We start from the raw sequence: 82558 nt of genomic DNA, 5'->3' as shown, positions 1-82558 counted from the left end.
TTTTTAGCACTTCCACTTCCAGCTCGGCCCGCTCGAGACGCTTTTTGAGCTGTCGGTTTTCGCGCTCCAGCTCACGCTGGCTCTTGTGGGGACCCGTATTGGGCACTCTCTTGGGCTGTTGGTCGTCCGTGGTCACGAGTTCTCGCCTCCAACGGCAGAGCATCTTCGGGTTCAATCCAAACCGCCTCGCCACGCGGGCGACAGATTCGGGTGACTCCAGCGAATGCTGGACCACATGGCGTTTGAACTCCAGGGAGTACTGGCGACGGGTTTTCAAGCGCATAGCACCTTACCTCCGGGGTTGCAGGTAAGGTGTCTACAAATTCAGGGGCACATCAGCCAGGATGGTGGTTCTTCTTCCCTCTTCAAGGCGCGAAGCGCCGTACTTCCTTCTACCAGCGGCGTCAGCCGCGATCTTCTCGCTTCGAGCTGAAGCTCATGGTTCCTTGAGGAACGTCAACGCCGCCCGGGTCGCCGGCCACATCACGCTGCCATGGTGCTCGCCGGGGAAGTTCATGAAGCGCACTCGCCAGCCGTCGTGGCGCTCGGCGAGCCAGTCGGCGAAGCGACGCGCGTTGTCGACCATTGCCCTGTCCCGCATCCGCTTCGCCCGGGGCGTGCCGCGCATGGCCTCGCGCGGCGTCTGCTCGAGCCCCCCGACCCCGATCAGCACCCGGGGAGCGACGTCGTTTGCCCCGGCGGGCGGCAACTGGGCGGCCAGGGTGTCGAGGGGGCGATTCCCGTACCACCACAGCGACGGACTGATCGCGATAAAGCGCTCGAAGCTCGCCGGCCGCGTCATCAGCGCATGCAACGCGAAGAGCCCGCCGTAGGAATGGCCGAATAGCGCCTCGCGGTCGCGATCGACCGGAAAACGCGCGGCGATCTCCGGCTTGAGCCGCGTCTCGATGAACGCCAGGAAGGCGTCCGCCCCGTCGGCTGGCCCTTCGATGTCCTCCGGCCCGCCCTGCGGGGGCGTGTAATCCTCGGCCCGTCGCTCGAAGTCGAAACGTGCCACACCGGGGTAACCGATGGCCACGATCAGCAATTGGCTGTTCTCGGGGCCGGGCGGCGACAGGGTGTCGCGGGCGGCCTGCACCAGCGGCAGCCGTGCGTTGCCATCGAGCAGATAGAGGACCGGATAGCCCTCCGCCGGCGGCGGCGCCTCGGGCAGGGCGACCTCGATGCGGTAGTCTCGCCCGCTCTCGGGAGCCAACAGGGTGAAGGCCCGGGTATCGGGCAGGGTGACACCGTCGTGCGTCTCGCCGTGTGCCATGACAGCAACCGTGAAGAGTAACAGCAGCAGCCCCCCGAAGAGGGCCGTGGGTCGGAATGGACGGCGACACGGTCGGCCGTGACGCCCGGAGATGACGGACGGGACGCACGACTCAGAAGTCATAGCGCAGCGAGGCGACGACGCTGGCGGGTTCGCCCGCCATGTTGAAGGTGCTGGTACCACCGACTCGGCTGTAGTACTCGCGATCGAAGAGGTTGTTGACGTTCAACTGCCCCTTCAGGCGCGGCGTAAAGTCATAGCCGAGCATGGCGTCGAAGACGGCATAGCCCGGAGCCTCCACGGCGCTGGTCCCGAAGTCGCTCATCGCCGTCATGCCGGCGCCGAGATGCACGCCCGCCAGGGCGCCCTCGCTGAAGCCGTACTGGCTCCACAACGTGACGATGTTGCGCGGGGCCAGGGTGAAGGTCGGCGGGACTCGATCGCCCTCCTGCAGCTCGGTATCCATGTAGGTGTAGCCGGCGATCAGGTCCCAGCCGGGCAGCGGCGAGCCGGTCACCTCCAGCTCGGCCCCCTGGACGCGGCGCTTGCCGATGGGCGCAGAGTAGGTCTCGCCCACCACGCCGACGGCATTGTTCTCGTCGTAGAGGCGGAAGGCCGAGAGCCGCGCATTGAGATCGCCCCCGAAATAGCTGCCCTTGATGCCGACCTCGTACTGGGTGCCCTCGCGGGGCTCGATCAGGTCACCGTCGGCGCCATAGGAGGTCTGCGGCTTGAAGACTTCCGAGTAGCTGGCATACAGGGAGTGCGCCGCGTCGAGGTCATAGACCAGGCCGGCGTAGCCGGTGAACTCGTGGCCCTCCCGATCGTGCTCGCTGCCGTCGAGATGGTTCTCCAGCGTCACCTCGTACTGGCTCAGGCGGCCCCCGGCGATCAGTGCCAGCGAGGCGAGGGGGCGGAAGGTCAGCTTGGAGTAGAGCCCGGTTTCCTCGAGGCTGTCGCTGGTTTCGGACGCCAGGTGGGTCTCGAGGATATCGACATAGGCCAGGTCGTGGATGTCCTCGACGGTGGTGTTGCCCAGGCGCGCCCGCCCGGCACGTCCATCGTTGTCATAGCGCTTGTGGTCGAGCCCGGCGACGAACTCGCTGACCTGGCCCAGCGCCTCGAAGGGCTGGCTGTAGCTGGCATCCAGCGACAGCGCCTGGCTGTCGAAGTCTCCGGCCGCACCGGACGCCGCCAGGGAGCCGTCTTCGGCGATGCCGCTTCCGCCATAGGCATAGTTGTACTCGGTCTGGCGCTCGGAATACCGCGCCCCGATCCGACCGTAGCCGCCGCCGGCGAACCGGTGGGTCAGCTCGACCAGCCCGTCGTTGCTGTACATCGTGAAGTCGTTCCAGTCAGCACCGTGGAAGGTATCCGGGTCCGGATAGAGCAGGTCGCCTTCGACATCGGTGGCCTGGCCGTTGTTGACCGCGATGTCCTTCTCCTGGCGCAGGAAGGCCAGCGACAGCGTCGTCGCCTCGCTGAGGTCGGCGTCGAGGGTCCCGTAGAAGGTCTGCCGCTGGTTGTCGTTGTGGTCGACGAAACCGTCGGTATCGCTGCCGGCCACCACCACCCGGCCGCGAATCCGGCCCGCGGCATCGATCGGACCGGAGAGGTCCGTCTCCAGGTAACGCTGGTCCCAGCTACCGTAGCGACCCACCACATGCCCCTGGAAGCGGTCGGTCGCCCGCTTGCGCACCAGGTTGACGATGCCCCCCATCTCGCTGGTGCTGTTGAACAGCCCCGAGGGGCCACGCATGATCTCGACCCGGTCGAAGGCCACCAGACTCGGCAGCGTGCCTTCGCGGCTCGACATCGGCGCCGGCAGCCCGTCGATATTATATTCGTCGTATTCATAGCCCCGGGCCGTGATCGACGAGCGCCCCGCATCGTTGGTCAGCACCCGCACGCCGGGCGTGCGGCCGGCCAGCTGGTCGAGGGTGTCGAAGTTGCGGTCCTCGATGGCATCGCGCGTCACCACGCTCACCGATTGGGGGATATCGCGCAGTGCGGCGGGTGTCTTGGTGCCGACGGTGGCGGCATCGACGCTATAGCCGCCGGTCTGTTCCGAGGGCAGCATGCCGTAGAGGCGATTGCCCTCGACGGTGATGGTATCGAGACGGGACGCCTCCTCGATCGACTGTGCCAGCACCGTCTGGTTGATGCCCAGAGCGGCTACCAGGCCTCCCAGGAGCGAGGCGGATCGGCCGATGGCCCCTTCTCGTATCGTCATGTCGTGTTCCCTTGTCGTCGCGTGGTCAGCCGGCTCGCCACCACAGATGCGAATGCGTTGCAATAACCTCCGGCGCGCCGCATTATGACAGCCCTTCGACACGGCCGCCTTTGCGAAGGCGGCTCATCGCTTTGAGAACGATGCCGAATGCCGGCACGAGGAGGACACCGTCGCCATGAACGGATTGGCCACCGGGCCCGCTCACCCCGCACCGGGCATCGGCGTCCAGAGGCTCGAGTCGCTGGCGGTAGCCATGGTCCATCGCTACCGCGTCGAGGTGCCGGATACGCCTCAGGGGCCGGACGCGCCTCTGCTCGACGGGCGCATGCACCTCACCGAACTCCAACCGGGCATGCACCTTCGCCTGGTCGACGTACGCGACCGCTTCGGCCTCACCAGCCATGCCGAACTGCCCGAGGGCCTCAAGGTCGCCATGGTCATCGGCGGCACGGCACGGGTTCGCTACGCCCGCGACACCCTGAGCCTGGGGCCGTCGAGCACCAGCATCGGCCTGCTGGCGGCGCTGAACCGCGCGACGCCGTTCACCCGCTTCGGACGCGCCGGCGGCCACGAGCGAACGCTGATCCTGACGCTCTCCTCGGAGTGGCTGGCCCGTCATGGCCATGCCCGACACCTCACCGATACCGGCCCCGACCCAAGGCTGACACGCTGGCACCCCTCCCCCGGCCTGCTGACCCTCGCCCATCAGTGCTTCGGCACGAAGACCCTGGCCGGCGAAGGAAGCGCCCGGCAGCTGCAGCTTCACGGGTTCGCGCTGGCCATGGTCGGCGAGGCGCTGGCCGCCGAGGAGCCGCCCTCGAGCCGGACACCTGCGCTGCACGCCGCGGACCCGCGCCTCGACCGACTGATGGCCATGATCGACGGCGGCCAGGCGCACCAAACCAGCCAGGCCGAGCTGGCCCGACGGCTAGGCATGAGCCTCAGTTGCCTGCAGCGTCGCTTCCGGGCCCGTCAAGGCCAGTCGCTAGGGCGCTTTCTGCGACGGCAGCGCCTGGCCGCCGCCCATGCAGCGCTCTCCCGTCAGGGCCTGAGCATCGATGCAGCGGCGGATCTCGCCGGCTATTCCAGCGCGCCCAACTTCGCCACCGCCTTCAAGCGCGCGTTCGGCATCACGCCCAGCGAATGCCGGGCCGCTGACAACACCGGACCGGCGGCAGTCGAGGCCGATTCACCCTTGTAGTTGCCCGCAGCCCGCAGCCCGCAGCCCGCAGCCCGCAGCCCGCAGCCCGCAGCCCGCAGCCCAGCGTATTCGCGACCCAGAAAGAACAACCCCACCGGGAGGACCCGATGGGGTTGTTCTTCCTTCAAGCTTCCAGCTTATGGCTTCAAGCTAAGGTGGCGGCGGTGACATTGGCCGCCGGGGCCTCAGTGGAGTGCTTGCGGTTGATGGCACTCAGCACGCCCTTGATCGAAGCGCTGGTGATGCTCTCGTCGGTGCCGACGCCGAACACCGACTCGCCGTTGACGCGCACTTCCACGTAGGCGATCGCCTCGGCGTCGGCCCCCTGGCCTCGGGAGTGCTCGTGGTAGTCGATGATCTCCACGTCGTGACCCTCGGCGGCCAGCGACTTGATGAAGGCCGCCAGCGGCCCGTTACCCTGCCCCTGGATGACGCGCCGCTCGCCGCCCTCCTCGATGGTGGCCTCGAGGCTAACGGTGGGGCTGTCCGGCTCGGAGGACATGCGATGGCTGATCAGGCCGAACGGCACGCGCTGGTCCAGATACTCGTCCACGAACGCCTGGTAGATCATCTCGGAGGTGATCTCCTTGCCCAGTCGGTCGGCCACTTCCTGTACCACCTGGCTGAACTCGATGGACAGGCGGCGCGGAAGTTCGATGCCATGCTCCTGCTCGAGCAGGTAGGAGACCCCGCCCTTGCCGGACTGGCTGTTGACGCGGATCACCGCCTCGTAGCTGCGCCCCACGTCGAGCGGATCGATCGGCAAGTAGGGCACGGCCCAAACGCCGTCCGGGTTTTCGCGACGTTCGGCCATGCCTTTCTTGATGGCATCCTGGTGGGAACCGGAAAAGGCGGTGAACACCAGGTCGCCGACATAGGGATGACGAGGGTGCACCGGCAGCTGGTTGCAATACTCCACCTCACGCATGATCGGCGTGATGTTGGAGAAGTCGAGCCCCGGGTGCACGCCCTGGGTGTAGAGATTCATCGCCAGGGTAACGAGGTCGACGTTACCGGTACGCTCACCGTTGCCGAACAAGCAGCCCTCGACGCGGTCGGCACCGGCCATCACGGTCAGCTCGGCGGCGGCGACGCCGGTGCCGCGGTCGTTGTGCGGATGGACGCTGACGATCAGATGATCGCGATGGGCGACGTGGCGGCAGAACCACTCGATCTGGTCGGCATAGTTGTTGGGCGTGGCGCACTCCACCGTGGCCGGCAGGTTGACGATCATGGGCTTGTCGGCGCTGCCGCCGTAAGTCGCCTCCACGGCATCGACGATCTCCACCGCGAAATCCATTTCAGTGGTAGTGAACAGCTCCGGGGAGTATTGGAAGGTCCAGTTCGTCTCCGGCGCCGCTGCCATGTGCTCGCGGATGCGAGTGGTGGCATCCACGGCGATCTGGATGCACTCGGCCTTGTTGACGTTGAACACCACGCGGCGAAACACCGGGTCGGTGGCGTTGTAGACGTGCACGATGGCATTCTTCGCCCCCTTGAGCGCCTCGAAGGTGCGGTCGATGAGATGCGGGCGCGCCTGGGTGAGCACCTGGATGGTGACGTCGTCCGGCACCTTGTCGTCCTCGATCAACGAACGCACGAAGTCGAAGTCGGTCTGGGAGGCGGAGGGAAAGCCGACCTCGATCTGCTTGAAGCCGATCTTCACCAGCAGGTCGAAGAAGCGCTGCTTGCGTTCCTGGTCCATGGGATCGATCAATGCCTGGTTGCCATCGCGCAGGTCGACCGCGCACCACTGGGGGGGCGTCTCGATGCGGCGGCTGGGCCACTGGCGATCGGGCAGGTCGATGGCCACGAAGGGGCGGTATTTGGCGGAGGGGTTATCGAGCATCATGGCGGCGTTCTCCCAGGAGCGGTTTGTTGGATTCAGAAACGGCGACGCCCCGGCTGCCGGAAGGCAGACGGGGCGTCGTCGAAGTGTTCGGTCATGATCATCACGACCCGACGAACCGGTCGGGCGGCGCGTACGACACAGGCAGCGGCGATGTTCATGGAAATAGCGTTAGCGGTGTGGGACATGTGACAACCTCGGTTCGACGAAACAGACGACGATGCAAGAGGCATCGCCCAGCGCACTCAGCGGCGGGCTAGTAGTCGTAGGTCGAGAACGAGGTTGTACGATGTCGTGTTCATGGCTCTAGCAAATCAGCCCGGAGACGGCTTGTCAACTCCTGCCTGCCTCCGGGCCGCTCCGTGCGAGGCTCAGGTGCTCAATTCCGCCGAGCCGAGGATGGTCATCAGGTCGCGGGCATGCTCGGCCGCTTCCTGCCCGAGGGCGGTGAGGTAACCGCCATCGGCCTGGGTGACCAGCCCCTTGCGATGCAGGCGTTGAGTGGCCTCGATCATCTCCGGTTCGGCGTTCGAGTGTACCTTGATGCCTTCCTGGTGATTGACCGGGTTGAACAGGCCGAGCACCTTGAGTTCGTCGAGCAGTTCCGGGGTATAGCTGGGCTGTGGCATGGCGCTTTCCTTGGCGTTGTCGTGAGCGTCCCTCGACGCTACCCCGCCTGGCCCGACGACGCCAGCGAAAACCGCCTCATCCCTCCTCGAGATCGCCCTGCCGGTAGCCGATCAGGTAGAGCACCGCGTCCAGCCCCAGGGTGGAGATGGAATGCCGGGCCCGTTGACGCACCAGCGGCTTGGCGCGGAAGGCGATGCCGAGCCCGGCGGCGGCCAGCATCTTGAGGTCGTTGGCCCCGTCGCCCACGGCGATGGTCTGCTCCATGGCCAGGCCCTCGCGCTCGGCGATCTCGTGGAGCAGCGCGGCCTTGCGGTCGGCGTCGACGATCGGCTCGCGAACCTCCCCGGTGACCTTGCCGCCCTCGATCACCAGTTCGTTGGCATGCACCTCGTCGAAGCCGAGCTTGTCCTGCAGGTGACGCGCGAAGTAGGTGAAGCCGCCGGAGAGGATAGCGGTGCGGTAACCCAGCCGCTTGAGTTGGCCCATCAAGCGCTCCAGGCCGTCCATCAGCGGCAGCTCCTCGGCGATCTCGGCGAGCACCGACTCGTCGAGGCCGCGGAGCTTCGCCATGCGCTCGCGAAAGCTCTGCTGGAAATCCAGCTCGCCGCGCATGGCCCGCTCGGTGACCTCGGCGACCTCATCGTAGACACCGTGGCGGCGCGCCAGCTCGTCGATCACCTCGGCCTGGATCAGGGTCGAATCCATGTCGAAGCACACCAGGCGACGGTGCCGACGCCAGATCGAATCTTCCTGCAGGGCGATGTCGACGCCGTGGGCCGCGCCCAACGCCAGGGCCTTCTCGCGCAGGGCTTCGAGGTCGACCTCGTCGCCGCGCAGCCAGCACTCGACGCAGGCACCCTGGATGGCGTCGTGCTCGCCGGGAACGCCGCCGTCCAGCGGCTCGCGCCCGGAGAGCCGATGGATCAGTTCCACGGTCAGGCCGTGCTCGGCGGTCAGCGCGCCGACCTCGGCCAGGATGCCCGCCGGCAGGTGCGGCGCCAGCAGGGTCATGATCAGCCGCGGTTGGCTGGCCTGCACGCTCCAGCGGTGATAGTCCTCGGCGCTGACCTGGATGGCCTGGACATCGAGCCCCAGGTGGTCGCCGGCCGCCGCCAGGGCCCCTTCCAGGTCCACGTCATGATCGAGCCCCACCAGCGCCTCCAGCGACACGATGCCGAAGGTCACGCTCTGGTTGATATCCAGCAGCCGGGCGCCGCTCTGGGCCAACGCCCGGCCCAGGCCGGCCAGTTGGCCGGGCCTGGCGGGACCGCTGGCGCGGATCAATAGTCGTCTAGTCATTGCAACCTCGATAGCTAGAAGCTCGAAGCTGGAAGCCGGAAGTGTGCCGGTTGCCAGCCCCGAGCCGGGGTTTCTTCACGCTTCAAGCTTCCGGCTTCAAGCTTTCCAGGCGGTCGACCTTCTGCAGGCCTCGGGGCAGCTTACTGCCGCGGCGGCCGCGTTCTCCCCGATAGTAGTCGAGATCCTCGGCCTTGAGCGTCAGCTTGCGCTTGCCGGCATGCACCACCAGGGCCTGGCCGGATGACAGCAGCGCCAGGTCGCGCAGGAACTCCTCGCGTCGCGCGGCCCGCGCCCCGGGGATGTCGAGCATCTTGTTGCCCTTGCCCTTGGCCAGCTCCGGCAGCTGCTCGAGCGGGAACACCAGCAGCCGCCCCTCGTTGGAGACCGCCGCGACGCTGATGCCCTCGCCGTCCGGGATGGCCAGGGGCGGCACCACGTTGCAGCCCCTGGGCACGCTGAGCACCGCCTTGCCGGCCTTGTTCTTGCCGGTGAGCGCCTCGAGGCTGGCGACGAAGCCGTAGCCGCCATCCGAGGCAAGCAGGTAACGGGTGGTTGGCGGCGCCAGCATGACGCCTGCCATATGCGCGCCGGCCGCCACGTTGACCCGACCGGTGACCGGCTCGCCCTGGCTGCGGGCGCTGGGCAGGTTATGCGCGGCCAGCGTGTAGGCACGGCCGGTGTCGTCGAGCAGCACCAGCGGCTGGTTGGTCTTGCCTCGTGCGGCCAGGGCGAAGCGGTCGCCGGCCTTGTAGGAGAGCCCCGTCGGGTCGATGTCGTGGCCCTTGGCGGCACGGATCCAGCCCTTCTCGGAGAGCACGACCGTGATCGGGTCGGCGCCGAGCAGCTCGACCTCGGACAGCGCCTTGGCCTCCTCGCGTTCAACCAGCGGCGAGCGACGCTCGTCGCCGTAGTCCTTCGCGGCGGTGCGCAGCTCTTCCTCGATCAGGTCGGTGAGCGCGGCCTCGGAGCCGAGCAGCTCCTCCAAGCGGGCGCGCTCGGCCTCGAGGTCGTCCTGTTCGCCGCGGATCTTCATCTCCTCGAGCTTGGCCAGGTGACGCAGGCGCAGCTCGAGGATCGCCTCGGCCTGACGCTCGCTGAGGCCGAAGGCCTCGATCAACGCGGCCTTGGGCTCGTCCTCCTCACGGATGATGCGGATCACCTCGTCGATGTTGAGGTAAGCCGCAAGCAGGCCCTCGAGGATATGCAGGCGATCCTGGACCTTGCCCAGACGATGCTCCAGGCGCCGGCGTACCGTGCTGCGACGAAAGCGCAGCCACTCGCCGAGCAGGTCGGGCAGCGGCATGACCCGCGGCCGGCCGTCCAGGCCGATCACGTTCATGTTGATGCGGATGTTCTTCTCGAGGTCGGTGGTGGCGAACAGGTGCGCCATCAGTGCCTCGATATCGACGCGGTTGGAACGCGGCTCGATCACCAGCCGTGTGGGCTCCTCATGGGTCGACTCGTCGCGCAGGTCGGCGACCATGGGCAGCTTCTTGGCCTGCATCTGGCCGGCGATCTGTTCGAGCACCTTGGCGCCGCTGACCTGGTAAGGCAGCGCGCTGATCACCACGCTGCCTTCTTCCAGGCCGTAGCGGGCGCGCATCTTCACCGAGCCGCGGCCGCTCTCGTAGACCTTGCGCAGCTCGGCCCGGGGGGTAATGACCTCGGCGGCGGTGGGAAAGTCCGGCCCCGGCAGGTACTCCACCAGATCGCCGGTGGTGGCCTCGGGGTGGCGCAGCAGGTGGCAGGTGGCATCGACCACTTCGCCCACGTTGTGGGGCGGGATGTCGGTGGCCATGCCCACGGCGATACCGGTACCGCCGTTGAGCAGCACATGGGGCAGCCGCGAGGGCAGCACCACCGGTTCCTGCATGGTGCCGTCGAAGTTGGGGGTCCAGTCCACGGTGCCCTGGCCGAGCTCGGCGAGCAGCACCTCGGCGAACTTCGACAGCCGCGCCTCGGTATAGCGCATGGCGGCGAAGGACTTGGGATCGTCGGGGCTGCCCCAGTTGCCCTGCCCGTCCACCAGCGGATAGCGATAGCTGAACGACTGGGCCATCAACACCATGGCCTCGTAGCAGGCGCTGTCGCCGTGGGGGTGGAACTTGCCCAGCACGTCGCCGACGGTACGCGCCGACTTCTTGTACTTGGCGCTGGCGTTCAGCGCCAGCTCGCGCATGGCGTAGACGATGCGCCGCTGGACCGGTTTCATGCCGTCGCCGATGTGCGGCAACGCCCGGTCGAGGATGACGTACATCGAGTAGTCGAGGTACGCCTTCTCGGTGTACTCGCGGAGGGACAGGCGCTCGACGTCGCCCTCCGCCACTTGGATATCCATGGTCATAGCAATTTGACCTTATTCACGATCGTGGAATCGTTTGAGGATCGTCCCACTGAAAACTCATCGGAGTCCGCGGCTTCGAATCGCGGCTTACCCGGCGACAGCCCTAGGCGGAGGCGCTGTAAACCCATCCATGGGCGCTACCGATGCCATCCATGGCATAGGACCTCCGCTGCGGGCTGTCCCCGGCGCCGCTCGCCTCGGTATTTCTTCCAGCTTCAAGCTTACGGCTTACAGCTCCCGGCAAAGCCGGGTCACACCTCGATCTCGGCGAGGTTGCCGTAATCTTCGAGCCAGCTCTTGCGATCACCGGCACGCTTGCGGGCCAGCAGCATGTCCATCATCTCGAGGGTGCCGTCGCCTTCCTCACGGGTCAGCTGCACCAGCCGGCGGGTATCGGCTGCCATGGTGGTCTCGCGCAGCTGCAGCGGACTCATCTCGCCCAGGCCCTTGAAGCGCTGGACGTTGGGCGTGCCGCGTTTGCCTTCCAGACGCTTGAGAATCGCCGCCTTCTCGCTCTCGTCCAGGGCGTAGAAGACCTCCTTGCCCAGGTCGATGCGATACAGCGGCGGCATGGCCACGAAGACGTGGCCGGCGTCGACCAGCGCCGGGAAATGGCGCACGAACAGGGCGCACAGCAGGGTGGCGATGTGCAGGCCGTCGGAGTCGGCGTCGGCGAGGATGCAGATCTTGTGGTAACGCAGCTTGGAGAGGTCGTCGCTGCCCGGGTCCATGCCGATCGCCACCGCGATGTCGTGGACCTCCTGGGAGCCGTAGATGTCGTGGGACTCCACCTCCCAGGTGTTGAGGATCTTGCCGCGCAGCGGCAGGATCGCTTGACTCTCGCGGTCCCGGGCCTGCTTGGCGCTGCCGCCTGCCGAGTCGCCCTCGACCAGGAATAGCTCGCTGGCGGCAGGGTCCTGGCCGGAGCAATCGGCCAGCTTGCCGGGCAGAGCGGGGCCCGAGGTGACCTTCTTGCGCGCCACCTTCTTGGCACTCTTCTGGCGCCGCTGGGCGGCGCTGATCACCAGCTCGGCCAGCGCCTCGGCCTGGTCGACGTGGTGGTTGAGCCACAGCGAGAAGGCATCCTTGACCACCCCGGAGACGAAGCCGGCTACGGTGCGCGACGACAGCCGCTCCTTGGTCTGGCCGGCGAACTGGGGATCGAGCATCTTCACAGAGAGCACGAAAGCGACCCGCTCCCAGAGGTCCTCGGCGGTCAGCTTCACGCCGCGCGGCAGCAGGCTGCGGTAGTCGCAGAACTCGCGCAGCGCTTCCAGCAGGCCGGCGCGCAGGCCATTGACATGGGTGCCGCCCTGGGGTGTGGGGATCAGGTTGACGTAGCTCTCGAGCAGCGGCTCGCCGCCCTCCGGCAGCCACTGCACGGCCCAGTCCACGCCGTGCTCCTCGTCGGCGAAGTGGCCGACGAAGGGCGAGGACGGCAGCACCTCATAGCCGTCGGTGGCCTGGGCCAGGTAGTCGCGCAGGCCGTCCTCGAACTGCCACACGCTCTGGGTTCCGTCGGCTTCGGTAAGGGTGACCTCGAGCCCCGGACAAAGCACCGCCTTGGCACGCAGCAGATGTTTGAGACGCGACAGGGACAGCCGCGGTGAATCGAAGTAGCTTCCCTCCGGCCAGAAGCGCACCAGGGTGCCGGTGGCGCGCTTGGCGGCGGAACCGATGACTTCCAGCGGCGAAGCCGTCTCGCCGTGCTCGAACGCCATGCCGTGGCGTTCGCCCCCCTTGAGCACCTCGACTTCGAGACGCTTGGAGAGCGCATTGACCACCGAGACGCCGACCCCGTGCAGCCCACCGGAGAAGCGATAGCTCGAGGAGGAGAACTTTCCGCCGGCATGCAGCTTGGTCATGATCAGCTCGACCCCGGAGACGCCATGCTCAGGGTGGATGTCGATGGGCATGCCGCGGCCGTCGTCGCTGACCTCGACGCCGCCGTCCTCGAACAGTCGCACGCCGATGCGCTTGGCGTGGCCGGCCAGCGCCTCGTCGACGCTGTTGTCGATGACCTCCTGCACCAGGTGGTTGGGGCGCGCGGTGTCGGTGTACATGCCCGGGCGCTTGCGCACCGGTTCGAGCCCGGCGAGCACCTCGATCGAGCTGGCACTGTATTGGGTCATGGCGTCGTCTGTTTCCTATGCATGTTCGAATCCACGCGTTCAACCGCGGGCTGCCACTCGGCCAGGCGCCAGGGCATGACCGCCCTGGGCGAGGATCGCCGGCAGGTAGTCGGCCAGCGCCGAGAAACCGTGATCACCGCCGGGGTGAAGAATGGTCCTGGCCCCCTGATAGAACGCGAAGGCGTCGCGGCAGTCCAGCGTCTCGTCGGCGGTGCCCAGCAGCAGCAGGTAGCGCTCCGCCGTGACCCGGGTCGGCGTCATGTGCTCCAGCGCCCGACGATGGGCGGCTTCGACCACAAAACGCTCGCCGCTGTACGGGTTGACGAAGGCCTCACCGATCCAGGCGTCCACCAGCCGTGCCGGGGAGACCGCCGGATTGATCAGCGCCCCCGGCAGATCGTGGCGCTCGGCGAGCAGCGTCGCCAGAAAGCCACCCATGGAGCTGCCCACCACCAGCGGACGGTCGCCCAATGCGCCGAGCCGGGCGGCGGCTTCGTCCAGGGCCTGTTCGGGGCGATGCGGCAAGTCCGGCGTGGCGCAGGGCAAGCCGAGTTCCGCGCAGGCCTCGCGCATCAGCGCCGCCTTGGGCGAGGCGGCACCGCTGTTGAAGCCATGCAGGTAGAGCACCCCGCTGGTCGGCAACCGCGGCAGACCGGCGCTCAGCATACCCGACACCCTGTATAAATGGCCAGCCCGACACCGTTCACGACCATCGGGCGAATCATGCGTCCGCCTGCGGTTCGGCCGCCCACACCGCCTCGATCAGGCCACGCGTGGAGTCGTCCATGCCCTCGAGGCCGGCCTCACGCCGGAGGATGCGCTGCGTCTCTCCGGCCAGGGTCTTGCCCAACTCCACGCCCCACTGGTCGAAGGGGTTGATGTCCCAGATCGTCGCCTGGACGAACACCTTGTGCTCGTAAAGGGCGACCAGCGCACCCAGCGTCTGTGGGGTGAGCCGGTCGAGCAGCAGGGTGCTGGACGGCTGGTTGCCGCGATAGCGGCGATGGCCGGGGCGCGGACCGTCATCGGCCACGGCGGCGTCGCCGAGCATCAGCGCCCGGGACTGGGCGAAGCAGTTGGCCAGCGTCAGGCGATGCTGGCCCATCAGGTGATCGCGGGTCGCCGGGTCGGCGACATCGTCGTAGCGCACCCTTGGAGCGATGAAATCGCACTCCACGGCCTGGGTGCCCTGATGGAGCAGCTGGTAGAAGGCGTGCTGGGCGTTGGGGCCGAGCTGCCCCCACAGCACCGGGCAGGTGGAGTAGCCCACCGGCTCGCCGTCGTTGGTCACCGACTTGCCATTGGACTCCATCTCGAGCTGTTCCAGGTAGGCGGCGAAGTACTCCAGTCGGCCGTCGTAGGGCAGGATGGAGTGGGCGCGGATATCGAGGAAATTGACGTTCCAGATTCCCGCCAGCGCCAGCAGCACCGGCAAGTTGTCGGCCAGTGGCGCCTCGTGGAAGTGGCGATCCATGGCATGAGCCCCGGCCAGCAGGCCGCGGAAATTCGCCATGCCCACCACCAGGGCGATGGGCAGCCCGATGGCGCCCCACAGCGAGTAGCGACCACCCACCCACTCCCAGAACTCGAGCTGGTGAGCCGGGGCGATGCCCCATTCGGCCATCTTCTCGGGGCTCGCCGAGACACCGATGAAGTGCTGGCGCATCACCAGCGACTCATCGACGCCCTCCTGGCGGGCGCCGCCCAGTAGCCGCGCCTTGAGCCAGTCGCGGGCGGTGCGGGCGTTGGACAGGGTGTCGATGGTGGTGAACGACTTCGACGACAGCACGAACAGCGTGGTCTCGGGATTGAGCCGCGCCAGATAGTCGGCGAGCTGCGAGCCGTCCATGGTCGAGGCGAAGTGCACGTCGACGCGGTGGACGTCGTCGGGACGGTAATCGGCCAGCGCATGGGTGACCATCAGCGGCCCCAGATCGGAACCACCGACGCCGAGATTGACCACATCGCGGATCGGCTTGCCGGTGGCACCACGCCACTGGCCGGCATGAAAGCGCTCGACCATGTCCTCCATGCGATCCAGGGTGGCATGCACGGAGGCCACCAGGTCCTGCCCCTCGACCTCGAGTCGGGCATCCGCCGGCAGGCGCAGGGCGGTGTGCAGCGCCGGCCGGTCCTCGCTGCGGTTGACGCGCTCGCCGGCCAGCAGCCGATGAACGGCCTCGGGTACCTTGGCATCCCGGGCCAGGTCCAGCAGCATATCGAGCGTCTGCTCGCTCCAGCGCTGCTTGGAGAGATCCAGCGTCAGTCCGGCGGCGTGCCGGGTAAAGGTGGAGTATCGTCCCTGGTGCTCAGCGAAGAGCTCGCGCAGGTGGCGTTGCCCCATGCTCGCGGCATGGTCCTTCAGGGCGCGCCAAGCACCCCGCTGATCGACGGGGGGGTGGCTCATGGTGGCCTCCTGGGTCTTTCGTGCAGCCGACGGCAGGGAGGCGTAGAATGGCGGGCTTCCAGCCCATTTGCCCAGCCCTGCCCATGTGTGACGCATCTTACCGTGACGCCATCTTTTCCACACCCCTGGACCGGGTGGCGCGTTTTTCGTTCGACGAGCGGGTAGTGGCCTGCTTTCCCGACATGATTCGCCGCTCGGTGCCGGGCTACGGTCAGATCCTGGCCATGCTCGGTCCGCTGGCCCGCCGGCACCTGCGCCACGGCGGCCATGTCTACGATCTGGGCTGCTCGCTGGGTGCCGCCGGTCTGGCCCTGGCCGGCCAACTGCCGCCGGCGGCCTTCCGCTACACCGGGGTGGACCTCTCCCCCACCATGGTCGAGCGGGCCCGCGAGACGCTGACCACCGAAAGTCCGGATCACGACCTGACGGTTACCGAGGGCGACATCCGCGCCCTCGACTACGAACCCTCGGGGATGATCCTGCTCAACTTCACCCTGCAGTTCCTGGCGCCCGAAGATCGCGATGCCGTGATCGCAAGCCTCTATGACGCCCTGGAGCCCGGCGGCGTGCTGGTGCTCTCCGAGAAGATCAAGGCCGCCGACGAGCAGGACAACGCCTGGCTGGTGGAACGCTACCACGACTTCAAGCGCGCCAACGGCTACAGCGACCTGGAGATCAGCCAGAAGCGCACCGCGCTGGAGAACGTGCTGGTGCCGGACACCCTGGAAGCCCACCAGGCGCGGCTGGCCCGCGCCGGCTTCTCGCGCTCGCTGGTGTGGTTCCAGTACCTGAACTTCGCCTCTCTGATCGCCTTCAAGGAGGATTGAGGTGCCGATTCCCGACGCCCATCGCCCGCTCTACCAGGCCTTCCTCGACCGGGGCCTCGACGCCTGGCTGGCTCGGCTGCCCGAGCAGCTGGCTCGCGGCCTCGACCGATCGCGCTTCGGCGACCTGCCGGCCTGGGAGAAGGCGGTGACCAAGCTGCCGCCGCTGCCGGAAGGCCGCGAGGTACGCCTCGACGCCGACCACGTCACCGTGGACGTCGCCCTCGACGCCTCGCGACGCCGCCAGAGCGAGAGCCTGCTGCGCGTGCTGGCGCCCTGGCGCAAGGGCCCTTATCGACTCGGCGGGGTGACTATCGACACCGAATGGCGCTCCGACTGGAAGTGGCAGCGGGTGGCCCCGCACCTGGCACCACTGGCCGGCCGCAAGGTGCTCGACGTGGGCGGCGGCAATGGCTATCACGCCTGGCGCATGGCCGGCGACGGCGCCGGCTTCGTGCTGGTGATCGACCCCTCACCGCGCTTCTACTGGCAGTTCCAGGCGGTGCGCCACTTCGTCGGCGATGCCGACGGCGGCGCGGTGCACTTCCTGCCGGTGGGCATCGAGGACGTGCCGGAGGCGCTGGCCTTCTTCGATACCGTGTTCTCGATGGGCGTGCTCTACCACCGCCCCTCGCCGCTCGAGCACCTGGCTCAGCTCAAGGCCGCGCTGCGCCCCGGCGGCGAACTGGTGCTGGAGACCCTGGTGGTCGAGGGAGACGCCACCACGGTGCTGCTACCGGGCGAGCGCTACGCCGCCATGCCCAACGTCTACTTCCTGCCCTCCTCCGCCGCGCTGTGCCAGTGGCTCGAGCGCGCCGGCTTCGACAACGTGCGGGTGGTCGACGAGGCCGACACCTCGCTCGACGAGCAGCGCGCCACCGACTGGATGACCTTCCAGTCACTGGCCGACTTCCTCGACCCGGAGGATCCGTCGAAGACTCGTGAGGGTCACCCGGCACCGCGCCGCGCGGTGCTGATCGCCAACCGGCCGGGCTGATATCGGCTGTCACGATCGATGGCCGCGAGAGCATCACCGCGGTGCGCGATGCTCTCAGCCCTCTCTGATGTCACCTGACACGCCGACCACTGAGCTCCATGCACCTTTAGCTTCACATTTCTTCAGCGCTTCCTCGGAAGGTGGTGTGATACCTTGGCGGCCGACGCCACATGTCATCCCCACCTCTTGTCAGCGCCTGCCGCACGGCAACGGGAACGGGGCCTGTGGTCGTCATCGAGAGGGACCACTACCAAGCAAGGAGAGCAATCATGGGATTTCTAGCGTGGATTCTGTTCGGCCTGATCGCCGGCATTCTGGCCAAGTGGATCATGCCGGGCAAGGACCCCGGCGGCATTATCGTGACCATCCTGATCGGTATTGCCGGCGCCTTCGTGGGTGGCTGGCTCGGCTCACTCGTCGGAGTCGGCTCGATGGGTGACTTCAGCCTGGGCAGCTTCGTCACGGCCATTGTAGGCGCCCTGGTCCTGCTGGGCGGTTACCGGATGCTCAAGAAGGCCTGACGCGCTTGCCGGAGCCGCTCCGTCCGCGGGCAAGCATGAAACACGAGAAAGCCGCTCCGAAAGAGCGGCTTTCTCGTGGTGTGGCGAACCACCTGGCCAGTGTCACCGCCACATGATGCCACCCGATGAGACGCCAAGGGCCCGGCGAACTCGGTCGCCGGGCCCTTGATGGCAGGAGCGTACGCTTACTTGAGCAGCTCGCGAACGTCCTTGGCCTCCCAGTGCGGGAAATACTTGCGCACCAAGGCATTGAGCTCGACCTCGAAGCCGGCCCAGTCGACCTCGCCCGACGCCGCGCCGTCACCGGCCTCGGCGGCACCGCGGATCATGCCCGCCCCCACGGTGACGTTGGACAGCCGATCGATGACGATGAAGCTGCCGGTGCCCGGGCTGCGCTCGTAGGCGTCGATCGGCACTTCGCCGGTCAGCGCCACACGGCAGCGGGCGATGGCGTTGAGCTCGAGACGCGCCGCGTCGTGATGCTCCAGGGTGTTGACGTCCACCTGGTAGTGGATGGCCTCGATCTGACCGGCCACGGAGCGCCCGGCGAGGCGAATGTCGACCTGGCGACCCGGCTCGAGGGCCTGCTCGTTCATCCACACGAGATCGGCATCGAAGGCGGTGGCTTCGGTCACCTCGGCGTCGGCGGCAACGATCCAGTCGCCGCGCGAGATGTCGATCTCGTCAGCCAGGGTCACGGTGATCGCCTGACCCGGCCAGGCATCCTCCAGATCGCCGTCGAAGGTGACGATGCGCTCGACCGTCGACGTCTTGCCGGACGGCAGCACCTTGATCGCCTGACCGGGGCGCAGCACGCCCGCTTCCAGGGTCCCGGCGTAGCCGCGGAAGTCCAGGTTCGGGCGGTTGACGTACTGGACTGGCAGGCGCAGGTCAGTCAGGTTGTGGTCGGCGCGCACCTCGACGCTCTCGAGCAGTTCCAGCAGCGCTGGGCCGGCGTACCAGCTCATCGCCTCGCTCTTGTTGACGACGTTGTCGCCCTTGAGCGCCGAGAGCGGCACGAAACGGATGTCGTCGGCGCCGAGCTGCTCGGCGAAGGCGCGATACTCGGCGACGATCTCGTCGAAGCGCTGCTGGCTATAGTCCACCAGGTCCATCTTGTTGATCGCGATCACCAGGTGGCGGATGCCCACCAGATCGGCGATGAAGCTGTGGCGCTTGGTCTGGGTCTGCACGCCGTAGCGGGCGTCGATCAGGATCACCGCCAGCCCCGCGGTGGATGCCCCGGTGGCCATGTTGCGGGTGTACTGCTCGTGTCCCGGGGTATCGGCAATGATGAACTTGCGCTTGTCGGTGGAGAAGAAGCGATAGGCCACGTCGATGGTGATGCCCTGCTCCCGCTCGGACTGCAGGCCATCGACCAGCAACGCCAGGTCCACCTCTTCACCGGTGGTGCCGCTCTTCTTCGACGCCTGAGTGATGGCCGCCAGCTGGTCGTCGAAGATCATCTTGGAGTCGTGCAGCAGCCGGCCGATCAGGGTCGACTTGCCGTCGTCGACGCTGCCGCAGGTGATAAAGCGCAGCAGGTCCTTGTTCTCGTGCTCGTGGAGATAGGCTTCGATATCGTCGGCTATCAAATCCGATGCATGTGCCATGTAACACACCTGTAGCTGTAAGCTGTAAGCCGGAAGAGCCCCGGAGCTCCCCGACTCACCGCTGAATCTCATTCGTTGGATAACCTTGCCGGTGACCTGCATGCCTGAAGCTTCCCGAACCCGCCAAGAGTGTCTCTTGGGTATTCTTACAGCTTCAAGCTTCCAGCTTCCGGCTCGCTAACGCGCCTTCGGCGCGTTAGAAGTACCCCTCGCGCTTCTTCTTCTCCATCGAGCCGGCCTGGTCGTGGTCGATGGCGCGGCCGCTACGCTCGCTGGTGCGGGTCAGCAGCATTTCCTGGATGATCTCGGGCAGCGTGGTGGCCCTGGACTCCACCGCGCCGGTCAGCGGGTAGCAGCCCAGGGTGCGGAAGCGGACCCATTTCTCTTCGGGCACCTCGCCCTCTTCGAGCGGCATGCGGTCGTCGTCGACCATGATCTGCATGCCGTCGCGCTCGACTACCGGACGCGGCGCGGAGAAATACAGCGGCACGATGGGGATCGACTCGAGGTAGATGTACTGCCAGATGTCCAGCTCGGTCCAGTTGGAGAGCGGGAAGGCGCGGATCGACTCGCCCTTGTTGACCCGGGCGTTGTAGAGATTCCACAGCTCGGGGCGCTGATTCTTGGGATCCCAGCGGTGATACTTGTCGCGGAACGAGAACACGCGCTCCTTGGCGCGGCTGGCTTCCTCGTCGCGGCGCGCACCGCCGAAGGCGGCATCGAACCCGTACTTGTCCAGGGCCTGCTTGAGCGATTGGGTCTTCATCACGTCGGTATAGCCGCTGGAGCCATGATCGAACGGGTTGATGCCGGCGGCCCGGCCTTCCTCGTTGATGTGCTCGATCAGCTCCATCCCGGACTCCGCAGCCATGCGGTCGCGGAACTCGATCATCTCGCGAAACTTCCAGGTGGTGTTGACGTGCATCAGCGGAAACGGCGGCGGCCCCGGATAGAAGGCCTTGCGCGCCAGATGCAGCATCACCGAGGAATCCTTGCCGATGGAGTAGAGCATCACCGGGTTGGAGAACTCGGCCGCCACCTCGCGGATGATGTGGATGGACTCGGCTTCCAGCTGCTGCAGATGGGTCAGCCGCCGCGGCGTCAGGCCGGCGGGGGCGCTGCTGCCCTCGGCCTGGACGGCGCTCTCGCGTGTCGGTGCATGAAGACTGTTCATGGCCCGGCTACCTCGCATGACGTGGGCGGAAAGGGAATCATGCGACAGAGGGTACCGCCTTCGCGATAATAACGTAAAAGAATTAATATCTATCTTTTTAGACGCAATAGAGCTATCAGGGCGCAAGGCGCTCGACCCAGGTCTCGAGTTTCCTCCCTCCCAGGTCGACCACCCTGAAACCTGGCCAGGCGGCCTCGTCCACGGCGAAGTCGACAGAGCTCGGCAGGAACTGGTCGCTGGTCGAGGGACAGCCGTAGACCGTCACCCTGCCGGCCGATGCGGGGCCGTGGCCGCTGAAGGCTTGGTGAATATGGCCACACAACACCGCCTCGACGTGCCGGTGGCCGGCCAGGCAGTCCCAGAAGGCCGCAGCGTCCCTCAAGCCTAGTGCATCCATCCAGGCGGAGCCCACCGCCACGGGCGGATGGTGCATGGCCACCAGGGTCGGGCGGGTATCCTCGGCGAGCCGCTCGTCCAGTGCCGCCAGGCGCGCCACGCCGAGTTCGCCGGCCTCCTCGCCAATTCGCTGGGTGTCGAGCAGCAGCAACCGACGCTCGCCCAGATCCAGGACCTCGTCGAAGGGGCGGCACTCGGCCATCAGGCCGGGCTCGTCATGGTTACCGGGCAGCCAGCTCCACGGGCAGTCGAAGCCCGAGAGCAGGCGTGCCGCCTCGGCATAGGACGCTGCGGAGCGATCTTCGCTGACGTCGCCGGTGACCAGCACCAGGTCGGGGCGCAGGCGCACGGCGGCGGCCACCACGCGCTCGAGTTGCCGGTGCGGCAGGCCGATGCGCGAGCGTGCGAGGCGGTCGGCATGCAGGTGGAAGTCGGTCAGTTGGATCAGTCGCATCGGGCCAGGCGGCTCATCGGTGGGGCTTGTCAGGGAAAGGCGTCAGGGAAGCTCGGGCAGGTCCAGGGAATGGCCGTGGGCCAGGCCATGGTCGAGCCACTCGCCGAGGAAGCGGTTGAGCTGGAGCTTTTCGTCGGGCTGGTGCATGCGGGCGTTGGGGTAGCGATAGCGACCATCGAAGTGCCGCTGGCGCTGGAAGTCGTTGACCTCGGCCATGCGCACGTCGTGATAGAGGTGCACCCGCATGCGCGGCGTCTCGAGCACCCCATCGAGCACACCGCTCTGGGAGACCCGCACGATGCTGGTGTAGGGCGCTCGTTCCAGGAGCTCCAGGCACAGCGCGCCGACCCGGCGCCCATGGCTGACCAGCTCCACCTCACGGGACTCGCCGACCTCCATGTCGCCCAGCAGGCGGCTCAGCCGCACGTAGTTGGCGGTGCACTCACCCTGCAGGGTCTTCAGGTCGGTCACGTAGGCGTTTCTCGACACGCTACCTCCTCGCTCTCAATGAGGCCCGCTCCGCCGCCAGCCAGTGGAAGGCGATCAGGCACATGGCATTGTCGAGTCGACCGGCCATCAGGAGTTCCCAGGCGCGGGCGAAGGACAGCACATGCACGCGAATATCCTCGTGTTCCTCGTCGAGGCCATGGATACCGCCCAGGCCATGGCTGTCGATGAGGCCGCAGAACAGCGTGACCCGCTCATCGCAGGCCCCCGGGCTCGGATAGTAGGTATGCAGCTCGATCAGCTCACCCAACGCACAACCGGCCTCTTCCTCGGCCTCCCGACGGGCCACCTCGGCCAGGCTCTCTCCATGCTCGACCAGTCCCGCCACGATTTCCAGCTTCCAGGGCGAGTCGGGATCGGCCAGGGCACCGGGGCGAAACTGCTCCACCAGCGCCACGGCGTCTCGTTCCACATCGTAGAGCAGGACGCCCACGGCGTCATGGCGATGATGCACCTCGCGCACCATCGGAGCACTCCAGCCCCCCTCGAACAGGCGGTGCCGCAGATGCAGCTCGTCGAGGCGAAAGAACCCCTGGTGCAGGCAGCGACGCTCAGTCAGCTCCACGTCGCCGGCATCGAACGGCGCGGCGGCCAGGGCATCGAGCGGCTGGGTGCGATCGGTGTCCGACATGGCCCCTCCGGTGAATACGAAAGGGTCCATTATCAGGGTCCGCGGCAGGCCTGCCAACCTCGCGGCTCATCGAACCGTGGTCAGCCGCCTGAACATTCGCCGCGGGCTATTCGTTCCCCAGGCGCTCGACCATGGCCCTTGCCTGGGCGCGCAGCGCAGCGTCGGACGCCTCGCGCCCCTCTCTGATCGGGCCATTCAGGGCCCGTCGCGCATGGGCCAGGGCCTCGGCGTCCCGCCCCTCGTCCTCGAGGAAAGCCGCGTAATAGATATTGACGTCGATGCCGTCGGGACGTATCGCTTCGGCACGCTGGAACATCTGTGCGGCGGTATCGTCGTCGCCGAAGGCCACCGGCCACCCTGGCGCCCGATCATAGAGCGCGCCGAGGGTCACATAGGCCGAGCCATGATAGCCCTGGGGATCGAGCTCGAGGGCCGATTCCAGCACCCGACGCGCTTCCTTGGCCGCTCCCAGGGCGTCCAGGCCGCCGCTCTCCCGGGCCAGAGACGCCAGGATGATGCCTTGCCAGACCCTCACGGCCACGGTGTCGGGGTTGGCCTGCGCCAGCGTCTTCGCCTCCGCGGCGAGGGCCTCCAGGGCGTCGGCGCGCCGTGCCTCCGGCATGGCGGTGGTGGTGTGCTCCCAGCGGCTGCGTAGCGAGAAAAGCTCATTTTCCCAGGCCAGGGCCGAGAGCGTCGGTGCGAACACGAGCCCTATCCCGAGAACAAGGGAGAGCAATCGATGTGTAGGCATGGCGGTTTCCTCGTGCATTGTGGTTATTGGGCGTCACCACCAAAATGTAACGAACGTTTGAATTAATCGCCAGCCGGATATGGATCATCCTCTCGCCTGCTCGACGCCGTCTGCGATGCGTCATAAAAAAGGCGGCCCGAGGGCCGCCAAACACTTACCGCTTGCCAATTTGAACGTGAACGTCGGGCCTCAGGCCTCGCGCTTACCATCGACCAGGCGGCTGACGCCGGCCGGGTTGCCGTCGCGCAGGGCCTCGGGCAACAGGCCCTGGGGCAGGTTCTGGTAGCACACCGGGCGCAGGAAGCGATGGATCGCCGCGCTGCCCACCGAGGTGGTGCGCGCGTCCGAGGTGGCAGGATAAGGCCCGCCGTGGACCATGGCGTGGCACACCTCGACACCGGTCGGCCAGCCGTTGGCCATCACCCGGCCGGCGCGACGCTCCAGGCTCGGCAGCAGCGCGCGGGCGGCGTCCAGGTCACCGTCGTCCATCTGCAGGGTGGCGGTGAGCTGGCCTTCCAGCGACTCCGCAACGTGCTTGACCTCGTCGAGGTCGGCGCACTCGACCACCAGCGAGGTGGCGCCGAAGACCTCGGCCTGCAGCGCCTCGTCGCTCATGAAGTCCTGCGCGCTGGCCACGAACAGCCCGGTCTGGCAGGCGTTGGGGCCCTCGCCGGCGGCGCCGCGGGCGACCTCGCGGGCCTTACTGCTGGCGACCAGGCCGTCGACGCCCTGCACGTAGGCGTCATGGATGCCCGGGGTCAGCATGGTCTGGGCCGCGGAAGCCTTCACCGCCTCGGCGGCGGACGCCACGAAGGCATCCAGCGCCTCGCCCTTCACGGCGATGACCAGCCCGGGATTGGTGCAGAACTGGCCGGCGCCCATGTTCAGCGAGCCGATAAAGGCCTCGCCCAGCGCCTGGCCGCGAGATTCCAGGGCGGCGGGCAGCAGAAATACCGGGTTGATGGAGCTCATCTCGGCGTAGACCGGGATCGGCTCGGGGCGCGCCTGGGCGGCCTGCATCAGCGCCGTGCCGCCGCTGCGCGAGCCGGTGAAGCCCACCGCCTTGATGCGCGGATCGCGCACCAGCGCCTGGCCTAGCTCGCGGCCGGAGCCGTAGAGCAGCGAGAACACGCCCTCGTGCAGCTCGCAGCGGGCCACCGCGCGCTGCACGGCGCGGCCGACCAGCTCGGAGGTGCCGGGATGGGCGGCGTGGGCCTTGACCACCACCGGGCAGCCGGCGGCGAGTGCCGAGGCGGTGTCGCCGCCGGCCACGGAGAACGCCAGCGGAAAGTTGGAGGCGCCGAACACGGCCACCGGGCCCAGGGCGATATGGCGCTGGCGCAGGTCGACCCGCGGCATCGGCTGACGCTCGGGCAGCGCCGGATCGAGGCGCACGTCGAGCCACTCGCCGGCGCGCACGACCTTGGCGAACAGGCGCAGCTGGCCGCAGGTGCGGCCGCGCTCGCCCTCCAGCCGGGCGCGTGGCAGGCCGGACTCGGCCATGGCACGAACAATCAGCTCATCGCCGATGGCCTCGATCTCCTCGGCCACGGTCTCGAGGAACGCGGCGCGGGCCTCGAGGCCGGTCTCGCGATAGGCGTCGAAGGCGGCCCAGGCCAGCTCGCAGGCCTGTTCCACCTCGGCCTGGCCGCCGGCGGGATAGGCCGGGGACAGGGTCTCGCCGGTAGCGGGGTCGACGGCGTGGATCGGCTTGCCGTCGCTGGTCACGGCCTGCTGGCCGATCAGTTGCTTGCCTTCCAGGGTCATGCGGCTTCTCCTGTCGTGGGGCGCCGGATCACGGCGCCGTTCAGGTCGGGCGAGGCGCTCGATGGATATCGCCTCGCCAGGCAATGGGGTGGATGTCTCAACGCATCAGCGGACCAGGGCCGGACGCTTGGGATCGAACTCCCAGCCCTTGATCAGGTACTGCATGGCCATGGCGTCGTTGCGCTGGGTCACGTCGAGACGCTTGTACTTCTCGTGCGCCTCCATGAGCTTGTCGTCGTCCAGCTCGATGCCGAGGCCCGGCGTCTTGGGCACGGTCAGCTTGCCCCCCCGGATCTGGAACGGCTCCTTGGTGATGCGCTGGCCGTCCTGCCAGATCCAGTGGGTGTCGATGGCGGTGATCTCGCCCGGGCAGGCGGCGGCCACGTGGGTCATCATCGCCAGCGAGATGTCGAAGTGATTGTTGCTATGCGAGCCCCAGGTCATGCCCCACTCGTGGCACAACTCGCCCACGGCCACGGCGCCCTGCATGGTCCAGAAGTGGCAGTCGGCCAGCGGGATATCGACCGAATTGAGCTGCACGGCCAGCTGCAGCTGCTTGTAGTCGGTGGCGATCATGTTGGTGGCGGTGGACAGCCCGGTACGCTTCTTGAACTCCGCCATGGTCTCGCGGCCGGAGAACCCGCCTTCCTGGCCGCAGGGGTCCTCGGCGTAGCTGAGCAGGTGCTTGATCGGCTCCAGCACGCGCACCGCCTCGTCCAGTTTCCAGGCCCCGTTGGGGTCCAGCGTCAGGCGCGCCTCGGGGAAGGCTTCATGCAGCGCGCGGATGCAGTCGGCCTCTTCCTCGCCGCGCAGCACGCCGCCCTTCAACTTGAAGTCCTTGAAGCCATAGCGCTCGTAGGCGGCCTTGGCCAGGTTGGCGACAGCCTCGGGCGTCATGGCTTCGCGATAGCGCACCTCGTCCCAGGCATCGACCGGATCGGTCACCCGGGGATACGGCAGATCGGTCTTGTTCGGGTCGCCGAGCAGGAACAGATAGCCCAGAGCCTCGACCTCATCGCGCTGGCGGCCGTACTGGCCCAGCAGGTCGGCCACCGGCATGCCCAGCGCCTGGCCGAAGAGGTCGAACAGCGCCGACTCGATGGCGGTGATGACATGCACGGCCACGCGCAGGTCGAAGGTCTGGCGACCGCGCTCCTCGGGGCCACCCTGGGCCAACAGGCCTCGGCAGCGAGTGAGCACCTGCTTGACCTCGTTGACCCGCGCTCCCTCCACCAGGCCGCGGCACTTCTCGAGCCCTTTCTGGATGCCCTCGCTGGTGGGAATCTCGCCGACACCGCGGTTGCCGGACTCGTCCTCCAGCACCAGCACGCAGCGGATGAACCAGGGTGCGTGGCCGCCGCTCAGGTTGAGCAGGAAGCCGTCTTCGCCGGCGACCGGCACGATGTTCATCTTGGTGATCTTGGGAAACATGGCATTGCCTCTTGTACGTTCGAAAGAGCCAGCTAAAGAAAATCAGGTCACCGGCGCGGGGTTGAACAGCACCAGGTCGTTGTAGAGGCCGAGCCGGTCGGCGGCGACCCGCTGACGGCCGCTGGCCACGTCTAGGATCAAGTGAAAGAGCTCCCACCCCATCTCCTCGATGGTGGCGTCGCCGGTGGCGATGCGCCCGGCGTCGAGATCGATCAGGTCGTGCCAGCGCTGCCCTAGGGTGGAGTTGCTGGAGACCTTGATGACCGGCGTCATCGGCAGGTTGTAGGGCGTGCCGCGGCCGGTGGTGAACACCTGCAGGTTCATGCCAGCGGCGGCCTGCAGGGTGCCGCAGATGAAGTCGCTGGCCGGCGTGGCGGCGAAAGTCAGGCCGCGCTTGCGCACACGCTCCCCCGGCCCGATGACGTCGGCGATCGGCGAATCACCGGACTTGATCACCGAGCCGAGCGCCTTTTCGACGATGTTGGACAGCCCGCCCTTCTTGTTGCCCGGTGAAGTATTGGCGCTGCGATCCGCCTGCCCCTGAGAGAGATAGTCGTCGTACCAGGCCATCTGGTCGATCAGCGCCTGGCCGACCTCGGCGTTTACCGCCCGCGGGGTCAGCAGATGGATGGCATCGCGCACCTCGGTGACCTCGGAGAACATCACGCTGCCGCCGGCGCGCACGATCAGGTCCGTGGCGAAGCCCACCGCCGGGTTGGCGGTCAGCCCGGAAAAGGCATCGCTGCCTCCGCACTGCATGCCGACCACCAGCTCGGAGGCCGGACAGGTCTCGCGGCGGCGCCGGTCGAGACGCTCGAGATGGCGCTCGGCCATGGCCATGATGCCCTCGATCATCTCTCCGAAGCCCACGAAGGATTCGTCCTGCAGGCTCAGCACGTTAGCCTCGGGATCGGCGGCTTCGGTGTTTTCAAAGATCTTCACCGGCCGGTCCTCGACCAGGGTCGAGGGCTGCAGCTTCTCGCAGCCCAGCCCGATGACCATCACCTCGTTGCCGAAGTTGGGGTTCCGGGCCAGGTGCTTGAGCGTACGAATGGGCACCACCGCGGCCGGCGCATTGATCGCCACGCCGCAGCCGTAGCTGTGGTTGAGCCCCACCACGTCGTCGACGTTGGGGAAGCGCGGCAGCAGCTCGCGCTTGATGCGCTGGACCACGTGATCGACGGTGCCGGCCACGCACTGCACGCTGGTGGTGATGCCGAGCACGTTCTTGGTGCCGACGCTGCCGTCGGCATTGCGGAAGCCCTCGAAGGTATAGCCCTCGAGCGGCTCCGCCGGGGGCGCCGGGCGCGTCGCCAGCGGCAGGTCCTCCAGCGCCGGCGGCGTGGGCATGTGCAGGTTGGTCTCGTTGACGTGGCCGCCCTGGGCAATGGCCGTGGCGGCCGTGCCGATGATCTCGCCGTAGCGGATCACCTCGTCCCCCTCCGCCAGCGCCACCAGCGCGACCTTGTGCCCCTGGGGTACGTCGGCCTTCAGCTCGATGCCATCGTCGAGGCGTTCGCCGGCGGCCAGGCCGCCCTGGCCGACGACCACGGCGACGTTGTCGCGCGGATGGATGCGGATCACCCGGGGGGCCGGTGTCGAATGGGTCATGATCGAGCCTCGCGGTTGTGCGGATGGCGGGAATTCATGAGGGGGCCTCCAGGCGACGCTTAGCATGGCTCTTCAGCCCCATCACCACGGAGAAGGCCACCGAGGCGGCGATCAACAGCCAGAGCACCACGGCGATGGGGCTCTTGGTAAAGAAGATCGAATAGGTGCCGAAGGATTCCAGGCTCTTGACGAAGTAGACCTCCGCCTGGCTACCGAGAATGAAGCCGATGATCAGCGGCGCGACCTCGAGCCCGACCTTCTGGATCAGGTAGCCCAGCACGCCGAAGATCAGCAGCGTCCAGACGTCGAACATGATGCCGTAGTTGATGGCGTAGGCACCGACCACGCACATCATCACGATGATCGGATAGAGGATGTACTTGGGCACCAGCACCACCTTGGCGATGTGCTTGATGGCATAGAACATCAGGAAGAACATCACGACGTTGGCGAACACCAGGGCGATCATCATCACGTACCAGGTGTCGGCGTTCTCCGGAATGAACAGCGGACCGACCTGGATGCCCTGCAGGGTGAAGGCGCCGATCAGGATGGCGGTGGTGGAATCCCCCGGGATGCCGAGCGACAGCAGCGGAATCAGCGCGCCGCCGGTCAGGGCATTGTTGGCCGACTCGGAGGCGATCAGGCCCTGGGGCGCGCCCTTGCCCATCTCGCCGGAATCGCGGGAGAGATTCTTCTCCTGGGTATAGGCCAGCACCGAGGCGGCGCTACCGCCGACGCCCGGCAGCATGCCGACGAAGGTGCCGATGAAGGAGGAACGCACCAGGTTGGTCAGCCGGCCCTTGAAGATACCCAGGGAGAAGCCGCCGCCCTTGCCGAACTCGATGTTCTTGCCGGCCAGGCCGCTCTTCACGCCCTCCTCGGCCTCGAGCAGGATGGTGGCGATGCCGAAGATACCGATCAGCACCGGCAGCAGGGAGAAGCCCTCGAACAGGTAGGGTTCGAGGAAATCGAACATCAGACGAGTATGACCGTTACCGCCGTCGGAGATGCTGTAGGTGCCGATCAGGCTCAGCCAGATGCCCAGCACGCCGCTGAAGATGCCCACCAGCATGTTGCGAGACATGGAGGCGATGACGGTCAGCGCCAGCAGGATGATCAAAAACTTCTCGACGTAGGAGAACTTGATCGAGAACTCGGCCAGCACCGGCGCGAACAGGAACAGCACGATGGCGCTGATGAGGCCCCCGATCAGTGACGCCACCACGCAGACCCTGAGGGCCCGCTCACCCTCGCCCTTCTGGGCCATGGGATAGCCGTCGAAAGTGGTGGTGATCGAGGATGGCGTACCGGGAATGTTGAGCAGCACCGCCGGCACCATGCCGCCGGAGATGCCCCCCACGTAGAGCCCCAGCAGCAGCGCCAGGCCGTGATTGAGGCCGAGCGCGTAGGTAAGCGGCAGACACACCGCCACGGCCATGGTAGCGGTCATCCCGGGGATGGCCCCGAAGATGATCCCGACCAGGGCCCCCAGGGCCGCCAGCAGGAAAAAGGTGATATCGAGTAGCGACAGGATATCGAACATGGAAATGTCTCCGCTACGGCAAAGTGATCTGGAACAGCTTGGCGAGGATGAACCACGCCAGGCTCGGCGCCACGAGTGCGTTGATGGCAGCCGTGATGACCTTGCGCCGGGTCCTGGTGTGCATGTACATCAGCGACATCAGGAACAGGAAGGCCATCGACACGAACAGGAAGCCGTAGCCCGTATAGGGAAAGAGGTTGCCGACCACCGCCATCAGGTAGAAGTAGGCGACGATCAGCGCCAAGGTTCCGAAAAAGCGGAACTTGTCCATGGACTCGCCCAGGATCGGCAGCGTCTTTTCGCCTCGCCGGACGGCGGCGAGGAAGGGCGCCACGTTGAACACCAGAATCAGGGCAAAGAGACCGCCCATCAGCCAGTGAATGATGTGGGGAAAGAAAAGATGAGAGGTCTCGAAGTCGATCGAGACGCTCAGCAAGGATGACAGTCCTGATTCCATGGCGGCTCCGGTAAGGGCTCTATCAGGTGGCCTTTCGATCGTTGCGGGCTCAAGCAGCAGCCGCGAAGCGCCGGCGGGAGACCCGCCGGCGATCCTGCCTTACTGGATATTGGTGATGATGTCCTCGTAGACGGACATCTTGGTCTCCAGGTATTCGGCGGCTTCGTCAGACGGCTTGAAGTTGGGGATGAAGAAGGAGTTCTTCTGGGTCTCCTGGATCTCGCCCTCGGCATAGATCTCGGCGAGCGCCTGATCGATCTGGTCGACGATGGCCGGATCCATGTCCTTGTTGTAGAGGAAGAAGAATTCCTTATCGAAGGTGAAGTTGTCGCCGTTGCCCATGGGCACGGAGACATTGGGCGCGACGTACTGAAGCAGTTGCTCGCGAGTGGTCTTCCCCAGCCCGTCTTCCGGTGCCTGCTCGATGGTGCTGTTACGCGCCGTGAGCCACAGGAAGCGCATGGCCTTCTGATCGTCTTCCGGCAGGCGGGTGTACTGCTCGTTGGCCTGCACGGTGCCGTTGATCATGTCGGCCTGGTCGTCGAAGAGCTGCTGATTCTTGTCGGCCTGAGAACCGGTGTTGACCGCCACCAGGTTGTCTTCCATGCCCGGATGCTCGATGGCGATGGCATTCTTCAGGGCACTGAAGCCGATCTCCGAGACGCCGCCCGGCTGGATGGCCACGCGTACCTCCTCGCCGTTGCCTACCGCCGCGATCACGTCGTCCAGGGTCTGGTAGGGCGAGTCCTTGGGCACCAGATAGGCGTTGCCCGGGTTGATGGCGATGGTCGGCCCGATGGTGTACTTGTCGAAGATGTCCTCGTAGCCCTCGACACCGTACAGGTACCCGAGATAGGACTGATCATGGAAGATCATCAGGGTGTTGCCGCGCGGATCGCGATCCAGGAAGCGGAAGGCCGAGCTCGCGCCGACGGCATCCACCTTCATGTTGAGATCGAGATGCTCGGCCAGGGCATCGACCACGATGTTCGAGTTCTGGTAGGTGTCGCCACCGGTCGAAGTCGAGCCGATCACCACGCGAACGTTGCCGCGCAGCGGTCCGTCGGCGGCCAGGGCCGCGGTGCTGCCGAAGGCCATACCGGCCATCAGCACGGAGGTTCCGAGGGTCTTGTAGATGCTGGGCATGCTCATGGGTTCACCTCTTCGCTGTCGTTGTTGAGTGTGGGTGAAGATGGGCTATCAGTAGCCCTTGGCGGTTTCGACCAGGCTTTCCAAACGAGCCCGCTCGTCGGCAGAGGGCATCTCCAGCGGCGCGCGAACGCTGCCGGCGGGACGCCCGATGATCTCGACGCCGGCCTTGATCAGGCTGACCGCATAGCCGGCCTTGTTGTCGCGAAGATCGACGAAGGGCACGAAGAACTCACGCGAGATACGACGCACGGTGTCGGTGTCACCGGCCCGCAGCGCCTTGTAGAAGGTCACCGCCATGTCCGGCACGAAGTTGAACACCGCGCTGGAGTAGGTATTCACACCAACGGCCAGGTAGGCCTCGGCCATGATCTCGGCGGTCGGCACGCCGCCCACGTAGGCCAGGCGGTCGCCGACGGTCTTGATGATCCGGTTGAGGGCCTGCATGTCGCCCTTGCCGTCCTTGAGGCCGATCAGGTTTGGGCACGCATCGGCCAGGCGCTGTACCGCCGCCGGCTGCATGATGCCGTTGCCTCGGTTGTAGTAGATCACGCTGATGGACGTTGAATCGCAAATCTGGCGGGCGTACTCCACCAGGCCGTCCTGCGGGCATTCGGTCAGGTAGGGCGGCATCAGCAGGATGCCGTCGGCGCCCTCTTCCTCGGCGATGCGGGCGAAGGCACTGCCGGTGGCGACGCTAAGGCCTGCACTGGCGATTACCGGCAGCTTGCCGTCGACGGTCTTCACCGCCAGACGCACGATCTCGCGGAACTCGTCCTGTGACAGGTTGAAGAACTCTCCGGTGCCCCCGGCGACGAACACCGCCGAAATTTCGTGGCTGATGAACCACTCCAGCCGCCGGCGATAGCTCTCGGCGTCGAAACGCCCTTCGGCGTCGAAATCGGTGACCGGGAAGGACAGCAGCCCGTCACTGATAGCCTTCTTGACCTCTTCGCGTGTAAAACTCACCTGATCGTCCTCTTGTCGTCCGCTGGGTGACACGAGGAAAGGCGCCGCCCTCATGTCATACATCATACAAATGACAAACTAGCCGTCCGACCTCGGACTGACAATAGGCTCTGTGGTAGATTTAGACCAAAGTTGCATCGCGACTCACCAGGCTCGAACGCCGCGCTCGGTCGGCGTCATCCCAGTACTGCCCGCCCCCAGGACGCACGCATGTCATTGATCGACATCTTCCTCTCGACCCTCAACGTCACCCTGCCGGTGTTCGCCATGGTGTTCATTGGCATCGGCCTGAAGCGCCTGCGCTGGATCGACCAGGCCTTCGTCAACACGGCATCGAAGCTGGTCTTTCGCGGCACCCTGCCGGCGATGCTGTTCTTCGGCCTGGCCGATGCCGATCTGGAGGCAACGCTCGATCCCTGGATGCTCGGCTTCTTCGCCCTGGCTACCCTGGCGAGTTTCGTCGCGGCCTGGGGATGGGCCCTGCTGCGGGTCCGGCGCCCGCTGCGCGGGGTCTACGTGCAGGGGGCGTTTCGCGGCAACTGCGGTATCGTCGGGCTGGCCCTGGCCGCCGGCATGTATGGCGATGCAGGCCTGTCGCTGGGCGGGCTGCTGCTGGGCGTGGTGATCCTGAGCTACAACGTGCTGTCGGTGATCGTATTGGCGAGCTACCAGCCTCAGGAGGATGGAGCCTCCCATGGCGTCGACTGGAGCAGTATCCTTCACCACATCGTGACCAACCCGCTGATCCTCGCGGTAATCGCCGCCACGCCGTTCGCCGTGTTCGAGGTCCCGCTGCCTGGCTGGCTCACCACCACCGGCGACTACTTCGCCTCACTGACCCTGCCGCTGGCGCTGATCTGCATCGGCGCCACGCTCTCCACCCGCGCCCTCAAGAAAGGCTATCGCACCACACTGAGCGCCAGCCTGGCCAAGATGGTGGTCGTGCCCGCCGTGGCGACGTTGCTGGCGGTGGCGGCGGGATTCACCGGCCCTGCGCTGGGGGTGATGTTCCTGTTCTTCGCCAGCCCCACCGCGGCAGCGGCCTTCGTGATGGCCAAGGCCATGGGCAACGACGAGACGCTGACCGCCAACATCATCGCCCTCACCACGCTGATGGCCAGCCTCACGGTGACGCTCGGCGTCTTCGTGCTACGCGCGGCAGGCCTGATCTAGGTTCTCCTTGCGACCTCCCTGCCCGAAACGACGACGGCGCCCCATCGGGCGCCGTCGTCTTGTCGAACCGTGGGGAAAGATCGACCGATGCATCGGGTCAGCGATAAGTGCCTGCCACGGTCCCCTCGACCACCTCGAACTGCTCGAGCCCGCCACCTTCGGCGGTGGCCTCCGCCGGCAGCGGGTTGGCGTGGGCACGCTTGAAGTCGTCGCTGCCCACCCAGGCTCGGAAGGCGTCCTGGCTTTCCCACTCGGTCTCCACCACATAGGGTGCCTGATTGCCCTGGGGCCTGAGCACCCGCATGGCCTTGAACCCGGGCTGTTTGTCGATTTCCCCGGCCCGGGCCCGGAAACGGGCCTCGAACTCGTCCTCATAGCCCGGATTGACGTGGATGCGATTATTGACGATGTAGCTCATCTCGACTCCTTTCCTTCGGGACATCCATCTCAGGTGAGATCGGCAGGGGCGGTGAAGCGGGTCAGCAGTGCGCAGCCGGCAGCGGGCACTTCGGCGGCGAGCTCGGCGATGGCGGCGGTGGGAAACCCCGGCCCTCGATCGGCCCGCCCATCCACCAGCAGCCCGGTGAGCCCGCCCACCAGTGGCATGTGACTGACCAGCAGCAGCGGCCGATCGCCGTCCTGCTCCAGCAGCCACTCGACCACCGCCTCGGGCGAGTCGTCCGGGGTGATTCGGTCCAGGGGCTCGACCGACAGCCCCAGGGCCTCGCCGAGGCGTTCGGCGGTCTGCTGTGCCCGTCGATAGGGGCTCGCCAGCAGCCGCAGCCGGTCAAGGGCCAGGTCGTCGCGCCCGGCCAGCCAGGTCCCCATGCGGGCCGCCTCGTCGGCGCCCCGCGCGGTCAGCTCGCGGGCCGGATCGGGGCTGCCCCATCCGGCCTCGCCGTGGCGCATGATCAGCAGCGGTTCAGTCATGGCCGCCTCCGGTGTCGCGGTGATCCTGTTGCACGTCCTCCCGAGAAAGCACGAACTCCACGTCGCTGCTCTGCTGGCCGCGCATCAGCAGCCGCGCCATTTCCCGGGCCGGCACGCCCTCGAACAGTACCTGATAGAGCCCCTCGGCGATGGGCATGTAGACGCCCTCCTCGCGGGCCTTGTCACGTACCAGACGCACGGTATTGACGCCCTCGGCCACCTGGCCCAGCGCCTCGACGGCCTCGTCCAGGGTCCGCCCCTCGCCCAGCGCGAAGCCGACCCGATAGTTGCGCGAACGGCTCGAGGAGCAGGTGACGATCAGGTCGCCGACGCCCGCCAGGCCGAGGAAGGTCATGGGGTTGGCCCCCTGGGACACGGCGAAGCGGCTCATCTCGGCCAGCGCCCGCGTCATCAGCATGCTGCGGGTGTTCTCGCCCATGCCCAACGCCGCCGCCATGCCTGCGGCGATGGCGTAGAGATTCTTGAGCGCCCCGCCGAGCTCGACCCCATAGCGATCGTTGCTGGCATAGACCCGGAAGTAGTCGCAGCCCAGTGCGGTCTGCACCCGGGTGCGGGTCAGGGCGTCATGGCTGGCGATCACGGTGGCGGTAAGCTGACGTTCGGCGACCTCGGTGGCCAGGTTGGGTCCCGACAGCACGCCGATGTGCGCAAAGCCGGTCTCCTCCTCGAGGATCTGACTCATCAGTTTGAAACCCTCCTCCTGGATGCCCTTGGTGGTGCTGACCAGGATCTGCGAGGCATCCAGCCAGGGCCGCGCCTGACGCACCACGTCGCGGAAGGCCTTGGAAGGGATGGCCACCAGCACCAGGCCGGCGCCCGGCAACACCTCCTCGAAGGCGGTCGAGGCGCGCACGGCGGGATTGATGGCGTAGTCGGGCAGATAGCGGCCATTGCGATGCTCGAGGTTGATCTGCTCGACCAGCGCAGGGTCGCGCAGCCACTGGCGCACCTCGAAGCCGTTGTCGGCGGCGATGCTGGCCAGTGCGGTGCCGAAGCTGCCGCCCCCGAGCACCGCTACCCTGTAGTTGCGATCATCACTGTTGTTGCGATCAAGACTGTGATCGTCGGACATGGTCGCCCCGGGACTGGAAGTGGTCCGGGGATTGTAACGAAAAACGCCCCCATGAGGGGGCGTCGTATCGGCGCGATGCGGGCCGCCGAGGCGGCCCGTGGCCGTTCAGTCGATCATCGGCACCAGGGTGTCGATGCTCGAACGGGCATCGCCGTAGAGCATCCGGGTGTTCTCCTTGAAGAACAACGGATTCTCGATGCCCGAGTAGCCGGTACCCTGCCCGCGCTTGCTGACGAACACCTGCTTGGCTTCCCATACCTTCAGCACCGGCATGCCGGCGATCGGGCTGTTGGGATCTTCCTGGGCAGCCGGATTGACGATGTCGTTGGAGCCGATGACGATCACCACGTCGGTGTCGGCGAAATCGTCGTTGATCTCGTCCATCTCCAGCACGATGTCGTAGGGCACCTTGGCCTCGGCCAGCAGCACGTTCATGTGCCCCGGCAGGCGACCGGCGACCGGGTGGATGCCGAACCGCACGTTCTTGCCGGCGCTGCGCAGCTTGCGAGTCAGCTCGCTGACCGCATTCTGGGCCTGGGCCACCGCCATGCCGTAGCCCGGCACGATGATCACGCTGTCGGCGTCGTTGAGCGCGCTGGCCACGCCGGCGGTGTCGATAGCGACCTGCTCGCCCTCGATCTCCGCAGCCGGCCCCTGGCTGCCGCCGAAGCCCCCCAGGATCACGTTGACGAAGTTGCGGTTCATCGCCTTGCACATGATGTAGGAGAGAATGGCACCGGAGGAGCCGACCAGGGCGCCGGTGACGATCAGCAGATCATTGGACAGCGTGAAGCCGATGGCCGCCGCCGCCCAGCCGGAGTAGCTGTTGAGCATCGACACCACCACCGGCATGTCGGCGCCGCCGATGCCCATGATCAGGTGATAGCCGATGAAGAACGCCAAGCCCGCCAGCAGCAGCAGGGTCCAGAAGCCGGCGCCGTTGAGGTAGAGCACCGCCAGCCCCACGGAGGCGGCCGCGGCGGCGGCATTCAGCAGGTGGCCGCCGGGCAGCTGCTTCGGCTTGCCGTCGACCTTGCCGGCCAGCTTGCCGAAGGCGATCACCGAGCCGGTGAAGGTCACCGCGCCGATGAACACCCCGAGCACCACCTCGATCTGCAGGAAGGTGAGCTCCGCCGGGGTCTTGTGCGCCACCAGGGCGGCGAAGGCCGAGAAGCCCTCGGTGCCCTGCTCGGCGAGCTGGGCGGCCAACACGCGACGCCGTTCCAGGTCGGCGTTGAAGCCGACGAATACCGCGGCCAGGCCGACGAAGCTGTGCAGCGCCGCCACCAGCTGCGGCATCTCGGTCATCTCGACCTTCTTGGCCACGTAGGCGCCGATGCCGGCGCCGATGGCCATCATCGGCAGCATCCACCAGTAGCCGCCGATGCCCGGCCCGAGAGAGGTGAAGAACACCGCCACGGCCATGCCGATGATGCCGTACCAGACGGCCCGCTTGGCCTTCTCCTGGTTGCTCAGTCCCCCCAGCGAGAGGATGAAGAGTACGCTTGCCGCGATCGAGGCGGCAGATACGAAACCTTGTGCCAACATTTATCGATCTCCGCCGCTCAGGATTTCTGGAACATGGCGAGCATCCGGCGCGTAACCTGGAAGCCCCCCACGATGTTGATGGTGGCGATCAGCACCGAGATGCCGGCGAGCAGGCTCACCAGGGCACTCCCCGAACCGATCTGCAGCACCGCCCCGAGCACGATGATCCCGGAGATCGCGTTGGTCACCGCCATCAGCGGGGTGTGCAGCGAGTGGCTGACGCCCCAGATCACCTGGAAGCCGACGAAGCAGGCCAGGACGAAGACGATGAAGTGCGACATGAACGACGCCGGGGCCACCTGGCCGAGCAGCAGCATCAGCGCCCCGCCGACGCCCAGCAGCGTCGCCTGACGCTTGGTCTGGGACACGAAGGCGGCGTGTTCGGCGGCCTTCTTCTCCTCCGGGGTGGGCTCGGGCTCCTTGGGCTTCGGCTTGGCCGCGGCGATCGCCTGCACCTTGGGCGGCGGCGGCGGGAAGGTGATGTCGCCCTGGTGGGCCACCGTCGAACCACGGATGACGTCGTCATCCATGTTGTGGTGGATGACGCCATCTTTCTCCGGCGTCAGGTCGGTGAGCATGTGGCGAATATTGGTGGAATAGAGCAGCGAGGCCTGGGTCGCCATGCGCGACGGGAAGTCGGTATAGCCGACCACGATCACGCCGTTGTCGGTGACCACGCGCTGGTCCGGCACCGTCAGGTCACAGTTGCCGCCCTTCTCGGCGGCCAGATCGACGATCACCGAGCCCGGCTTCATGGCCTTGACCATGTCCTCGAGCCACAGCTTGGGCGCCGGGCGGCCGGGGATCAAGGCAGTGGTGATGACGATGTCCACTTCCGGCGCCTGCTCGCGGAACAGCGCCAGCTGCTTCTCGCGAAACTCGGGGCTGGAGGGCGCCGCATAGCCGCCACTGCCCGAACCATCCTGGCTGTCCTCGAAGTCGAGGAACAGGAACTCGGCACCCATCGACTCGATCTGCTCGGCCACCTCGGGACGTACGTCGAAGGCGCGCACCACGGCGCCCAGGCTGGTCGCGGTGCCGATAGCGGCGAGTCCGGCCACCCCGGCGCCGACGATCAGCACCTTGGCCGGCGGCACCTTGCCCGCGGCCGTCACCTGGCCGGTGAAGAAGCGACCGAACTGGTTACCCGCCTCGATCACCGCGCGATAGCCAGCGATATTGGCGGTGGACGACAGGGCATCCATCTTCTGGGCCCGCGAGATGCGCGGCACCATGTCCATGGCGACGACGGTGGCGCCGGTGTCGCGGCAGCGCTCGAGCAGGGGTTCGTTCTGAGCCGGCCAGAAGAACGAGATCAGGGTCTGATCGCCGCGCAGATAGCCGGCCTCTTCCTCGGAGGGCTCGCGGACCTTGATCACCACATCGGCGGCGTCCCACAGGGCCTTTGTGCCTTCAACGACGGTGACGCCGGCCTGGCGGTAGGCCTCGTCATCGAAACCGGCGGCCGCACCGGCGCCGGCCTCGACGAGGCATTCGTGTCCCAGCTTCTGGATATGTTGCGCGCTGTCCGGGGTCAGCGCGACGCGCGCTTCCCCCGGGGCATGCTCCTTGGGTGCACCAATCTTCACGTTGGATCTCCCGTGTGACGTTTTAGTATTGAAATTGTGCATAACCTGGACGGACCAGTCTTACGTAGCCGGCGCAGAATCTCAACCCGCATGGCGGGGATTAAAGCGCCAATGACGCCCCTGATATACCCATGAAAACAAGCGGCTGGAGTTGACCAATACGTCAAGGTCAAGCCCTGTAGCGCATGGCAACGGGGCTCCTGGCAACGCAGAAGGCTATGCGCGCCACGGATGACGCAGCGCAACAAATTCCGTCTCGGCGGAGAAATATAGCCCAAGGCAGGCGCGCCGACCGCCCGGTGAGGCGATCGGCGCGGGCGGCGCCACCCGAAAGGCGGCGCGGCAGGAAGGGTCAGGCGCTCAACAGGGCGTTGAGACGCTTGACGTAGGCGGCCGGATCGTCGAGGTGGCCGCCCTCGGCGATGATCGCCTGGTCGAGCAGGATCCGCGCCAGATCGGCGAAGCCGTCACCCTCGACGCCCTCCAGGCGCGCCACCAGGGCGTGCTCGGGATTGAGCTCGAGAATCGGCTTGACCTCCGGCATCGGCTGGCCGGCGGCTTCCATGATGCGGCGCATCTGGTAGCCCATCTCATGCTCCGGCAACACAACGCAGGCCGGGGAGTCGGTCAGGCGGTGGGTCACCTTGACCTCCTGGACCTCGTCGCCGAGCGCTTCCTTGACGCGCTTGACCAGGTCTTCCTTGGCCTTGGCGGTCTCTTCCTGGGCCTTCTTCTCTTCCTCGTCCTCGACCTCGCCGAGGTCCAGGTCGCCCTTGGCCACGTCGACGAGCTTCTTGCCCTCGAACTCGGTCAGGTGGCTCATCAACCACTCGTCGATGCGGTCGTGGAGCAGCAGCACCTCGATGCCTTTCTTGCGGAAGATCTCCAGATGCGGGCTCGACTTGGTGGCGTTGAAGCCGTCGGCGACGATGTAGTAGATCTTCTCCTGCCCGTCCTTCATGCGACCGATGTAGTCGGCCAGCGACTGATCCTGGGTGGCACTGTCGGTATGGGTGGTGGAGAAGCGCAGCAGGCCGGCGATTTTCTCGCGGTTGGCATGATCCTCCGCCGGGCCTTCCTTGAGCACGCTGCCAAAGGTGTTCCAGAAGGTCTGGTAGGCCTCGGGATCCTTGGCCAGCTTCTTGAGCATGTCCAGCGAACGCTTGGTCAGCGCGCTCTTGATCTTCTCGACCTGCGGGTCCTGCTGGAGCAGCTCGCGGGAGACGTTCAGCGACAGATCGCGGGTGTCCAGCACGCCCTTGATGAAGCGCAGGTACAGCGGCAGGAACTGCTCGGCGTCGTCCATGATGAAGACGCGCTGCACGTAAAGCTTCACGCCGCGGGCGCCGTCGCGCTCATAGAGGTCGAACGGGGCGCGGCCCGGCACGTAGAGCAGGCTGGTGTATTCGAGCTTGCCCTCGACCTTGTTGTGGCTCCAGGTCAGCGGATCGCTGAAGTCGTGGGCGACGTGCTTGTAGAACGCCTTGTACTCGTCGTCGGTGAGCTCGCTCTTGGGACGCACCCACAGCGCGGTGGCCTCATTGACGGTTTCCCAACTGACGGTCTCGCTGCCCTCGATCTCGTTGCCGTCCTCGTCGCGGGCGGTCTCGACCTTGGGCATGCGCACCGGCACTTCGATGTGGTCGGAGTACTTGCGCACCAGGCTCTGCAGGCGGAAGTCGTCGGCGAACTCGCGGGCGTCCTCCTTAAGGTGCAGGACGATCTCAGTGCCGTGGGCCTCGCGCTCGATATCGGCGACGCTGAACTCGCCCTCGCCCCGGGAGTGCCACTCGACGCCCTCGCCCTGCTCGGTGCCGGCCTTGCGGGTGCGCACCGTGACCTCGTCAGCGACGATGAAGCCGGAATAGAAACCGACGCCGAACTGGCCGATCAGCTTGGCATCCTTCTGCTGCTCCCCGGAAAGCTGCTTGAGGAACTCGGCGGTGCCACTGCGAGCGATGGTGCCGAGGTTCTCGATCACCTCGTCGCGATTCATGCCAATGCCGTTGTCACGAAGGGTGACGGTGCCGGCCTCGGCATCGTGCTCGATCTCGATGCGCAGCTCGCTGTCGCCCTCGTAGATGGCGTCATTGTCCAGCGCCGCATAGCGCAGCTTGTCGCAGGCATCGGCGGCGTTGGAGATAAGCTCGCGCAGGAAGATCTCCCGGTTGGAGTACAGGGAGTGAATCATCAGGTGAAGAAGCTGCTTGACCTCGGTCTGGAAGCCGAGGGTCTCTTCACGGGTGGCAGTGGTCATGTCTTTCGGACCCCTTGTCGACGTGTCGGCGGTGGCGAGGCCACCAGTTGCTTGGCTTCCATCGATATGGGGACCGGCCTGATTTTTTCAAGCGCCCGGCTCGCCGAGTACGAAGTGCAATCGCGCGGTGGCTACCGGCACGTCTTCGCTCTGCTGCCAGGCCTGCACCCGCACGTTGGCCAGGCGCCGGCCCTCGCGCATCAGCTCGCAGCGTGCCAGGGTCGGCACTACCCGGGCGCTGCGCAGGTAGTCGATGGAGACATCGACGATGCGAGGCAGGCGCGGCTCACGGGCCGCCAGCATCAGGTCCAGGGTAGCGGCGGTTTCCATGAAGGCCGCCACGACGCCGCCATGCAGCGCCGGCAGCAGCCGGTTGCCGACGTTGTCCTCACGGGGTTCGAGGCGAAAGATCAGCCCCTCGCCGTCCTCGGCCGGGGCGGCCGAGACACCGATGCGACGCGCATAGGGAATCCGCGCCAGCCAGGCCGCCACGTCTCCCGACGCCCGGGTGCGGGCCAGCCACTCGGTGTCACCGAAGCTATCAGCCATGATCGTTCTCCTCGGCAAACAGCGCCGCCGCGAACGCTGGCGGCGTATTGCGCGGCCCCAGCCGCGCGAAGTTGGCAATGCCCCGGGCCAGGGGCTCGTCCGGGGTTTGCCAGACCCGCCCCTCGGTGAACACCACTGAGGCGGTCACCGCCACCGCCCGCGCCTCGACGTGAAGGTCCGCGCCCGCCACCCCGGGACGAAAGTGGTCGAGGCGCAGGTCGAGGGTCGGGCACACCTCGAGTTCAGGCAACGCCGGCAGCACCGCCGCACCGCAGGCGGTATCCAGCAGCATGGTCAGCAGACCACCATGCACTAGCCCTCGCCCTTCGTCGCCCAACAGGTCGTCTTGCCAGGGCAGCCGCAGAAGAACGCCCTCGGGCCCGGCCGCGCCGGCCTGGAGCCCGAGCGCCCGGGTGTGCGGGATGGCGTCGACGAAGCGCTGCAGGGCGCGCCGCCACTCTTCGGGACCGGGTGCAGGGCCGGAGGTCATGGGCTATCTCGCTTACAGGTTGAGACCGGGTGCAGGATGAGGCCGGCATAGGCGGCGACATCAATTCAAACGTTTGACCAAAATCTAGCCCAAGCCTTCATTCGTCGGCAAGCCGCCTCCCTCAACGCGAGGGCTCGGCCCGTTCGCGCCAGGTCCTGTAGTCTTCCAGGGCACGATCCACTCGCGTCAGCAGCCAGCCGACAATCACCGCGTCGTCCATCAGTCCCAGCGCCAGCAGCATGTCGGGCACCAGGTCCAGTGGCGAGAGCAGATACACCAGCGCCGCGAGCATCCAGCCCAGCGCCGACCAGGGCACGGGACGATAACGGCCGCGCACCACGTCCGACAGCATGGGCGGGAACCAGCGCAGAGCCCGGCGCATGCGAACGAAGACGCCGGCACGGCGCTTCAGGCGCTGCAGCGGGGCGGAACCAACGGGACGCCTCATGGACACTCTCCTTGCCGACACGCGGGTTTGCCGCTACAGGATGGGGATAACCGAGGCCAAACGCCAGTCGTCGGCCTGCGGCGACACTACTCAAGCGCCGCTCCATGGGCGACCATGTGGCACCGCACACCGCACCACCCCGAGAGGCGACACGATGCCAAGCACCTCCTTCCGCATCCCCTGGAAGCCCCTGCTGACCACCGTCCTGCTGAGCCTGCCCGCAGCAGGGCAGGTCCAGGCCAACGACGATCGCGCCATGCAAGAGGCCCTCCAGGCGGCGCGCGCCCACGACTGGCAGGCCATCGACCAGGCCGCCGTCAACGACCACGTGCTGGCCGGCTACGTTGCCTACCATCGGCTCAAGGCCCGGCTGCCCGGGGCATCGCCGGACGAGGTGCGGGCCTTCATCGCGCAGCACGCTGATTCACCGCTGGCCGAATGGTTGCGCGGTCAGGCCATCTCGGCCTACGGCGAGGCCGGCCGCTACTCATCGCTGCTGGCGGTGGCCGACGGCGAACCCAGCGGGACCGAACGGCAGTGTCACTACTACGCCGCCCTGCTCGGCACCGACCCGGCGACCGCCGCCGAGGGCGGTCGCGCGCTGTGGCGAGTCGGGCATTCTCAGCCTGACGCCTGTGACCCGCTCTTCAATACCCTGCGCGCCCGGGGCGAGATCGGCCCCGAACAGATCTGGGAGCGCCTGACCCTGGCCTGGCAGGCCGACAAGCCGGGCCTGGTCGGCTACCTGGGCCGCCAGTTGGGAGACGACTGGACCGGGGCCCGGGCGGCGCTTGACCGGCTCGACGACGATCTCTCGATCATCGCCCGGCTCCCTACCTGCATCGGCCCGGACTGCCGGGGTACCGGCGCCCTGTTCGCCGCCGCCATGCACGACTACACGCGGGCGGATACCGCGGCGGCACTGTCGGCCTGGCGCCGGCTGGCGCCGCAGCTGGTCATCGACGACGTCCACCGCGACGCCATCGAGCACGACTTGGCCTTCTACTCGCTGGTTCGTGAGATCCATCATCATCGCGACTGGGTCGATGGCGTGCTGCCGCGCCTCGATGACCCCGAGCTGACCGAGCTGCGCATTCGGGTCACCCTGGCCGACCGCGACTGGCCTGGCGTGCTGGCCTGGGCCAACCGCCTTCCCGCGGAAGACGCCGGCGACGCTCGCTGGCAGTACTGGCAGGCCCGTGCCCACGAGCAGCTGGGCGACGACACCGCCGCCCAGGCGGCCTATGGCCGCGCCGCGAGCCAGCGCAGCTTCTTTGCCTTCGCCGCCGCCGACCGCCTTGGCCAGCCCTACGCCCTGAACCGCGCCGATACCGCGATCGACGAGGCCAGCCGCCGCGAGATCGCCGCCTCGCCCGTGGTGCGCCGCACCGAGGCCTTGCTGCGCATCGGCGAACCGGGCCTGGCCAGCAGCGAATGGTACAGCGCCGCTGCCCGCGGCACGTCCGATCGCGCCATGGCGATGGCCGACTATGCGGCCCGGCGCGGCTGGCCCGCTCGGCTAGTGCAGACCACCATCGCCGCCCAGCTGTGGGACGCCCTGGAGTGGCGCTTCCCCGAGGCCTACCGGTCGGACTTCCTGCGCTGGGGCGAGGTCAACGACGTCGACCCCTACCTGCTGATGGGCATCGCCCGCCGCGAGAGCGCCTACAACCCCGAGGCACTCTCGCCGGCCGGGGCCCGCGGCCTGATGCAGCTGATGCCGGGCACCGCCCGCCAGGTCAGCCAGCGCCTCGGGCTGGCCGATCCCGGCCCCTATGGCGTCCTCGACCCGGCCATCAACATCCGCCTGGGCAGCGCCTACATCGGCGAGATGCTCGAGCGCTATCGTGGCAATCGCCTGGCGGCCACCGCCGCCTACAATGCCGGCCCGAGCCGCGTCGACCGCTGGCTGCGCCATGCCCCCGAGCAGTTCGACCTTTTCGTCGAGTCGATCCCGTTCCGCGAAACGCGCAACTACGTGCAAGCCGTGCTGGCCTATCGAGTGATCTTCGAAAGCCTGGCCAAGGGCGGCAATGGTGGAGGGGTGTCGATGCTGACGCCGGCGGAACGCCAGGGACGCTATGACGGCTCGCTGCTGGCGAGGAATTAAGCTGGAAGCTGGAAGCTGGAAGCTGGAAGCTGGAAGCTGGAAGCTGGAAGCTGGAAGCTGGAAGACAGCATGAGCCCGACGACTTCGGAGTCAAGGGTTTTTCAAGCTTCCAGCTTAAGCCCGCGAAGCGGGCGTTCTTCCAGCTTCAGGTGTCAGGCCGGCGCTCGGGTCAGCGCCAGCTTGGCGCCGAATCCCACCAGCACGCTGCCGGTGATGCCATTGAGCCAGCGCGAGAAACGCGGGCTGGCCAGCCAGCGGCCGGCACGCCCCACCAGCAATACCACGGCGATCTGCCAGACGTTGGCTACCACGAAGTGCACGCTTGCAAGCCACAGCGACTTGGCCAGCGCCGGGTCCCCGGGGGCGATGAACTGGGGCAGGAAGGCCATGTAGAAGACCACCGTCTTGGGGTTGAGCACGTTGGACAGCAGCCCCTCGCGCAGCGGCCGCCAGGCCGGGACCCGGTTGCGCGGGCCATCGACCCCGGCTACCGGCAGCCCCTGGCCACGCCGAGCGGCCAGCAGGCTAGCGAGCCCCAGCCAGATCAGATAAGCAGCCCCGGCCAGCTTGAGCACGCCGAACGCCCAGGCCGACTGCAGCAGAATCAGCGAGATGCCCAGCGCCGAGACGCTAGCGTGCACGAAGAGCCCTGCGCAGATCGCCAGGCTGGTCAGCACGCCGTCGCGCACCCCGCCGCGGGCAGTGTTGCGGATCACCAGCAGGGTATCCACGCCCGGCGTGATACTGAGCAGGGTAATCGCCACCAAAAAGGGCCAGAACTGGGCATCAAACCACATGGGCCGGGTCCTCAGTCAGTGAACACGTCTCGCTTGGCATGACGCATGGAGATCTGGTCGTTGAGGGTCCAGAAGTCGTAAAGCACACCGAGCCCGCACAGTCCGAGAGTAAACAGATAGATCAATCCGGTGAGCCACTTGCCAAGATAGAAGCGGTGCACGCCGAAGGCGCCGAGGAAGGTCAGCAGCAGCCAGGCCAACGTGTAATTGGTAGGCCCGGCCTGGAAACGCAAATCGGCCTGTCGATCCATCGACGGAATCAGGAACAGGTCGATCAACCAGCCGATACCCAGCAGCCCGAAGGTAAAGAACCACAGGGTCCCGGTGACGGGCTTGCCGTAGTAGAAGCGGTGGGCGCCTAGAAAGCCGAATACCCACAGCAGGTAGCCGATGACCTTGCTGTGGGTATCCTGAGTGGCGATGCGGGTCTGATTCATGGAAAGGGTCTCGTCGATGCCATAGCGGTCGCTGGACGCCCGAGAGCTTTGTGGCTACATTGACCTTGCGGGCGGAAGCACCAGTTTCCCTGCGCCACCGTGTTGACGCAACCCTGGCGCTGATGCACTATCCGCTGCGTTGGTTAGCAAGTAGAAAGTCGTCAGTTGTACTTCGATTCCTTCGATACACCCGGTGCGCACTTCTTCCTTGTCTTGCCCACGCACGACGGGCCCATACGCGGTCTTGCGACCGGCACGGCCCAGCACCATCATTTAGCTAGTTAAGGAAATCGACAATGGCAACTGGCACTGTCAAGTGGTTCAACGACACCAAGGGCTATGGTTTCATCTCGCCGGAAGACGGCGGTGACGACCTGTTTGTCCACTTCTCCGAGATTCAGGCTGAAGGCTTCAAGTCCCTGCAGGACGGCCAGAAGGTATCCTTCGAGGTGACTCAGGGCAAGAAAGGCCTCCAGGCCTCCAACGTTCGCCTCGCAGAGTAAGCTCGCGTCCGAACGCACGATGACCGGCGATATCACCGGTCATCGTCGAGAAGAAGGCCCGCCTATCAGGCGGGCCTTTTTCATGGTCCTCGATCAGGGCGTCGCGTCATCGCCTTCCTGATCCGCACTTTCCTGCCCGGTCGTACTGCCCTGCTGATTCTCGGCCGATTGCCCGGACGTGGCCTGCTGTTCGGTCCCGGAATCATCGCCTCGGGTCGACTCGCGAATCTCGCTCGGCACTTCCTGCTCGGCGCGCTCGAACTGTTCGTCGATCTCGCGGCTGGCCTCCTCAAAGCGACGCTCGGTCTCCTCGAGGATCTTCTGGACCTCGGGATCCGAGGATTCTTCCAGCTCGTCGATGTCCGACGCCTGGGTGTCTTCCGACAGCACCTCGTCGAGCTCGCCCCCCTCAACCGGATCGGCCGTCGCCTCGGGCGCCTGACGCTCGACCTCCTCGAATTGCTCGTCGATCTTGCGCTGGGCCTCCTCGAAGCGACGGTCGGTCTCCTCCAGAATCTCCTCGACCTCTGGGCTGGCGCCCTCCTCGGGGAGCGCGGCCTCGTCCGGCAGTGCCGCCTCCTCGCCGACCGAAGAGGCGTCGGCGGATTCGGGGTCCGATGCCGACATCGCCCCCTCATCGGCCGGACTCCCCTCGGCCGGGGCCTCGGTGTCAGCCGTGTCGGTCGGCTCGCTTGCCGGGTCGTCTCCCGAGGCCGTGCCGCTCTCGGCGACGGCTGTTTCGCTCGCCGTGTCTCCGGCGGGAGCGCCTTCGGCCCCGTCGCTTGAAGCAGCCTCGTCGTCGCCGCAGCCCGCCAGAACCAGGGCCATCGCCAGGACGAGCGGTTTCCAGGGTGTCATGGCCTTCCTTCTCTTCAATGGGTGTGACGTCATTGCACCAAAGGGACTTCGGCGCCGCAAGGCAGGTTCAACGTGCAAACAGCTGGCCGGCGATGTCGCGAAACGCCTTGAACTCGATGGCGTTGCCGCTGGGGTCGCGGAAGAACATGGTGGCCTGCTCGCCGGGCTGGCCCGCGAAACGTACTTGAGGTTCGATGTCGAAGCGGATGCCGGTGGCCGTTAGCCGGTCGACCAGCGCCTCCCAGTCGACCATCTCCAGCACCACGCCGAAATGGGGCACCGGTACGCCCTGCCCATCCACCGGATTGCGGTGCACATCTCGGCGCGACTCGCCCAGGGACGGATCGAGATGGCAGACGAACTGATGACCGTAGAGATCGAAATCGACCCAGGTGTCGCTACTGCGGCCTTCGGGACATCCCAACAGCTCGCCATAGAAACGCCGTGCCTCGCCCAGGTCGCGGACCGGCACGGCGAGATGAAAGGGAGTCAACATGATCACACCTCCATGAGCCAAAACGTCTTCATGATGCCGCGGCATGCGCCGGCTGACCAGTCGAACGTCCCGTCAGCAGCGGGCAGTCGTCTGGCAGCGCCAGCCCTAGCACTCCCGGCTCCACATCGACTCGGAAAGCGCGACGATGACGGGGCTCGCCGTCGAGGGTCAGCGGCAGCTCGCTTCGCGACTCGACGCTGAGCCAGGCGGTGCGAAAGGTCTCGACGTACGTCCCCGCCTCGGGACGGCGCTGAAGTTCGCGGCGCATCGTCGCCATGTCCCGCAGCGAGGCGAAATCGCGCAGAATCAACACATCGAGCAGGCCATCGTCGATGCGCGCCGCCGGCGTAAGACGCTGCCCTCCTCCGGAGCGAGTCCCGTTACCGAGCGCCAGCACGAACAGCGAAGCCTGGCGCTCGCCCTCGGCCCAGCGCAGCGTTACCGGGTAGGGGCGGTACTGCCAGGCCTTGAGCGCCCCGATCAAGGAATAGGCGCCGCCGCCGAGCAGCCGCTTGAGGCTCTTGGGGGTCGAGGAAGTGATCTCCGCGCCGAAACCGCCGGTGGCCATGTTCAGGAAGTAGCGGCCATCCAGTCGGGGCACATCCACCGACGCCAGGGGGAGATGCAGGGCCGCCTCCAACGCCGGACCAGGCTCCAGCGGCAAGCCCAGGGCATTGGCCAAGTCGTTGGCGCTGCCCAGCGGCAGAATCCCCAGCCCAGGGCGTGCGTGGGCCGGCAGGCGCATCAGGCCATTGACCACTTCGTTGACGGAGCCATCGCCACCACCGGCGATCACCCGCCCAGCTCCCTCTCGACCAGCACACTCGGCCATGCGAGCGGCATCGCCCGCCTCCCAGGTGACCCACACGTCCAGTGCCGCCCCGGCCTTGCGACAGGCAGACACCGCCTCGCGCACCGCCGGCAGCTGGGCCGACTTGCCGTTCAGTATCAGCGTTGCCATGGTCTCATGTTCCTTCTCCTTGATCGTCGTCATGGCCGCTTCACGCTCGGCGGGCATGCTCGAGAGTTGAATGCCATTCACTCTATGACTTCCTTACACTGTCTGTCTTCTCGCATCCTTCTTCGACCATCGCGACACAGGGAGTTGTCATGATCGCACCGGCCTTCCTCCTGGCCGCTTTCCTCGGCGGCCTCGCTGCCATGACCCTGCGGCTGCCGCCGCTGGTGGGCTTTCTGGCCGGGGGCTTCGTTCTCAATGCGCTGGGCTATCAGTCCACACCACTGTTCGAGACGCTAGCCGACGTCGGGGTCACGCTGCTGCTGTTCAGCATCGGTCTCAAGCTGGACATCCGCACCCTGCTGCGCCGCGACGTCTGGGGCGGCGCCTCACTGCACCTGCTCGCCTCGACGCTGGTGATGGTTGGGATACTGGCACTGTTCAAGTGGCTGAGCCTGCCGCTGTTAGCCGATGCGGGCTGGTCGACGCTGGCCCTGCTAGGGTTCGCGTTGTCTTTCTCCAGCACGGTGTTCGTGGTCAAGGTGCTGGAAAAGCGCAGCGAGACCCAGACCGCCTACGGACGCCTGGCCATTGGCGTGCTGATCATGCAGGACATCTTCGCCGTGGTCTTTCTGACCGCTTCCAACGGTACGCTACCGAGTCCCTGGGCTCTGGGGCTGCTGCTGCTGATCCCGCTGGCACCGGCGCTGCGGGCCCTGCTGGACCGCCTTGGCCACGGCGAGATGCAGATGCTGTTCGGCATGCTGCTGGCCCTTGTGCTGGGCTATGCACTGTTCTCTGTGGTAGGCCTCAAGGGCGATCTCGGCGCCCTGATCATCGGCCTGCTGCTGGCGCCCCACCCCGCCGCCCAGACCCTGGCGCGCTCGATGTTCAGCCTCAAGGAGCTGCTGCTGGTGGGCTTCTTCCTGAGCCTCGGCCTGACCGCGATGCCCAGTTGGGAGCTGCTCGGCGTGGCGCTGCTGCTGGTCGTGGCGCTGCCGGTGAAGAGCCTGCTCTATCAGCTGGTGTTCATGCGCTTTCGCATGCGACACCGCACCTCGGTGCTGGCCACCCTGAGCCTGACCAACTATTCGGAGTTCGGTCTGATCGTCGGCGCCATCGCCGCCGCCCAGGGCTGGCTGCCGGAAAGCTTCCTGGTGGTGCTGTCGCTGGCGGTGGCGCTGAGCTTCGCCTTCTCGGCGGTGATCAACGGCGTCGGAGAGCGCATCTATCGCTGGCTGGAACCCCGCTTGCCCGAGCTCGACGAGCACGAGCTCGCCCCCAGCGATCGCCCCCTCGAAGTCGGCGATGCCGAGGCGGTGGTGCTGGGGATGGGGCGCATCGGCAAAGGCGTCTATCGCCGCCTGCAGAAGGAATACGGCCTGCAGGTGCTGGGCATCGACAGCAATCCCAAGAGCATCGAACGGCTTACCGCTCAGGGTTTCAACGTGCTGGAAGGCGACGCCGTGGACTCGGACTTCTGGGACAAGCTGCTGATGTCACCGGACGTGCAGCTGGTGGTGCTGGCCATGCCGCACCACGCCGGCAACCTGGCCGCCCTCAAGCAGCTGCGCTCGCGCCACTTCCCGGGGCGCATCACCGCAGTGGTGGAATTTCCCGAGGAGATCGAGCCGATCCGCGAGCTCGGCGCCAACGCCGTCTTCCATGTCTATGACGAAGCCGGACGCGCACTGGCCGATAGCGCCGCCGAGGAGGCCGGGCTGACTTCCCGCACCAGCCTGCTGGGCTGAGTCACCACGCCCGCCACCGCGGGCGTGCTACCATGCGCCCGCCCCTTTTTCGCCTCGAGGCTTCCCGCGCATGAACGACTTCTTCGCCGCGATCGGCCAATTCCTCGGCCACGTCATTCGTTTTGTCGTCGATGCGCTCAGCGCCGGCCTGCACGGCCTCGACGATGCCGCCAGCAGCTTCATCGGCGGCATCGCCGGGGCACTCGGCATTCCCGCCAACCTGCTTAGCCTGCTGGTGCTGGTCCTCGGCCTGTGGCTGCTGTGGAAGGCCTTCTCGGCGCTGCGCCGCCGCGCCATCGTCGCCACCCTGATCTGGGTGATTCTCGGTATCAGCGTGCTGGGCTGGCTGATCAACTAGCTGGGCGGTGGCTGAGCTACTGCGCTCGCGACGCCCGGCCTATGCGCCCAGTTCAATTCCTGCTGATCAAACAAGGGCGCCACCCTTCCGGACGGCGCCTTGTCTTTCTCGCGAGCGAATATCGCGATTACGCGAGCGCTTTCTCGATCACCTCATACACGTTCGGCGAGAGCTTCTCGGCGCGGATGCGCTCGAGTTCGCCTCGCATGAGTTCCTGCCGAGCCTCGTCGAAGCGCTGCCAGCGGGTCAGCGGGGTGACCAGCCGCGCGGCGATCTCCGGGTTCAGGCGGTTGAGCTCGATGACCACGTCGGCCAGCAGCTTGTAGCCTTCGCCGTCGAGCCGGTGGAAGTTGATGCGGTTCTGGGCGAAGGCACCGATCAGCGCGCGAACCTTGTTGGGGTTGGTCAGCGAGAAGGCGGGATGATCCATCAGGAACTTGACCCGATCCAGGGCGTCGGCCTGGGGACGAGAGACCTGGATGCTGAACCATTGGTCCATGACCAGCGGATCGTGGGCCCACTTCTCGCCGAAGGCCCGCAGTGCCGGGTCGGCCAGCTCGTCACGGCTGGAGTGCACCAGCAGCGTCAGCGCCTGTCGCACGTCGGTCATGTTGTGGTCCGCCTCGAACTGCCGGCGGGCCAGCTCGACGCCTTCCTCGTCCTCGATGCTGACCAGGTAAGACAGCGCCACGTTCTTGAGGCTGCGAGCGCCGATCTGCTCGGGCTCCGGTGCATAGGCCGCGTCACTGAGGTTCTCTGCGTAGACGCGCTGGAAGTCGTCGCGCAGGGCCACCGCCAGGGACTGCTTGACGAAGGTGCGAGCGGCGTGGATGGCGTCCACGTCGACCAGCGGCTGCTGCTCGGCAATGTAGGCCTCTGAGGGCAGCGTCAGCATCTCGGCGAGCACCGCCTTGTCGTCGGAGGCGGTGTTCAGCAGCGCACGGAAGGCCTCCACCACCCGCGAGTCCATGACCTTCTCGACGCCGTTACGGTGGGCAGCAATGAGGTCGTCCAGGGCCAGCAGCGCCAGGCGCTGTCCGGCATCCCAGCGATTGAAGCCGTCGCTGTCATGGGTCTGCAGGAAGGCCAGGTCTTCACGGGAATAGGGGAAATGCAGCTTGATCGGCGCAGAGAAGCCGCGCGCAAGCGACGGCACCGGTGCTTCCTCGACGTCGGTGAAGACGAACTCCTGCTCCTCCTCGCGCAGATGGATCACGCCATCGCGACCGAGAGACTCGCCATCCAGGGTCAAGGTCAGGTCGCGGCCGGACTTGGTACCGACCAGCCCCAGCCGGATCGGGATGTGCAACGGCTGCTTGTCCGGCTGGCCCGGGGTGGCCGGCGTACGCTGGCGCAGCACCAGGCGGTAGACACCGTTGGCATAGTCGTACTCGCCGTGGGCATCGATCTCCGGAGTCCCGGCCTGGGAATACCAGCGCATGAACTGATCGAGATCCTGGCCCGAGGCCTCCGCCATGCAGGCGACGAAGTCCTCGATGGTCACCGCCTGGCCGTCGAAGCGCGAGAAGTAGAGATCGCTGCCGCGACGGAAGGCCTCCCAGCCCACCAGGTTGCGCAGCATGCGCACGATCTCGGCACCCTTCTCGTAGATGGTCAGGGTGTAGAAGTTGCCGATCTCGATGTAGTGATCCGGCCGCACCGGGTGCGCGGTGGGTCCGGCATCCTCGGCGAACTGGGCGGTGCGGAAGAAGGACACTTCTTCGATACGCTTGACCGGCGCGGAATTGGTATCGGCAGAGAAACTCTGGTCGCGGAAGACGGTGAAACCCTCCTTCAGCGACAGCTGAAACCAGTCTCGGCAGGTGACGCGGTTGCCCGACCAGTTGTGGAAATACTCGTGGGCGACGATGCCCTCGACGCGCTGGAAGGCAGCATCGGTGGCGGTGTGAGGATGGGTCAGCACCGCCGCCGAATTGAAGATGTTGAGCCCCTTGTTCTCCATGGCGCCCATGTTGAAGTCGTTGACCGCCACGATCATGAACAGATCGAGATCGTATTCGCGTCCGTAGGTCTCCTCGTCCCAGCGCATGGCCCGCTTGAGCGAGGCCATGGCGTGATCGGTCTTGCCGAGATTCTCTTCCTCGACCCAGATCTGCAGCGTCACCTCGCGGCCGCTGGCGGTGGTGAAGCGGTCCTCGACCTTCTGCAGATCGCCGGCCACCAGGGCGAACAGGTAGCAGGGCTTGGGATGCGGATCTTCCCAGGTCACGAAGTGGCGGCCGTCCGGCAGCTCGCCTCGCTCCACCGGGTTGCCGTTGGAGAGCAGCACCGGCTCGCGATCACGCCGACCGACCACGGTGGTGGAGAAGGTCGCCATGACATCGGGGCGATCCGGGTAGAAGGTGATGCGACGAAAGCCTTCGGCCTCGCACTGGGTGCAGAACATGCCGCCGGACTGGTAGAGCCCTTCCAGGGCGGTATTGTCCTTGGGCGCAATCTCGACTTCGGTATCCAGCAGGAAGCGATCCGGAACGTTGTCCACACGCAGGCCGCGCTCGGTCAGGGCATACTCGTCTTCACCCAGCGGCTGCCCGTCGATGGCGATCGACTTGAGCGTCAACTGCTCACCGTCCAGTTCCAGCGGCTCTCCGGCCACGTGCTCGGGGTGGCGCTCGACGTGCAGGCGCGCCTTGACGCGAGTCGCCGCCGGGTCGAGATCGAAGCTCAGCTCGGCGTGGGTGACGCGATAGGCGGGGGGACGATAGTCGCTCAGGTAGATCGGTTGGGGTTCAGACATCGAGGATGGCTCCTGTGAAGGTTGCCGGCCATTGTACGGCCCTCCCAGCCCCGACCTCAAAGCAATACCCGATCAGGAGTCGGCGACCGGCTCCGGCCGCGTCAGGATCCAGGCGCCGACCAGCGTCAGGACGCTAATCAGCGCGACCTTGAGCCACAGCGCACCGACGGTAAGGGCCAGAATCAGCATCGATACCAGCAGCATACAGCCGGCCAACCACTTGGCATGGCGTGGAATCGCCCGCTCTTCCTCCCAGGCCATCACGGCGGGACCGAAACGCGGATGCGAGCGGATCCAGCCTGCGAAGCGCGGCGACCCCTTGGAGGCGGCCCACACCGCCACCAGCATGAAGCAGGTGGTGGGCATCAGCGGCAGGAAGGCACCGATCACCCCGAGGGCAAAACTCATTCCGGCGAGGGTCAGGTAGGCGATTCGGCGCGCATGGGACATCGTGCGCTCACTCCTTTGGCGGCAACGGCGTATCTATATTGAAGCCCAAGCCACTACCGCCTGCCAATCGCCATCATCAATGGCGATATCAGCGACGGGCTATGGTGAAACGACCTCAATCGCGGAAGTTGTCGAATTGCAGTGCCAAGTCGGGGCCGTCCTCGCCCTTGAGCAGCGCCATGATCTTCTGCAGATCATCGCGCTTCTTGCCGGTGACCCTAACCTTCTCTCCCTGGATCTGGGCCTGCACCTTGAGCTTGGTGTCTTTGATGCGTTTGACGATGTCCTTGGCTTCCTTCTGCTCCAGGCCCTGCTTCAGACGCACCGCCTGGCGGGCGCGTACACCGGAGAGCTCGGGGTCGTCGATCTCCAGGCAGCGCGGATCGATACCCCGGCCGATCAGCTTGTTGCGCAGCATGTCGAGCATCTGGCGCAGCTGAAAGTCGACCTCGGCCTCGAGGGTGACCGTCTCGCCGTCGAGCGCAAAGGAAGCCGTGACGCCCTTGAAGTCGAAGCGGCTCTGCAGCTCGCGATTGGCCTGGTCAACGGCGTTGCTGGCCTCGTGCTTGTCGAATTCGGAGACGATGTCGAAGGAAGGCATGAACAGTATCCCGGTGATGAACGAAGGCGCCATTCTATGCCCGGCAGCCGGTCACGCCTAGGCATCCGCCACTCAACCGCGGCTGTCGCACGACCCGACTAACCTGCCCGAGCCAGCGCCAGCGCCTTGCCCATGCGCCAGGCCGCACAGCCATCCTCGTAGTAATCATCCAGCCAGTCACTGGGCGCAAAGCCCATGCGCCGGTAAAGCGCCAGGGCCGCCTGATTATCGGCACGCACCTCGAGCACCAGCCAGTCGCAGCTTCGTTCCCGGGCCGCGGCCTCCAGCCACTCGAGCATCCGACGACCAAGGCCGCTCCCGCGCGCCTCGGGATGCACGCAGAATGAATAGAGTCGGGCTCGGCCGCTGCCGTAGCGAAACAGCAGGGTGCCATAGCCGATCAGTCGCCCATCTTCCCCCTCGGCCACCAGGGTCAAGGCATTGGCGCGGTTGAGCAGGTGCCAGAGCTGGCGGCGGCTGAAGCGGTCGCCGCTGAAGGCCACCTGCTCGAGGCGATAGAGGTCGGCCAGATCGCGAGACACCACGGGGCGCAGGAAAACGGTCATGGTCAGTATCGTTCAGTGGTCCTGCCACGGATTCTGGCCAGGCAGAGGACCGCTGTCAGCGGCCTTTTCAATGAAATCTTTTCACGCATGTTCCAGCTTGTATGGATCGTGGCTCAGGCGCATGCTGAGCCCGTCGCCATCCACTGGTGCCCCGCCCATGAGCGTACTGAGAATCGTCGTCGACCACCGCGACGACTGGCTGCCCTACTTCCCTAGCGATGATTTGATGGTCGCGGACGACTTTCTCGCCCTGGACGGCGCGCCGGGCCGTCCCAGCGGAGAGCGGGGCACTCGCGTGATCAACCTGTGCGGCGACCTGGACTACCTGGGCACCGGTTACTACGTATCGCTGCTGGCCCAGGCCCGTGGGCAACGAGTCCAGCCCGACGTCGAGACCCTCAACGCCCTGACGCGCAAGGCCACCATCGACCTGGCCCTGGCACCGCTGGCGCCGCTGCTGGCGGACCTGTCCCGCGACGGCCGGCTGGCCGGCGACAGCCACGACGTGCGCATCCTGTTCGGCGAGTGCCTGGACCCCGCCTTGGCGCCACTGGCCCGCCGGCTGTTCGAGCGGCTGCCCTGCCCGCTGCTGACGCTACGCCTGGTGCATCGCCAGGCACAGTGGCGCGTGGAGCGCGTGCGTCCCTGCCGCCTGCGTGACCTGAACGACGCCGAGCAGGACCTGTTCGCCACGGCCCTGAACCGCCACTCTCGGCAGGTGTGGCGATCGCCGCTCGCGCGTCGACGCTACCGCTTTGACCTCGCGATCCTGGTCAACCCCGAGGAAACGCTTCCTCCCAGCAACCGCGGCGCCCTCAAGGCCTTCATTCGCGCCGGACGGCGACTCGGCATCGATGCCTCGTTGATCACCCGACGCGATACCGCCCGCCTGGCCGAGTTCGACGGCCTGTTCATTCGCGAGACCACGGCCCTCAACCACCATACCTGGCGCATGGCCCGTCGAGCCGAGCACGAGGGGCTGGTGGTCATCGACGCCCCGGACGATATCCTGCGATGCACCAACAAGGTCTATCTGCATGCCCTGCTGCGCGCCCGAGGCGTTCCCGCGCCAGACGGCATGCTGCTGCGTCGCGGTGATCGCGAGGGCATCGCTCGCCTGGCCGAGGCGCTCACCTTCCCTCGGGTGCTCAAGATTCCCGACGGAGCCTTTTCACGCGGCGTGGTGAAGATCGCCTCCGGTGAGGCGCTGATCCATGAGGCCAACCGGCTGTTCGCCGACTCGGCCCTGCTGCTGCTCCAGGAGTGGCTGCCCACCGAGTTCGACTGGCGCGTCGGCGTGCTCGATGGCCAGGTGCTGTTCGCCAGCCGTTACTACATGGCGCGCGGCCACTGGCAGATCTACGACCACGCCGGCGGCCGAGTCAGGAGCGGCGGTTTCACCACCCACTCACCCGATGACGTCCCGGCACCCGTGGTGCGGGCGGCATTGCGCGCCACTCGATTGATCGGCAACGGCCTGTACGGCGTCGACCTCAAGCAGATCGGCGATCGTGCGCTGGTCATCGAAGTCAACGACAACCCCAACATCGATGCCGGCATCGAGGACGCGGTGCTGGGGCCGGCGCTCTTCGAGCGCATCATGGCGGTCTTCCTGGCCCGCATGGAGGCGCGCCGACTGGGCAGCTGACGTCGTCCATCGACTGGGGTAGGCTGCCTTCCCTTGCCCCCGACACCAACAGGAGCCGAGATGAGCGATCGCGACGAACGCCACCGCCGAGCCATGCAGACCCTCAAGTCCCACGTCGACGACAAGGTCGCCGCTGCCACCGAGCGGCGTGGCCAGCTGCTGGTATTCACCGGCAACGGCAAGGGCAAGACCACCGCCGCCTGGGGCACCGTGACGCGCGCCCTGGGCTACGGATACCGGGTCGGGGTGGTGCAGTTCATCAAGGGCCAGTGGGAATGCGGCGAGCGCGCGCGTCTCGAGCAAGACCCGAACCTGGAGGTGGCGATCATGGCCACCGGCTTTACCTGGGAGACCCAGAACCGCGAGAGCGATACCGAGGCCTGTCGCGAGGTATGGGCCGAGGCCGAGCGCATGCTCGCCGATCCCGAGGTCTATTTGGTGGTGCTCGACGAGATCACCTACATGCTCAAGTTCGGCTACTTGGACATTGCCACGGTCAAGCACGCACTGGAACATCGCCCCGTCGAGCAGACGGTGATCATCACCGGGCGCAACGCCCACCGCGAGCTGCAGGCCATGGCCGACACCGTCACCGAGATGCAGGAAGTTCGGCACGCCTTCAATGCGGGCCTCGAGGCACGCCGCGGCATCGACTATTGATCAGCTCCAGATCGTGCCCACCGGCGTCTCGGGGCGGTAGTGGTAGGCGATCTGGGCCTGCAGCAGCTCGGCGGTGGCCAGCGCATCGGTGAGCGCATGATGGCCTTGGTAGGGCGGCAGTCCATAGCGGGCACGGCTGTCGTAGAGCCGAATGGAGGCCGGCGGCCGGCCGATCCAGCGCTTGAAGCGCGCCAGCATCGACTGGCGGTGGATGCGCGCTTCCAGCGACATGGTGTCGATGGCGGGGAACATCACGCCCTCCCCCAACCGCGCCTTGACAGCCACGTCAAGGAAGGGCCGCTCAATATGGCGGTAGTGCACCACCGCCAGGCGCCCGGCCAGGGCATCGAACAGGTCCTCGAGGATGTCGTCGAGCTCGGAAGCCTCGGCGATATCGGCGTGAGTGATGTGATGAAAGGTCACCGACTTGGCATCCAGCGGGCGACGCGGCCGCACGACCCAGTAGCGTCGCCCGGTCAGATCGATGCGCCCCAGGGTGAAGGGCACCAGCCCGATGCTGACGATGGAATTGCGCCGCGCGTCGAGCCCGGTGGTCTCCATATCAAGCGCCATCAGCGGCGCCTCGGCGATGGGCGTCTCGGGCGCCGGCACGCCGGCGGCGAAAAAACGCGCCAGGCGCCGGTCCCGTGCCCGGCCGGCCCGGTTCGCCAGATAGCTCGTCCAGTCGGGGATTTGCGTCCTGCGCGGGCGAATCAGCATCCTGATGCTCTCATTTGGCCCTCGATGGCATGGGATAACGGAACTTGAGGAACTTCTGGGCGTGGCTCAGCGACTGGAAAGCGTCCTTGAGGTGCTGACGCTCGCTGCTAGAGACGTTTTCTGGCTCGATGTTGTTGTCCGGCGCCTGGTCGTGCTGGATATCGATGACCTGGTGACGGATCCGCGACATCGACAGGAATTCCAGCGCGTACCGCAGGCGGTCGCTGACCCCGGGAGCGAGGAGCTGGGTGCGGTCGATGTCGTCGAGTCGGTCGAAGCTGTTCTGGGCGTTCGAGCCGCAGGCCAGGGCGTGCACACGGATCAGGTCGACCATCGGCGCCGTGCCGCGTCGCTTGAGGTTGATGGAATTGTTGTGCTTGCCGTCCTTCTCCATCACGAAGGTGCGGAAGAAGCCCAGCGGCGGCGTTCGATTGAGGGCATTGCGCGCCATGGCGGCAAGGAACAGCGGATGGCGGGCGGCATGCTGGGCCACCAGGTCCTGGAGTTGCTCGACCAGCACGTTCTCGCCGAACACCGGGTCGAGGTCGAAGAAGATCGAGCTGTGCAGCAGCCGCTCGGGATTGGGTTGCTCGATCCACTCGGTGAAATAGCGCTTCCATACCGCCAGCGGCTGCCGCCAGCGGTCGTTGGTGGCCATGATGTCGCCCTTGCAGAGGGGATAACCGCAGGCATCCAGGCCATGGCAGACGAAGCTGGCCAGGTCGCGGAAGTAGGCATCGTGCTGCTCGGGGACGAAGTCGTCGGAGAGCACCAGGGCGTTGTCCTGGTCGGTGACCACGGACTGCTCGTTGCGGGCCATCGAGCCCAGCGCCATGAAGCAGTAGGGCACCGGCGGCGGTCCCAGGCTTTCCTCGGCGAGTTCCAGCAGGCGGCGCGTGAAGCTGCGCGCGATGGTCGACAGGGCGCTGCCCACCATGCGCGAATCGGCGCCCTCCTCGACCAGGCGCACGAAGGCGGCGCTGACGTCCGGGGCGAGACGCGCCAGGCCCTCGGCGCTGGGCTGGTGATAAATGTTGCTGACCAGATAGAGGCTGCTCTGGGTCTCGTAGCGGATGATGTCCGAGAGATGCACGATGCCGACCGGCCGGCGACGGTACATGACCGGCAGGTGGTGGATGTTGTGGCGCAGCATGACCAGCATCGCTTCCTGTACCGACTCGTCGGACTGCACGGCGATCACCCGGTCGCCGACCACCTCGCCGACCGGTGTGTCCGGCGAACGCCCCTCGGCGACCACTCGGGTGCGGAAATCGCTGTCGGTAAGGATGCCGCGCAGTTGCCAGGCGCGATCTTCGCTGTCGCGGAAGGTGTAGCGTGGATTGTCCCCCGGGGCATCCAGCACCAGCACCGCCGAGGCCTGATAGTCGGTGATCTGGCGGGCGGCCTCCTGAACGGTGGTCGAGGCCTCGACCATCACCGGGTAGCGGGTGACCAGCTTGCGCACCCGGGTGATCATCATGTCGTTGTTCTTCTTGTGTTCTTCCACCGCGCTCTCGAGGCGCGGCCGCTGCAGCTCGACGAAGTCGGCGAAGTCCTCATCGGCCTGACAGAGATGCTGGAAGACCGCCTCGGGGATGAAATAAATGAGGCTGTCTTCCATGGCCCGCACCGGATAGCGCACCCGGTGGTTCCGCAGCAGGCTGAACTGGCCGAAGATCTCGCCCTCGCCCCGGCGATTGTAGAGCTCGCCACCGCGCCGATAGACCTCCACGGCACCGCTGCGGATGTAGCACAGCTCGTGCAGTTCCTGGTCCAGCGTCAGGATGTCGGTGCCGGCCTTGAAGTAGGCGACCTCCACCTGGCTGGCCACCTCGTCAAGCAGCTCGTCGGAGAGCGTATCGAAGGGTGGAAAGCGCCCCAGGTGCTGACGAATCTCCAGCAGTTCCACGTCCATGGCCTAGTGTCCTGTCTCAGAGGTTGACGGTAGAACTCCGTCGGCCCCTCGGGCCGACACGCCTCGTTGCCACTCTAATCGCCACATCGCCGCCCTGCTTCAACGCGGCGCCTCGCCTGATGACCGAATGCGCTCGCCATCCTTGCAAAGCCGCGGGAAGCGGAACGCTCGCATCCCGTTCGGGGGGGATCGGCGATGCTCCAAGTCTGAAAGCGCCCGAAGGCGCTGTAAAGCCTGCCGAACGCAGGAAGGCCACCCCGGAGGGTGGCCTTCCATCATACGAGTCACGTCTTGCGACGGTTATCAGGAAGCTGACTCACTGGACGCCTGGGCCATTTCCTGAACACGCTGCATCAGCTCGGGATCCTGCTGGATCGCTTGGCCGATGGCATTGAAGGTATCCACCTCGAGGCCGCTGCTCTGGACCGCCTCGACCATCTTGTCATTGGCCTCCTGGCGGACCTGCTGCTGAGCTTCCTCGCCCTCGGCCTCCTGCAACTGCTTGGTGTAGTCCTGAGAGATCACGGCGATCTCCTTGGAGGCATCGGCGAACTTCTGCAGCTGAGCGTCGGAGAAGTTCTGGGCCGGGGCCTGAGTCTCGGCCGAAGCCTGATCAGCAGCGCCGTCGGCGTTTTCCTGGGCGTGGGCCATGGAGCCCATCAGCCCGACGCTGAGCAGGGCGGCAGAGAACAGGGCGGTGATGCGTTGCATGAATACCTCCGGAAATCGTTGTGGTGCACGCTAGATGATGCCTCCCTGAGACGACCTCACGCGACCGGGGTTCACGGCCATCACGTTACAGTTTGTAAACAAGCGCGTGTACACCACCGTGCGACGGCCGTGCAGGAACACTCGCCGCGCCACGTGGTAGCCAACCGCTCTCGATGCAGCGAGACAGCGGCACTCGATGTGCCGCCGTGTTGCTTCCTATCAACTCGAGAACACCACCGTGCGGCTTCCTCTCAGCGCGAGAACACCACCGTGCGGCGGCCGTGCAGGAACACTCGCCGTGCCACGTGGTAGCCCACTGCTCTAGCTGCAGCGTGAGAGCGACACTCGATATCCCGCCGTGTGACTTCCTCTCAGCGCGAGAACACCACCGTGCGGCGGCCGTGCAGGAACACTCGCCGTGCCACGTGGTAGCCGACAGCTCTAGCCAGTGTCAGACACTCGATATCGCGCCCCTTGGCCACCAGGTCCTCGGGGTCATCAGCGTGGCCGACCGGCTCGACGCCCTGGGTAATGATCGGCCCCTCGTCGAGGTCGTCGTTGATATAGTGGGCCGTTGCCCCGACCAGCTTGACCCCCTTCTCGAAGGCCTGATGGTAGGGCTTGGCGCCCTTGAAACCGGGCAGCAACGAATGGTGGATGTTGATTGCCCGGCCGGCGAGGCGCTCGCACATTTCGCTCGAGAGCACTTGCATGTAGCGGGCCAGGATCACCAGCTCTGCGCCGGTCTCCTCGACCACCCGCCACACCTGGGCCTCCTGCTCGGCCTTGGTCTCCGGGGTGATCGGGAAATGGTAATAGGGCAGTCCATGCCAGTCGGCCAGCGGCTGGAGGTCGGGATGGTTGGAGACCACCGCGCAGATCTCGATCGGCAGCTGACCAGTGCGGTAGCGATACAGCAGATCGTTCAGGCAATGATCGGCCTTGGAGACCATGATGACCACCGGCAGGCGGGTGCCCGGAGCGGTCAGCTCGAAGTTCATCTCGAACGCCTCGGCCCGGGACGCGAAGCTGGCCTGGAAGGCCTCGGCGTCGAAGTCGGCATCCAGCGGCCGGAACTCAGTGCGGATGCAGAAGCGCTCGGCGTGTCGATCATCGAAGGACTGCTGCTCGGTGATATAGCAACGCTGCTCCTTGAGGAAGCGCGTGACCACATCGACGGTGCCCAGCCGGCTCGGGCATTGGGCGGTGAGAATCCAGGTATCGGCGCGGGTATCGGCGCTACGGTTCATCGGGTTCATGGCGAAATCTCCTGACGACGCAGGCCGGGGCAAGCCCCGGCCTGATCTGGTCATACGATGTGGGGCAGCCGGAATCAGCGTTCGACGCCGATGGCGTACTCCTCCCCGGCATCCAGCAGCCAGCGGTAGGTGTAGTCGGCGAAGCTGCGACGGACCACCAGCTCCCAGCGGTCTTCGCTGGGCCGACGCAGGATCACCGTGGCCTTGGCGAACACCGTGGTCACCCCCTTGCCCACCGGGAAGTGGCTCGGATGGACGTCGTAGATCACCGACTTCATCAGCAGCTCCCGGGCGGCCTCGCCCTCGAGCTCGACCAGGGTCTGCCCCCCGCCGACGTTGCTGATGGCGAAGTGGGCCCCGCCCAGCGCCGCCCGCAGCCGGTTCTCCAGCTCGAACTCCTCGCCGCCGGGCACAATCACCAGCCACTCGTCCGGGGAGATCCACTGGACGGAGCGCTGGCCCTCGGCGTCATGCACCAGGCCCTGGGGCTCGCCGGGCAGCGAGACGCCAAGCACCTCGCGGACCGCCTCGTCGAGGACGATGGCGCCGCCACGCAGCACCAGATGACCGAGGAAGGGGCGCTCGCGCAGCACCACCCGGCTCTTGGCGGAGGGGGCCGGAGCCCCCGAGCGACGATAGGAATAGGCCAGCGGCGATTCCACCGGGATCTTGGTCTCGGTGCGGGTATCGAAGGTTGCGACGTTAGACATTCTGACGCTCTCCCTTGGGGTCGAGGAAGATGGTGCTGACGATTTCGGCCTCATGGACCTGGCCGTCGGCCATGGGCAGATAGACGGTCTCGCCCATCTTCTGCTGACCGCCCTTGACCACCGCCAGGGCGAAGCCCGAATCGAGGGTCGGGCTGTAGTAGCTGGAGGTCACGTGCCCGACCATCGGCATGGGGATGGCGTGGTTCGGATCGAGGACGATCTGGGCGCCCTCTTCCAGCACCACCTTGGCATCCTTGGGCTTGAGACCCACCAGCTGCTTGCGGTCGGTACGCGAGGTATCGGGGCGCGACAGGGCCCGCTTGCCGATCCACGGGAACGGCTTGTCGTAGCCGATCGCCCACTGCATGCCCAGGTCCTCCGGGGTCACCGACCCGTCGGTGTCCTGGCCCGCGATGATGAACCCCTTCTCGGCGCGCAGCACGTGCATGGTCTCGGTGCCATAGGGCGTCAGGCCGTACTTGTCGCCGTGGGCGAACAGCGTCTCCCAGACGTGCAAGGCGTAATTGGCCTGGACATTGATCTCGTAGGCCAGCTCGCCGGTGAAGGAGATGCGGAACACCCGCGCCGGCACGCCGGCCACCTTGCCCTCCTTCCAATCCATGAACTTGAAGGCGTCGCGGTCGAGGTCGATGTCGGTGACCTCGGCCATCAGCTTGCGCGCCTCGGGCCCGGTGACGGTCATGGTCGCCCAGTGGTCGGTCACCGAGTTGAAGTAGACCTCGAGCTCCGGCCATTCGGTCTGGTGCCAGATTTCCAGCCACTCCAGCACCGTGGCGGCACCGCCGGACGTGGTGGTCATCAGGAAGTGGTTCTCGCCGAGGCAGCTGGTGGTGCCGTCGTCGAACACCATGCCGTCGTCCTTGCACATCAGCCCGTAGCGCACGCGGCCGGGCGCCAGCTTGGCCCACTTGTTGGTGTAAACGCGACCCAGGAACTCCCGCGCGTCCGGGCCCTGGATGTCGATCTTGCCCAGCGTCGAGGCATCGAGGATGCCCACCGCCTCGCGCACCGCCAGGCACTCGCGGGCCACCGCCTCGTGCATGGTCTCGGTCTTGCCGTTGACCTTGCGCGGGAAGTACCAGGGACGCTTCCACTGACCCACGTCCTCGAACTCGGCGCCCTGCTCCACGTGCCACTGGTGCATGGCGGTGTAGCGCTCGGCATCGAACAGCTCGCGGCAGTGGCGGCCAACGATGGCACCGAAGGTCACCGGCGTGTAGTTGGGACGGAACACCGTGGTGCCCACCTCGGGGATCGAACGACCCAGGCAGCGCGCGGCGATGGCCATGCCGTTGATGTTGCCGAGCTTGCCCTGATCGGTGCCGAAGCCCATGGCGGTGTAGCGCTTGACGTGCTCGATGGACTCGAAGCCCTCGCGGGTAGCCAGCTCGATGCCCGCCGCGGTGACGTCGTTCTGCAGGTCGACGAACTGCTTGGGCGCCCGCAGGGTCGGCTTCTCGTGGGGCACCTGGTAGAGCGCGCAGGGCGCACCGTCGCGACGCTCGGCGACGCTCGGCAGACGCACCTCGCCGGCCGCGAAACCGCTCTCCTCGGCGGCACGGGCGCCGGCTTTGATGCCGTCGGCCAGCACCTCGGCGGTGGCGTAGACGGCCTGGGCCCCGCCGGCGACGGCAACGCCGTTAACCGTATTGGGCACGAAGCACAGCAGGTCGTCACGCCAGGTGGGCCGGCTGCCGGTGTGGGAGGCCAGGTGGATGACCGGGCTGTAGCCGCCGGAGCTGGCGATGGTGTCGCAGGCCAGGCTCTCGGCGCTGCCGACGACCCGGAAGCCTTCGGCGTCGATCTTCGCTACCCGAGCGCCGTTGACCCGGGAATCGCCCTTGGCCTCGACGACCGCGGAGCCGGCGATGATACGAATGCCCTTGGCACGGGCCTGTTCGACCAGCTCGCCGTCCGGGTTGGCCCGAGCGTCGGCGATGGCGACCACCTCGCGGCCGGCCTCGACCCAGTCCAGGGCGGCGCGGTAGGCGTGATCGTTGCTGGTGGAAAGCACCAGCTTCTGCCCCGGCACCACACCGTAGCGGCGGATATAGGTGGAGATCGCGCCGGCCAGCAGGTTGCCCGGCACATCGTTGTTGCCATAGACCAGCGGGCGCTCGTGGGCACCAGTGGCCAGCACGACGCGGCCTGCGCGCACGCGATGCAGGCGCGAGCGGACCTGGCGACGGCCGTCCTTGAGCGGCGCGATGTCGGCCAGATGCTCGGTGCGCCGCTCGTGCAGCGTCACGAAGTTATGGTCGTGATAACCGTTGGCGGTGGTGCGGGCCAGCAGCGTCACGTTGTCCATGCCGGCCAACGCCTCGAGGGTCTCGGCGACCCATTGCTCGGCCGGCTTGTCGTCGAGCAGCTCGCGGGTGTCGAGCAGCGAGCCGCCCATCTCCTCCTGCTCGTCGGCCAGGATGACCCGCGCACCGCTGTTTGCCGCGGCCAGCGCCGCGGCCAGGCCAGCCGGGCCGGCACCGATCACCAGCACGTCGCAGTGCTGATGGAGGTGATCGTAGATGTCCGGGTCGTTCTCCATGGGGCTACGACCCAGGCCAGCGCTCTTGCGGATATATTTCTCGTAGGTCATCCACATCGAGGCCGGGGCCATGAAGGTCTTGTAGTAGAAGCCCGGCGGCATGAACTGACCGCCCAGCTTGCCGACCAGACCCATCAAGTCGCGCTGGACGTTGGGCCAGCCGTTGGTGCTGCGCGCCTCGAGGCCGTCATACAGCGCTTGCTGTGTGGCGCGCACGTTGGGCACCTGGGCGGCCTCGGCCTTGCCCAGCTGGACCACCGCATTGGGTTCCTCGGCCCCAGCGGCGACAATGCCGCGCGGGCGGGAATACTTGAAGCTGCGGTTGACGATATCGACGCCGTTGGCGAGCAGCGCCGAGGCCAGGGTGTCGCCCGCATGGCCCTGATACGTATTGCCGTTGAAGGTGAAGCTCAGCTTGCGCGAGCGGTCGATGCGACCGCCCCGAGCGAGACGGTTCTCTTGTGTCCTGGGCTGGCTCATGCGCGGACTCCTTCACGAAGCGGTGCCTGGTCGGCGGCGTCGGCAGACGGCCGGCCCTCGGGGTGCCCTTCGCCACCACCCGCGGTGAACGTCGGCTGCTCCCCCATCTTGTAAGTCTCGAGGATCTCGTAGGTCACGGTGTTGCGAGTGACGTTGAAGAACTTGCGGCAGCCCACGGCGTGCACCCACAGCTCGTGGTGGATGCCACGAGGGTTGTCGCGGAAGAACAGGTAGTCGCCCCACTCCTCGTCGCTGCAGGCGTCCGGGTCCTCGGGGCGGGCGATGTGCGCCTGGCCCTTGGGATGGAATTCCTCTTCCTCGCGGTATTCGCCGCAGTAGGGGCAATGGATATAGAACATGTCGACTCTCCTCTGCGGTAGATCAGTGCGCGACGCCGGCGGCGCCATGCTCATCGACCAGCGCCCCGGTATTGAAGCGGTCGATGGAGAACGGCGCGGCGATCGGGTGCATCTCGCCCTTGGCCAGGCTGGCGGCGAACACGTGGGCCGAGCCCGGGGTCGCCTTGAAGCCGCCGGTGCCCCAACCGCAGTTGAAGTACAGCCCCTTCACCTTGGTCTTGGAGAGGATCGGACAGGCGTCCGGGCAAGTGTCGACGATGCCGCCCCACTGCCGGTTCATGCGCACTCGCGAGAAGATCGGGAACATCTCGACGATGGCCTGCAGGGTGTGCTCCACGGTGGGGTAGCTGCCACGCTGGCCATAGCCGTTGTAGCCGTCGATGCCGGCGCCGATGACCAGATCGCCCTTGTCGGACTGGCTGATGTAGCCGTGCACGTGGTTGGACATCACCACGGTGTCGAGCACCGGCTTGAGCGGCTCGGAGACCAGCGCCTGCAGCGGGTGCGATTCCAGCGGCAGCTTGATCCCGGCCATCTTGGCCAGCACGCCGGAGTTACCGGCGGCCACGCAGCCGATGGTCTTGGCCTCGATGTCGCCGCGGTTGGTGTGCACACCCAGCACCTGGCCGTCACGGATCTTGAAGCCGGTGACCTCGGTCTGCTGCAGGATGTCCACGCCATGGGCGTCGGCGCCGCGGGCGAAGCCCCAGGCTACGGCGTCGTGGCGGGCCACCCCGGCGCGCGGCTGCCAGGAGGCGCCCATCACCGGATAGCGGGCATTCTTGGAGCAGTCCATGATCGGCACCAGCTCCTGGACGCCCTTGGCATCCAGCACCTCGCCGTCGATGCCGTTCAGCCGGTTGGCGTTGACCCGGCGCTGGATGTCGCGCATGTCCTGCAGGGTGTGGCCCAGGTTGAGCACCCCACGCTGCGAGAACATGACGTTGTAGTTGAGATCCTGGGACAGGCCCTCCCACAGCTTCATGGAGTGCTCGTAGAGCGCCGCGGCCTCGTCCCACAGATAGTTGGAGCGCACGATGGTGGTGTTACGCGCGGTATTGCCGCCGCCCAGCCAGCCCTTCTCGATCACGGCGACGTTCTTGATGCCGTGCTCCTTGGCCAGGTAGTAGGCGGTGGCCAGGCCGTGGCCGCCGCCGCCGACGATGATCACATCGTAGGCTTTCTTGGGCGTGGGATTGCGCCACTGACGCTGCCAGTTCTCGTGATGGCTCAGCGCGTGCTTGACCAGCCCGAAGCCTGAATAACGTTGCATAGGGATCTACTCCTCAAGGGCCCCGCCGGCGCGCCGGCGGGGACGGGCTCACGCGGTGGCGGTATCGGCCTGCTCTGCAGCGGCCTGGGCATAGACGGGATGGCGGGCGCACAGTTCGGCCACCTTGCCACGCACTTCGTCCTCGATGGCGGCGGTGTCGTCACCCTTGGCCAGGACGTCGAGGATGTCGCAGATCCAGCCGGCCAGGGCCTCGCAGTCGGCCTGGCCGAAGCCGCGGGTGGTCACTGCCGGGGTGCCGAGGCGCAGCCCGGAGGTCACGAACGGGCTCTGCGGATCGTTGGGCACGGCATTCTTGTTGACCGTGACATGGGCGCGGCCCAGGGCGGCGTCCGCATCCTTGCCGGTCACGCCCTGCTTGATCAGCGAGACCAGGAAAAGGTGATCGTCGGTGCCGCCGGATACCACGTCGTAATCGCGCTCGACGAAGACGCTGGCCATGGCCCGGGCGTTATCGATGACCTGGGCCTGGTAGCGCACGAAGTCCTGGCTCATGGCCTCGCGGAAGGCCACCGCCTTGGCGGCGATGACGTGCATCAGCGGGCCGCCCTGCTGACCCGGGAAGACCGCGCCGTTGAGCTTCTTGTACAGCGCCTCGTCGCCGCTGGCCGAGAGGATCAGGCCGCCACGCGGTCCGCGCAGGGTCTTGTGGGTGGTGGTGGTGACCACGTGGGCGTGGGGCAGCGGGCTCGGATAGTGCCCGGCGGCCACCAGACCGGCGACGTGAGCCATGTCGACCAGCAGCCAGGCGCCCACGGCGTCGGCGATATCACGGAAACGGCGCCAGTTGATGACCCGAGAATAGGCCGAGAAGCCGGCGATGATCAGCTTGGGCTGATGCTCGCGGGCCAGGCGCTCGACCTCGTCGTAGTCGATCTCGCCGGTCTCCGGGTTCAGGCCGTACTGGACGGCGTTATAGTACTTGCCGGAGAAGTTCGGCGCCGCGCCGTGGGTCAGGTGACCGCCGTGGGCCAGGCTCATGCCCAGCACGGTGTCGCCCGGCGCGACCAGGGCCATGAAGGCCGCGGCATTGGCCTGGGCGCCGGAGTGCGGCTGGACGTTGGCGTAGTCGGCGCCGAACAAGGCGCAGGCGCGCTCGATGGCCAGCTTCTCGACCACGTCGACGTGCTCGCAGCCGCCGTAGTAGCGCTTGGCCGGATAGCCCTCGGCGTACTTGTTGGTCAGCTGGGAGCCCTGCGCCGCCATGACCTGGGGGCTGGCATAGTTCTCGGACGCGATCAGCTCGATATGGGCTTCCTGACGCGCTACCTCGTCGGCGATGGCGGCGCTGATCTGGGGATCGGTCATGGTCAGGTTGTTGTCATTCATGTCTCGTCACCCTCGGGTTGGCTTCACAACGTTAAGGTAAGGCGGCGCTCGGAGCGTTCTGAAAACGACACCGTCCTCGCCGAACGAGACACCGGGGCCTCGTTCGTTTCCTCTTGGGACATATTGATAGCCAAGCCCGACGCCCAAAGATTGAACGTATGCGACAAATTTACCGAGACATTCGCGACAAAACCAATAAGATATTGATTTTTATATATTTTATTTATAGGCAATTTTTGTATTTATGCCCAAAGACATGAAGGGCCGACGCTATCGCGCCGACCCTTCGCTCGCGGGATGATCGACTATCTCGTGACCTGGGAACGCGACCCGACATGCAGGAAGAAGGGGTCCACCGGCGCCGCGCCCTCTCCGGCCGACTTGCGCATCGCGGTGGGCGTGGTGCCGAAGGCATCGCGGAAGTGTCGCGAGAAGTGGGCGGTATCGGCGAAACCGCAGCGCTCACCGATCTCGGTGACGCTCTTGGCGGTGTAGTGCAGCAGCCACAGGCCGTAGCGCAGGCGCAGGTCTCGAGCAAACTTCTGGGGGCCGACCCCCAGCTCCTCGCGAAACTTGCGCTCGATGTTGCGCCGCGAGGTGCCGATGCGCCGCGCCAGCTCGTCCACCGAGATCGTCTGGCCCAGGTGCTGCTCGATGATGTCGATGGCGCGGCGCACCAGGCGATCGGCCACCTTGTCGAAGATCACCGGCTGCGGCTGAGGATGGCTGCCCTGGCGCGCTTCGTCGATGAGCATGATGTGCAGGCTCTTCATCGCCCAGGCCTTGCCCAGGTGGCGCTCCACCAGATAGGCCGCCAGGTCCGCAGAGGCGATACCCCCGGCACAGGTCAGCCGGTCGCCGTCGTCGATGAACAGCCGGTCCGCTACCGGCTCGATGTCGGGGAAACGCTGGGTCAGATCGCCATGGTGATACCAGCTGACGCAGCAGTGACGACCGTTCATCAGCCCGGCCTGGATCAGCGCAAAGACGCCGGTGCAAACCCCCACCAGGGGCACCCCGGCGGAGTCCACGCGCTTGAGGTAGGCGAGCGCCGCCTCGTCCACGGCGTCGTGTTCATCCTGAACGCCGCCGATGACCACGATGTAATCGAACTCGCCGGGATCGCGAAAGGGGGAACAGGGCGTGACCGCGGCGCCGCAGCTGGACATGGCATCGTGTCCACCGCTGGTCATGAACACCCAGTGGCAGCGCAGCTGGCGGGAGCGGTCGCCCTCGTCGGCGGCCAGGCGCAGGCAGTCGACGAAGGCCGCGAACGGCATCATGGTGAAGCGCCGCAGCAGTACGAAGCCGACGGAAAGGGGCTCGCCCTCGTGAGGGTGACGCATGGCTCGGGATCGATCACTCGGTGGGTTGGATCAACCAGTGTCCGGCACGGCGCGCTGGAACGCAAAGGTCGACCGACGCGCAAGGCATGAATCATATCCGTGCCGCAAAAAAGCCGATCGGCTTCATATACTGGGATAAGGCGTCGCCACGGACGCCGGCTCGACACACTTCGACCGGGAGGGACCGGATGTCGACTTCCTCTCCAGAGCTTCGCTCTGCCAGTTCATCGCCGGTCCTCGAGGCCCGGCAACTGACCAAGACCTACCGCATGGGAGCGGTGGAGGTAGCCGCCCTGCGCGGCGTGGATCTCGACCTGGACGTCGGCGACCGTGCGCGGCACCGGACCGTGACGATCGGCGCGCGCAGCGACCTGGCGGTAGAGATCCGAGACGGCATCAAGGCAGGCCAGAGGGTGATCCGCTACCCCGGCGAGCGGGTCAGCGACGGCAGCACCATCGTCGAACGCTGAGATCAGGGCTTGGCACTTTGATGCTCAGCGATATCCGGCACGATCTCCGACGGTAAGCCTTCGCGAGGGCGCCATGAACCCTTCCACGGCCAAAAAACCTCGTGATGACTTCATCGCCGGCCTGGCCAAGACCCGAGTCCGGAAAGGCCCCAGACACCAGCGCCCCGGGCCATGGCCCGGGGCGCTTCGCGTCGAGAGACATCCGCATCCGCGACGTTCACGTCTGTCTCAGTATTCCACCACCACGTTGCCCTTGGGCTTGCTGCAGCACGACAGGATGTAGCCTTCGGCGACGTCTTCGTCGGTGATGCCACCGTTATGCTCCATCTCGACCTCGCCGGAGGTCAGTGGCACCCGGCAGGTGCCGGGAAGAAGAGAGCCCCATGCCGCCGGCACGGGGCTTGCGGGCGGCTCAGTATTCCACCACCACGTTGCCCTTGGGCTTGCTGCAGCACGACAGGATATAGCCTTCGGCGACGTCTTCGTCGGTGATGCCACCGTTATGCTCCATCTCGACCTCGCCGGAGGTCAGTGGCACCCGGCAGGTGCCGCAGATCCCCATACCGCAGGCCTTGGGAATGTGCAGCCCCAGCTTGGCGGCAGCGGTGTGCACCGTCTCACCCGGCTGGATGCGCACGCTCTTGCCAGTGCTGCTGAACTCGACGCTGATCAAGTCGGCGGCGTCGAGCTCCTCGGCCTCGGCCTCGGCCTGCTCGACATGCTCGATGACCTCTTCCTGCACATCCAGCGGCGTGGCGCCGAAGGACTCCTCGTGGTAGCGGCTCATGTCGAAGCCGTTCGACTCGAGCAGACGCTTGACGGCATGCATGTAAGGCGTGGGGCCGCAGCAGAAGATTTCACGGTCCATGAAGTCGGGCGCCATCAACTCGAGCATTGCCTGACTCAGGTAGCCGCGGAATCCGGCCCAGGCCTCGCCCAGCTCGTCGCTGCGCTCGCAGACGATATGCAGCTTGAACTCGGGAATCCGCGAGAAGATATGCTCGAGCTCGCGATGGAAGATGATGTCCCTCGGCGTGCGAGAACTGTGGACGAACTGCAGGTCCACCGCGGCGTTGGTATCGAACAGCCAGCGCACCATCGACATCAGCGGGGTGATGCCGACCCCGCCGGAGAGCATCAGCACCTTGTCGGCGGCATGGTCGATGATGTTGAAGTTGCCCACCGGACCGTGCACGGCCAGTTCGTCGTTGACCTTGAGGTTGTCGTGCAGCCAGTTGGAGACCACCCCACCAGGCATGCGCTTGACGGTGATCGAGAAGCTGTACGGCACTGACGGCGAGCTAGAGATGGTGTAGGAACGCATCACCTGTTCACCGTCGATCTCCAGCTCCAGGGTCACGAACTGGCCCGGCTTGAAGAAGAACATCACCGGCTGCTCGGCCATGAAGCAGAAGGTGCGCGTATCCCAGGTCTCCTGGATTACCTTGACACAGCGCACCAGGTGGCGCCCGTTGGTCCAGGTCTGGGTGGTGACGGGATTGAGGAAGTTCATTGTCATGTTCGTGTCGCCTGGGGCTGCAGCGTGAGGGTCTCCGACCGCGGTGCCACCGCCTGCCGTTGGTCGAATTCTGCGCAGCCCGGCGTCTCTCCACTTGCCTGTTAGCGACACAAGCATGTCCAACAGGTACACCGCCTCGACTTTTTCCTGCCGCGCCACGTCGCGGTTGCATCATCGCACGTCGCCGGTAGACAACCCCCCCTTCGGGCACTGTTCCACACTCGCCTCAACCCGCCGCGGGGCTCACCGGGGCGCGGCCCTTTATGACCTTGGCTGTATTCCAATAATCCCGCTGCCGCTCTCGCGGCCCAGCAATGAGGAAACGTCCCACATGGATCCCCTGTCACCCGCCCGCCTGGACGACCCCCTGGCCCCGGCCCGCGCGGCCACCGCCGAGATGCTGGCCAGCCGCCGGCAGAACTACTCGCTGCCTCAGCCCTTCTACAATGACGAGCGCCTGTTCGCCCTCGACATGCAGGAGATCTTCGAGAAGGAGTGGTTGTTCGCCGGCATGACCTGCGAGATTCCCAGCAAGGGCAACTACATCACTCTCGAGGTCGGCGACAACCCCGTGGTGATCGTGCGCGGCAGCGATGGCGAAGTCCACGCCTTCCACAACGTCTGCCGTCATCGCGGCTCACGGTTGTGCGTTGCCGACAAGGGAAAGGTCGCCAAGCTGGTCTGCCCCTACCACCAGTGGACCTACGAGCTGGACGGCCGCCTGCTGTTCGCCGGCACCGACATGGGCAAGGACTTCGACCTCTCCTCCCACGGTCTCAAACCGGTTCATGTTCGCACCGGCGGCGGCTACATCTTCGTCAGCCTGGCCGACGAGCCCCCGGCCATCGATGACTTCCTCGCGACGCTGGAGCACTATCTGACCCCCTACGACATGGCGAATCTCAAGGTCGCCGTCGAGTCCAGCATCGTCGAGCAATGCAACTGGAAGCTGGTGCTCGAGAACAACCGTGAGTGCTACCACTGCAACGGTGCTCATCCCGAGCTACTCAATTCCCTGCAGGAGTTCGACGACACTGACGATCCCCGCGCCACGCCAGCCTACAAGGCACTGGTCGAGCGCAAGCAGGCCGATTGGGAAGCCCAGTGCGTGCCCTACAAGCTGACGCGTCTCGACCGCCGCAATCGCTTGACCCGCACGCCGCTGCTGGACGGCGCGTTGTCGATGACCATGGACGGCAAGCCGGCCTGCAAGAAGCTGATGGGCAACCTGCAGAGCGCCGACTTGGGGTCGCTGCGCATCCTGCACCTACCCAACTCCTGGAACCACTTCATGGGCGACCATGCCATCGTGTTCCGGGTCCTGCCGCTAGGCCCTCAGCAGACGATCGTCACCACCAAGTGGCTGGTGCACAAGGAGGCGGTCGAAGGCGTCGACTACGACCCCGCCGAGATGCGCAAGGTATGGGACGCCACCAACGACCAGGACCGGCGCCTGGCCGAGGAAAACCAGCGCGGCATCAACTCGAAGAGCTACGAGCCCGGCCCCTACTCCGAGACCTACGAGTACGGCGTCATCGACTTCGTCAACTGGTACAGCGAACGCATGCTGGAGAACCTCGGCCACAGCGCCCCCAATCTCCAGCTCGCCAACGGCTGATCGAGCACGCCTGCTCGACCCGCTTTGCCTCTGGACACAATGGGCCCGCCACTGGCGGGCCCATTGTCTTGTCGCCCCTGGCACGATACACCCCCGTCTGGCTGGCGGTCGGGTCGGGGCTGGTCCTTATCCAACGCGCCTCATGTTCTCGCTCAAGCCTCCTCGACGGGGGGCTCCTCACCTTTCGCCAGGTCAGGCAGCAGGAAGCTCTCGATGGCCTGACGCACCGAGGGCAACATCACGTCGCTATGCGCCATCAGCTCGTGCACCAACTCGACGAGCCCGGGCACGCCGACTTCCACATGCTTGAGCCGCGCCATGCGCGCGCAGGTCTCGGGACAAGCTCCCTCGGGGATCCGAATACCCAGCGCCACCAGGCGATCTCGGAAGTCGTCCCCATCGATCAAATCGACGATCATCATGCGATGTTCCTCCTCTGGAAGGTTCGGTGTTGTTCGCCATTCAGCGGTGTCATTGAGGTACCACCCCGGCGGGCCCGTCTCCCGGGCTCAGCCGGCAGGCGGCGTATTTGAATTCGGGAATCTTGCCATAGGGATCCAGCGCCGGGTTGGTCAGCAGGTTGGCGGCGGCCTCGGCATAGCAGAACGGCACGAACACCATGCCTTCGGTCATGCTCGGGTCGACGCGGGTCCTGAGGGTGATCCGGCCGCGTCGGGTGACGATGGTCACCGGCTCGCCCGGGACGAGCTTCAACCGGCGTAACTCTCCCGGCGCCAGGCTGGCCACGGCTTCCGGCTCGAGGTCGTCCAGCACCCGAGTGCGCCGGGTCATGGCACCGGTATGCCAGTGCTCCAGCTGTCGCCCGGTGGTCAACACCGTGGGGTAGTCGCCGTCGATGGGCTCGTCCGGCGGCAGCGGCACGGTCGGCGAGAATCGCGCCTTGCCCGAGGCGGTAGGAAAGGCATCGCCGAACACCACGTCCCATCCCGGTGCATCGTCCGCCGGACAAGGGTAGGTCACCGAACCCTCGCGCTCGAGGCGCTCCCAGGTGATGTGATCCAGCGAGGCCATGCCATGCTTCATTTCGGCGAACACCTCGCGGGGATGGGCGTAGTTCCAGCCCAGGCCGAAGCGTCGGGCGATCTCCTGAATGATCCACCAGTCGGGCCTGGCCTGCCCGGGCAGGGGCACGGCCTGGCGTCCCAGCTGTACCTGGCGGTTGGTATTGGTCACCGTGCCGTCCTTCTCCGGCCAGGCCGAGGCCGGCAGTAGCACGTCGGCGAACTGGGCGGTCTCGGTGACGAACAGGTCCTGCACCACCAGGTGCTCGAGCTGACCCAGGGCCGCCCGAGCATGTTCGAGATCCGGGTCTGACATCGCCGGATTCTCACCGAGGATGTACATGCCTCGGATCACCCCATCGCGAATAGCATCCATGATCTCGACCACGGTGAGGCCGGGCGTCTCGTCCAGCGGCGTATTCCACAGCTCCTCGAAGGCGGCGCGTAGCTGGGCATCGCCCACCGGCTGGTAGTCGGGCAGCACCATGGGAATCAGACCGGCATCGGAAGCGCCCTGGACGTTGTTCTGACCGCGCAGCGGATGCAGGCCGGTGCCGGGACGCCCGGTATGGCCACAGGCCAGCGCCAGCGAGATCAGGCAACGGGCGTTGTCGGTGCCGTGAACATGCTGGGAGATGCCCATGCCCCAGAAGATCATCGCCCGCTCGGCGGTGGCGTAGAGGCGGGCCACCTCGCGAATCGCCTGCGGATCGACGCCGCAGCTCGGCGCCATGGCCTCGGGCGTCAGCTCGCGGACGTGCTCGGCCAGGGCCGCGAACCCCTCGGTGTGGGCGTCAATGTAGTCATTGTCGACCAGGTCTTCGGTCACGATGACGTTGAGCATGGCATTGAGCAGCGCCACGTCCCCCCCGGGCGTGAAGCGCAGCGAGCGGTGGGCGTAGGCGTCCAGGGCCTGGCCGCGCGGGTCGAGGATCACGATCCGAGTGCCCTGCTTGGCGGCCTGCTTGAAGAAGGTCGCCGCCACCGGATGATTGACCGCCGGATTGCAGCCGATCAGCACCACCACGTCGGCTTCCAGCGCCTGCAGGAAAGACGCGGTCACCGCGCCGGAGCCGATGCATTCCATCAGCGCCGCCACCGAGCTGGCATGGCACAGCCGGGTGCAGTGATCGACGTGGTTGGAGCCGAAGCCGGTGCGCACCAGCTTCTGGAACAGCCAGGCCTCCTCGTTGGTGCACTTGGCGCTGCCGAAACCGGCCAGCGCCGCCGGGCCGTGGGCGGCCTTGAGGTCGACGAGCCCCTTGGCGGCCAGCTCCAGCGCCTCATCCCAGCTCGCCTCACGGAAGTGGCTGCTCGGGTTGGCGGGGTCAAAGTCCGGATCGAGCGCCTTGGGCACGCCGGGCTTGCGGATCAGCGGCATGGTCAGACGCGCGGCATGGCGCGGATAGTCGAAGCCGAAGCGCCCCTTGACGCACAGCCGGTTGCGGTTGGAGGGGCCATCGCGCCCTTCCACGGCAAGGATGGCATCGTCCTTGACCTGATAGGTCAGCTGACAGCCTACGCCGCAGTAGGGGCACACGGAATCCACGCGGCGATCGGCCGCGCGAGAGTCACCATGCCCCTTGTCGTCAACCAGGGTATCCGGCATCAGGGCACCGGTGGGGCAGGCCTGGACGCACTCGCCGCAGGCCACGCAGGTGCTCTCGCCCATGGGATCGTCGAAGTCGAACACCACCTTGGATGCAGCACCGCGATGGGCCAACCCGATGACGTCGTTGACCTGCACCTCGCGACATGCGCGCACGCAGAGGTTGCACTCGATGCAGGCGTCGAGGTTCACGGCCATGGCGCTGTGCGAGCGATCATGTATCGGTGAGGCCTCGCGTAGCGGCACATGGTGCACGGTGGGTGCCGAACGATCCTTGCGCGGCGGCAACCATCGGCGCACGGCGTCGGCGTCGAGCCCCAGCGCCTCGGCGGTGTCCCAGAAGTGGCTGGAACGGTCGGGGCCCTGCTCACGCGCAGGCTGGTCAACCATCAGCAGCGCCATGACGCCCTCCCGGGCGGCGCGCGCCCGCTCGGAGCCGGCGCTGTACACCACCATGCCCGGCGCGGCCTGACGCAGGCAGCTGGCCGCCAACACCCGTTCGCCCTCGATCTCGACCATGCAGGCCCGGCAGTTGCCATCGGCCCGGTAGCCGGGTGCGTCCTTGAAGCACAGGTGAGGAATGGTCTCCCCGGCACGCAGGGCGACCTGCCACAGGGTATCGCCGGGCGCGGCGCTCACTTCTACGCCGTCCAGGGTCAGGGTGAAGGTCTCATGACTCATGACGTGCCCTCCCTACCCCCTCACGATAACGTTCTGGTCGGCGAGCGCATCGCGAAAGTCGCGCAGCAGACTCAGCACCGGATTAGGCGCCGCCTGGCCGAGGCCACAGATGGAGGCATCCATCATGACCCGCGCCAGCCGTTCCAGGTCGGCCGCCTGCCAGTTATCGCGCTCGATCAGGGTCAGCAGCTTCTCGGTGCCCACCCGGCAGGGCGTGCACTGGCCGCAGGACTCGTCGGCGAAGAACGCCATCAGGTTGGCGGCCACGGCACGCAGGTCGTCGTGGTCGGACAGTACGATGATCGCCGCCGAACCGATGAAACAGCCGTGCTCCTGCAGGGTGTCGAAGTCCAGCGGGATATCCGCCTTGGACGCCGGCAGGATGCCGCCAGAGGCACCGCCGGGCAGGTAGCCGGCCAGTCGATGCCCCTCGGCCATGCCACCGCAATACTCTGCCACCAGCTCGTTCAGGGTGATGCCCGCCGGCGCCAGATGCACGCCGGGCCGGTTCACCCGTCCGGACACCGAGAAACTGCGCAGCCCCTGACGGCCGTGACGCCCCTCGCCGGCGAAGGCCTCGGCGCCCTCCTGCCAGAGGCGAGGAATCCAGTAGACGGTCTCGACGTTGTTGACCAGCGTCGGCCGGCCGAACAGCCCCCGCTGGGCGACCAGCGGCGGGCGATGGCGAGGCTTGCCGGGCTTGCCTTCCAGCGACTCGATCATCGCCGACTCCTCGCCGCAGATATAGGCCCCGGCACCGCGGCGCAGCACGATATAGCCAGGCTCGGCCAGACCGGCGGCCTCCAGTTCGGCGATGGCCTCGCCAAGCACCCGGTGCAGGCCAGGATATTCGTCGCGCAGGTAGATGTAGAGCGCCTCGGCATTCACCATCCAGGCGCCGAGCAGCGCGCCTTCGAGAACCCGGTGGGGCTCACGCTCCAGGTAGTGGCGATCCTTGAAGGTACCGGGCTCGCCTTCGTCGGCGTTGATCGCGCAGTAGCGCGGACCGGGCTCGTCGCGAACGGAACGCCACTTCTTGAAGGTGGGAAAGCCGGCACCGCCCAGGCCGCGCAGGTTGGCGCGCTCCAGGGTGGCCAGCAGCGCCTCCGCCGTCACCCGACCATCTCGACAATCGACCAGCAGGCGGTAGCCGCCACCGGCGCGATAGGCATCGAGCCGCTGCCAGAGGATCGCCTCGGGGTGGAAGTGGCCGGTATCGATCACCGCCTCCACCGCCTCACGGGTGGCGTGATTGACGTGACGATGGCCCACCTCTACCACCGGCGCCATGTCGCAGCGCCCCATGCAGGGGGCTCTCAGCACTCGCACCTCGGCGGGATCGTTGCCGGCTTCGAGCAAGGCCTTCAGGGCGTCGGCTCCGGCCAACTGGCAAGACAGCGAGTCGCAGACCCGCACCGTGATCGCCGGTGGCAGCGCCTGATCGTCGTGGACCACGTCGAAATGGGCATAGAAGGTCGCAGTCTCGTAGACCGCCGCCATCGGCAGGTTCATGTAGGCGGCAAGCGCCCGCAGGTCGGCGAGCGCGAGATGCCCCCGCTGACCCTGGATCACATGCAGATGCTCGATCAGCAGATCGCGGCGGCGACGCTCGGGTTCCTCGCGCTCATCGCCGAGCCATTGGCGCAGCCGATCGAGTGCGGCGGGATCGAGCTCCCGGCCGCGAGGAGTGCCGCGAAAGCGGCGCCTGGGGGTCACGCTCTGGACGCTCATGGTGGGGCTCGCCGCGATCATCGTGCCTACCGCAAGATTGGCACCACCATGTGTGGCTCGCAACGTCGACGACGCCAACAGGCGGGACGACAGATATGCCGATGTCGCTCTCGGCAAGGTTCCGACGCAAGACGGCGCCCCGAAGGGCGCCGTCTGCAGGGTCATGGCTGCGCTCAACGAGAGCACAGCCATGAATCAGTGCTTGCTTAGGCGGCCACGCTGCCGTGGGGATCAATAACCCTGAATGGCTCGCCGCCCTGCCCCTCAGGCCGCCACGCTGCCGTGGGGATCGATAACCCTGAATGGCTCGCCGCCCTGCCCCTCAGGCCGCCACGCTGCCGTGGGGATCAATGACGAATTTCTTCGCCGCCCCGCCATCGAAGTCGGCATAGCCCTTCGGCGCCTCGTCCAGGGTGATCATCTGCACGTTGACCGCGTCGGCGATGTTGACCTTGCCGAACAGGATCGCCTGCATCAGCGGACGGTGATACTTCATCACCGGGCACTGCCCGGTATGCAAGCTGTGCGACTTGGCCCAGCCCAGCCCGAAGCGCATGCTCAGACTGCCCTGCTGGGCCGCCTCGTCCGCCGCGCCCGGGTCCTCGGTCACGTACAGCCCCGGAATGCCGATCTGGCCGCCGGCGCGGGTCAGCGACATCGCCGAGTTCAGCACCGTGGCCGGCGCTTCCTTGCCGTGGTTGCAACCGCAGGCATGGGCCTCGAAGCCGACGCAGTCGACGAAGGCATCGACCTCGCGCTCGCCGAGAATCACCTCGATCTTGTCGGCCATGTCGCCGTCTTCGGTCAGGTCGATGGTTTCGCAGCCGAAGCTGCGGGCCTGGGCCAGGCGCTCCTCGATCATGTCACCGACGATCACGCAGGCCGCCCCCAGCAGCTGGGCGGAGACCGCCGCGGCCAGGCCCACCGGACCGGCACCGGCGATATACACGGTGGAGCCCGGGCCAACGCCAGCGGTGACGCAGCCGTGGAAGCCGGTCGGGAAGATGTCGGACAGCAGCGTCAGGTCCTTGATCTTCTCCATCGCCTGGTCGGCGTCCGGGAACTTCAGCAGGTTGAAGTCGGCGTACGGCACCATGACGTACTCGGTCTGGCCGCCGACCCAGCCGCCCATGTCGACGTAGCCGTAGGCGGCCCCGGGACGCGCCGGATTGACGTTGAGGCAGATGCCGGTCTGGCCGGACTTACAGTTGCGGCAGCGACCGCAGGCAATGTTGAACGGCACCGAGACCAGATCGCCCGGATGGAGGAATTCCACGTCGCGGCCGCACTCGACCACGATGCCGGTGATCTCGTGCCCCAGCACCAGACCGGAGGGCGCGGTGGTGCGGCCGCGCACCATGTGCTGGTCGCTGCCACAGATGTTGGTGGTGACGACCTTGAGAATCACGCCGTGTTCGCACTTGCGATCACCCAAGGCGAGTTCCGGGTAGGCGATGGACTCGACGGCGACTTCACCCGGGCCCTTATAGACGACTCCGCGATTGGCTGCACTCATGTGGCTGGCTTCCTTCGTGTTGTTGGATCGGTCGGCGGCACTCCGCTATCCGACCATAGGCGCCTGAGCCACTACGGAATATTCCCCAAGAGACGTCGCCATGCCTGTTCGAGACATCCTCGTCGCCATGGTGCAGGCGCCTATCCCGAGGTCGTTTCCACGACACTCTCCTTTCGTCCATCGCGCCAAGAATGTGCGGCGTCGCCCGTGGCGACACACAACAACAACCGAGGACCATCCATGATCCACGATGACGACCCCATCCTGGCCCCGGGCCAGGACAACAAGCAGATATTGGGCCTGGACTTCCACAATCCCGTCTTTCCGCTATCCGCGCTGGCCATTCTCGGCTTCATTCTCTACGCCTTGGTCTACCCCGACGCCGCCAACACTCAGTTGACCGCGGCACGCGGCTTCGCTATCGACCACTTCGACTGGCTGTTCATGATCGCCGGCAACATCTTCGTGATCCTGTGCCTGGTGCTGATCGTGCTTCCCCTGGGGCGCATCCGCTTGGGCGGCCCCGACGCCAGGCCGGAGCATTCGCTGGTCTCCTGGTTCAGCATGCTGTTCGCCGCCGGCATGGGCATCGGCCTGATGTTCTGGAGCGTGGCCGAGCCGGTGGCCTACTACACCGAGTGGTACGGCACGCCGCTGAACGCTGCTGCCGGAACCCCTGAGGGCGCCAGCGCCGCCATTGGTGCCACCATGTTCCATTGGGGCCTACACCCCTGGGCCATCTATGCCGTGGTTGGCCTGTCACTGGCATTCTTCGCCTATAACCGCGGACTACCGCTGACCCTTCGTTCGGCCTTCACCCCGCTACTCGGCGATCGCGTTCGGGGCTGGCCCGGCCACCTGGTGGACATCCTGGCGGTGCTGGCCACCATCTTCGGCCTGGCCACCTCACTGGGCTTCGGCGCCACCCAGGCCGCCGGTGGGCTCAATTACCTGTTCGACATCCCCAACACCCTGGGCACCCAGATCGCCATCATCGTAGGGGTCACGGCCGTTGCACTGTTTTCGGTGTGGCGTGGCATCGACGGCGGGGTCAAGCTGTTCTCCAACATCAACATGGTGATCGCCCTGGCGCTGCTGCTGTTCGTGATCCTGACCGGTTCCTCCCTGATGTTCGTTCATGGCCTGTGGGACACCAGCCTGGCCTACCTGGGCCATATCCTGCCGCTCTCCAACTGGATCGGTCGCGAAGACACCACCTGGTATCACGGCTGGACGGTGTTCTACTGGGCGTGGTGGATTTCCTGGTCACCGTTCGTCGGCATGTTCATCGCCCGGGTCTCCCGGGGCCGCACGGTGCGCGAATTCCTGATGGCGGTGTTGCTGGTGCCAACCCTGGTGACCGTGGTGTGGATGAGCGCCTTCGGCGGCAATGCCCTGGCCCAGTCACAGGCGGGGGTCGGCGCGCTGGCTGACGGCATCGGCGAGGTGTCGCTGGCGATGTTCCAGATGCTCGAGCACCTGCCGCTGACCACCCTGACCTCCAGCATGGCCATCGTGCTGGTGCTGGTGTTCTTCATCACTTCTTCCGACTCGGGCTCACTGGTCATCGACAGCATCACCGCCGGCGGCAAGGTCGATGCTCCCCGCTCCCAGCGCGTGTTCTGGGCCACCCTGGAGGGGGTGATCGCCGGCATCCTGCTCTACGGCGGCGGCGACAAGGCGCTTGGCGCCCTCCAGGCCGGAGCGGTGGCCACTGGGCTGCCCTTCAACCTGGTACTGCTGGTCATGTGTGTGGGGCTAGTGAAGAGCCTACGCGAGGAGCAGCGCGCCTTGGGCCTGGGCAAGGTCGCCTGAGCCATTCTGGCATCATCACCGACGCCCTCGGAGGGGCATCTTGCCCCACCGGGGGCGTCATCGTTGCACGATGCCACAGTGCCTGTGGGACTCGACCTTGCGGACGGTTCCAGGCATGGTATTACCACCACGCCCGGGCGCCGACCGGCGTCGCGTGGCCCACGAGCGCCAACCGCAAGGAGAGTGAACCACCATGTCCAAACGACTCGTATCGGGCCTCGCCGGCCTGCTGTGCCTGATGGCCTGGGCCTCCACGAGCCTCGCCCAGTCCACCGCCTCCAGCGAAGGTGCCGGCAACAACTACGAGAGCGAGCAGTTTCAACAGTGGGAAGTGCGCTGCCCCACCGGCGGCCAGAACGCCCCCTGCAGCATGACTCAACTGGTCAATAATCCCGACGACAACCAGCCCGTCATGCGGGTGATCATTGCCCAACCGCCGCAGGCCGAAACCCCGATCATGACCTTCCTGCTGCCGCTGGGTGTACGCCTGGCGCCCGGCCTGCAGCTCAGCGTGGGCGGCGGTGAAGGCGTGCCCTTCCCCTACCAGGTCTGTGACCAGCCGGGGTGCCGCGCCGACCTGCCGCTCGAGCCGTCGCTGTTGCAGCAGCTGCGTGGCGGCAGCAACGCCACCCTGAGTCTGATCGGACCACGCGGCAACCGTCGCGACCTGAACATCTCGCTGATGGGCTTCACCGAC

The 82558-nt window shown here is 66.4% G+C and carries 73 protein-coding genes (1 of these 73 only partly in view); 15 read left to right on the top strand and 58 right to left on the bottom strand.

Features of this window, described 5'->3' with window-relative positions:
- The 3 genes from ACGTN6_RS05870 to ACGTN6_RS05860 all read right to left on the bottom strand — a co-directional run.
- Positions 1–283: transposase (locus ACGTN6_RS05870; RefSeq protein WP_394590364.1), on the bottom strand; the 283-nt coding region annotated here is incomplete at its 3' end.
- A gap of 153 nt (positions 284–436) precedes the next feature.
- Positions 437–1276, bottom strand: coding sequence for an alpha/beta hydrolase (locus ACGTN6_RS05865; protein WP_394590363.1), 840 nt, complete (start codon positions 1274–1276; stop codon positions 437–439).
- A 112-nt stretch (positions 1277–1388) separates the two neighbouring features.
- The gene (locus tag ACGTN6_RS05860; RefSeq protein WP_394590362.1) at positions 1389–3509 is read right to left on the bottom strand and encodes a TonB-dependent siderophore receptor; all 2121 of its coding nucleotides are present in this window, start codon (positions 3507–3509) and stop codon (positions 1389–1391) included.
- Between the two features lie 175 nt (positions 3510–3684).
- On the opposite strand from ACGTN6_RS05860, the gene ACGTN6_RS05855 reads away from it, so the two are divergent.
- Positions 3685–4710: a helix-turn-helix domain-containing protein gene (locus tag ACGTN6_RS05855; RefSeq protein ID WP_394590361.1), complete on the top strand. Its 1026-nt coding sequence runs from the start codon at positions 3685–3687 to the stop codon at positions 4708–4710.
- A 145-nt stretch (positions 4711–4855) separates the two neighbouring features.
- On the opposite strand, the gene leuA is transcribed toward ACGTN6_RS05855, so the two are convergent.
- From leuA to pgi, 8 genes are all read right to left on the bottom strand, one after another.
- The gene (gene leuA, locus ACGTN6_RS05850) at positions 4856–6562 is read right to left on the bottom strand and encodes a 2-isopropylmalate synthase (protein WP_394590360.1); all 1707 of its coding nucleotides are present in this window, start codon (positions 6560–6562) and stop codon (positions 4856–4858) included.
- Positions 6563–6594: 32 nt separating this feature from the next.
- Entirely contained in the window at positions 6595–6747 is a 153-nt protein-coding gene (locus ACGTN6_RS05845; RefSeq protein ID WP_394590359.1) for a hypothetical protein, read from the bottom strand.
- Positions 6748–6930: 183 nt separating this feature from the next.
- Positions 6931–7188 carry a TIGR02647 family protein gene (locus tag ACGTN6_RS05840; RefSeq protein ID WP_394590358.1) on the bottom strand — a complete coding sequence of 86 codons (258 nt, stop codon included), beginning with the start codon at positions 7186–7188 and terminating at the stop codon, positions 6931–6933.
- A 76-nt stretch (positions 7189–7264) separates the two neighbouring features.
- Entirely contained in the window at positions 7265–8488 is a 1224-nt protein-coding gene (gene serB, locus ACGTN6_RS05835; RefSeq protein WP_394590357.1) for a phosphoserine phosphatase SerB, read from the bottom strand.
- An 82-nt stretch (positions 8489–8570) separates the two neighbouring features.
- Positions 8571–10832: a DNA topoisomerase IV subunit A gene (gene parC / locus ACGTN6_RS05830; RefSeq protein WP_394590356.1), complete on the bottom strand. Its 2262-nt coding sequence runs from the start codon at positions 10830–10832 to the stop codon at positions 8571–8573.
- Between the two features lie 251 nt (positions 10833–11083).
- Positions 11084–12964, bottom strand: a complete 1881-nt coding sequence (gene parE, locus ACGTN6_RS05825) for a DNA topoisomerase IV subunit B (protein ID WP_394590355.1) — start codon at positions 12962–12964, stop codon at positions 11084–11086.
- Between the two features lie 39 nt (positions 12965–13003).
- Positions 13004–13630: a YqiA/YcfP family alpha/beta fold hydrolase gene (locus ACGTN6_RS05820; RefSeq protein ID WP_394590354.1), complete on the bottom strand. Its 627-nt coding sequence runs from the start codon at positions 13628–13630 to the stop codon at positions 13004–13006.
- 55 nt (positions 13631–13685) lie between these two features.
- Positions 13686–15371 carry a glucose-6-phosphate isomerase gene (pgi, locus tag ACGTN6_RS05815; RefSeq protein ID WP_394590353.1) on the bottom strand — a complete coding sequence of 562 codons (1686 nt, stop codon included), beginning with the start codon at positions 15369–15371 and terminating at the stop codon, positions 13686–13688.
- A gap of 83 nt (positions 15372–15454) precedes the next feature.
- Here pgi and cmoA point away from each other — a divergent pair, with 83 nt between their 5' ends.
- From cmoA to ACGTN6_RS05800, 3 genes are all read left to right on the top strand, one after another.
- Entirely contained in the window at positions 15455–16198 is a 744-nt protein-coding gene (cmoA, locus tag ACGTN6_RS05810; RefSeq protein ID WP_394590352.1) for a carboxy-S-adenosyl-L-methionine synthase CmoA, read from the top strand.
- 1 nt (position 16199) lies between these two features.
- The gene (gene cmoB, locus ACGTN6_RS05805; RefSeq protein ID WP_394590351.1) at positions 16200–17192 is read left to right on the top strand and encodes a tRNA 5-methoxyuridine(34)/uridine 5-oxyacetic acid(34) synthase CmoB; all 993 of its coding nucleotides are present in this window, start codon (positions 16200–16202) and stop codon (positions 17190–17192) included.
- A 269-nt stretch (positions 17193–17461) separates the two neighbouring features.
- Positions 17462–17713, top strand: coding sequence for a GlsB/YeaQ/YmgE family stress response membrane protein (locus tag ACGTN6_RS05800; protein WP_394590350.1), 252 nt, complete (start codon positions 17462–17464; stop codon positions 17711–17713).
- A gap of 185 nt (positions 17714–17898) precedes the next feature.
- On the opposite strand, the gene cysN is transcribed toward ACGTN6_RS05800, so the two are convergent.
- The 13 genes from cysN to kdgD form a co-directional block, all read right to left on the bottom strand.
- Positions 17899–19326, bottom strand: coding sequence for a sulfate adenylyltransferase subunit CysN (cysN, locus tag ACGTN6_RS05795; RefSeq protein WP_394590349.1), 1428 nt, complete (start codon positions 19324–19326; stop codon positions 17899–17901).
- A 196-nt stretch (positions 19327–19522) separates the two neighbouring features.
- Positions 19523–20500: a sulfate adenylyltransferase subunit CysD gene (gene cysD / locus ACGTN6_RS05790; RefSeq protein ID WP_246393006.1), complete on the bottom strand. Its 978-nt coding sequence runs from the start codon at positions 20498–20500 to the stop codon at positions 19523–19525.
- Between the two features lie 115 nt (positions 20501–20615).
- Positions 20616–21350, bottom strand: coding sequence for a metallophosphoesterase (locus ACGTN6_RS05785; protein WP_394590348.1), 735 nt, complete (start codon positions 21348–21350; stop codon positions 20616–20618).
- A gap of 42 nt (positions 21351–21392) precedes the next feature.
- On the bottom strand, positions 21393–21839 hold the full coding sequence (locus ACGTN6_RS05780; RefSeq protein ID WP_394590347.1) for a DUF1249 domain-containing protein: 447 nt from the start codon (positions 21837–21839) through the stop codon (positions 21393–21395).
- 1 nt (position 21840) lies between these two features.
- Positions 21841–22488 carry an NUDIX domain-containing protein gene (locus tag ACGTN6_RS05775; protein ID WP_394590346.1) on the bottom strand — a complete coding sequence of 216 codons (648 nt, stop codon included), beginning with the start codon at positions 22486–22488 and terminating at the stop codon, positions 21841–21843.
- Between the two features lie 106 nt (positions 22489–22594).
- Positions 22595–23239: a hypothetical protein gene (locus ACGTN6_RS05770; protein WP_394590345.1), complete on the bottom strand. Its 645-nt coding sequence runs from the start codon at positions 23237–23239 to the stop codon at positions 22595–22597.
- A 189-nt stretch (positions 23240–23428) separates the two neighbouring features.
- A complete protein-coding gene (locus tag ACGTN6_RS05765; RefSeq protein ID WP_394590344.1) occupies positions 23429–25006 on the bottom strand; it encodes an aldehyde dehydrogenase (NADP(+)) in 1578 nt (525 codons plus the stop codon).
- Between the two features lie 105 nt (positions 25007–25111).
- Complete coding sequence (locus ACGTN6_RS05760; protein WP_394590343.1) at positions 25112–26437, bottom strand: enolase C-terminal domain-like protein; 1326 nt, start codon at positions 26435–26437, stop codon at positions 25112–25114.
- A 42-nt stretch (positions 26438–26479) separates the two neighbouring features.
- Positions 26480–28048 carry a galactarate dehydratase gene (gene garD, locus ACGTN6_RS05755; protein ID WP_394590342.1) on the bottom strand — a complete coding sequence of 523 codons (1569 nt, stop codon included), beginning with the start codon at positions 28046–28048 and terminating at the stop codon, positions 26480–26482.
- Positions 28049–28082: 34 nt separating this feature from the next.
- Positions 28083–29594 carry a tripartite tricarboxylate transporter permease gene (locus ACGTN6_RS05750; protein ID WP_394590341.1) on the bottom strand — a complete coding sequence of 504 codons (1512 nt, stop codon included), beginning with the start codon at positions 29592–29594 and terminating at the stop codon, positions 28083–28085.
- Between the two features lie 13 nt (positions 29595–29607).
- A complete protein-coding gene (locus ACGTN6_RS05745) occupies positions 29608–30051 on the bottom strand; it encodes a tripartite tricarboxylate transporter TctB family protein (RefSeq protein ID WP_183389676.1) in 444 nt (147 codons plus the stop codon).
- A gap of 99 nt (positions 30052–30150) precedes the next feature.
- The gene (locus ACGTN6_RS05740; protein ID WP_394590340.1) at positions 30151–31203 is read right to left on the bottom strand and encodes an ABC transporter substrate-binding protein; all 1053 of its coding nucleotides are present in this window, start codon (positions 31201–31203) and stop codon (positions 30151–30153) included.
- Between the two features lie 48 nt (positions 31204–31251).
- The gene (gene kdgD, locus ACGTN6_RS05735) at positions 31252–32169 is read right to left on the bottom strand and encodes a 5-dehydro-4-deoxyglucarate dehydratase (protein WP_394590339.1); all 918 of its coding nucleotides are present in this window, start codon (positions 32167–32169) and stop codon (positions 31252–31254) included.
- 210 nt (positions 32170–32379) lie between these two features.
- Between kdgD and ACGTN6_RS05730 the strand changes: the two genes are divergently transcribed.
- Positions 32380–33342 (top strand): AEC family transporter, encoded by a 963-nt coding sequence (locus tag ACGTN6_RS05730; protein WP_394590338.1) that lies wholly within the window; start codon positions 32380–32382, stop codon positions 33340–33342.
- 97 nt (positions 33343–33439) lie between these two features.
- On the opposite strand, the gene ACGTN6_RS05725 is transcribed toward ACGTN6_RS05730, so the two are convergent.
- The 9 genes from ACGTN6_RS05725 to ACGTN6_RS05685 all read right to left on the bottom strand — a co-directional run bounded on the left by ACGTN6_RS05725 (position 33440) and on the right by ACGTN6_RS05685 (position 42246).
- Entirely contained in the window at positions 33440–33760 is a 321-nt protein-coding gene (locus tag ACGTN6_RS05725) for an antibiotic biosynthesis monooxygenase family protein (RefSeq protein ID WP_394590337.1), read from the bottom strand.
- Between the two features lie 29 nt (positions 33761–33789).
- On the bottom strand, positions 33790–34272 hold the full coding sequence (gene sixA, locus ACGTN6_RS05720; RefSeq protein ID WP_394590336.1) for a phosphohistidine phosphatase SixA: 483 nt from the start codon (positions 34270–34272) through the stop codon (positions 33790–33792).
- The gene (locus ACGTN6_RS05715; protein WP_394590335.1) at positions 34265–35365 is read right to left on the bottom strand and encodes an NAD(P)H-dependent glycerol-3-phosphate dehydrogenase; all 1101 of its coding nucleotides are present in this window, start codon (positions 35363–35365) and stop codon (positions 34265–34267) included. The genes sixA and ACGTN6_RS05715 overlap by 8 nt, the downstream gene beginning before the upstream one ends.
- 105 nt (positions 35366–35470) lie before the next feature.
- Complete coding sequence (locus ACGTN6_RS05710) at positions 35471–36913, bottom strand: NAD(P)(+) transhydrogenase (Re/Si-specific) subunit beta (protein ID WP_394590334.1); 1443 nt, start codon at positions 36911–36913, stop codon at positions 35471–35473.
- 17 nt (positions 36914–36930) lie between these two features.
- The gene (locus ACGTN6_RS05705; protein ID WP_394590333.1) at positions 36931–38502 is read right to left on the bottom strand and encodes a Re/Si-specific NAD(P)(+) transhydrogenase subunit alpha; all 1572 of its coding nucleotides are present in this window, start codon (positions 38500–38502) and stop codon (positions 36931–36933) included.
- Positions 38503–38854: 352 nt separating this feature from the next.
- On the bottom strand, positions 38855–40759 hold the full coding sequence (htpG, locus tag ACGTN6_RS05700) for a molecular chaperone HtpG (protein ID WP_394590332.1): 1905 nt from the start codon (positions 40757–40759) through the stop codon (positions 38855–38857).
- 87 nt (positions 40760–40846) lie between these two features.
- On the bottom strand, positions 40847–41308 hold the full coding sequence (locus tag ACGTN6_RS05695) for a PaaI family thioesterase (protein WP_394590331.1): 462 nt from the start codon (positions 41306–41308) through the stop codon (positions 40847–40849).
- Complete coding sequence (locus ACGTN6_RS05690) at positions 41301–41798, bottom strand: PaaI family thioesterase (RefSeq protein ID WP_394590330.1); 498 nt, start codon at positions 41796–41798, stop codon at positions 41301–41303. The genes ACGTN6_RS05695 and ACGTN6_RS05690 overlap by 8 nt, the downstream gene beginning before the upstream one ends.
- 121 nt (positions 41799–41919) lie before the next feature.
- On the bottom strand, positions 41920–42246 hold the full coding sequence (locus ACGTN6_RS05685) for a YkvA family protein (RefSeq protein ID WP_394590329.1): 327 nt from the start codon (positions 42244–42246) through the stop codon (positions 41920–41922).
- A 154-nt stretch (positions 42247–42400) separates the two neighbouring features.
- On the opposite strand from ACGTN6_RS05685, the gene ACGTN6_RS05680 reads away from it, so the two are divergent.
- Positions 42401–44356, top strand: a complete 1956-nt coding sequence (locus tag ACGTN6_RS05680; protein ID WP_394590326.1) for a transglycosylase SLT domain-containing protein — start codon at positions 42401–42403, stop codon at positions 44354–44356.
- Between the two features lie 152 nt (positions 44357–44508).
- On the opposite strand, the gene ACGTN6_RS05675 is transcribed toward ACGTN6_RS05680, so the two are convergent.
- Positions 44509–45153 carry a LysE family translocator gene (locus ACGTN6_RS05675; protein ID WP_394590325.1) on the bottom strand — a complete coding sequence of 215 codons (645 nt, stop codon included), beginning with the start codon at positions 45151–45153 and terminating at the stop codon, positions 44509–44511.
- 11 nt (positions 45154–45164) lie between these two features.
- Positions 45165–45590 carry an NINE protein gene (locus tag ACGTN6_RS05670; protein ID WP_394590324.1) on the bottom strand — a complete coding sequence of 142 codons (426 nt, stop codon included), beginning with the start codon at positions 45588–45590 and terminating at the stop codon, positions 45165–45167.
- Positions 45591–45886: 296 nt separating this feature from the next.
- Here ACGTN6_RS05670 and ACGTN6_RS05665 point away from each other — a divergent pair, with 296 nt between their 5' ends.
- Positions 45887–46093 carry a cold-shock protein gene (locus ACGTN6_RS05665; RefSeq protein WP_183389269.1) on the top strand — a complete coding sequence of 69 codons (207 nt, stop codon included), beginning with the start codon at positions 45887–45889 and terminating at the stop codon, positions 46091–46093.
- 93 nt (positions 46094–46186) lie between these two features.
- Here ACGTN6_RS05665 and ACGTN6_RS05660 read toward each other — a convergent pair whose 3' ends face one another.
- From ACGTN6_RS05660 to yegS, 3 genes are all read right to left on the bottom strand, one after another.
- A complete protein-coding gene (locus tag ACGTN6_RS05660; RefSeq protein WP_394590323.1) occupies positions 46187–46951 on the bottom strand; it encodes a putative sodium/potassium/calcium exchanger in 765 nt (254 codons plus the stop codon).
- A 67-nt stretch (positions 46952–47018) separates the two neighbouring features.
- On the bottom strand, positions 47019–47447 hold the full coding sequence (locus ACGTN6_RS05655; protein WP_394590322.1) for a VOC family protein: 429 nt from the start codon (positions 47445–47447) through the stop codon (positions 47019–47021).
- A gap of 28 nt (positions 47448–47475) precedes the next feature.
- A complete protein-coding gene (gene yegS, locus ACGTN6_RS05650) occupies positions 47476–48408 on the bottom strand; it encodes a lipid kinase YegS (RefSeq protein ID WP_394590371.1) in 933 nt (310 codons plus the stop codon).
- Between the two features lie 149 nt (positions 48409–48557).
- Here yegS and ACGTN6_RS05645 point away from each other — a divergent pair, with 149 nt between their 5' ends.
- Positions 48558–50156, top strand: coding sequence for a cation:proton antiporter domain-containing protein (locus ACGTN6_RS05645; RefSeq protein ID WP_394590321.1), 1599 nt, complete (start codon positions 48558–48560; stop codon positions 50154–50156).
- Positions 50157–50226: 70 nt separating this feature from the next.
- Positions 50227–50514, top strand: a complete 288-nt coding sequence (locus ACGTN6_RS05640; protein ID WP_394590320.1) for a hypothetical protein — start codon at positions 50227–50229, stop codon at positions 50512–50514.
- 127 nt (positions 50515–50641) lie between these two features.
- On the opposite strand, the gene pepN is transcribed toward ACGTN6_RS05640, so the two are convergent.
- The 4 genes from pepN to ACGTN6_RS05620 all read right to left on the bottom strand — a co-directional run bounded on the left by pepN (position 50642) and on the right by ACGTN6_RS05620 (position 54889).
- Positions 50642–53272, bottom strand: coding sequence for an aminopeptidase N (gene pepN, locus ACGTN6_RS05635; RefSeq protein ID WP_394590318.1), 2631 nt, complete (start codon positions 53270–53272; stop codon positions 50642–50644).
- Between the two features lie 72 nt (positions 53273–53344).
- Positions 53345–53722 carry a YbaN family protein gene (locus ACGTN6_RS05630; protein ID WP_394590316.1) on the bottom strand — a complete coding sequence of 126 codons (378 nt, stop codon included), beginning with the start codon at positions 53720–53722 and terminating at the stop codon, positions 53345–53347.
- Positions 53723–53837: 115 nt separating this feature from the next.
- Positions 53838–54323: a YajQ family cyclic di-GMP-binding protein gene (locus ACGTN6_RS05625; RefSeq protein ID WP_394590314.1), complete on the bottom strand. Its 486-nt coding sequence runs from the start codon at positions 54321–54323 to the stop codon at positions 53838–53840.
- Between the two features lie 98 nt (positions 54324–54421).
- A complete protein-coding gene (locus ACGTN6_RS05620) occupies positions 54422–54889 on the bottom strand; it encodes a GNAT family N-acetyltransferase (RefSeq protein ID WP_394590313.1) in 468 nt (155 codons plus the stop codon).
- A 157-nt stretch (positions 54890–55046) separates the two neighbouring features.
- Here ACGTN6_RS05620 and ACGTN6_RS05615 point away from each other — a divergent pair, with 157 nt between their 5' ends.
- Positions 55047–56537, top strand: coding sequence for a RimK family protein (locus ACGTN6_RS05615; RefSeq protein WP_394590312.1), 1491 nt, complete (start codon positions 55047–55049; stop codon positions 56535–56537).
- A gap of 60 nt (positions 56538–56597) precedes the next feature.
- Entirely contained in the window at positions 56598–57197 is a 600-nt protein-coding gene (gene cobO / locus ACGTN6_RS05610; protein WP_394590310.1) for a cob(I)yrinic acid a,c-diamide adenosyltransferase, read from the top strand.
- Here the strand turns inward: cobO and ACGTN6_RS05605 are convergent, their stop codons facing one another.
- The 10 genes from ACGTN6_RS05605 to ACGTN6_RS05560 all read right to left on the bottom strand — a co-directional run bounded on the left by ACGTN6_RS05605 (position 57198) and on the right by ACGTN6_RS05560 (position 69880).
- Positions 57198–57917, bottom strand: a complete 720-nt coding sequence (locus tag ACGTN6_RS05605) for a 3'-5' exonuclease (protein WP_394590309.1) — start codon at positions 57915–57917, stop codon at positions 57198–57200. It lies immediately after the preceding gene.
- 10 nt (positions 57918–57927) lie between these two features.
- On the bottom strand, positions 57928–59832 hold the full coding sequence (locus ACGTN6_RS05600) for a DUF294 nucleotidyltransferase-like domain-containing protein (protein WP_394590308.1): 1905 nt from the start codon (positions 59830–59832) through the stop codon (positions 57928–57930).
- A gap of 303 nt (positions 59833–60135) precedes the next feature.
- On the bottom strand, positions 60136–60543 hold the full coding sequence (locus ACGTN6_RS05595) for a DUF4168 domain-containing protein (protein WP_394590307.1): 408 nt from the start codon (positions 60541–60543) through the stop codon (positions 60136–60138).
- A gap of 371 nt (positions 60544–60914) precedes the next feature.
- Positions 60915–61802 (bottom strand): formyltetrahydrofolate deformylase, encoded by an 888-nt coding sequence (gene purU, locus ACGTN6_RS05590; RefSeq protein WP_444875040.1) that lies wholly within the window; start codon positions 61800–61802, stop codon positions 60915–60917.
- 74 nt (positions 61803–61876) lie between these two features.
- A complete protein-coding gene (locus ACGTN6_RS05585; RefSeq protein ID WP_394590306.1) occupies positions 61877–62512 on the bottom strand; it encodes a sarcosine oxidase subunit gamma in 636 nt (211 codons plus the stop codon).
- Positions 62505–65555 carry a sarcosine oxidase subunit alpha family protein gene (locus ACGTN6_RS05580; protein WP_394590304.1) on the bottom strand — a complete coding sequence of 1017 codons (3051 nt, stop codon included), beginning with the start codon at positions 65553–65555 and terminating at the stop codon, positions 62505–62507. The genes ACGTN6_RS05585 and ACGTN6_RS05580 overlap by 8 nt, the downstream gene beginning before the upstream one ends.
- Positions 65552–65914, bottom strand: coding sequence for a sarcosine oxidase subunit delta (locus tag ACGTN6_RS05575; RefSeq protein ID WP_394590303.1), 363 nt, complete (start codon positions 65912–65914; stop codon positions 65552–65554). Before ACGTN6_RS05575 ends, ACGTN6_RS05580 begins: the two co-directional genes overlap by 4 nt.
- Before the next feature lie 22 nt (positions 65915–65936).
- Positions 65937–67187, bottom strand: coding sequence for a sarcosine oxidase subunit beta family protein (locus tag ACGTN6_RS05570; protein WP_183389250.1), 1251 nt, complete (start codon positions 67185–67187; stop codon positions 65937–65939).
- Positions 67188–67235: 48 nt separating this feature from the next.
- Positions 67236–68534 (bottom strand): serine hydroxymethyltransferase, encoded by a 1299-nt coding sequence (gene glyA / locus ACGTN6_RS05565; RefSeq protein ID WP_394590302.1) that lies wholly within the window; start codon positions 68532–68534, stop codon positions 67236–67238.
- A 305-nt stretch (positions 68535–68839) separates the two neighbouring features.
- Positions 68840–69880: a GlxA family transcriptional regulator gene (locus tag ACGTN6_RS05560; protein ID WP_394590301.1), complete on the bottom strand. Its 1041-nt coding sequence runs from the start codon at positions 69878–69880 to the stop codon at positions 68840–68842.
- Between the two features lie 188 nt (positions 69881–70068).
- Here ACGTN6_RS05560 and ACGTN6_RS05555 point away from each other — a divergent pair, with 188 nt between their 5' ends.
- Positions 70069–70350: a hypothetical protein gene (locus ACGTN6_RS05555; protein ID WP_394590300.1), complete on the top strand. Its 282-nt coding sequence runs from the start codon at positions 70069–70071 to the stop codon at positions 70348–70350.
- Between the two features lie 228 nt (positions 70351–70578).
- Here ACGTN6_RS05555 and ACGTN6_RS05550 read toward each other — a convergent pair whose 3' ends face one another.
- Together ACGTN6_RS05550 and ACGTN6_RS05545 are read right to left on the bottom strand one after the other, a co-directional pair.
- Positions 70579–70704 carry a 2Fe-2S iron-sulfur cluster-binding protein gene (locus ACGTN6_RS05550; RefSeq protein WP_394590299.1) on the bottom strand — a complete coding sequence of 42 codons (126 nt, stop codon included), beginning with the start codon at positions 70702–70704 and terminating at the stop codon, positions 70579–70581.
- 58 nt (positions 70705–70762) lie between these two features.
- The gene (locus ACGTN6_RS05545) at positions 70763–71869 is read right to left on the bottom strand and encodes an FAD-binding oxidoreductase (protein ID WP_394590298.1); all 1107 of its coding nucleotides are present in this window, start codon (positions 71867–71869) and stop codon (positions 70763–70765) included.
- A gap of 331 nt (positions 71870–72200) precedes the next feature.
- Here ACGTN6_RS05545 and ACGTN6_RS05540 point away from each other — a divergent pair, with 331 nt between their 5' ends.
- On the top strand, positions 72201–73487 hold the full coding sequence (locus ACGTN6_RS05540) for an aromatic ring-hydroxylating oxygenase subunit alpha (RefSeq protein ID WP_394590297.1): 1287 nt from the start codon (positions 72201–72203) through the stop codon (positions 73485–73487).
- Positions 73488–73639: 152 nt separating this feature from the next.
- On the opposite strand, the gene ACGTN6_RS05535 is transcribed toward ACGTN6_RS05540, so the two are convergent.
- The 4 genes from ACGTN6_RS05535 to fdhA form a co-directional block, all read right to left on the bottom strand.
- Positions 73640–73909, bottom strand: coding sequence for a hypothetical protein (locus ACGTN6_RS05535; RefSeq protein ID WP_394590296.1), 270 nt, complete (start codon positions 73907–73909; stop codon positions 73640–73642).
- A gap of 49 nt (positions 73910–73958) precedes the next feature.
- Positions 73959–76799, bottom strand: coding sequence for a formate dehydrogenase subunit alpha (gene fdhF / locus ACGTN6_RS05530; protein WP_394590295.1), 2841 nt, complete (start codon positions 76797–76799; stop codon positions 73959–73961).
- A 12-nt stretch (positions 76800–76811) separates the two neighbouring features.
- The gene (locus ACGTN6_RS05525; protein ID WP_394590294.1) at positions 76812–78530 is read right to left on the bottom strand and encodes an NADH-ubiquinone oxidoreductase-F iron-sulfur binding region domain-containing protein; all 1719 of its coding nucleotides are present in this window, start codon (positions 78528–78530) and stop codon (positions 76812–76814) included.
- 322 nt (positions 78531–78852) lie between these two features.
- Complete coding sequence (fdhA, locus tag ACGTN6_RS05520; protein ID WP_394590293.1) at positions 78853–80046, bottom strand: formaldehyde dehydrogenase, glutathione-independent; 1194 nt, start codon at positions 80044–80046, stop codon at positions 78853–78855.
- Between the two features lie 240 nt (positions 80047–80286).
- Between fdhA and ACGTN6_RS05515 the strand changes: the two genes are divergently transcribed.
- A complete protein-coding gene (locus ACGTN6_RS05515; protein ID WP_394590292.1) occupies positions 80287–81861 on the top strand; it encodes a BCCT family transporter in 1575 nt (524 codons plus the stop codon).
- Between the two features lie 193 nt (positions 81862–82054).
- On the top strand, positions 82055–82558 hold the 5' portion of the coding sequence (locus tag ACGTN6_RS05510; protein ID WP_394590291.1) for an invasion associated locus B family protein. The gene runs 24 nt beyond the window's last position; the window shows 504 of its 528 coding nt (coding positions 1–504); it begins with the start codon at positions 82055–82057; its stop codon lies off the right edge, out of view.

This window comes from Halomonas sp. B23F22_20 (assembly GCF_043496985.1).
Classification (GTDB): domain Bacteria; phylum Pseudomonadota; class Gammaproteobacteria; order Pseudomonadales; family Halomonadaceae; genus Halomonas.
Note: the sequence above shows the minus strand (reverse complement) of the source record. Positions and strands in the feature narration are given on the sequence as shown.

Coding starts and splice junctions, on each gene's coding strand:
- ACGTN6_RS05845 (WP_394590359.1), bottom strand. CDS start 6,747: ATGTCCCACACCGCTAACGCTATTTCCATGAACATCGCCGCTGCCTGT.
- ACGTN6_RS05710 (WP_394590334.1), bottom strand. CDS start 36,913: ATGTTGGCACAAGGTTTCGTATCTGCCGCCTCGATCGCGGCAAGCGTA.
- ACGTN6_RS05540 (WP_394590297.1), top strand. CDS start 72,201: ATGGATCCCCTGTCACCCGCCCGCCTGGACGACCCCCTGGCCCCGGCC.
- ACGTN6_RS05865 (WP_394590363.1), bottom strand. CDS start 1,276: ATGGCACACGGCGAGACGCACGACGGTGTCACCCTGCCCGATACCCGG.
- ACGTN6_RS05715 (WP_394590335.1), bottom strand. CDS start 35,365: ATGTCCGACGATCACAGTCTTGATCGCAACAACAGTGATGATCGCAAC.
- fdhA (WP_394590293.1), bottom strand. CDS start 80,046: ATGAGTGCAGCCAATCGCGGAGTCGTCTATAAGGGCCCGGGTGAAGTC.
- ACGTN6_RS05615 (WP_394590312.1), top strand. CDS start 55,047: ATGAGCGTACTGAGAATCGTCGTCGACCACCGCGACGACTGGCTGCCC.
- ACGTN6_RS05740 (WP_394590340.1), bottom strand. CDS start 31,203: ATGAGCATGCCCAGCATCTACAAGACCCTCGGAACCTCCGTGCTGATG.
- cobO (WP_394590310.1), top strand. CDS start 56,598: ATGAGCGATCGCGACGAACGCCACCGCCGAGCCATGCAGACCCTCAAG.
- ACGTN6_RS05860 (WP_394590362.1), bottom strand. CDS start 3,509: ATGACGATACGAGAAGGGGCCATCGGCCGATCCGCCTCGCTCCTGGGA.
- ACGTN6_RS05545 (WP_394590298.1), bottom strand. CDS start 71,869: ATGACAATGAACTTCCTCAATCCCGTCACCACCCAGACCTGGACCAAC.
- ACGTN6_RS05785 (WP_394590348.1), bottom strand. CDS start 21,350: ATGCGACTGATCCAACTGACCGACTTCCACCTGCATGCCGACCGCCTC.
- ACGTN6_RS05570 (WP_183389250.1), bottom strand. CDS start 67,187: ATGCAACGTTATTCAGGCTTCGGGCTGGTCAAGCACGCGCTGAGCCAT.
- ACGTN6_RS05695 (WP_394590331.1), bottom strand. CDS start 41,308: ATGGCTGATAGCTTCGGTGACACCGAGTGGCTGGCCCGCACCCGGGCG.
- parE (WP_394590355.1), bottom strand. CDS start 12,964: ATGACCCAATACAGTGCCAGCTCGATCGAGGTGCTCGCCGGGCTCGAA.
- ACGTN6_RS05775 (WP_394590346.1), bottom strand. CDS start 22,488: ATGTCGGACACCGATCGCACCCAGCCGCTCGATGCCCTGGCCGCCGCG.
- leuA (WP_394590360.1), bottom strand. CDS start 6,562: ATGATGCTCGATAACCCCTCCGCCAAATACCGCCCCTTCGTGGCCATC.
- ACGTN6_RS05680 (WP_394590326.1), top strand. CDS start 42,401: ATGCCAAGCACCTCCTTCCGCATCCCCTGGAAGCCCCTGCTGACCACC.
- cmoA (WP_394590352.1), top strand. CDS start 15,455: ATGTGTGACGCATCTTACCGTGACGCCATCTTTTCCACACCCCTGGAC.
- ACGTN6_RS05645 (WP_394590321.1), top strand. CDS start 48,558: ATGATCGCACCGGCCTTCCTCCTGGCCGCTTTCCTCGGCGGCCTCGCT.
- pgi (WP_394590353.1), bottom strand. CDS start 15,371: ATGAGCCACCCCCCCGTCGATCAGCGGGGTGCTTGGCGCGCCCTGAAG.
- serB (WP_394590357.1), bottom strand. CDS start 8,488: ATGACTAGACGACTATTGATCCGCGCCAGCGGTCCCGCCAGGCCCGGC.
- ACGTN6_RS05690 (WP_394590330.1), bottom strand. CDS start 41,798: ATGACCTCCGGCCCTGCACCCGGTCCCGAAGAGTGGCGGCGCGCCCTG.
- ACGTN6_RS05665 (WP_183389269.1), top strand. CDS start 45,887: ATGGCAACTGGCACTGTCAAGTGGTTCAACGACACCAAGGGCTATGGT.
- ACGTN6_RS05605 (WP_394590309.1), bottom strand. CDS start 57,917: ATGCTGATTCGCCCGCGCAGGACGCAAATCCCCGACTGGACGAGCTAT.
- ACGTN6_RS05600 (WP_394590308.1), bottom strand. CDS start 59,832: ATGGACGTGGAACTGCTGGAGATTCGTCAGCACCTGGGGCGCTTTCCA.
- ACGTN6_RS05725 (WP_394590337.1), bottom strand. CDS start 33,760: ATGAGCTACATCGTCAATAATCGCATCCACGTCAATCCGGGCTATGAG.
- ACGTN6_RS05585 (WP_394590306.1), bottom strand. CDS start 62,512: ATGTCTAACGTCGCAACCTTCGATACCCGCACCGAGACCAAGATCCCG.
- ACGTN6_RS05580 (WP_394590304.1), bottom strand. CDS start 65,555: ATGAGCCAGCCCAGGACACAAGAGAACCGTCTCGCTCGGGGCGGTCGC.
- ACGTN6_RS05655 (WP_394590322.1), bottom strand. CDS start 47,447: ATGTTGACTCCCTTTCATCTCGCCGTGCCGGTCCGCGACCTGGGCGAG.
- parC (WP_394590356.1), bottom strand. CDS start 10,832: ATGACCATGGATATCCAAGTGGCGGAGGGCGACGTCGAGCGCCTGTCC.
- purU (WP_444875040.1), bottom strand. CDS start 61,802: ATGAACCCGATGAACCGTAGCGCCGATACCCGCGCCGATACCTGGATT.
- ACGTN6_RS05620 (WP_394590313.1), bottom strand. CDS start 54,889: ATGACCGTTTTCCTGCGCCCCGTGGTGTCTCGCGATCTGGCCGACCTC.
- ACGTN6_RS05640 (WP_394590320.1), top strand. CDS start 50,227: ATGAACGACTTCTTCGCCGCGATCGGCCAATTCCTCGGCCACGTCATT.
- sixA (WP_394590336.1), bottom strand. CDS start 34,272: ATGACTGAACCGCTGCTGATCATGCGCCACGGCGAGGCCGGATGGGGC.
- pepN (WP_394590318.1), bottom strand. CDS start 53,272: ATGTCTGAACCCCAACCGATCTACCTGAGCGACTATCGTCCCCCCGCC.
- ACGTN6_RS05730 (WP_394590338.1), top strand. CDS start 32,380: ATGTCATTGATCGACATCTTCCTCTCGACCCTCAACGTCACCCTGCCG.
- ACGTN6_RS05675 (WP_394590325.1), bottom strand. CDS start 45,153: ATGTGGTTTGATGCCCAGTTCTGGCCCTTTTTGGTGGCGATTACCCTG.
- ACGTN6_RS05560 (WP_394590301.1), bottom strand. CDS start 69,880: ATGCGTCACCCTCACGAGGGCGAGCCCCTTTCCGTCGGCTTCGTACTG.
- ACGTN6_RS05660 (WP_394590323.1), bottom strand. CDS start 46,951: ATGACACCCTGGAAACCGCTCGTCCTGGCGATGGCCCTGGTTCTGGCG.
- ACGTN6_RS05575 (WP_394590303.1), bottom strand. CDS start 65,914: ATGTTCTATATCCATTGCCCCTACTGCGGCGAATACCGCGAGGAAGAG.
- ACGTN6_RS05625 (WP_394590314.1), bottom strand. CDS start 54,323: ATGCCTTCCTTCGACATCGTCTCCGAATTCGACAAGCACGAGGCCAGC.
- cysN (WP_394590349.1), bottom strand. CDS start 19,326: ATGGCACATGCATCGGATTTGATAGCCGACGATATCGAAGCCTATCTC.
- ACGTN6_RS05760 (WP_394590343.1), bottom strand. CDS start 26,437: ATGTTTCCCAAGATCACCAAGATGAACATCGTGCCGGTCGCCGGCGAA.
- ACGTN6_RS05800 (WP_394590350.1), top strand. CDS start 17,462: ATGGGATTTCTAGCGTGGATTCTGTTCGGCCTGATCGCCGGCATTCTG.
- ACGTN6_RS05855 (WP_394590361.1), top strand. CDS start 3,685: ATGAACGGATTGGCCACCGGGCCCGCTCACCCCGCACCGGGCATCGGC.
- ACGTN6_RS05525 (WP_394590294.1), bottom strand. CDS start 78,530: ATGAGCGTCCAGAGCGTGACCCCCAGGCGCCGCTTTCGCGGCACTCCT.
- ACGTN6_RS05630 (WP_394590316.1), bottom strand. CDS start 53,722: ATGTCCCATGCGCGCCGAATCGCCTACCTGACCCTCGCCGGAATGAGT.
- ACGTN6_RS05555 (WP_394590300.1), top strand. CDS start 70,069: ATGTCGACTTCCTCTCCAGAGCTTCGCTCTGCCAGTTCATCGCCGGTC.
- ACGTN6_RS05770 (WP_394590345.1), bottom strand. CDS start 23,239: ATGCCTACACATCGATTGCTCTCCCTTGTTCTCGGGATAGGGCTCGTG.
- yegS (WP_394590371.1), bottom strand. CDS start 48,408: ATGGCAACGCTGATACTGAACGGCAAGTCGGCCCAGCTGCCGGCGGTG.
- garD (WP_394590342.1), bottom strand. CDS start 28,048: ATGACCCATTCGACACCGGCCCCCCGGGTGATCCGCATCCATCCGCGC.
- ACGTN6_RS05820 (WP_394590354.1), bottom strand. CDS start 13,630: ATGCTGAGCGCCGGTCTGCCGCGGTTGCCGACCAGCGGGGTGCTCTAC.
- htpG (WP_394590332.1), bottom strand. CDS start 40,759: ATGACCACTGCCACCCGTGAAGAGACCCTCGGCTTCCAGACCGAGGTC.
- ACGTN6_RS05765 (WP_394590344.1), bottom strand. CDS start 25,006: ATGACCCTGGAAGGCAAGCAACTGATCGGCCAGCAGGCCGTGACCAGC.
- glyA (WP_394590302.1), bottom strand. CDS start 68,534: ATGAATGACAACAACCTGACCATGACCGATCCCCAGATCAGCGCCGCC.
- ACGTN6_RS05595 (WP_394590307.1), bottom strand. CDS start 60,543: ATGCAACGCATCACCGCCCTGTTCTCTGCCGCCCTGCTCAGCGTCGGG.
- cysD (WP_246393006.1), bottom strand. CDS start 20,500: ATGAACAGTCTTCATGCACCGACACGCGAGAGCGCCGTCCAGGCCGAG.
- fdhF (WP_394590295.1), bottom strand. CDS start 76,799: ATGAGTCATGAGACCTTCACCCTGACCCTGGACGGCGTAGAAGTGAGC.
- ACGTN6_RS05745 (WP_183389676.1), bottom strand. CDS start 30,051: ATGGAATCAGGACTGTCATCCTTGCTGAGCGTCTCGATCGACTTCGAG.
- ACGTN6_RS05840 (WP_394590358.1), bottom strand. CDS start 7,188: ATGCCACAGCCCAGCTATACCCCGGAACTGCTCGACGAACTCAAGGTG.
- ACGTN6_RS05670 (WP_394590324.1), bottom strand. CDS start 45,590: ATGAATCAGACCCGCATCGCCACTCAGGATACCCACAGCAAGGTCATC.
- ACGTN6_RS05535 (WP_394590296.1), bottom strand. CDS start 73,909: ATGATGATCGTCGATTTGATCGATGGGGACGACTTCCGAGATCGCCTG.
- ACGTN6_RS05685 (WP_394590329.1), bottom strand. CDS start 42,246: ATGAGGCGTCCCGTTGGTTCCGCCCCGCTGCAGCGCCTGAAGCGCCGT.
- ACGTN6_RS05515 (WP_394590292.1), top strand. CDS start 80,287: ATGATCCACGATGACGACCCCATCCTGGCCCCGGGCCAGGACAACAAG.
- ACGTN6_RS05750 (WP_394590341.1), bottom strand. CDS start 29,594: ATGTTCGATATCCTGTCGCTACTCGATATCACCTTTTTCCTGCTGGCG.